Raw genomic sequence first — 115343 nt, 5'->3', positions numbered from 1 at the left:
GAGAAAAACGGAACTCTGGGTCGCGAACACGAGTGCCGACGAAGTGATGGAGGTGAATGTGGTCGTGTAGCCGCCCACGGTAACGGTCGTGGTGGTGGCGGTGCTTATGTCGGATGCGGAGGTATGCTGGATGGTCAGTGTCTGGTTCAGCTTGATTTTGCCGGGGACGCTGGTATAAGCCCCCCCGTCGATTGAGTATTGGCCATTGACGATGGAGATGTCGGCTTCAAACTGATTGCCGAGGATGGTAATGGTGTTTGAAGTGATGGTTGCACTTTGGGCGACATTTGTCTGCGTCGTAAAGTAAAAATCCATCGGCTTGGTCAGATTCCCGCAACCGGCGACCAAAAGCAAGAATAGGCTGACAGCAATGAGGTGCATACAACGCATATTGAGTATTGTCCTCTTTTACGGCTTTCAGGCGATGGGCGACACCCTGTTCAACATGGAGCGCCCATCGCCTGAAATGGTTTACTTGGCTACAGGGCCTGCTGAGAAGATAACGCTGTCAAAGGTCCGGTTGAGGCTCTTGCTGGTGAAGTTCTTCATCTCCATGCCGGAGGCCAGTTCCATGTTTTGGCCCACAGTAACGGTCGTGACCGGAAATGCAACCCAGGTCTTTTTGCCGGCATTTTCGATGTTGACATAGGTATATCCGCCGCCGTCCATGGTTTCGACAACCGTGCCGGAGATCGTGCCGCTCATCTCCGTACCCCCTGCCATCGACTTGTGACCCGCCGGCATGGATTGGGCTATGGCATCAACCTTGGCCTGCTGCTCCGGGGTCATTGCGGTTTTTTCTCCCGTGTTGGGCGCAGAGCCTTTTTCCAGCAGGTATTTCTGGCTCGTCGAGGGGTGGTCATGGGGTAGTTGTGCGTTTTGCCCTATTTGAGGATGCCCTTCGGGCAGTTTGGCGTTCGGGTCAACCTTGGGAAGGCCTTCCATTGGTTGTGCTGCATCCATGACCGGCCCGGAAGAGAAGATGATGTTGTCAAAGGTCCGCTTGAGGGTGTTGCTGGTGAATTTGCCCATCTGCATGCCGGGTCTGAGCTTTACTTCCTGCCCGACTTCAACTTTCATGGGGGGGACCGCCACCCAGGTCTTTTTGCCGTCGCTGTCCAGTCCGATGTAGGTATAGCCACCGCTGTTCATGGTTTCGAATACCTTCCCGGTAAGTATTTGAGGCGCGGCCTGCTCGGCGGAGCCGGTCGGTTGTGCCGTCGGTACTGCCGCTTTCTGCTGGGTAGCGCAACCGGCCTGAAGGAGCATGGCAAGTGCGAGGGAGCATCCGATGGCAAGCGAGTTTCTGCAAACATTCATTTTTTGCACTCCTGTTTAATTAATGGATTCTGCTGGGGGTTTGTCCCTTTGCCCCAAGCGATCTGTCCATATTGTTACACTATTTTGCCTGGTTTGAAAAGCTGTAAGTTTCCATAGTAGCGGGTATTTTGCTGAAATTGTCCCTTGGGGCGGCCTCGATTTGCGGCACCACAGTCGGTGGCTGGTAGCGGGCAACGGAGGGAACGAAAAAATATAAAAAACACTTGACTTGTAGAGCAAGTTTTCCTATAGTCCAAAACTCTGCAAAATTGAATTAGATGGAGACCACATATGTACGCAGTTATCAAGACAGGCGGCAAGCAGTATAAGGTAAGTGAAGGTGAGTTCCTCAAGGTTGAAAAACTTGATGGCAACATCGGCGATAGCATTGAATTTGCTGAGGTTCTCATGGTCGGCGGCGAAAAGGTTGCCATTGGTGCTCCGCTGGTTGCCGGCGCCACGGTAACCGCCAAGATAGCGGCTCAGGGCAAGGACAAGAAGATTCTCGTGTTCAAGTCCAAACGCCGTAAGGATTCCCGGAAGCTTCGCGGCCACCGCCAGGAGCGTACGGTCCTCAAGATAGAAAAAATCAGCGCATAATACACGATATTTTTCGATATTTTTCCCAGGAGACACGGAAATGGCACATAAGAAAGGTGTAGGCAGTTCACGCAACGGCAGGGATTCGGACGGCCAGAGGCTTGGTTGCAAAAAGTTCGGCGGCGAATCCGTTACAGCCGGTAATATCATCTATCGTCAGCACGGCACCCAGATCCACCCCGGCAACAATGTCGGCTGCGGTAAGGATTATACGCTGTTCGCTCTGATCGACGGCATCGTGACCTTCGAGCGTATGGGTAAAGACCGGAAAAAGGTTTCTGTATATCCCAACTAATCGACGTTAAATCGGTCCCCAAAACCCGGAAGATAAGCCTTCCGGGTTTTTTTGTGGCCAAAGTAAATAACAGAACAACGTTTAAATATATTGTTTGCACTCGCTGTTATTTTGCTGTATACTGCAAAAATTTAGTATAACAAGCTAGTTAGCTATTAATCATCCGCTCTAAATGTTATAAAATACCTTCCTGATTCCAGAGGCTCCCATGTTCACATCAAAATTGACGCGCAAGATCCTGACCATGATCGGCGGCATACTCTGTATCGGTTTTGCCGGCCTGGGCGTTCTTTCGATCTACCTTGAATACAGTGCCACCATGGACCTGGAAAAACATAATGCCCGCCAGATTGCGGCAACGGTGAGCCATGACCTGCTCAACCTGATGACCATCGGCGATATGAAGAATTTCGATACGTACGTCAAGGACATCAAAGCCAAGGGTGGAATTCAGGAGATTCGGCTGTTCAACGGCGATGGCAAGGAGTGGGGCGGCAACGGTGCGCCAAGCGAGGAGGTTCGCGCGGCCTTAAAAGCGGGCAAGAACGTTGAACGTCTGGATACGAAAGATGGCCGGCATCTTTTGACCCTGGCGCTGCCCCTGGAGAACGAGCAGCGCTGCCATAGCTGCCACGATGCCACCGCCCGGTATCGGGGGGGATTGATGCTGACCACCTCCCTGGAAGAGGGGTATGCAAGCGCCTTCCGGCTGACAATCGTGCTGTCGGTGGTCGGTTTCTGCTTCTTCTTTGCGATCCTCGCGGCCCTGTACCTCTTTTTTAGCCGGACGCTGGTGCTCCAGGTCAGGGAGTTGCACGAGCAGCTGGCCGAAATGGCCAGTGGCGAGGGAGATCTGACCCAGGTCCTGCGCGTCCGTTCCGACGATGAACTGGGGAACCTGGGTACGGAGGTCAACCGGCTGACGACGAAGATTCGCGAAACCATCTCGCTCCTGTACCAGCAGGCCTGCATGATCGGCAGCGGCGTCTGCGAGCTCTCCTTCGGCACGGACCGCACCCTGAGGATGAGCCAGGATCAGAAAGAGCAGGCTTCGGCGGTGGCGGTGGCATCGGAAGAGATGACCATGACCATCAACGACGTGGCCGGCAACACCCACCGGGCGGCAACGCTCTCGTCGGATGTCGATGTGGCCGCGAGCGACGGCATGGTGGTAGTGGAGGAAACCTGGAATTGCATGCGCCAGATCAGCGAGAGCGTGAACAGCACGTTGGAGACCATCCGCCAGTTGGAGGCATCATCGGCAAGTATCGGGGAGATGGTGGTGCTGATCGAGGATATCGCCGACCAGACCAACCTGCTGGCGTTGAACGCCTCCATCGAGGCCGCCCGCGCCGGCGATGCCGGGAAGGGGTTTGCCGTGGTGGCCAGCGAGGTCAAGGGGCTGGCCGAGAAGACTACCCGGTCCACCCGGGAGATCGAACGGATTGTGGCCAATATCCAGCAAGCCAGCCGGAAGGCCGCCGCCATGATCGTTACTGAAACAGGCCTCGTCCAGACCGGTCTCACCAGGGCTGAAGAGGCGCGGCAGCGTCTTGAGAACATCAAGAGCCATGCCGTCGAATCGCGCACCATGATCGAACAGATCGCCACCGCTTCCGAGCAGCAGAGCGCCACCACCCAGGAGATCTCGGAAAATATCCAGAGCGTTTCCGCCACGGCGAACGAAACGTTTGAATTGACCCAGGCGACCAACGAGGCCTTTGGGACCTTCTCGGATCTGGTAGAGCAGATCTACGGGACGGTGGGCAAATTCTCGGTCGGCAACTATCACGATACCGTCAAATCCCATGTCCGCGAGATGGAAGGGCAGGTGCTGGCTGCAATCGAGACGGCGTTGCGCGACCGGACGATCACGCTGGAGGCGCTGTTCGACAGAAACTATGTCCCGGTCCCCAATACCAACCCCCAAAAATACACGACCAAATTCGATGCCTTTTTCGACCGCGTGATATCCTCCTTCCAGGAGAAAGCGGTCGGCAAGGACAGCAAGCTCTTTTACGCCATCTGCGTGGACAATAACGGGTATTGCCCGTGCCACAACCTGCGTTACACGAAGCCTTTGACCGGAGACCCGGAGACGGATAAAAGCAATAACCGCACCAAGCGGATCTTCAACGACCGTACCGGCATCCGCTGCGCCCAGAACACCGATGGTTTCCTGCTCCAAACCTACCGCCGCGATACGGGCGAGATCCTCAACGACATGTCGCGGCCGCTCCTGATCGGCGGCAGGCATTGGGGAGGCATCCGCATCGGCTACCTGTCGCCGTGCGAATCGGTCATCAAGCTGGACAGGAAAGCAACGAGGCCGTGATCCGGCTGTCGGTTCGGGCCGGCTGCCCCCGGCCCTGCATCAAAAACGTTCCGCGTAGCGCTCGATCAACCCACGGGCCGTTTTCTTCATGCCGGTCTTGTAGGGCCCAACGACCACCAGGTTCAGGTTTTGCGGCGCGAAGAGGGCGCGGGCCGTCTCCTGCAGCATCTCCGCCGTGATGCGGCGCGCCTCTTCCTGGTCCTCCTCGATGTTCCGTTTGACCCCCACCAGTTCTCCCCAACCGTAGCGCACCCCCATCTCGTACGCCGAGTCGCGGCTGTATTCCAGGTCAAAGATGTAGGACTGGCGGAACCTGTCCAGTTCTGCCGCCGTGATCGGTTCGTCCGCCATGCGCCGGAGTTCGTCCAGGGTGACCTCGATCGCCTGGGGCAGGTTCGCGGGGGCGGTGGAGAGGTCGAAGGTCAGGCAGCCGGTCTCGTCGTAGGCCCCAACGGCCCCCTCCACGGAATAGACGATGCCCAGCTCCTCCCGCAGCCGCAGGTGCAGGCGCGAGCTGCCGCCGCCGGCCAGGATTCGGCGCAAGAGGCGAACGGCCATGAAGTGGCGGTCGTTACGGGGAAAGCCCAGGAAGGAAAGTTGCAGGTTCACCTGGCTGTCGGAGTCGCGCACGAAGCGGATCTGGGGGGTGGTGTTGCGTTTGGTGACCATGGGGGTCGGCGGCGCTGTCGCCCCGCACCAGTCGTCGAAGACCTCGCTGGCGGCGGCGAAGACTTCGCGGCTGCGCACCGGCCCGGCAACCACGACCACCGTGGAACTGGGGACGTAGTAGCGTTGCAGGTGCGCCTCCAGGTCTGCCCGGTCGATGGCGGCAATGCTCTCCAGGGTGCCGATGGTCGGCATGCCCAGAGGGTGGCGCGGCCAGAGGAGGCGGCTGGTTATGGTATCGGGGTTGACCTCGTCCCCCTGCTCGTTCAGGTCTTCCCGCGCCTCCTCCGCAATGATGCGCTGTTCGACCTCGATTCCTTCCAGAAGCGGCCGCAGCAGCATGGAGGCGAATATCTCCAGGCCGTGCCGCACATGGTCCGGGTGGACGCGGGAATAGTAGCAGGTGGATTCGGCGTCGGTGGCGGCATTGGGAGCGCCGCCGACCGCCTCGAAGGCGGTCTCGATCGCAAGGGACGAGGCATAGTCTGCCGTGCCGCGGAAGAGGATGTGTTCCAGAAAGTGGGACAGTCCCTCCCTGCCGGGCGGGTCGTTGCGCCCCCCGACCTTGACGTAGATCGCCAGTTCGGCCGCGTGCAGATGGGGCATCTCGACGCACACAACCCGCAGGCCGTTGCTCTGGGTGTGAAGAAACGGCCGGATCATGCCAGCGCCTCACGGATCCGCTCGATGGTCCGGTGGTACCCTTCCGGCGCCAGGAGCACGTCGTCATGGGGCTCGGCCCAGATGGGGCGCGGCCAGAGCGGCTCCGAGGCGAAGCGGGGTACCAGATGCCAGTGCATATGGGGGACCATGTTGCCCAGGAGTTCGTAGTTGATCTTGTCGGGCCGGAAGGTGGCGAACAGCGCCTCGGCCACCCGGCTGATCTCTTCCATCAGTTCGCCCCGCACCCGGCGGTCAAGGTGGAACAGCTCGGTCACGTGGGTTTTGCTGAACAGCAGCGTGTAACCGGGGAAGAACTGGTCGCGGTTGAGGATGACATAGGAGTGTTCGAGTTCGGCGATGCGCAGGTCGGCGTCGCTCTCCCAACGGCTGCACATGGGGCATGGTGATAGGGTCATGAATAGCTCCGGTATATTTTCATTTTTTCCAGCGGGTGCGCAGGCGCGCCAGTTCTTTGCCGTCCCGCTGGCTTACGATCTGGTGCAGGCAGCAGGTTGTCGGCTCCGTGTCCGTAACGGCGCATCGGGACATAATGCTGTCGCCGTGCCGGACCTCGGCCCGGAAAGCGATCTCCAGTTCGTTCAGGCTGCCCGCCGCCACGGCATCGGGCACCGCCTCCAGCGCCCATCCCGCATAGATGGTGTTGTTGACGTGGTGGTTCATGTCCAGGTCGCTGCGCAGTACCCGGAACCCCATCTCTGTTGTGGCGGCCACGGGAAAGGGGGGCAACTGCGCGAAGTCGTCATCGATCGCCCGCCCGGACACCAGCGGATAGGGGGCGAGGTTCCCGTCCAGCCGGACCGGGCGGCGGGTGGCGACCTTCATTACCGCCCACGAGGTGGTCGCCCGGGCCACACGGGCGCCATGGTTATCGCACAGCTCGAACTCGCGGCAGGTGAAGAGCCCCTGGCGGGTCGCGGGCCAGGTACGGAGCGTCACGGTTTCCCCGGCGCGGGGATAGCGTTCCACCAGCAGATGGATGCGCGACAGCACCCAGGTCAGCCCCAGCTTTTGCAGGTCTGCCAGGGAGACGCCCAGCAGTGCCGCATGCATCCCTGCCGTGTCCTGCAGGTAATTGAGCAGGGTCGCCACCCGCAGATTGCCGCAACTGTCCAGGTCATGGTAGCGAACCGGAAAATCCTTCGTGAAAATGTTTGGTTCCATGTGTGCCCTTTTTTCGTGAATCGTGAATGGTGAATCGTGAAAAAGCCTTTGCCATTCACGCCCTCATTCGTAGCGCAGTGCGTCGATGGGATTGAGCCCGGCCGCCTTGCGGGCCGGGTAGAAACCGAAGAAGATGCCCACCGCACCGGAGAAGATGAAGGCGATGCTGACGGATTCGACCGAGATAAGCGTCGGCCACGACAGGATCCGGGAGACGACCATGGCCCCCGCACCCCCCAGGCAGATACCGATCAGGCCGCCGATCATGGTCAGGAGCACCGCCTCGGTCATGAACTGGAGGAGGATGTCGTTCTTTCGCGCGCCGATGGCCATGCGGATGCCGATCTCCCTGGTTCGCTCGGTAACGGACACCAGCATGATATTCATGATGCCGATGCCGCCGACGAGCAGGGAGATGGAGGCGACTGCACCCAACAGCAGGGACATGGCCTGGGAGGACTGCTCGGCCACGGCCAGGATCTCGGAGAGGTTGCGGGTGGAAAAATCCGGTTCCTTGCTGCCGGTGATGCGGTGGCGCTGTTTGAGCAGGTCATTGGCCTCGTCTTCGGCCCTGCTCAAAAGGGCTTCGCTTCTGGCCTTTATCATGACCGCCCCCACGGTGTTGGGGAACTGGGAACCGACCAGCTTGCGCTGGGCCGTGCGCAGCGGCACGTAGATCACATCGTCCTGGTCGGTCCCCTGGGGGGATTGGCCCTTGCGCTCCAGGAGGCCGACAACGGTGAAGGGGATCTTCTTGATGCGCACCATCTTGCCCACCGGATCGGTGGAGCCGAACAGGTTCTCCGCCACGGTCTGGCCCAGCAGGCAGACCTTGGCGGCGCTGTCCACGTCCTGCTGGCCGAGGCTGCGGCCGCTCGTCACCGGCCATTCGCGGATATCGAACATCTCCGGCGTGGTCCCTATGATGGCGGTGGACCAGTTCATATTGCCGTAGACCACCTGGCCCGTGCTGCGCACCGTGGGGGCGGCGGCCTCCACCGAGGGGCACTCGGCCATGATGGCCTTGGCGTCGTCGCTGGTCAGGGTCTGGCTGGCGCCGCTGCCGATGCGGATGCCGCCGCTGGTGGTGGAGCCGGGGATGACCAGGATGATGTTGCTGCCGATGCTGGCGATCTGCTGGGAGATGACGTGGCGCGCCCCGGCCCCCACGGCCATCATGGCGATCACGGCTGCGATGCCGATGATGATCCCCAGCATGGTCAAAAACGAGCGCATCTTGTTGGTGCGCAGGGCCCGCAGGGCTATTTTCAGGGTTTGGAGAAAGTCCACGTTGTAAGCCCTCAATCTCAAAAAAACGTGCCCCTCAGGAATCCGTAAAAAACTCCCGCAAGCTATGCTCGTGGGGAACGTGACGAGCGTAACGCAGCAGATGGACTTCTTACGGATTCGCCCCGGTATCCCCGATGATCTGCCCGTCGCGGAAGGTTATCCTGCGTCCGGCATAGGCGGCCACATCCGCCTCGTGGGTGACCATGATGATGGTGATGCCGCGCCTGTTCAGGTCGGTGAACAGGTCCATAATTTCCTCGCTGGTAGAACTGTCCAGGTTGCCGGTCGGTTCGTCGGCCAGGATCACCGCAGGGTTGTTGACCAGGGCCCGGGCGATGGCCACCCGCTGTTGCTGCCCCCCGGAAAGCTGGCTGGGATGATTGCTCTCTTTGCCCCCCAGCCCGACCTGCTCCAGGGCCGCCAGCGCCTTGTGGCGACGCTCCTTCGCGGACAACCCGGCATAGACCAGGGGGAGTTCCACGTTCTCCACCGCCGGGGTACGGGCCAGCAGGTTGAACCCCTGGAAGACGAAACCCAGCTTCCTGTTGCGGATGCCGGCCAGCCGGTTGAGGTCCATGCCCGCCACATCGAGGCCGTCCAGCAGGTAGGTGCCCGAACTGGGGTGATCCAGGCAGCCCAGGATGTTCATGCAGGTGGACTTGCCGCTGCCTGATGCGCCCATGATGGCCACGAATTCACCTTCGGCGACGCTGAAGGAAATGCTCCGCAACGCCTCGAATTGCTGGTCGCCCATGGTGAACACGCGGCGGATATCCTTGAGGGAGATAACCTCGCCCATGGTCTAAAAGCGCGGTCCCATGGGAGAGCCGCCGCTCTTCTTCTTGGCGTCGCCGCCCACCTGTTCGACGATGACCTCATCCCCCTCCTTCAGCCCCCCTCCCGTCAGCTCGATGGAGCCTGCGTCGGAGATGCCGGTCTTTACCATGACAGGGACCGGTTTGTTCTCCTTGAGGATGTAGACCCGTTGCCCCTTGTCCCGGCGTTGGCCCTTACCCGCTTCCGGCTGTGCGGGGCGCGCGCCCTTGGCCGCGCTCTCCCGCGTCTTCGGCTTGAAGCGCAGGGCGGCCGGCGGGAGCTTGAGCACGTTGTCCCTGCGGGCCACCTCGATGGAGACGTTGGCGGTCATGCCCGGTTTGAGCTTCAGGTCGCTGTTGTCCACATTGACCACCACGATGTAGGTGACTACGTTCTGGGTGATGATCGGGGCGCTGCGGATCTGGACCACCTTGCCCTTGAAGCTCTGCTCCGGGTAGGAATCCACATTGAAGGAGGTGGGCTGGCCGAGGGTAATGCGGCTGATATCGGCCTCGTCCACGCTGACCTCGATCTGCATCTTGGTCAGGTCCTGGGCGATGGTGAAGAGGGTCGGGGTCTGGAAGGAGGCCGCCACGGTCTGCCCCACATCCACCGCGCGGGAGATGACGGTGCCGTCCACCGGCGAACGGATGACCGAGTAATTCAGGTTGGTGCGGGCCTGCATGAGCGCCCCCCGGGTCTGGACCACGCTCCCCGCGGCCGCCTTGATGCCGGTCTTGGCCGATTGCCATGCGGTTTCGGCCACATCGTAGTCGCTTTGGGAGATGATGCCGTCGGCCAGCAGCTTGTTGTTGCGCTTCATGGTCCGCTCCGCGTCGGCCAGCGTGACCCGGGCCTTCATCAGGTTGGCCTCGGCGTTGCGGTAATTTCCGTCGGCCTGCTCCACCGCGGCCCTGAAGAGCGACGGGTCGATCTCGGCAATCGGCTGCCCCTTTTTGACCCGCGAGTTGTAATCGACGTAGAGTTTCTGAATGGTGCCCGAGACCTGGGTGCCGACCTGGACGGTGATGACGGCACTCAGGTTGCCGGTGGCCGACACGGCGGCAATAATGGCCCCCCGCTCGACCCTGGCGGTTTTGTAGTTGATCTCGGGCGTGCGTTTGAGAAAGAAGAGGGCTGCGGTGCCGGCCGCGAGCAGGATGGCAGCCAGGATGAGGAGATATTTTTTCATGCCGGTCTCTTTCGCTTTGCAGACAGCCAACTGGGGTGGAATGCCATTGTTGCTCGAACCGGCATCATAACAGATTACCTCCAAAAAAAAAGCCCCCTGTCCAGGGGGCAGGGGGCTTTTTCGAAACGCCCGCGGCGGATCACGCCGCGGGCTGGCTAGGGCAACCCTCTTTGCAGTGGGATACCGGACGAATTCTGAATCTTGCAGTCCACATAGTCGGGTTCTCCTTTCGTGGTATACTTATAAAAAACCTAACAGGATGCTTATTATCCTAATACATCCGTAAAAATTGTCAATTGAAAAAACAGCGGCAGCCGGGGCCGGGGCAGCGCTCCAGCTTGACATGGGGCAGGTTTCGGACTACAAGTGCAGCAGGCAGCGCCACCAATGCGGTTTTGCCAAAGAAAACAAGGAACAGGTCAACCATGTCACCACAGGTTTCATTCGTCGGCGCAGGACCGGGGGCCGCCGACCTCATCACTATCCGCGGCGCGCGGCTCTTGCGCCATGCCGATGTGGTCGTCTATGCCGGCAGCCTGGTGGACCGGGAACTGGTCCGTCGTTATGCCGCCACGGCGGATGTGTACGATTCGGCCGGCATGACCCTCGACGAGGTTCTCTCCGTGGTCATGGAAGCCGTCACGGCCGGCAAGAACGTGGTGCGGCTTCATACCGGCGACCCATCGATCTACGGCGCCATCCAGGAACAGATGGAGGCTCTGGACCGCCTGGGGGTGGCGTACCGGGTGGTGCCCGGCGTGACCAGCGCCTTTGCCGCCGCTGCCGCCCTCAAACAGGAACTGACCCTGCCGGAAGTGTCCCAGTCGGTGATCTTCACCCGCATGGAGGGACGCACACCGGTGCCGGAACGGGAACGCCTCAGCCGAATTGCCGGCATCGGCGCCACCCTGGTAATCTATCTCTCGGTGGGCATGATCGACCGGGTGGTGGAAGAGCTTCTGGCCGGCGCCTACACCCCGGAGACCGCCGCAGCCGTGGTCTGCCGCGCCTCCTGGGAGGACGAATTGATCATCGAGGGGACCCTGGCCGATATCGCCGCCAAGGTCCGGGAGGCGGGCATCGACCGCCAGGCCCTGATCATCGTGGGGGATGTGCTGGCGGCGCGCCGCGAAGGACTCAAGGCCCGGTCGCTGCTCTACGATGACGCTTTCTCCCACGGTTTTCGCGGCAGCGCCATAGGATGACATGCACGTCGCCGTGATCGCCATAACCCGTAACGGGGCGCAGTTGGGACAACGGTTGCGGGGAGGGCTGCCCGAAGCGGAGCTGCATGTTTCCAGCCGCTATGCCGGCCAAGCCGGAACGGCCAGGCGCCTCTTCGACCCTGCCGACCTGAAGACGCTGGCCGCCTCACTCTGGAAGGGGTACGACGGTTTCGTCTTCATCATGGCCGCCGGCATCGTGGTGCGCATGATCGCCCCGCTTCTGGAGTCCAAGGAGACCGACCCGGCCGTGGTGGTGATGGACGATGCGGGCAAATTCGCCATCTCGCTCATTGCGGGCCATCTGGGCGGCGCCAACGAACTGGCCGAACGCTGCGCCTTCATCACCGGAGCCCGGCCGGTCATCACCACCGCCACCGATGCCAATGGTCTCCCCTCCTTTGACCTCCTGGCCAAGGAGCAGGGGTGGGTGATCGACGACATCGGCCGGGTCAAGGTGCTCAACCGGCTGCTCCTGGACGGCGAGGAGATCGCCGTCGTCGATCCCACGGGGAAGACGCGCTGCTGGCTGTGCGGTCGGGGCAAGACCTCCTTTCACGACACCTTTGCCGAGGCCATGGAGAGTACGGCCCGGGGATTCCTGTTCGTAACCAACCGCCACCTTCCGCCCCAGACCCAGCCCGACAACCTGCTGATCCTGCGCCCCAGCAACCTGGTGTTGGGCATCGGTTGCAACCGCGGCACGACGGTGGACGACATCGATGATTTCGTTACGGCTCAACTCAAGCGTATCTTCCTCTCCCGCAAGAGCGTGCGCCTGGTGGCCACGGTAACGGTCAAGCGCGACGAGGAGGGGCTGATCGCCTTTGCTGAGCGGTTGGGCGTTCCCCTGGCGTTCTTCGGGAGCGACGAATTGAATGCCGTCGCCGCCCCGTCGCCGCCGTCGTCCCATGCCCTGGCGGCTATCGGCGCCTCGGGGGTGGCGGAACCGGCGGCCCTGCTCGGTTCGGGGGGCGGAAGATTGCTGCTGAAGAAGGTCAAGTCGGAGAACGTCACCCTGGCGGTGGCCGAGATCGAGGAAGAGGAGCCCCATGTCTGAAAAACCCCTGATAGCGATCACCATGGGTGATCCCTGCGGTATCGGGCCGGAGATCATCGTCAAGGCGTTGGGCAATCCCCTGGTTACCACGGGGTGCACGCCCCTGGTCGTCGGCGACAGGGGTGCCCTTGACCGGGCGGTGCACGTCTGCGACTCGCGGCTGAAACTAGTCGAAATCATTGAGCCCGAGGAGGCGCACCACGTCCCGGAGGGCGCTGTGGCGTTAGTGCCGGTTTCCTGCCTGGCCGAAGGGGATATGCAGTACGGCAGGCCCACATTGGCTGCCGGCGATGCCGTCCATAGCTGTATCTGCACGGCTGCCCGCCTCTGTCTGGCGGGCCGGGTGGCGGCCATGGTCACGGCGCCCATCAACAAGGAAGCCATGAACCGCGCCGGCCATGTGTACCACGGGCACACCGAACTTTTGGCCGAACTGTGCGGGGTGGACGATTATGTGATGATGCTGGCGGGCGATGTGCTCCGGGTCAGCCTGGTGACGATCCATGAGGCGCTTCGTGCCGTTCCCGGCCTGATCACCAGGGACCGGGTGCTGAATACGATCCGGGTCACGGCGGACGGGGTGCGGCGCCTGACCGGCAAATCCACCCCGCGCCTGGCGGTGCTGGCGCTCAACCCACACTGCGGCGAGGGTGGGATGTTCGGCAACGAGGAGGAACTGGCAATCGCACCGGCCATCGAAGCGGCGCAGCACGAGGGGATCGACGCCCAGGGGCCGCTTTCGGCGGATACCCTTTTTCATTTCGCCCAACAGGGTTTGTACGACGGCGTGGTGGCCATGTACCATGACCAGGGGCTGATACCGCTCAAAATGCTCCATTTCGACGACGGGGTCAACGTCACGCTGGGATTGCCGATTATCCGCACGTCGGTGGACCACGGCACGGCCTATGATCTGGCAGGGACCGGCACGGCCTCGGAGAAGAGCCTGTTGGCGGCCATCAGGATGGCCATGGGGATGGCGGGGGAATGAGGGGGAATGAGGGGGAATGAGGGGGAAACCGCGTGGAGGAGAACCATTCAACGAAAAAACCCCGCCGATACCGGTGGGGTTTTTTCGTCAGCCCGTAAAGGCATTCAGCATCTTGGCCGCGACATCCTTGCCGCTGATATTGTAGGTGCCCGCCGCCAGCTGGTCCCTGATGGAGGCGACCTTCTCCCAGCGGATGGTCTCTTCAGTAGGGGCGGCAGACAGCAGCTTCTCGGTGGTCGATGAAAGCTCGACGCTGAATGCGTCTCCCTCATCCTGTGCCGACGTGGCATCGGCGCTCCTCTGCGCGGATGAACCTTTTATCTCTTTTCTCTGCGGCTTGGCCAGGGCTTGAACACCGGTTTCGATCTTCATGGCGGCCTCCTCTGCAAACGTACTCTTCTGCTCTTTTAAACTACATCGGCAGAGTAGGGGTAAAGCTTTAATCCAATTTGGAACCTGCCGCGGCTTCCCGGATAAAATGCCCGTATTTCTGGTCGGTTCCCTTGATATGGGAGATCGTCCAATCGATCAGAAAGTCCAGGGTCTTGCCGCTCAACTCCTCCCCGCTCGTGACGCCGGTATGCATATCCTTGAGCTTGGCAACGAAAAAATCGTGTTCCTGGCGGTGGCCCGTAAAGCCGGGAAAGTTATGGGTAAGCATCAGGCGCTCCTCGGCGGAGAAGTGCTCGTGAACGTAGTTGATCAGGTTGTGGAGGACCTCGTCGATGATCCGGGCGCCCTCGCCCTTCTGCACCGCGTCGCCCAGCGCCTTGATCCAGCCGAGCAACTGCTTGTGCTGGCTGTCGACGGCGGGAAGATGTAGCGCCATGCTTTCATCCCACTCAGGAAGTGCCATAATTCCCCCCTTACTTTTCTGGTTGTTGCCTGAGATCCAGTTCGCGGACAGCGCCTAAGGCGGTCAGCGGTTTGTCGAATTTGGCGGCATCGCCCACCACCACCAGTTTAAACGCCTCGGGCCTCAGATGTCTTCGGGCGGCAGCCAGCACATCCTCCTTCGTCACCCGGGCGATGTTGTCCCGATAGCCTTCCAGGTAGCCGGGAGCATAGCCGTAGAACTCCAGTCGCGCCCGTTGGGTCACGATGGAAGCAGGGCTGGTGAAGCCGAACATGAAGGAGTTGATGATATATTCCTTGGCCGCCTTCAACTCCTGGTCGCTCACCGGTTCCCTGGTCATGCCGGCGATGATCTCCTCCATCAGGGAGACGGCCTTGCCGGTGGACCCGGCCTTGGTCTCGGTCTCGGCGATGAAGGTGCCGGTGAAGCGCCGCCCCACGTCGAAGCGGCTGTCAACGTTGTAGGCCAGTCCCTGATTGGTGCGGATCTCCATGGTCAGGCGCGAGGTGAAGCTCCCCCCCAGGATATAGTCCATGATACGCAGGGCGTAGATGTCGGGGGAGTCTTTGGTGACCCCCAGGTGCCCCATGCGGATCACGGTCTGGTTGACCTCTTTTTTGCCGTAGATCACCTCGGGGCGGAATTCCGCCTTCGGCTGGGGGATATCCGGCAGTGCCGCCGGAGGGGCAATGGCCGGTTTGCCGAAAACGGCGTTCAACTCCCTGAGCAGGGCTCCACGGTCGAAATCCCCCGATATCGCCAGGATCATCGCGTCCGGCCGGAAGAAGCGGCGATGGAAATCAACCATGTCCTGGCGCGTAATGGCGTTGGCCGAGGCAAAGGTAGGGACCGCGCCCAGGGGGTGGCCGGCGTAGATGGCCCGATTGAGTTCCCGCCCGGCGATCTCCTTGGGGTCGTCGTTCTGCCGCCGTAATCCCTCGATCAGGTGCTTGTGGGCGATATCGACCCGCTTCTGGCTGAAATCGGGGTGCAGCAGCACATCGCCGAAGATGCGCAGGGTCCGGCTGAAGTTCTTGGTGAGCGACGTCAGGGAGACCGTGCCCATGTCGGGGCCGATGCCGCTCTCCACCGCCGAGGCCATGAACTCCAGTTCGTCGTCCATCTGTTCCGGCGAGAGTCCGCCGGCGCCGCCGCTGCGCATGACGCTGCCGGTCAGGGCGGCCAGGCCGGCTTTGGTAGCCGGCTCATAGACCGATCCGGTGCGGACCAGGGCCGTGATGTTGATGATGGGCAGTTCCGTGTCCCGCAGCAGGTAGACCGGCATGCCGCATTCCAGCACCGCCCGTTCGGCGGTGGGGATCTCGAAGCGCAGCTCGGGGAAGCTCATGGTGCGGGGGTCGGCCTTTCCGCCATCGGCGGCGGCAACAGCCGCCCATGCCGTAACAAGGAGCACGAGGGAGAGGATCAGTCGTTTCATTTGCCGTCACCCCCCTTTTTGCTAAGGAATCCAACCATACGGTTCTCCTCGGTGAAATACTGTCTGGCCACCCGCTGGATATCGGCGGCGGTGACCGATGCCACCTTGCGGCGGTACTCGGTCATGTAGCGCCAGGTGCCGGCGACCGCCTCGTACTCGGTCAGGTTGCGGGCCAGGCCGCCGTTGGTGCCCATCCTGCGGGCCTCTTCATACTCGATCTTGTTGAGGACCCGCTGCAGGTCCCGCGCGGCGACCGGTTCGGTCTTGAGCAGTTCCAGTTCATGGAGGATGGCCTCCTCAACCTCCCTGGTGGTATGGGGGGCGCGGGGATTGGCGTTGACGAGGAAGAGGTTGGGGTAGCGGCTGCCCGGGGCGTCGAAGACTCCCACCTCCGTGGCGATCTGCTTTTCGATGACTAGCTTTTTATACAGGCGCGAGGTCCGGCCGTTGCCAAGGATCATGCTGATCACGTCGAAGACGTAATCGTCGGCCGCATTGATGGCGGGCTTGTGGAAACCGACCATCATGGTCGGCTCGGCCTCGGCCATCAGTTCGATGCGCCGTTCCCCCTCCTGCTTCGGTTCTTCGGCCGTGACCGGCGCCGGGAGCTTTCCGGGCTTGATGGCGCCGAAATAGCGCTCCACCAGTTTGATGGTCGCCTCGGTGTCAATGTCCCCCACGATGGCCACGATGGCGCTCTGGGGGCCGTAGTAGGAGTGGAAGAAACGCTCGGCCTTGGTGCGGGTCAGGTTCTCGATATCCGACATCCAGCCGATGGTGGGATGGGCGTAGGGATGGACCAGGAAGCCGGAGGCGACGAAGGTCTCCCACAGCTTGTTCTCCGGGTCGGCGTCGGTGGAACGGCGGCGCTCTTCCATCACCACGGCCCGCTCCGAATAAAACTCGCGCAGCACGGCGTTCTGCATGCGGTCGGACTCGATGGCCGCCCACAACTCCAGTTTGTTGGCCGGCAGGTTGATCAGGTAGGTGGTACCGTCGCGGCTGGTGAAGGCGTTGTACCCCACGCCGCCGTTTTTGGCGTAGAGTTCGAAGAACTCATCCTTGATGACATACCGGGACGCCTCCGCCTCCAGCGCCGCCAGCTGCTTCTCCAGATCGGCTACCTTGGCCTTGTCTCCCCTGTCCCCCCTGGCCTTCTCCGCGATCATGGCCTGGGCGGTCTGTTCGATCTTGTCCAGGAGCGGCTTTTCCGCGGCATAGTTTTTTGTCCCCAGGGTGGTGGTGCCCTTGAAGAGCATATGTTCCAGCATGTGGGCGATGCCCTGCTCGTCGCTCCGCTCGTCCACGCTCCCCACCCGGAACCGGATCCAGGCCGCCACGGTCGGGGAGGTATGGCGCTCCACCAGCAGAAGCTTCATGCCGTTCTTCATGGTATGCTCGACGACCTTGTCTTCCAACCCGGCGGCAAAGAGGCTGGTAGAGCACAGGCAGAGCGCTATGAGAAACAACCACATCCGTTTCATAGGTTTTCACCTCTGTTTTTTCTTTTCGTTCGGCACGGTGCCGGCCCCCTGATCGGAGGCCGGGCACCGTGTCTATCATGGTAAGATGATGGGCGATTTAAAACAATGAGAATTTGATGTATTTGCGGGGATGCTCCTTGAAATCCTTCACCAGGGCGTCCAGGTTGTCCACCATGTGGTTCATGCGTTCGTACAGTTCCTTGTCGGTCACCAGCTTGCCGGCCGTCCCCTCGCCGCTCTTGATCCTGGCGGTGACCTCCTCGATGGACTTGACCGAATTGTCGGCCCGGGTCAGGAGCGACAGCCCCTTGTCGTAGAACTCCCGGTCATTGATCAGCAGGCCGAGGGTGCTGTCCCTGGAGGTGATCTTTTTGTTCAGTTCCCGCACATAGTCGGCGGCATCATTGCTCTTTTGCGCCAGGGTGACCAGCTTGTCGTAGAGCGCCTTGTCGTAAATCAGCTTGTTCAGGGTGCCGTTGGACTCCTGGATGTCCCGGAGCGTCTGGTCGGCCCGGTTGAGGATGCTGACCAGTCTGTTGTAGGGCTCGGGGTTGCGGTTCAGCTTGCCCAGGGTCCCCTCGCCGCGGTTGATGGTGACCGCCAGCGCGTGGAGTTCGCCGGTCAGGCTGACGATGTTGGTGTAGAGGCTGGCGTCGGTGGTCAGCTTGCCCAAGGTCCCCTTGCCCTGGGTGATATTGTCCACGATCGTGTTCAGGCGGTCGAAGGTGGTGCCGGCCTTCTGCACCACGTCGTCAAGCTTCACGACCGGTGTGCCGCGCAGAACGGCGACCGGTTTTTCGAAATAGTACTGCGACGGGGTGATGTCCACATATTTTTCCCCCATCAGGCCGCGGGTCTTGATGGTGATCTTCGAATCGGTGCCGATCTTTTTCAGGGCCTCGTCATCGATCTCCAGGCGGATATCCACCTCGTTGTTCTTTTTGGGATCGGCAAAACGGATATCGGTCACGACCCCCACGTCCACCCCGGCCAGCCAGACCGGGGCGCCCTCCTTGAGGCCGGCCACATCGTCCATCACCACCTGCAATTTCCCCTTGGGGACGAACATCTTGGTCTTCTGCCCCATGAGCAGCACTCCACCGGCAACGCATATCATCGCTACGAAGATGAACACGCCGGCGCGTACCTGGGCCCAGCCTATCTTGTTGCTCCGTTCCATTAATTTCACCTGTTCCGGTTTAAAATCACAATCTGCCACAGAGACACAGAGAACATCTTTGAGAAAACGCAGGGTGTTGAATCTTGAGATGAGCTGGAAAAGGGTGCCGTCGTTACGGTACTCATCTGCTCAAAAAACTCCGTGATCCCTCCGCGTCTCTGTGCTCAATAATGCGTAATTACACAAACAGCGACTCTTTCGTCGGCTGCAAGAACTCCTGCACCTCCGGGATCGTGCTGGCCCGCATCTCCGCTTCGGTCCCCTCGAAGATCATCCGCGCCTGGTGCAGGAAGGTGAAGCGTTCCGAGGTGGCGAAGGCTGTCGCCAGGTCATGGGTCACCATGAGGGTGGTCTTCCCCTCGGCCTGCAAGCGCTGCATCAGGTTGCAGATGTTATAGACACCGATGGGGTCGAGGCCGGTGGTCGGCTCGTCGAAGAAGATGAAATCCGGGTTGGCCGCCAGGGCGCGAGAGATGGCGACCCGTTTCTTCATGCCGCCCGACAGCTCGGCGGGATAGAGGTTCAGGGCCTCTTCCACACCCACGAAGGAGAGCTTTTCCCGCACGATCCGCTCGATCTCCCCCTCGGAGAGACGCCCCTCCTCGAACAGGCGGTAGCCCACGTTCTCCCCCACGGTCATGGAGTCGAACAGCGCCCCTCCCTGGAAGACGATGGCGATGCGCTTGCGTTGCTCGCTGAAGATTGACTCCGGTTGGCCGGTGATGCAGACGTCGCCGATGCAGACCCGCCCCGATTGGGGGGGCAGCAGCCCCAGGAGCAGCTTGAGGATCGTGGTCTTGCCGGCGCCGCTCACCCCCAGGATGGTGCGGTTGACGCCCCGATCCAGGCAGAAGTCGAAATCCTCCAGGATCTTCCGCCCCCCCACCGAGTAGGAGAGTTTCTCCATGCGGATGGAATCGCTGCCGCTCATTTGGGTTCCGCTCCGCCCATGATCAGGATGATCCGCCACTCATCGGCCGTTACCGGCAGGACCGAGAGGCGGCTGCGCTTGACCAGCGGCATTTCGGCCAGGAGGGGATTGCCCTTGATCTGTTCGAGGGAGACCGGCCGGGGCAGCGGCTCGCCATAGCGCACGTCCACCATGTACCAGATCGGGTTGTCCGGCGACGCCTTGGGGTCGAAATGCTCACCCGCCGGGTTGAGGGCCGTGGAATCGGGGTATCCCTCCCGTACGACCTCGGCAATGCCGACAACGGCAGGTTCGGGGATATTGCTGTGGTAGAACAGCACCCGGTCGCCCGGCTTGATCCGGTCCCGCAGGAAATTGCGCGCCTGGTAGTTGCGCACCCCGTCCCACGGTTCGGTCATGTTCGGGCGGGCCTTCAGGTCATCGAAGGAAAAGCAGCCCGGTTCGGTTTTGAAGAGCCAGTAGGCCATGGTTATCCTATCCCCTGAAGACCACGAAGATCTTGGTCAGGAAGAAATCGAACATCAGGATCAGCACCGACGAGACCACCACCGCCTGTTTGGCCGAGTTGCCCACCCCTTCGGCGCCGCCGCGGGTGTTGAGTCCTACATAGCAACCGGTCATGGCGATCAGGAAGCCGAAGAAGGTCGGTTTGACCAATCCTTCGATCAGATCCTGGAAGACCATGAACTGGGGGATGCCTTTGAGGTACATGGTGGGATTGATGCCGTAGCCCGAGGCCATGATATACCCACCCAGGAGCGAGACGGCGTCGGCCACCGCGGTCAGGAGCGGCAGCGCCAGGAGCATGGCCTTCAGCCGCGGCGCCACGAGCCGCTTGACGATGTCGGTCCCCTCCACCCGCATGGCGTCAACCTGCTCGGTGACCACCATGGTGCCCAACTCCGCGGTAATGGCGGAGCCGACCCGGCCGGCCACCATGAGGGAGGCCAGCACCGGCCCCAACTCCTTGATCATGGTCACCGCCACCATGCCCCCCACGTAGCTGGTGGCGGCAAAGGGCTTGAGCTGCACCAGGGCCTGCAGGGCCATGACCATGCCGGTGAACAGGCCGGTCAGCATGCAGATGAACAGGGAGGAAAACCCGAGTTTATCGAACTGCACGGCGAATTCACGGTAATAATAGGGACGGCGGAACATGCGTGCGAAGGTCGTGGCCGCCAGGGCGAACCACCCCTGGAGCTCGGCGAAGAAGCGCAACAAGATCTTGTCGATGACGGCGATGTTCATTCAGTACCTTTTAACAGGTTGTTAAAAACCCAGGTTGTTCAAAAATAGCCAGATCGTCGCACCCGCAGAAAGCCCTGCGGAGGCGTAGCAGCGCTACGCCGCACAAAAGGGCTTTCGAGGACGGCGGCGATCTGGCTGTTTTTCAACAACCTCCTACAGCGCCACGGCCACCGCCTCGGCAGCCTCGTGAATAAAGGTGAATTCCAACTCCTTGCGCACGTTCTCGGGGATATCCTCGAGGTCGTCGCGGTTGCGGTCCGGGGCGATGATCTTTCTGACCCCGGCCCGGTGGGCGGCCAGCACCTTTTCCTTGAGGCCGCCGATGGCCAGTACCCTGCCGGTCAGGGTGATCTCGCCGGTCATGGACACGCCGCGCTTGGCGGGCCTGTTCGTCAGGAGCGACACAAGGGCCGTGACCATGGTCACACCGGCGGACGGGCCGTCTTTGGGGATGGCCCCTGACGGCACGTGGATATGGATGACCCTGTTTTCGAAGGCGTCCGGGGCAATGCCGAAATCGTCGTAATGGGCCTCCACGTAGGAGAGCGCGGCCCGGGCCGATTCCTTCATCACATCCCCCAGGGAGCCGGTCAGGATCAGTTCCGGCTTGCCCGGCATGCTGGTGGCCTCCACGAAGAGGATATCGCCGCCGGTCTCGGTCCAGGCCATGCCGGTCACCACGCCGATCCGGTCGTCCTCGGCCGCCACCTCGTTGTGGAACTTGCGCGGCCCGAGCAGTTCCGTCACCACCTCGGTGGTGATCTCCTTGCGGGGCTCCTTTTTCTGGGTGATCTCCTTGGCCACCTTGCGGCAGACCGAGCCGATGGTGCGTTGCAGGTTGCGCACACCCGCCTCGCGGGTGTAGTCGCTGATAACCTTCAGCACCGCCGCGTCATGGAACTCGGGAGGCGTGCCGGTGAGGCCGTTTTCCTCGATCTCGCGGCGGATGATGAAGTTACGGGCGATGTGCAGCTTCTCCTCGGTGCTGTAGCCGGCCAGACGGATGACCTCCATGCGGTCCTTGAGCGGGCCGGGGATCGGGTCGAGCTGGTTGGCGGTGGTGATGAACATGACCTTGGACAGGTCGAAAGGGACGTCCAGATAATGGTCGTTGAACGAGAAGTTCTGCTCCGGGTCCAGCACCTCCAGCAGTGCCGAGGCCGGGTCGCCGCGGAAGTCCAGCCCCAGTTTGTCGATCTCGTCCAGCATGAAAACCGGGTTGTTGCTGCCGCAGCGGAAGAGTTCCTTGATGATCCGGCCGGGCAGGGCGCCGATGTAGGTGCGGCGGTGGCCGCGGATTTCGGCCTCGTCCCGCACCCCCCCCAGGGAGATGCGCACGAACTTGCGCCCCAGGGAGCGGGCGATGGATTTGCCCAGGCTGGTCTTGCCCACGCCGGGAGGGCCGACGAAACAGAGCACCGGCCCCTTCATGTTCTCCTTGAGGGAGCGCACCGCCAGGAACTCCATGATGCGTTCCTTGACCTTTTTCAGGTCGTAATGGTCCTCGTTGAGGATCTCCTCGGCCCGGACCATGTCCAGGCTGTCTTCCGTACTCTTGTTCCAGGGCATGCCGGCCAGATAGTCCAGGTAGGTGCGGGATACGGTGTACTCGGGGGAGGCCGGGTTGATCCGCTCCAACCGCTTGAGTTCCTTGTCGGCGATCTTCTGGACCTCTTCCGGCAGGCCGGCCTCCTCGATCAGCCGCCGCAACTCGTTCATGTCCGAGGCGCGGGGGTCTTCCTCGCCCAGCTCTTCCTGGATGTGCTTCATCTGCTCGCGCAGGATGTATTCCTTCTGGTTTTTGCCGACCCGGCGGGTCACCTCGCTGGAGACCTCGTTCTTGATCTGCATGCGCTGGACCTCGTTGGTCAGGTGCACATAGACCTTTTTGAGGCGGTCCAGGGGGTCGACGGTTTCCAGCAATTCCTGCAGGTCGGAGGCCGGCAGGTTGACGTACAGCGCCACCAGGTCGGACAGGCGTGCCGGGTTGTCGATGTAGTCGATCATCTTCATGACGTCATCCGGCAGCGGCTTGCCGTGGGAAAGGGAGATCTTCAGCAGGGCGTTCAGGCTCTGCACCAGCGCCTCGGAAACCAGGCTCTTCTCCACGAATTCCCGCACCAGTTCGCAAGTGGCCAACATGACCGGGGCGGTCTGCTCGATGCCCAGGATGCGCAGCCGGGCCATCCCTTCCAGGGTCACCTTGAACCTGCCGTCACCCAGCTTTTTGATCTGGTTGACCCGGCAGAGGGTCCCGATCTCGCTCATATCCGCCAGGGTACTGGCAGTGGCGGCATCCGGGCGGAGCAGCACGATGGCCACGTATTTCTCATAATTGTCCGCTTCGGAGAAGACGCGCAATTCGCGCTCGTCCACGTAGAGCGGGAAGATCATGTAGGGAAAGGGTACCATCTCCTTCTGGGGGTAGAGCGGCAGCCTTTCCGGTATTTCGATGTTTGTATGGGGCATGGAAACCTGTTCCTTGTCTGAAGGGGTGATAAGTGATGTCTTATTCTTTTAACATACTTTCGGGGCTTATTCAAAAATCTAAACCCCCAAACGACGATCTTCGCCGGCCATGGTCTGGTAATTATATAAAATTCACATGGTTCTGACCACGTGGGGTAGGCCGGTTGTGGGTATGCTTTCGGTCGGGTCCATGGGCGCGCGGCCGATACGGCAGCGAACCTACACCGGCTGTCCGTCCCGCACCTTGACACCCACCACGCGAACGCGGGCGCCCGGTCCCGCCAGTTCCCGATAGAGCAGCGCCAGGAAGCGAACCGTCACCAGCCGGTGAATGGCCGCCTGGGAGAGGCGGTAGAGCAGGCGGCGGAATGGTGAGGGCGAGGGGCTGCCGAGGAGCAGGGGGCAATATTCGGAGAGTTCCAGGGAAACGCGGATGCCGTCCGGTAGCTCTTTGACGCCGAAGCGCAGTTCGCCCCGCTCGCACTGGCCCGGCTGTACCAGCATGCCGCCGCAGATGCGCAGCACGACGGCCTGTTGCTCTTCCACCGGCGGGAGAAAGCTGATCAGGCTCCAGCGGCTGGTGAACAGGCGGAACTGAATGCCCGAGGCCGAGCAGTGGGGGCGGATGATGGTGGCGGTGCACCGGCGGATGTAGGCCAGATAGCGGTTCAGGAGTGTCTCCGGCGTGAGCGGCGCCGCCAAGGTGGCCGGGAAGACGCTCCACTGGATGGAGAAGACCGACGAGTCGTCCACCAGGACCTGCTGGCAGGCGATTTCCTGATCGCGGGGCAGAGACATGACCTAGCCCCGGGTCAAGCGCCCGATGAGCGCTTCGTGTTGTGGGAAGAGTTCGGCCAGGTCGTTCTGGTTCCCCAATTCAAAGTCGTTGAAATCGAAGCCGGGCGCCACGGTGCACCCCACCAGGGCAAAATCGCCGGAGCCGGCCACCTTTTCGGCGGCGCGAGAGGTCTCGCGGAACCACCCCCCTTCGGGATGGCGGGCGAGCTGCAGCCGTTCGGTCCAATAAGCGGCGGTATGGGTGTGCATGAATAGTGGTTACCTCATTATTGCTGAGATTGCTGGTCATGGGAACCGCGGTTAACCGCAGAAAGAAGGATCAGATTCCCGGACCTTAAGGTAGAGGTGCCGTCAAGTACGGCCCATTCTGCCACTGGTTTGAGATATTGCAATCATTTTCAGGTAAGAGACCTATCAAACTGCTATGAATAGCCGTTGCCGCCATTCCCTCAAGTTTTGAACTAACCATGGTGTTGTCATCTGGCAGTGTCGTGTTTTTTATGCTAGTCTCGCCTCATCCGGAGACTCCGGACGCCGTTTTCTCAATATCCCGACCGATCGATAGGTGACACCCTCCATGACCATAGTCCATATCCTTATTCTTGCGGCAGTCCAAGGGGCCGCCGAGCTATTGCCCGTGTCCAGCTCCGCCCATGTCATTGTGATTGCCAAACTGATGGGACTCGACCCGACCACCCCGGAGATGACGCTGCTTTTAGTCATGCTCCACACCGGCACCATGTTTGCGGTGATCTGCTATTTCTGGAAATCCTGGAAAAGTGGGTTCTTTGCCTCGCGCCGGCAATTTACGGCATCCCTCAAGCTGATCATACTCGCCACGATCTTGACTGGAGCTGTGGGGCTGGCGCTGAAGGCGTTGATCGAACGGTTTGTCTTGGGCAACGTCCCACATGCCGAGATCGAACTGTTGTTCGGTAATCTGGGCCTTATCTCGGCGGCCCTGGCCGCGGCAGGGCTTTTGATCATCATCGCCGGCCTGAGAGGAACCCCCCCGGTGGAGTCCCGCGAGATTGGGACTGGAGAGTCAATCCTGATTGGTATGGTGCAGGGGCTCTGCCTCCCGTTCCGGGGCTTTTCCCGCTCCGGGGCGACCATATCCGTCGCTCTCTTGCTGGGGGTCGCCAGGGTAAAGGCCGAGGAATTCAGTTTTGCCCTGGCCGTGGTGTTGACCCCGCCCGTCATCGCCCGTGAGATCCTGCGGTTGCTCAAAGCGCATGAGCTCGCCACATCGGGAGCAGATCTGATGGGTCTCTTCCTCCCCGGTGTCGTGGGGATGGTGTCGAGTTTCCTCGCGGGACTTCTGGCCCTGCGCTGGCTCTCAAACTGGTTGGAGAAAGGGCGTTGGCGCTTCTTCGGCTACTATTGCCTGTGCGCCTCGCTCGTTGTGTTTATTTTCCATGGAATCGGCGTATGAAAAATTCCGGCGAAAATACCCACCCCTATTAGTCTATTGGCACATGAATAGAAATTATTTCTATTTGTGTGGAGGATACGCCATGAACAGGATTAATCGATATACCGGTGTTGTTTTTGCCCTGATAATCTGCTCATTCGTCGGCGCTCACCCTGCCTTATCCAGCGAGGTTACCAAGGCTACCCTGAAAAATGGCCTGCGGGTGGTCATCGTGCAGAATTCCCTGGCTCCGGTCGTCACGACCCAGGTCAACTACCTCGTCGGCTCCAATGAGGCTCCTCCAGGTTTCCCGGGGATGGCACATGCCCAGGAACACATGATGTTTCGTGGCAATCCGGGGCTTTCTTCTGATCAGTTGTCATCCATAATCGCTGCCATGGGGGGGAGTTTCAACGCCCAGACTCAGCAATCCCTGACACAATACTTTTTTACCGTCCCGGTTGAAGACATGGAAACCGCACTTCATGTTGAGGCGGTGCGCATGCGCGGTATCCTCGATTCCGACAAGGCGTGGGGAGAAGAGCGCGGGGCCATAGAGCAGGAGGTGGTCCAGGACCTGTCCGACCCCCAATATATCCTGAGTACCCGCTTGATGGGCAAGCTGTTCGAGGGGTCTCCTTACGCGCATGACGCCCTGGGTACGGTGGAGTCCTTCGACAAAACGACCGGCGCCATGCTCAAAAAATTTTACAATGACTGGTATGCGCCGAACAACGCAATCCTGGTCATAGCGGGTAATGTTGACCCGCAACGAACCATGGCGGTGGTCAAGCGCCTGTTCGGATCGATCCCCAGGAAAAAGCTGCCTGCGCGTCCCCCCATTAACCTGTCCCCCCTCAAGCCTGCCGAGATGGAGCTTGACTCCGATCTATCCTACGGGCTGGCTCTCGTTGCATACCGATTCCCTGGATTGGAGAGCCCCGATTATGCCGCCGGGATGGTTTTGTCGGATGTCCTGTCCAGCCAGCGCGCTCATCTCTATGCCCTTGTCCCGGAAGGCAAGGCGCTCTCGGCGAGTTTTGACAGTTATGCCTTGCCCAAGATGGGCTACAGTTTTGCTCTAGCGGCATTCCCCCGGGGGGAAGATGGGCGTCCCATGGTGGAAACCATCAAGAAGATTATCCAGGGGTATGTAACAAACGGTGTCCCCTCAGAGTTGATCGAAGCCGCCAAGCGTCATGAGATTGCCCAGGCGGAGTTTCAAAAAAACTCGGTTGAGGGCTTGGCCTCTGCATGGTCTCAGGCCCTTGCCCTGGAAGGTCGCTCCTCCCCTGACGATGATATTAAGGCCATCAGTAAGGTTACCGTCGATGATGTCAACCGTGTTGCACGGAATTTTCTGATCAATGATACGGCCATCACCGCAATCATGACGCCCAGGCCGTCCGGTAACCCCGTGGAGTCCAAAAATTCCGGCCGCACCAATGAGTCATTCGCTCCCAAGCAGGTGAAGCGGGTGAAACTTCCTTCATGGGCTGCTCACGTCACCAAGCCCCTCAAGGTTGGAGTAACGAAGGAAGGGCCCGTCGATCTGAAACTAAAGAACGGCATGCGGCTCATCGTCAAAACGACCAGGACGAGCGATACCGTAACGCTCTATGGCCGCGTAAAGAACAACCCCGGCCTTGAAGCGCCCCCCAGCAAGGAGGGTGTGGATGAGATTCTGGGAGGCCTTTTCTCTTATGGCAGCAGGCGCCTGGATCGCCTGGCTTTTCAGGCCTCCCTGGATGAAATCGCCGCTGACGTCGAGGTGGGGACTTTGTTCTCCCTTCAGGTTGTAAAGGGGCATTTTGACCGGGGAGTAGAACTCATAGCGGATAATCTGGTCAATCCCGCGCTTCCGGAGGAGGCTTTCAAGGTTGTGCAGAAGGAAACCTCCTCGCTTCTTGCCGGCCAGGAAACGAGTCCGAAATGGTTGGTCGGTCGGGCTCTTAAAACAGCCCTCTACCCGAAAGACGACCCGGCACTCCGGTATGCCAAGCCGGAAACGGTCGACAGGCTCACCCTTACGGACGTCCAAAACTATTACCATGCTGTTTTTCGGCCCGACATGACGACCATCGTGGTCGTTGGGAACGTCACCCCTGAAGAGGCAAAGGTTACTATCGAAAAATACTTCGGCGACTGGAAAGCGGAAGGCCCCACGCCTGAAACCGAGTATCAGCCCATAGCCGGCAACAGATCTGCAGCAGTAGTGGTCCCCAATAATAGCAGGGTGCAGGATGAGGTAACCCTCGAGGAGTCACTCGGCATGACTCGTTCACACCCGGATTACTACCCCCTGCAAGTCGGTCTTCACATCCTTACCGGAGCATTTTACGCAACAAGATTCTACCGCGATCTCCGCGAGAGCAGTGGTTTGGTCTATACGGTGGAAGCCTATCTGGACATCGGTAAAACACGCTCCATCTTTGGGGTGGATTACGGCTGCAATCCACCCAATGTCTCAAAAGCCCGCGCAATTATAGAGCGGGATCTGACGGACATGCAGACGAGGCTCGTCACCCCCGAAGAGCTGTCTCGGGCAAAGAATCTTCTTGTCCACGAGGTAGTATTGTCCAACACCAGCACCTCAGGTATCGCCATGGGGTTTCTTCGTCTGTCACAAATGGATTTGCCGTTGGACGAGCCCACCCGTGCGGCCGACAAATATCAGAAGATAACCGCTACCCAGGTAAGGTCCGCTTTTTCACGATGGATCAGGCCTGCGGAGTTTGTTCAGGTCACCAGTGGGCCGCAACCGCAATGATGCGCTAAACTTTATCGTGCGAGGTGTCTGGGGTGTTGCACAAAAAACGCCTGTTCGCCATTGGCGATATCAATGCCTTTTTCGGTCTGATGCTGGACAACATGTCCGGCCTGGTCATCATGGCCGCCATCCTGACCGGCGCCTTCGGCATGCCACGGGAAATCGTGCTCTACCGCATGCTGCCAGGCAGCGCCATGGGGGTCTTGGTGGGCGACCTGCTGTACTCCTGGATGGCCTGGCGCCTGGCCAGGCGCACCGGGCGGGCTGATGTGACCGCCATGCCCCTGGGGCTGGACACCCCCTCCACCTTCGGCCTGGCCTTCGGCGTGATCGGCCCCTGTTACCTGGCAAGCAGGGATGCCCATTTCACCTGGCAGGTGGCCATGGGGGTCATCGTGCTGATGGGGATCTTCAAGATCGCCGTCTCCTTTTGCGGACCGGCCCTGCGCCGTGCCATCCCCCGGGCCGGCCTGTTGGGGAGCATCGCTGCCGTGGCGCTGCTTCTGATCGCCTATCTGCCGTTTCTCAAGCTGTTCGCCTCGCCGGTGGTCGGTTTCCTCTCCCTTGGGGTCGTCTTTATTTCGCTTCTGGCACGTTTCCGGCTCCCCCTGCGCATGCCGGGCGCACTGGCGGGCATCCTGCTCGGCACGGCGGCCTATTATCTGTTGTCCGCCTTTGACCTGCTGCCCGGTGCGGGCCACGTCGCCTTCCGGCCTTTTGAGCTCTCCGTTCATCTGCCGTTGCCGACCCTGGAATTTGTGCCCGGCCTGACGAAAGCCCTGGCTTATCTGCCGCTGGCGATCCCGTTTGCCCTTGCTACGGTGGTTGGCGGTGTCGATGTCACCGAGAGCGCGGCCGTGGCCGGTGATGACTACAACACCCGCGACGTCCTCCTGGTGGAAGGGGTTGCCACCCTGGTGGCCGGCGTCTGCGGCGGCGTGATCCAGTCCTGCCCCTATATCGGCCACCCGGCCTACAAGGAGATGGGGGGGCGCTCCGGGTACACCATCGCCACGGCCCTGTTCATCGGCCTGGGGGGGATACTGGGCTACCTCTCGTTCTTCGTCAACCTCCTGCCCGAGGCGGCGGTGGCACCGATCCTGATCTTCATCGGGATCGAGATCACCGCCCAGGCTTTTGAGGCAACCCCCCACAACCATTACCGGGCCATTGCCATCTCATTCATTCCGGCAATCGCCTGCCTCGTGTCGATCCAATTCGGCCAGATGCTGGGCGGACTGGGCAAGAGCGCCGCCGACCTCTCGGGAGAGCTGCTGGCGACCTATACCGCCACGACCCTTTTGGGGAACGGTTTTATCGTCACGTCACTACTCTGGGGCGCCACCTTCTCCCATGTCCTCGACCATCGGCCGGGCCGGGCGGCCCTCTACCTCGTCGCCTGTGCCCTCTGCTCACTGTGCGGGGTGATCCATTCGCCGCTCGCTTCGGGGGCGCTGTTTTCACCCCTGTCGCCCCCTGCCCCGATCGTCTGGCATCTGGCCGCCGGTTACGGGGTGATGGCTTTGGCCTTCTTGGTGCTGGAATGGGGGCGGAAATCCGGTCCCTTGCCATCCGGTGAAGTTGTGTCACAATAGCCTTCTCATGGCGATCACGCACACTGTCGTCCTCATAACCGGAGCGGCCGGATTCATCGGCCGGCGGCTTTCCCAAAGCCTGCTGGACCGGGGCTGCAACGTGCGCTGCATGGTGCGGGAATCCGTCGCGGGCGTCCCCGACGCCGCCGAGGTCGTGCGGGCCGACATGTTGGCGCCGTCGTCACTGGCGCGAGCCCTGGAGGGGATCGACAGCGCCTATTACCTGGTGCACTCCATGGCCGGGGGGCGAGCCGGTTTCGAGCGCCGGGACCGGGAGGCGGCCGGCAATTTTGTGCGGGCTGCCGACAGGGCCGGGGTGCGCCGGGTGATCTATCTGGGCGGGTTGGGGGAAACCGGCGATACCCTCTCGGAGCATCTCAAGAGCCGCCGGGAAGTGGCCGGGATTCTCACGTCCGGGCATTTTGCCACGACCTTTCTGCGGGCCGCCGTGATCATCGGGGCAGGCGGGGCCTCGTTCGAAATGGTTCGGGCCCTGGTGGAACGCCTGCCGGTGATGGTTACCCCACGCTGGGTTTCGACCCGCTGCCAGCCGATTGCCGTGGATGACGTGATTGCCTATCTGGGTGGCTGTCTGGAGGATGAACGCACCACCGGGCGAACCTTCGACATCGGCGGCCCCGAGGTGCTGACCTACCGGGAGATGATGGAGCGCTTTGCCCGCATCAAGGGGCGAACCATCCATATCCTGCCGGTGCCGGTGCTCACCCCCAAACTTTCGTCCTACTGGGTCGGGTTGATTACGCCGGTGCGCCCCTCGATCTCCATGCCGCTCATCGAAGGGCTGAGCAACGAGGTGGTCTGTCGTGAAAACGCCATCCGCGAACTGATTCCGCTGTCGCTTACCCCCTATGACGAGGCGGTGCGCCGGGCGCTGGCCGAAGGCAGCGGCACCCGATGACGATTACCGGCACTCAAGCCATTGAAACCATAATCACGAAGGAGGAAGTGTTATGAAAAAGATCGGTGTGGTACTTTCGGGTTGCGGTGTGCGCGACGGCAGCGAGATTCATGAGGCGGTCTTTGCCCTCCTGGCGATCGACCGGAACGGAGCCGAGGCGGTCTGCATGGCGCCCAATGCCGATTTCCCCGAGACCAATCATCTGACCATGCAGGAAACCGGGAACAAGCGCAACGCGCTGGTTGAGGCCGCCCGCATTGCCCGTGGCAATATCCGTGATATCAGTGCGGTACAAGCGGCTGACCTGGACGCCGTAGTCCTCCCCGGCGGATTCGGGGCGGTGAAAAACCTATGCGATTTTGCCGTCAAGGGGGCCGGCGCCACGGTTCATCCCGAGGTGGCCCGCCTGCTCCGGGAGATGGCGGCGGCCGGCAAACCGATCGGTGCCATCTGCATCGCCCCGGCCGTTGTGGCGATGGTGCTGGGCAAGGACAAGGCGCCGACCCTGACCATCGGCAATGATGCGGGCACGGCGGCTGAGATCGAAAAGACCGGCGCCCGGCATCAGGAGTGTCCGGTCACCGAATTCGTCGTGGACCGCGCGAACAAGATCGTGTCCACCCCGGCCTACATGCTGGCGCACCGTATCTCGGAGACGTACGAGGGGATCGACAAATGCGTGAAGGAAGTGATTGCATTGCTATGACGATATGATATGGTCCTCCCCCTTTGAAAGAACCTGTCGACTCTCTGTTCGACCATACGCAAAGAAGGCGCGGGGCAGTCTTCGTGCCTTCTTTGCGGTCCAGAAACGAAAGAAGGAAACGGAACGATGAAATTGGCCCTGTTCATCCTGTTTGCCCTGGTCACCGCTTTCACCTACTGGCTGCGCCACATCAATCTGCGCCACCTGAAGCAATACGGTTCGGCCGTGCCCGAGGAGTTCGCGGGGAGCATCGACGAGGGCAAACTGCGCGCAAGCACCGCCTATACCCTGGACAGCAGCCGGCTCGGACTGTGGGAGTCGCTGTTCGACAATGGGCTTTTGCTCCTGTTCCTGTTCGGCGGGCTCATTGTGGTGTATGACCGGTTTGTCATGGGGCTCTGCGGGGGCGTCATCACCTCGGCCATCCTCTATTTTCTTCTCCTTACCTGGATACAGACCCTACTGGGCATCCCCTTCGATCTGTACGGCACCTTCCGCATCGAGGCCCGGTACGGCTTCAACACGACCACGCCGAAGCTGTGGCTCATGGACCTTTTCAAATCCCAGACCATCGGAGCCCTCTTGCTGGCCTTCCTGGTCGCCGTGGCCTTCTGGCTGATCCAATGGAGCCCCGCCCACTGGTGGATCTGGGTGTGGGCCTTTATGGCGTTATTCAGCCTGTTCATGATGTTTCTCTCCCCCTATGTGATTGAGCCGCTTTTCAACACGTTCGAGCCGGTTACGGAGGAGGGGCTGGAGGCGGAGATTCGCGTCATGATGGGGAAGGCGGGCCTTACGGTGGGGCGGGTGATGCAGATGGACGCCTCCCGGCGCAGCAAGCATTCCAATGCCTACTTTACCGGCATCGGCAAGGTCAAGCGCATCGTGCTGTTCGATACCCTCATCGAGCAGATGACCCACGGCGAGATCGTGGCGGTGCTGGCCCACGAAATCGGCCACTGGAAGAAAGGGCATATCTGGAAACGGCTGGTGACCGCCGAACTGCTGGCCCTTGGCGGGGCCTGGATCAGTTTCAAACTGCTCACCTGGCCCGCCCTGCCCGGCCTCCTGGGGGTTGAGGGTGACCTCTCCCTTCCGTCCCGGATGGTCATCTTAGGCTTTATCGGCTCGTTGGTGTTGTTCCCCGTGACACCGTTTTCGGCATGGCGCTCCCGTTGCCACGAACGGGAAGCGGACCGCTTCGCCACCGACCTGACCGGCCGTCCCCAGGATCTGGCCTCGGCCCTGGTTAAACTGTCGGTCGAGAACCTCTCCAATCTGTTCCCCCATCCCTGGTATGCCGCTTTCTATTATTCCCATCCGCCAGCCGTGGAGAGGGTCCGGGCGCTGCTGAATGCTGCAATCTCTGACACCGGCAACGGGGACCGGTCCCCCTGACACCCTGGGCTTTGTCGCTGCGGTTGGTGCCACTGTTTTTGTTGTGTGCAAAAAAATCTTGACAGAGAAGACGCGGGCTCCTATTCTGAATGAGTGATCATTCAGAATAGGAGAAAAAATGTCCTGCAAGCGCGACGACATTTTTAATGCAGCACGTAAACTTATCGCCGAGTGCGGCTTCCATGGGGCCTCGGTTTCCCTGATCGCCGACCGGGCCGGGGTCGGCGCCGGTACGATCTATCTCTACTTCAAGAGCAAGGATATCCTCATCAACGAGCTTTACCGGGATATCGAGAAGCGGGTATCGGCCTTCATCCTCAAGAGCTATCCGGAAACAGGACCGATCAGGGAGCGCTTTATCCATCTCGGAACGCGTCTCATCACCTACTTCATCGCCAACCCCCTCGATTTCCGCTATGGGGAGCAATTTTACAACTCCCCGTACGGCACGGCCTTTCGGAGGGACAGAATCATGGGTGAGCCGGGCAAGCGCACGGTGTATAACGACCTGTTCGAACAGGGCGTTGCCCAGCAGGTCTTGAAGGATCTGCCGTTTTTTGTCATAGATTCCCTGGCGTTTGGCCCGTTGCTCGCGGTGATGCGGGATCATATCCTCGGGTTCATCACCCTGGATAAACCTCTCATAGAGGAGGTCGTTGCCGCAAGTTGGGATTCCGTACGGCGATAACCGCATAACGACGGAGCGGTTTCTGATACGGCTTTTTTTAAAACCATTTTTTGAATGAGTGTTCATTCTAAGCGATTTCTAAGGTGATTCCAATAGGGTTGCCACTCATGGCGTAACCATTCAGATGCCGCAGTCGTCTTTCGTTCTCAGTACATAACAACACGATTCGCCTCAACGCTGTGGTTGAGCCGGAAATTATTCAATTTAGAGGTGTTCCATGCAAAACAATGTAAGAATCATGCTGATTACCCTCATGGGGGTTTTTGTTGGCGGGCTGCTGCTGACGGGCTGCGGGAAAAAGCAGGTAGCAGCACCGAAGGCCGGCCCCCCCGAAGTGGGGGTGGTGGTTATTCAGCCGCAGCGCGTTGCCCTGACGACGGAATTGCCGGGGCGTACCTCGCCCCACCTGATTGCCGAAGTCCGTCCCCAGGTCAACGGGATCATCCAGAAGCGGGTTTTCACCGAAGGAAGCGATGTCAAGGCTGGGCAGGTGCTCTACCAGATTGACCCGGCAACCTATCAGGCGACCTACGCCAGCGCCAAGGCGGCCCTTGCCAAGTCTGAAGCCAGTCTGGCAAGCGTCCGGCTGAAGGCGGGGCGTTATAAGGAGTTGGTAAAGATCAAGGCGGTCAGCCAGCAGGATTACGATGACGCCTACGCCGCGCTCAAACAGGGCGAGGCCGATGTGGCCTCCTCCAAAGCCGCGCTGGAAACCGCTCGCATCAATCTGGCCTATACCAAGGTAACGGCCCCCATCTCCGGACGGATCGGCCGCTCGGCCGTGACCGACGGGGCGTTGGTGACCGCAAACCAGGCTACGGCGCTGGCCACCATCCAGCAGTTGAGCTCCATGTATGTGGATGTCACCCAGTCCAGCGCCGAACTGCTGCGCCTGAAACAGAGCCTGGCCAGCGGCCTGCTGAAAAGCAACGCGGCAACCCAGGCCCGGGTCAAGCTGATGATGGAGGACGGTAGCGCCTATCCGTTGCCGGGCTCCCTTAAATTTTCGGAGGTTACCGTGGATCAGAGCACCGGCTCCGTTACCCTGCGGGCGATTTTCCCGAACCCGAAACAGGCCCTGTTGCCCGGCATGTTCGTCCGTGCCATTCTTGAGGAGGGGATAAACGAGAACGCCATCCTGGTCCCGCAACGCGGCGTGAGCCGCAACCAGAAGGGCGAAGCCACGGTCATGGTGGTTGGGGCAGAGGAGAAGGTGGAACCGCGGGTCATCAAGGTCGCCCGGACCGTCGGCGAGAACTGGCTGGTCAGCGACGGCCTCAAGGCGGGTGACCGCGTGATTCTGGAAGGGCTGCAGAAGGCGCGCCCGGGAACGCCGGTCAAGGCCATTCCCTTCGGCAGCACGCCTGCCGCGACTCCCGCTGGAGCAACCCAGCCCGCCGCAGCAAAAAAATAAAGGAGATCCTCCATGCCTCGTTTTTTCATCAATCGCCCAATCTTTGCCTGGGTGATCGCCATCATGATCATGCTGGCGGGTCTTCTGGCGATCAAGACATTGCCGGTCTCCCAGTATCCGCCGATTGCGCCGCCGCAGATCACCATCAACGCCACTTATCCGGGGGCCTCGGCCCAGACGGTGCAGGATACGGTTACCCAGGTCGTCGAACAGAAACTTAATGGTATCGACAACCTGATTTATATGGCGTCCACCAGCGATTCCGCCGGGGCTGTGGCCATCAACCTGACCTTCAAGGCCGGCACCGACCCGAACATCGCCCAGGTCCAGGTACAGAACAAGCTGCAACTGGCCACCCCACTTCTGCCCCAGGTCGTGCAGAAACAGGGGATTTCGGTGGTCAAGTCCACAAGGAACTACCTGATACTGGTTGGTCTCGTCTCGGAAGACGGTTCCATGGACCGCTTCGGTCTGACCGATTACCTGGTGTCCAACGTGCAGGATATCGTCAGCCGGCTCGAAGGGGTGGGCGAGCTGCAGGTGTTCGGTTCCCAGAACGCCATGCGCATCTGGCTGAATCCGACCAAACTGAACAACTACAAGCTGACTTCCACTGATGTGAGCAACGCGGTCACGGCCCAGAACGCCCAGGTCTCGGCCGGTCAGTTCGGCGGCACCCCCGCTATGCAGGGACAGCAATTAAACGCCACCATCACAGCCCGGACCCTGCTCCAGACGCCGGAGCAGTTCGGGGAGATCATCCTGCGTACCAACAGCGACGGCTCCACGGTCAAGCTGAAGGATGTGGCCGAGTGCAAGATCGGCACGGAAAGCTATGATATCAACGGTTTCTACAAAGGGAAACCGGTGGGGATGATGGCCATCAGGCTGGCTGCCGGCGCCAACGCGCTGGATACCGCCACCAGGATCAAGGCGAAGATGACGGAGTTGTCCAAGTTCTTCCCTGCCGGCGTCAAGGTGGCGTACCCCTACGACACCACCCCCTTTGTCAAGATCTCCATCGAAGAGGTGGTCAAAACCTTGTTTGAGGCGGTCTTCCTGGTCTTTATCATCATGTTCGTGTTCCTGCAGAACATCCGGGCGACGCTGATCCCCACCATCGCGGTGCCGGTGGTGCTCTTGGGCACCTTCGGGGTCTTGTCGGCCTGCGGGTTCTCCATCAACACCCTCACCATGTTCGCCTTGGTCATTGTCATCGGCCTCCTGGTTGACGACGCCATCGTCGTGGTTGAAAACGTGGAACGCATCATGAGCGAAGAGGGGTTACCTCCTAAGGAGGCGACCATCAAGTCCATGGGGCAGATTACCGGCGCCCTCTGGGGGATCGTCACCGTGTTGACGGCGGTCTTTACACCCATGGCCTTTTTCGGCGGTTCCACCGGCGTCATCTACCGCCAGTTCTCCATTACCATCGTCTCCGCCATGATCCTCTCGGTCGTGCTGGCCATGACCCTCACCCCGGCCCTCTGCGCCACCCTGCTCAAGCCGGTGGCGAAGGGGCATGTCCCTGGTGAATCGGGCTGGTTCAAAACGCCCTTCCATCTGTTCAACAACTGGTTTGACCGCCGCAGGGAGCAGTACGAGGGGCTTGTCGGCCGATCCTTCGGCAAGCCGCTGCGCTATCTGGTGGTGTACGGTGCCATCGTCGCGTGCATGGCCGTCCTCTTCCTCCGTCTGCCAACCGCGTTCCTGCCGGATGAGGACCAAGGATTCCTCATTTGCCAGATCCAGTTGCCGGCAGGGGCTACGGAGGAACGGACCATCCAGGTCATACACCAGCTAGAAAAACACTTTAATGAACAGGAACAAAAGACCGTGGAATCGGTAGTTACGGTGGCGGGTATCAGCTTTGCCGGTCGCGGTCAGAATATGGGGCTTGCCTTTGTGAAGCTTAAGGACTGGAAGCTTCGCCAGTCCCCTGACCTGAAGGCGCCGGCGATTGCAGGACGGGCCATGGGAGCTTTCTCCAAGATCAAGGATGGTCTGGTTTTTGCCATTTCCCCCCCCGCGGTGATTGAACTGGGGCAGGCCAACGGCTTTGACTTCATGCTTCAGGACCGTAGCGGAGTTGGCCACGAAAAGCTGATGGAAGCCCGTAACCAGCTTTTGGGCATGGCCGCGAAGAATCCGAAACTGGTAGCGGTGCGCCCCAACGGCCAGGATGACTCCCCCCAGTTCAAGCTGGACATCGACGATGTGAGGGCCGGGGCCCAAGGGGTTGCCCTGGCGGATGTCAACAGCGTTCTGGCCACTGCCTGGGGTAGTTCCTACGTGAACGACTTCCTTGAAAACGGACGGGTCAAGAAGGTCTATCTCCAGTCCGATGCCAAGTACCGCATGGTGCCGGAGGATATCAACACCTGGTATGTTACTAATAAGAACGGTGACATGGTGCCGTTCTCGTCCTTTGCCACCGCCCGCTGGCAGTACGGCTCGCCACGCCTGGAACGGTATAACGGCATTTCCTCCGTGGAGATTCAGGGGCAGGCTGCAACCGGGGTAAGTACGGGTGAGGCCATGGCCGAGATGGAGAAGATGGCCGCCCAATTGCCCCCGGGGATCGGGTATGAGTGGACCGGACTCTCCTACGAGGAGAAGCAGGCGGGTGCCCAGGCACCTGCGCTCTACGCCATCTCGCTGATCGTGGTGTTTCTCAGCGTGGCGGCACTGTATGAAAGCTGGACCATCCCGTTCGTCAACCTGTTGATGCTGCCGCTCGGCCTGGTGGGCGCGGTTACGGCGGTTACCCTGCGGGTGCTCCCCAACGATATCTACCTCCAGATCGGCCTGCTCACCACCGTGGGGCTTTCAACGAAGAACGCCATCCTGATCATCCAGTTCATCAAGAGCGAGATGCATCAGGGGCTGGGATTGGTCGAGGCCACCCTGGCGGCGGTGAAGATCCGGCTCAGGCCGGTCCTCATGACGTCACTGGCGTTCTTCTTCGGTACCTTGCCGCTGGCCCTTACCAAAGGAGCGGGGGCCGGGGCCCAGAACGCCATCGGCACCGCCGTTACCGGCGGTCTTCTTTCGGCAACCTTCATCGACCTGATCTTTATTCCGTTTTTCTTTGTCCTGGTTTCCCGCCTGTTCGGGAAGAAGCAGTACCACCAGCTCCCCCCCGCAGAACCGGACGTTGCCGTCAAACCTTCGGAGGTGAACTGATATGAGAGATATCAAACGCATAACCACATCCCTGTGCCTCCCGTTGGGCGTGCTCATCTGCCTGACCGGCTGCTCGACCATGGCGCCCACCTATACGCGCCCCGAATCTCCCGCCCCGACCGCATGGCCGAGCGGTCCGGCCTACAAGAACAGCGCGGCCAAACCGGGCGAGCGGGCGGCTGCCGATACCCCCTGGAAGGATTTCTTCCAGGACGAGAACCTGAGGAAGGTCATCGATCTGGCGCTGGCTAATAACCGCGATCTGCGGGTGGCCACGCTCACCATCGAGAAATACCAGGCCATGTACCAGATCCAGCGGGCCGAACTCTTCCCGACGGTCAACGCCACCGGCAGCGGCACGGTCCAGCGCTACCCGGCAAGCGTCTCGAGCAGCGGAAATGCCTCTATTGCCCGCTCATACAGCGCCAATCTGGGCTTCAGCTCCTATGAGCTGGACTTCTTCGGGCGGGTGCGGAGTCTCAAGGACCAAGCGCTGGAGCAATACCTGGCCACGGAACAGGCACGGATCAGCAGCCAGATCTCCCTGGTGGCCCAGGTCGCCAGCAGTTACCTGACCCTTGCCGCGGACCGGGAACGCCTGCAACTCGTTACGGATACGCTTGCCAGCCAGCAGGCCTCCTACGACTTGACCAAGCGCCGTTACGAGCTGGGGGCATCATCGGAACTCGACCTGCGCCAGGCCCAGACCAGTGTCGACACGGCACGGGCGGACATGGCAAAATACACCTCCCAGGTGGCCCAGGATGAGAACGGCCTGACACTGCTGGTCGGTTCCCCGGTCCCGGCGGAGTTGCTCCCGTCCAAGCTCGGCACGACGGCCATGGTGAAGGAGATCGGTCCGGGGCTCCCGTCGGAGGTGCTGCAACGCCGCCCCGACATCCTCCAGGCCGAAAGTCTGCTCAAGGGGGCCAACGCCAATATCGGGGCTGCCCGCGCCGCCTTTTTTCCGCGTATCTCCCTGACCGCCTCCGCCGGCACCACCAGCGATCAGCTTGCCAACCTCTTCGCGCCCGGTTCGGCGGCCTGGGCTTTTGCTCCCCAGATCTCCCTGCCGATCTTCGATGGCGGGGCAAACCGAGCCAATCTTAACGTGGCCAAGGTGGACCGGCAGATCTACGTGGCCCAGTATGAAAAGGCGATCCAGACCGCTTTCCAAGAGGTCGCCAACGCCCTTGCGGAGCGCGGAACCCTGGGTGACCAGTTGACGGCCCAACAGTCGCTGGTCGAGGCTACTACCGTGAGTTACAATCTGTCCGAGGCGCGTTACCGCAACGGGGTCGATAGTTACCTGGTTGTGCTGGACTCCCAGCGTTCCCAGTACGCGGCCCGGCAGAATCTGATCAGCGTCAGCCTTTCGCGGCTGACAAACCTGGTGACGCTCTACAAGGTGCTTGGCGGCGGGGGCATATAGACCGTTGCCGCTCTCTACCGCCCATAGCCGGTCGAACTGCGGCCGTAAGTGCGGTGCGGGTGAGGAGCGGACGAACATGCAGTTTAACAAAAGTGTGGTACAAAGAGTAATGTGAAAAAAACGACAGTGTCCGGCAGGCGATTGCAGTGAAGCAATTTGTCATTGCCGGGCACTGTTGCCGTACCAGGGATGGTTGCCATGAAAGATCTCAAGGCCTATTTCTTCCCCCGCCACTATCCGGCGCTGCGCGACATACTGATACTGGTGATCCTGTTCGGCGGGGCCTTCTTTCTCTTCCTCGGCAATGCCGGGTTGATCGAGCCGGACGAGGGGCGTTATGCGGAAATCCCCCGGGAGATGCTGGAGCGGGGGGATTTCGTCACCCCGATGCTCAACTATGTCGCTTATTTCGAAAAGCCTCCCCTGCACTACTGGCTGAACGCCCTTTCGTTCAAACTCTTCGGGCTGAACGAATTTGCCGCCCGGTTTGCCGGTGCGCTGGCGGGTCTTTTGACCGTGCTGCTGGTCTATCATACCGGCCGCAAACTGTTCGGCAGGCGCGAGGGGCTGTTCTCCGCCTTCATCCTGGGCACCTCTACCGGGTTCATCGCCCAGTCCCGCATCAATCTGACCGACATGACCTTGACCCTGTGCCTGTCGGCGGCCCTCTGCTGCTTCATCATCGCCGCCGATGACCAGGAACGGCATAAAGGGCGCTACTACTATGCACTGTACCTCTTCTCGGCCCTGGCCGTGCTCGCCAAGGGGCTGGTCGGGCTGCTCTTCCCCGCAGGCATCATCGTCATCTACCTCGCAACGACCCGGCGCTGGCATTTGCTGAAGGAAATGCGCCTCCCCGGCGGCAGCGCGCTCTTCCTGGCAGTGGTGGCCCCCTGGTTCGTACTGGTCTCGGCGCGCAACCCGGCATTCGCCCGTTTTTTCTTTATCCACGAACACCTGGAACGTTTCCTCACCACGGTCCACGACCGTTATCAGCCGTTCTGGTTCTTTATCCCCATTCTGCTCCTGACCATGTTTCCCTGGTCGTTATACGGCGTGCGGGCCATTGCGCGGGCCTGGGGCGAACGGCGCAGCCGGAACGGAGAGCGTCTGCTGTTCCTGCTCGTCTGGGCCGCCTTCATCTTCCTCTTCTTTTCCGCGTCCCACTCCAAGCTGATCCCGTATATCCTTCCCGTGTTTCCGCCCCTGGCCCTCCTGACCGGAAAGATGTTCTCCGACCTGATGGACGGGGAGGAACAGCAGCAGGCGTTTGGGCCGGAAAAGGCCCTTCTGGGGGCGCTTTTGGCAGTAATGGCCGTGCTGGCCATTATCTACCCGCACGTGCGGGAGCTTGCCCCGGTTCTGACCGGTTCCGGCCTGGTGCGGCCCGGCGGGTCGCTGGTGACGAAACCGCCCCTCCTGTCGCCCCTGGGGGGCGTTGTCGTCGCCTGCCTGACATTGTCCATGGGGGCTGCGGTCTGGCTGGCCGGCCGGAAAAGGAGCCTGCTGATCCTGTTCGCCGGGCTCTGCCTCGGTTCGTACTTTTTGGAGACCATGGGGCTGCAACTGTTCCTTGAGGGGATCGAGTTCAAAAAGTCTTCGAAAGAGCTCGCCCTGCTGGGGCGGCAGGCCACCTCCCATGGCGGCTGCCTGGTCTCATTCGGTTACGAACAGTCGTTGCCGTTTTATGCCGGGAAGCGGGTGGTGGTCGTGGGAGGCAGGGGAGAGTTGGAGTTCGGGAGCAGACAGGGGGACCAGACGGCCTGGTTTGTCGAGGAAACTGATTTCCTGCGGCTGTGGCAGGGGGAACAGCCGGTTGCCGCGTTGATCAAGCGGGCCGACTACGAACGGATTGCCCCCCGGCTCGTCCCCGCACCCTCCGTCCTGGGCACCAAAGGCAAAAAGATGCTGATCTGCAACCGGAGCGCGGCAGGGGGTCCGTTGCCGTCGGGTACGCAGAGCGCTTTCGTGAAGCGGCGGTCGGCTGACGGCGAGGGAGTGGCGGGAGACGCTCGTTGAGGCGTCCCCCCCCGCTCCCGCATCAATCCTTTGTGTACAGCACCGCCACCGCCTTGGCCTTTTCTTCGCCCACGGCAACCCAGCCATGGGGCTGGCTGGAGTCGTAATAGATGCTGTCGCCGGCGCGCAGGCGGATGACCTCGTTGTTGTAGTGGAGATCCAGTTCCCCGGCGACGATGTAGAGAAATTCCTCATCCCCCTCGTGCTTGAAGAAAAGCCGCTCATCCCAGGAACAGGTATCGAACTCCACCAAAAACGGTTCCATGTGCTTGTGCCGCATCCCCTGGGCCAGGGAATGGTAGACATAGGGGCGTGAAACATCGTTGATGATCGGCCGCTGAACCGTTTCGAACTCCGGGAGCGCCTCCCGTTTGGTCATGACGTATCCCTGTCGGTTGCTCTCGTCCTCGAAGAAAAAATGGATACCGACCTTCAACCCCTTGGCGATCTTGAGCAGCGTTGCCAGAGGGGGAACGACCTGCTCGTTCTCAATCTGGGACAGGAGCGGCTTGGAAAGGGTTGTCAGGTCGGACAGTTCCTGGAGGGTCAATCGCTTTTGCTGGCGGAGCCCCCTGATCTTCTGGCCGATGCGGAATTCTTTGATCTGCGCCTTGATGTCGGTCATATGCCCCTCCGAATGTTTCGGGTGTATGAAATTATTTTTACACAAAATGGATATTGTTTACAATAACATTATTATATCAGGTAGAACGTGCGGCGGTTCCAGTCTGCCGCCCTTGAATTCCGTTGACATCCGACTTATACTTAGTCAATAGTTTCGCCGAATCCAATGAGGGGAGTGCATACGAGAACCCTATGAAATTCAAAACCTATTCCCAGGTACTGCTGTTCGCCGTCATCTGCGCACTGCTGCTCGGCGGCCTGGCGGCCTGCAGCGGCAAGAGCGATTCACCCCTGTTTCTCGAATCGAAACGCAAGGCGGGCGAGGCGGAGGCGCCGGTCAAGGATGTCCCCTCCGACATCCTCTCCACCCAGAAGGCCTTCAGCACGGTGGCCAAGAAGGTCACCCCCTGTGTCGTCAACATATCCACCATCAGCAAGAAGAAGATGGTGCAGCCGTTCTTTGAAATGTCGCCCTTTTTCGAGGACTTTTTCGGAGGGGACGGGCAACCCCAGTACCGCCGCGACAAGAGCCTCGGATCGGGGTTCATCATCAGCAAGGACGGCTACATCGTGACCAATGACCATGTGGTGCGTGATGCCGAGACGGTCCAGGTCAAGCTCTCCAACGACAAAGTCTACGATGCGAAGGTCGTAGGTGGTGACCAGAAGACCGATATAGCCGTGATCAAGATCAACGCCACCGACCTGCCGACCGCGGTGCTGGGCGATTCGGACAAGCTTGAGGTCGGCCAGTGGGCCATCGCCATCGGCAACCCCTTCGGCCTGGACCGGACCATGACGGTCGGCGTCATCTCGGCTACCGGCCGCTCCAACGTGGGCATCGAAACCTACGAGAACTTCATTCAGACCGACGCATCCATCAACCCGGGCAATTCAGGCGGCCCCCTGCTCAACATCTACGGCGAGGTCATCGGTATCAACACCGCCATCGTAGCCGCCGGACAGGGCATCGGTTTTGCCATCCCCGCGAACATGGCCAAACCGATCTTCAGCCAGCTCATCCAGAAGGGGAATGTGAGCCGCGGCTGGATGGGCGTGACGATCCAGCCGGTCACTGAAGAGTTGGCCAAGTCCTTCGGCCTGAAGCAGACCAAGGGGGCCCTGATCAACGATATCATGAAGGGCAGCCCGGCGGAGAAGGCCGGCATTCGCCAGGGAGACGTGATCATCGCCTTTAACGGCACCGGCGTGAAGGACCCGTCGCACCTGCAGCGTCTGGTGGGCGAGGCCGGGATCGGCAAGCCGGTCAAGGTAACGGTCTTCCGGGACGGCAAGTCGCTGGAACTGACCATGACCCTGACCAGTTCCGACATGGCGTCGAAACAGCGCCGCGGAGCGGGCAGTGAGCCCCAGGGGCGGGGCGACCAGCTCGGCCTTACGGTGGACGACTCCGAGGAAGGTGACGGCGCGGTGGTTGTTGACGTGGCACGGGGCGGCACGGCCGCCGAGGCTGGCATGCGGCGCGGCGACGTGATCGTCTCCGTCAACCGCATGAGGGTTACCGGCAGCGCCGACTACCAACGCGCCATTCGGCAGGTGCGTCCGGGGAGCACCCTGACCCTCCTGGTGCGGCGCGGCGACGCCAACATCTACTTTGCCTTGCGTCCCAGGTAGTGCTGCTGGTATAGTCATCGGGATGTTGCTGCCTTGTTTCTGGAGTTTTGTTCAAATTTGTGCGAGTATGGGCATATAAATTTCGACAGACGGGGAAAGAGCGCTCATGAACATGATTGAGAATCCCGACCAGGCCAAACGGCTGGCGCGGGCCATCATCTCCGATGTGGCCATGTACAACACCGAAAAGGTGGAGAGCGGCATCAAGAACGACAATATCTTCGATGTCCTCCGGGAAGAGTTGGAAGAGGGGCGTCAACATTTCTTTTCCCGGGTGTCCCCCGAAGTCGGCCCCGAGGGTATCTTCGACATTGCCGTGGTGGACGTACTCATCAAGCGGGCCGGTAAGATCGAGTCGAACATCTGGTAGGCTCGCGGCCACGGCAGCGGTTCTTTTCCGGAGGCGCTCCCCTGCACAGGGGATGCGCCTCTGCTTTTTTGATACCCATGGAGTTTAAACGCTTATGAACCAGACGATTCTCATCTGTCCGCCGGACACGGAGCCCCAGCGGCTCGACCTCTACATCTGCCGGGAGTTGGGAGGGGAGACGCGCGCCACGGTCCAGCGCCTGATCGAGGCGGGCAATGTGCTGGTTGACGGCAAGACGGCCCGGGCGTCCCTGAAGATCAAAGGGGGGGAGCGTATCCTGGTGGAGATACCGCCGCCCCAGCCCGCCGAGCCGCAGCCCGAGGCGATCCCGCTGGAGGTGCTCTATGAGGATGCCGACCTGATCGTCATCAATAAGGCGGCAGGGATGGTGGTGCATCCGGGGGCGGGCAACAGCTCCGGAACCCTGGTGAACGCCCTGCTGGCCCACTGCCGCGACCTGTCGGGCATCGGCGGCGAACTGCGCCCCGGCATCGTCCATCGTCTGGACAAGGATACCTCGGGGGTGCTGGTGGCGGCCAAGAACGACCGCGCCCACCAGTCGCTGTCGAACCAGTTCAGCGTGCATTCCGTCAAACGCATCTACCAGGCCCTGATCTACGGGAGCCCGAAGGAAGATACGGGCAAGATCGAAGGGATTATCGGCCGCCATCCCACCGAGCGGATACGTCTGTCGGGCAAGGCCAAGAGCGGCAGACATGCGGTAACGCGCTGGCGCGTGAAGGAGCGTTACGCCCGCGTGTCCCTGGTGGAGTTGCGCCTGGAGACCGGACGCACCCACCAGATCAGGGTGCACCTCTCCGAGGCCGGCTTTCCCCTCTTGGGGGACCCGCTGTACCCCGACGGCGGACGCTTCAACAACCTCGCCGATACGCAACTCCGCAAATTGATCACGGCCTTGGGACGGCAGGCGCTGCACGCCCACACGTTGGGGTTCATCCATCCCACCACGGGTGAGTTTCTGGAGTTTACCACCGAACCGCCGGAGGACATGGCGACCGTGATCGACTATCTCCGGAAGAGTATCGCCTAAAGTCAGCTCCCTTGCGGGAGGCAGGCCCGCATCCCCATTCTGCCGGTTCCGCGTGACGCCGTTTTCTGTGACGCACGGCTGTGTCCTTGTATCCCCCACCGTTGTTCCAGGGCCTTTCCGCCCCGGGATGCCCCTTTCCCTGAAAAGCAGCGACAACCATTCATGCCTGAAAATAGACTGTTCGGGTGCCGTATTCGGCCATTCGGCATATTTTTATTATGGGAACGCCCGGGCCGGATTAAATTGTGCCACGCATACGCGGCACAATATCGGGAGGATTTCATGACGGTAGCAAAAAAACTTTTGTTTCTCATGGTTGGCAGTCTGGCGGTACTGGTTTTTGTCGCGGCGCTTTCCTGGTCAACGGCCGGTTTCATAGTGGGAAGCTACGATGAGATGTTTCGCAGCGATTATCGCCAAGTCCAGCTCTCCACGGATTCGTTGGACCGCATGGGTATGGCGATGCGGGCGTACAAAAACTATCTGATCCGCGGCAACGCCAAGCACGTGGAGGAGTTTCGGAAGGAAACCGCGGCCATCGAGGGCAATCTCAAGGAGTTTATCACGCTTTCGGATGCAGATGACCGGAAGGCGGCGGAGCAGGCGCTCCAGCTTCTTGCCGGCTACCGGGCCAGCATGGATAAACTGGTCGGACTCCGGGAGGTCAACACGAATGCCACCGAGGTTGACACCCAGTTGGGACATGGCTTCGACATGGAGGTGCGAAAGGCGCTGGTCACTTTGGCGGAAACCAATAAAAAGGCCATGGAGACGACGCGTGAGACGGTTCGAGCGCGGGCGCAACAGCGGGTTTATGTGCAGATGGCGTGTGCATTTGGCGCTGCCGTCGTCCTGCTGGTATTCAGCACGTTGCTGGGCCGGGGGATCAGGAAGAGCATAGCCGATTTTTCGGCAGCCATAGACCGTGTTGCCGATAACGACCTTACGGTACAGGTGAATGTGAAAAATCGAGACGAGTTTGGCCAGATGGGTATCCGGTTGAACGCCATGCTCGACAGTCTGCGCAGGATCATCCAGTCTATGAACGAGAGCGCCCTGCAGGTTTCCGCTGCTTCATCACAGCTCTCGGCAAGTTCGGTGCGAATCGCCACGGGCGCCGAAGAGGTCGCAGCACAGGCCAATGCCGTGGCGACCGCCAGCGAGGAGATGGCCGCCACCAGCGGTGAGATTGCCCAAAACTGTGGGCGCGTGGCGGATGGCGCCCGCCAGGCGAGCGACTCTGCGCGGGATGGCGCCGAGGTCGTCGAGTCGACCATCACCGGCATGAGTCGTATCAGCGACAAGGTCTCCGAGTCGGCACGCACGGTGGAGGCGCTGGGGAAACGTTCCGATCAAATAGGTGCAATCGTCAGTACCATCGAGGATATCGCCGATCAGACCAATCTGCTGGCGCTGAATGCCGCCATTGAGGCCGCTCGCGCCGGGGAGCAGGGGCGCGGTTTTGCGGTTGTGGCCGACGAGGTGCGGGCGCTTGCCGAACGCACCACCAAGGCCACCCGTGAGATCGGGGAGATGATCAAGGCCATCCAGGCGGAAACCCGGGGTGCCGTGGCCATAATGGAAGAGGGAGTGCATGAGGTCGAGCGGGGAAGCGAGGGAGCGACCAGTTCCGGGCAAGCCCTGCATGTGATCCTCGACAAGGTCAACGAGGTTGCCATGGAGGTCAATCAGATTGCCACGGCGGCGGAGCAGCAGACGGCCACCACCCACGAGATCACCAGTAATATCCAGCAAATGAGCCAGGTGGTGGATGACACCGCCCATGGCGCCCAGGAGTCGGCCCAGGCAGCCTCCGATCTCGCCCGCCTAGCTGCAACACTGCAGGAAGAGGTAAGAAGATTCCGCCTTGCATAGGTGCGTGTAGCAAAAAGGCCCGCCAAAAGCGGGCCTTTTTGTCGGTCATCCTTTCAATCCCTCCAGCTTTTCGGTGATTACCCGCAAGTGCTCGACCTCCTCGTTTCTGAGGGTCTCCAGCATCGCCCTGCCGTCCGGGTCGCCGGTCTTGGCGATCAGTTCCTCATAATAGACCATGCCGCGCTTCTCGATTTTCTGGGCGATCTTCAGGGCCTCGGTGTCGTCGGTGTCGAAACTGACCTGCTGCTCATCGCTGCCGCTCGGCTCGAGCTCGAAGCTGGAGCCGCCGTAAAATACCCAGCGACCGCCCTCGTGCAGGGAGTGGTACAGCTCGGTCAGCTTCATGTAGTGCTCTTCCTCGGTTTTGGCCAACCACTTGAAGATACGTTTTCCGGCAGGGTTGAAGGTCTTGTGTTCGGCCTTCACGTACAGGTCGAAGGTCTCTTTTTCAAGCTCGATGGCGCGCATGATGGCGTCGAGCATCTCCTTGCTTTGGGTCATGAGTTTGCCTCCTTTGTCGTCGTGTGTTCGCGGACATCCCCTCAAGGGGAGGGTCGGTACAGCAACTCCTCCAGCCGCAGTAGTTGTTCGATGCTCTGGCTGAGATAGACCGGGCAGCCCCGCTGCTCGGGCAGCCGCAGGTCCACATCGTAGCGGTCCCCGACGAAAAGCGCCTCGGCGGGAGCCAGGCCGAGCCGGTTCAGCACGTGGTCCAGTATCATTTCGTGCGGTTTGGCGAGCCATTGGTCGTCAATGGCGAAGACCTGCCGGAAAAAGCCGTCCAGCCCCAGGTATCCGGTGATGCGAGCCGTCAGGGCGCGGTTGTTGTTGGTAAAGAGTGCGAGTTCAAAACGCCGGGACAGGCGTTCCAGCAGGGCGGTGACCCGTTCATCACGCACCAGATAGGCCTCGGGCCGCAGCCGGGCCTCGAAAAGCGCGTGCAGGTCCCTGATGCTGCCGCCCAATTCGGTGCAGACCGCCGAGAGGGTCGGGGTAATGTCATGTACCTCGGAAAGCCATGAGCGGGTGGCGGTCATGAGCGAACGGGCCTCGTCGTCGCTAACCCCCTTGAGGGACGCGATATAGCCGACAGCCGTATCCTGGATGGTCGCCGCAAACGGGTCCGACACATACAGGGTGCCGTCCAGATCGAAGATGATGCCGCGGATGGCGGAAAGAGAGCATTCCGGCATTCAGCCCCCTATCCGGCGCTGGCAGAGCAGGCGGGGGCTCTCGACCCCTCTGGCCTGGATCAGGACCCGGAAGGTATCGCCCATGCCCCCCTCGGGCATGATCAGCTTCTTCAAGGCCAATCGCACCTTGAGCTTCTCCTTTTCGGATGCCGTCGAGCGTTCGGACTCCTCGATCTCCTCCACGATGCCGGCCGAGAGCAGGAAGCGGCACTGTTCGCCGAACCAGACCGGTTCCAGCCCCAGTTCCTCTCCCCGGCGCATCAGGCTGGTGAAGTCCACGTGGGAGGTGATGTCCTGGCGTCCCAGGCGGACATAGGGATCATCCTCCACCTGGTGGCGATAATAGCAGAGGAGTGTCCCCTGCTTGCGCTGGGGCGCATAGAGTTCCTCCGCCGGGTAGCCGTAGTCGATGGTCAGGACGAAACCGCGCTGCAATGATCGGGCGGCCGCAGCCAGCCACTCCGGGGCGGCCAGGTTGACCTCGGCCTGCTGGCCGGGCAGGAGCGTTACCTTGATGCGCTCCAGATAGGCGGCGATGGCGGGCGTGGACAGTGCCCCCATCTCTTCGGCGAATCCACCGTCCCTGAGGGTAACATAGATCTCCCGCAACCCCTCCGGTGTCATCACCACCCGGTGCACCGGCAGGGCGTCGATCAGTTCGTTGGAGTAGAGGCAACCGCTGAAGCTGAAACCGTCCGTCCCGAAGATCTCTGGCGGGAGCCAACGGAGCCGCTCCCGGTGGCGGGCCAGAAGCTCGGCCTGGGCGGCCTGCAGGGAGGGCTCCCGCTCCACCAGCACCAGGTCCAGGCCGGCGTACATCTCCGGTTCCCGCTCGGCCAGATAGTCCATGATGTCGCACGCCAGGCGACCGTTGCCGGCACCGCACTCCACCAGGGTGAACGTGGCGGGCGAGCCGAGGCAGCGCCACATCTGGGCGGTCTCCCGGGCGATGACCCGGCCGAAGGCGGCATGCACCGAGATACTGGTGTAGAAGTCACCCTCCGCGCCCACCTTGCGTCCCGGCGAGGTGTAATACCCCAGCCCCGGTTCGTACAGGCAGGCCTCCATGAAGGAGGCAAAGGTGATCCTTCCCGCCGCTGCGATACGTTTGATAAGTATGTCGTGAAGCTGGGTGTCGTCTGTCATCGGTTCCGGCCCGTGCCCTTGGATAAAAGGTATCTTCTGAAGTCGTGATGCCTGGACGGCCCCTGTCGCTCCGCCGCTCGGGCATCACGACTTCACGTATTTCGGTTATAATTCACGCTACAGGCAAAGTCAAACAGGCCGTTTGTCGGCCTTCTCGGGTTTTTTCTCCTTGCTGCGGTAGTACTGGCGCATCTCGCGCACCTGGCGCTTCACCTCCCGCCGCAACTCGGGCGGGTCGAGCACCTCGGCGTGCATGCCGTAGGAGAGTATCCAGGATACCAGTTCCATCTCCCCGGCGGCCTCGAACTCGAGCGTCAGTCGGCCCTCCTTGTCGGTCCTCATCTTTTGGTCCGGCATCCAGATGCGCTCCTTCACGGCATGGGCGACATCCGGCGAGAAGCGGACCCTGACTTTCATGGGGGTATCGCTGACCAGGCCGAAGGCACTTTTGAAATGGGCTTCCGGCTGATACCCCTCGGGGATCTCGAACCGTTGCCGGGTTACCTCGATCCCGCGAATCCGCTCCAGGGCGAACAGGCGCATGGCCTTGCGGTTGTGGGCATACCCCAGCAGGTAGATGCCCCCCTTGTGGAAGACCAGGGTGTAGGGGTCGGTTTCGTACTCATCATGTTCGTCCCGCCCCTTTTTGGCATAGCTCAGGCGGACCCGGTACTGATGCAGCAGGGCGCGTTGCAGCCCCTCGAAATAGCCGGCCGCGGCGGAGTAGTCCCGGGCTCCGTGGAGGATCGGCAGGGAGACCCGCGCGATCCGGTCCAGGTGTGCCGCGTAGCGGTCGGGCAGGACCGAGGTGATGGCGCGGAACAACTCCTCGATCTCCGCCTGGAAGGGGGTGCCTACCAGGTAGACGCCCAGGGAGCGCAGCAGGTAGAGGGACATCAACTGGGGGAGGGTGAAGGTGATGGGGGGGATGTTGCGGGATTTGGTCAGAAAGCTGTAGACCTTTTTCCCTTCCTGCCACTCGGAGGTGAGGGTGTAGCCGGCCTCCTCCACGGCGTTCAGATCGCGATGGATGGTGCGCCGGTCAACGCCGCACTCCTCCGCCAGGTCGTCCAGGGTCATGCCTCGCCGGGCCTCGAACAGCCGGATAATGCTGTGCAGTCGGCCCGCCTGGGAATACTTTTTGGCCGGTTTTCCTTTCTGCATGCTTCCCCCTTGCCGAATTGTGAATTATCGCTACAATGTGATCACGGATACGGGATCAGGAACGGGAGGATATTGTAAACGATTGAGCCATTTTGACAATACATTTCTGACATATACTGTCATGGTGCGCGATTGGCTCAATCAGCCGGGGTACACGGCCCTGTTCGCCCTGAGCTTCCTGGCCTCGACCCTGTTGCCGTTGGGTTCGGAGTGGCTGCTGGTGCTGATGCTCGTCAAGGGGTACGAGCCGCTGACGGCGGTGGCAACGGCCACTGCCGGCAACTACCTGGGGGCGGTGACGACCTGGCTGATCGGCATGTACGGCGGACGCTGGCTGATCGAAACGGTCCTGCGCATCTCGCAGGAGCAGGAGGAACGTGCCCGCAGCCGCTACCGCCGGTATGGTGCCTTTTCCCTGTTCTTCTCCTGGTTGCCGGTGATCGGTGATCCGCTCTGCATGGTGGGGGGGATGATGCGCATCAACTTCGGGCTCTTTTCGGTCCTGGTGGCGTCGGGGAAATTGCTGCGCTACGCGGTGACCGCCTGGATAACCTTGCGGATAGCTGGCTGACGGGAACTCCTGGGGACCTCATGGCCTTTCCGGGGGGCATCGTGGCGGCCATGATTGCCTCCTCGGTCCGCGGTTCCGATATCTGCGCCCGTTTATGGCGGGGACGTGCGCACGGTCATGGCCAATGCCGACGAAGCCATGTATATCGGCACGCGCACCCGCAAGAACCGTCTGACCGTTTTCAACGGCACGATGTATGAAAATTCCTTCGGGAAACACGACAAGGGACAAGCGCCCCCATGACCGAAACCCTTCAACTGAGCAGCCTGGACCGGCATTTTGCAGATTTTATCCACCGCATCGACCCCCACCCCTGCGAAGGGCTCTGGCTGGCGGCGGCCCTGGTGAGCAACGCAACCTGCCGGGGGAACATCTGCCTCGACCCGACTGCGCTATGCGGAACCGAGATCGTGTCGCAGCACGCTTCGGACCGCCAATGGCGGATATCCGACCCCTCCCACTGGCTGGGGGCGCTCGAACCGTGCGTGACGGTCGGCCGGCCGGGCGACTATGCACCTTTGGTGCTGGATGGCGGCCGCCTCTACCTGCACCGCAGTTGGGATTACGAACGGCAGGTGGCCGATGGCATCCTGCTGCGCAGCGTGGCGCGAACGGTGGACGACAGGTTCCTGTCTGCCGCCCTGGAACGCTATTTTCCCTCCGCACGCGACGGTGAACCCGATCAGCAGCGGGAAGCCGCCCGGTTGGCCCTGACCCGGGGGGTCGCCGTGGTATCAGGCGGCCCCGGAACCGGCAAGACCGCCACCGTGGCCCGGATTCTGGCCCTGGTCGCCGAACTGGCCCACGAACCGCTGCGCATCGTCCTGGCGACCCCCACCGGCAAGGCCGCCATGCGCCTGAAGCGCTCCATCATGCAGGCAACGGAGCAACTGCCGCTCCCCGAGAACCTTCGGCAGATGCTGCCGACGGAGGTGGTCACCATCCATCGCCTGCTGGGCGCCGTGCCGGGAAAGGCCTCCTATCGCCACAACCGCGAAAACCGCCTGGAGTGCTCCGTGTTGGTGGTGGACGAAGCCTCCATGGTCGATCTGCCGCTCATGGCCCGGTTGCTGGAGGCGTTGCCCGACAGCGCCCGGCTGGTCCTGTTGGGCGACCGGGATCAGCTCGCCTCGGTGGAAGCCGGCGCCGTGCTGGCCGACATCTGTTCGGGGCCGGCCGCTTCTGACGTCGGGGAGCCGGGCCGTCCCGCGGTGGTCCAGTTGTCCAGAAGTTACCGTTTCGGCCTCGACAGCGGTATCGGCAACCTGAGCCGCCTGGTCAATGCCGGTGACGGCGCGGCGGCCCTGGACCTGCTCGTGTCCGGGAGGTACAGCGATGTGGTCTGGCGTCCCCTGCCCGCCGGCCCCGCCTTCGGCCAGCTCTTCAGAGAACGCGTACAGCTCGGTTACGCCGCCTACAGCCGTGCCGCGACCCCTGGGGCGGCCCTGGACGAACTGGACCGCTTCCGGGTCCTCGCCCCCCACCGTGAAGGGGCCTGGGGGGTGGAAAGCCTGAACCGGCTCTGTAGGGATGCATTGGGACTGCATGGCCGGGATGACCGCCTGATGCCGGTCATGGTAACGGGCAACAATTATGAGTTGGGGCTGTTCAACGGCGACACCGGCGTCATGATGGACGACCCGGCTTCCGGCGGCCTGGCTGTCTGGTTCAATGACCCGGACGGGACGCTCCGCCGTCTTTCTCCCCTGCGCCTGCCGCCCCATGAAAGCGCGTTCGCCCTGACCGTCCACAAGAGCCAGGGCTCGGAGTTCGACAGGGTGCTCCTGATCCTGCCGGAGCGTGTTTCGGAAGCACTGAGCCGCGAGCTGCTCTATACCGCGGTTACGCGGGCCAGGTCCCATGTGGAGATCTGGGGGACCGAAGAGGTCTTTCTCCGCACGGTGGAGCGGTGTACCGTCAGGAGTTCGGGACTTCGGGAACGGTTGTGGGGCGAAAGCCGGCCCCAGTAACGGTTTGTGTGGCTATCGGGCGGCGCGGCCGTGCCGCTATGTAGGCCGCTTGGTATCATTCCGCGTCGGCCGCCCACTGGTTGGACGGACCGGCGCGGGGCTCGGGAGGGCGCCATGAGGGTATTCATCGCAGGTGGAACCGGTTTTGTCGGTGAACATGTGTCCCATGAGCTGCTCCGGCAGGGGCACCAACTGCGCCTGCTGGTACATCGGCGCGGCGCGCCCCCTGAGAGTGTAGAACAGGTGGAGGGGGACGTCACCCGCCCGGAGGACTTTGGACGAGCCGTTGCCGGATGCGACGCCGTGATGAACCTGGTGGGCATCATCCGTGAGTTCCCCGGCAGAGGGGTGACCTTCGAACGGCTGCACGTGCAGGCCACGGCCAACATGCTGGCGGCCGCCAAACAGGCCGGCATTCGGCGCTATGTGCAGATGTCGGCCCTGGGGACGAGGCCGGATGCCGTCTCATCGTACCACAGGACCAAGTTCCGGGCCGAGGAGCTGGTGCGTAACAGCGGCCTCGACTGGACCATCCTGCGCCCCTCCCTGATCTTCGGGCCGAAGGACGCCTTCGTCGGCATGCTTGCCCGCCAGATGCGCCTGGCGCCGGTGGCGCCGGTCATCGGCAGCGGGGCGTACCGTCTCCAGCCGATCCATGCCGACGACGTGGCCCGCTGCTTCGCCCTGGCCCTGGAGATGCCCGCGACCATCGGCCAGTGCTATGAGCTGTGCGGCAACGACCGCCTGAGGTATGTGGATCTGCTGGATGCGGTTGCCGCCGCCCTGGGCAAACCGGCACCGTTCAAGCCCCGCCTCCCCCTGGGGTTGATGAAACTGGCCATTCCGGCCCTGCAGGGCATCCCCCGATTCCCAATCACCATGGACCAGTTGCAGATGCTGGTGGAGGAGAATATCTGCGACGGCCGCTGGAAGCAGACCTTTGGCTTCGAGCCCAAGGGGTTCAAGGAGGGGATCGGCGAATATCTCACCCAATAGTCCTCCTCGGAAGTGCGGTAAACAGCGGTTTTGCCCTGGGCTTGACACGACGATTGTTTTATTGTATAAAACAACGTACGGAGAATTCACTATGACAGGACGCTCAACCATATATATGCTTGCCGCCGGGATCGGGCTGCTGCTGACGTGTGCCGTCACCACGCCTGCCGTCGCCGCCGGGGCGGAGCCGGCCAAACTGGAGGAGGTGCTCGAGGGGCTCATCCTGAAGAGCAGCCCGCTGGAGCCGATGGAAGGGTTTGCCTCCTACTACGCCAAACGCTTCGAGGGGCGCAGGACCACGTCGGGGCACCGCTATCACCCCGACAAACTGACCGCTGCCCATGAAAGCCTGCCCCTTGGCACCGTGGTGCGGGTCGTCAACCCGGCCACCCACCAGGAGGTGCATGTTACGATCACCGACCGTTGCGCCAGAAAGGCCTTCCACTTCATCGACCTGTCCCGCGCGGCGGCCAAGAAGATCGGTTTGTGGGGCAAGGGCAGGATCAAGGTCGTGATCATCCCCCTGTTGCAGGAAAAACTGGAAAAGCCCACCTAACGCCAACATCCCCATTTCCACCATTGTTGCACTCTTCCGCAGGCTGCCGGGTCGATGAAATCGTTTTGACAAAGCCGTGGCGACATGGTACGCTGATACTCCTTTTATAGCTGGAAAACGCCGCGTTCTGCAGTTCCTCGTTTGCAGGCGGATATGATAGCCGGGCCCCACGCAACGGTACGCCGTGAACTCCGCCAGGTCCGGAAGGAAGCAACGGCAGCGGCTTCCCCGTGTGCCGTGGGTAAGCCCGGCTATCATATCCGCCTGCAAGCAGGTTGTGAAGGCGTTGCATCCCTTGACCGGCTTGCAGTGAGAGCTGTCCCGCCGGCACTGCACGCGGTTTCATGACCTCCGAACGCAGCCCTTGTGAGGTAACGCCCCTTTGTCCTACGTTGTTCTCGCCCGTAAATATCGCCCCCAGACCTTCTCAGAGCTGACCGGCCAGGAGCATGTCAGCCGTACGCTGCAAAACGCCATCGACACCGGTCGGGTGGCCCATGCCTTCCTGTTCACCGGCGCCCGGGGCGTCGGCAAGACCAGCTCGGCCCGCATCCTGGCCAAGGCGCTCAACTGCGAGCAGGGGCTGACCACCGAGCCGTGCAACGCCTGCCCGATCTGCAAGGAGATCACCGACGGCACCTCCACCGACGTCTTCGAGATCGACGGCGCCTCCAATACGGGCGTGGACGATGTGCGCGACCTGCGCGACAACATCAAGTATCTCCCCTCCCATAGCCGGTACAAGATATTCATCATCGACGAAGTCCACATGCTCTCCACCAGCGCCTTCAACGCCCTGCTGAAGACCCTGGAGGAGCCGCCGGCCCATGTAAAGTTCATCTTTGCCACCACCGAGCCCCATAAGGTTCCGGTCACCATCCTCTCCCGCTGCCAGCGTTTCGATTTCAAACGCATCCTTCTGCCGAAGCTGATCGAGCGTCTGCGCTTCATCGCCGGCGAGGAGGGCATCTCCATCAGCGATGCCGCCCTGGCCATGATCGCCCGCAAAGGCGACGGCAGCATGCGCGACTCCCTGTCGGTTTTCGATCAGGTGCTGGCCTTCTGTGGCAATAGCGTGAGCGACGAGGACGTGGCCACCATGATCGGGGCCGTGGATCGCCGCCTGCTGGCCGAGATTTCCGCTGCGGTCTTTGCCGGCGACACCCAGGGGGTGCTGGCCGGCGTGAAACGGGTGGATGGGGTCGGTTACAATATGCGCCAGTTCTGCCAGGAGTTGATCGACCACTTCCGCAATCTCCTGGTGATCCGCTCGGTGAAGAGCCCCGAGGAGATCCTCGACCTTGCCGAGGCGGAGCTGGAAGAGCTGCGCCGTCAGGCGGGGGGCTTTTCCGCCCAGGAGATCCAGCGTCGCCTGACCCTGCTCCTGAAGGCGGAAACGGAGATGGCGTACGCCACCTTTCCCCGCCTGATCCTGGAGATTGCGCTGCTCAAAGCGGCCACCCTCGTGCCGGTCATCCCGATCCAGGAATTGTTGGAGAAGATCAAGGGGCTTGAAACCGGGGCGGTCCATACCCCTGTGCTCCCCTGGGACGCCGGCCGGCCGGCCGCTCCAGCGGCTACCGCCGCCGCTGCACCGGCGCAACGCCCGGCGCCGCCCCGTGACGAGCCAGCTCCGCAACCGGCCGCCGCGGCTGCCCAACAGCCGCCGGTGCGACCGCAGGCGCGGGGAGGGTACGCCGACTGGGAGCGTTTTGTGGCGTTCTGCATCGAGAAACGCCCGGCCAACGGGTCGGTGCTGGAGCACGGGAGCCCGCTCAAGCTGGAACCGGGGCAGATGGAGATCGGCTTCCCGGCCGGCTATTATCTCGACATGGCCCAGGATGCGGATTTCATCGCCGAGATCAGGACGCTGGCGCAGGAGTTTACGGGGCATGAGACGGTGATCAGGATCAAGGCGATCAGGCCCGAAACCGGTGAGACCCCCCAGTCGCTGGCCGAAAAAAAAAAGAGCGATAACGAACACCTGATGGAGGATCTGAAGCGGGAAGTCGCAGGACACCCGGTGATCAATGAGGCGGCACGGATCTTCGGCGGCATTGTTACGGATATCCGCAAGGCGTAGCGTTCCGACGGGAAAACAATCATATAACCAGGTTTTAGAGCATTTCACACCCAGGGAGGCACAGATGTCAAAAGGTTTGGCAAGCATCATGAAACAGGCCCAGATGATTCAGCAGAAAATGGCGAGGCTCCAGGAAGAGGCGAGCCAGCGGACAGCCGAAGCGTCCTCGGGCGGCGGTGCGGTGAACGTTCAGGTCAACGGCAAGAACGAAATAGTTTCACTTTCGATAAAAAAGGAAGCCGTTGATCCGAATGATGTGGAAATGCTGCAAGACCTTATCATCGCTGCGGTAAATGAAGCAATGAAAAGCGTCCACAGTGAAATCTCCGAGGAAATGTCCAAGATCACCGGCGGTATGAACATCCCGGGGCTCTTCTAGTTCCCACGGGCGTCCGACGCCGTTTCTGCAAGCATATTGGCAGCTAACTTTTTTAATTTGACTAAAAGTTTTAGTTCGGCTAATAGTCAGTAGCGTATACGGCAAAGGCCGTTACCGTACTACTGCGGGCATGAAAGTCATTCATATGTGCTCCTCCAGGGTATTCGGTCGTCTGCCGGCCCGTTCCGTGTCGGGGGAGCATATTTTTTATCCATGCTATAATTTTAAAAAAATGTTTTATTTGTGTCGGGAAATATGCTAACAAAATCTTCCTCATTGATGCGTCTGGTTGGAGAACTGAAGAAGTTGCCCGGTATCGGCGAACGTACGGCCCTGCGGCTGGCGTTCCATCTTCTCAAATCTCCTCACAACATGACGGCGCTGGCGGAATCCCTTCAGGAGGTCCGCACCAGGGTTCACGCCTGCTCCAACTGTTTTGCCGTCACCGAGGATGACCCCTGCGCCATCTGTACCGGCAATCGGGATGGCGGCACGATCTGCGTGGTGGAGAACTCCCAGGATCTGATGGCCCTGGAACGGAGCAACGCCTACCAGGGGATGTACCATGTCCTTGAGGGGGCGATCTCGCCCCTGGGAGGCATCGGCCCTTCCGACCTGCGCATCCCCGAACTGCTGGAGCGGGTCGGACGCGGCGGGGTCAATGAGGTGGTCATTGCCACCAACTTTACGGTGGAGGGGGAGGCGACGGCCCTTTATCTGACCAAGGCGCTCAAGCCGTACGGGGTGAAGGTCACTCGCCTGGCCCACGGTATCCCGCTGGGAAGCGATATTGAATTTGTCGATGCGGCCACGGTCCAGTGGGCGCTCCAGGGGCGAAACGAGCTGTAACAGGTTGTTGAAAAACAGCCATCAGGCCTTCATCCTCGAAAGCCCCTTCGTGCGGGTGCAACGATCTGACTGTTTTTGAACAACCTGAGTTTCAACAGCTAGGTGGCGTCATTTCCATGGCATGGTAAAATTATAAATTACGATTCGGATCAAGATCGATAGCCAGGATAATCACAAACAGGAGGAACCCATGAGCAGAAAAATGGTAACCATCGACGGCAATACCGCTGCTGCCCACGTGGCACACGCCACCAACGAGGTCATTGCCATCTATCCGATCACTCCGTCATCGGTGATGGGTGAGATATCCGACGCCAAGAGCGCCGCAGGCGAGAGAAATATCTGGGGCAACATCCCCAGCGTCGTGGAGATGCAGTCCGAGGGGGGCGCCGCCGGGGCGGTCCACGGCGCGTTGCAGGCCGGGGCATTGACCACCACCTTCACCGCCAGCCAGGGGCTCCTGCTCATGATCCCCAATATGTTCAAGATCGCCGGGGAGCTGACCTCCACCGTGTTCCACGTCTCGGCCCGGGCCATCGCGGCCCAGGCCCTGTCGATCTTCGGCGACCACTCGGACGTCATGTCCTGCCGTTCCACCGGTTGGGCCATGCTCTGTTCCAACAACGTCCAGGAGTCGATGGACTTCGCCATGATTGCCCAGTCCGCCACCCTGCGCGCCCGGGTGCCGTTCCTGCACTTCTTCGACGGCTTCCGCACCTCCCACGAGGTCCTCAAGGTTGAGGAGCTCACCTTCGACGACATGCGCGCCATGCTGGACGACAAGCTGATCGCCGAGCACAAGGGGCGCGGGCTCTGCCCCGACCGCCCGATGATGCGCGGCACGGCCCAGAACCCGGATGTCTACTTCCAGGGGCGTGAAACGGTCAACCCCTACTATCCCAAATGCATCGACATCGTCGTGGAGGAAATGGCCAAATTCGCTAAGCTGACCGGACGCAAGTACAAGCTGGTGGATTACGTGGGGGCCAAGGACGCGGACCGCGTGGTGATCGTGATGGGCTCGGGCGCCGATGTGGTCCAGGAAACCGTGGAAAACCTGGTCAAAAAGGGGGAAAAGGTCGGCGTGGTGAAGATCCATCTTTACCGCCCCTTCCCGCTGGACGCCTTCATCAAGGCCCTGCCCAAGAGCGTCAAGAAGATCGCCGTGCTCGACCGCACCAAAGAGCCTGGCGCCCTGGGAGAGCCGCTCTACCTGGATGTGCGCACCGCCATCGGCGAGGCCATGGCCGAGAAGAAGTTCTCCTTCAAGGGCTACCCGGTCATCGTCGGCGGCCGTTACGGCTTGGGCTCCAAGGAGTTCAACCCCGCCATGGCCAAGGCCGTGCTCGACAACCTCAAGGCCAAGACCCCCAAGAACCACTACGTGGTCGGTATCGAGGAGGATGTCACCAACTGTAGCCTGAAGGTGGACCGGGAGTACAAGAACCCCATGGACGGTGTCTACCAGGCCATGTTCTACGGCCTGGGTTCGGACGGCACCGTGGGCGCCAACAAAAACTCCATCAAGATCATCGGCGAGGAGACCAAGAACAACGCCCAGGCCTACTTCGTCTACGACTCCAAGAAGGCCGGCTCCATGACCACGTCGCACCTGCGCTTCGGCAAGAAGCCGATCCGCGCTCCCTATCTGGTTCAGGAGGCCGATTTCGTGGCGTGCCACAACTTCTCCTTCCTGGAAAAGTACGACATGCTCTCCAAGGCCAAGAAAGGGGCCACCTTCCTGCTCAACGCCCCCTTCGACCACGACGAGGCGTGGGACCGCATACCGAAAGAGGTGCAGCAGCAGATCATCGACAAGAAGCTCAAGTTCTACGTGATCGACGGCGTCAAGCTGGGCAACGAGATCGGCCTGGGACCCCGCATCAACGTGATCATGCAGACCTCATTCTTCAAGATTTCCAGCATCATTCCGCTCAAGACCGCCGTGGCCTCCATCAAGAACGCCATCAAGAAGTCCTACGGCAAGGCCGGCGAGAAGGTGCTGGAGATGAACTACAAGGCGGTGGAAGCCGGCCTGAACAACCTGTACGAGGTCAAGGTGCCCTCCAAGGCCACCAGCAAGCTGCGGATGGCCGCTGCCGTTTCCGCCAAGGCACCCAAGTTCGTCAAGGAGGTAACCGGGGTGATCGTGGCCGGCCTGGGCGACGACCTGCCGGTCTCCAAGATGCCGGCCGACGGTACCTTCCCCACCGCCACCTCCCAGTACGAGAAGCGCAACATCGCTATCGACATCCCGGTGTGGGACGACAAGCTCTGTATCCAGTGCGGCATCTGCTCGTTCGTCTGCCCCCACGCCGTGGTGCGCATGAAGGCCTATGACGCCAAGCTGCTCAAGGGCGCTCCGGCCAGCTTCAAGTCCGCGGATTGCAAGATCCCCGAGATGGCCGGCAAGAAGTTCACCGTCCAGGTGGCCCCGGAGGATTGCACCGGCTGCGGTGCCTGCTCCCACAACTGCCCGGCCAAGGACAAGCAGAACCCGGATCACAAGGCCCTGGACATGCACTTTCAGCCCCCCCTGCGCGCCCAGGAGGCCGAAAATTTCGAGTTCTTCCTCAATCTGCCCGACGTGGACCCGACCCAGGTGAAGCTGGAAACCCTGCGCAGCAACCAGTTGGTGCGCCCGCTGTTCGAATTCTCCGGCGCCTGCGCCGGCTGCGGCGAGACCCCCTACCTGAAGCTGCTCTCCCAGCTGTTCGGCGACCGGATGCTGATCGCCAACGCCACCGGCTGTACCTCCATCTACGGCGGCAACCTCCCCACCACCCCCTGGGCCCAGCGGGCCGATGGGCGTGGGCCGGCCTGGTCCAACTCGCTGTTCGAGGACAACGCCGAATTCGGTTTCGGCATGCGCCTGACCGTGGACCAGTTCAACACGTCGGCCCTGGAGTACCTGAACGAGCTTGCCGGCAGCAAGGCCTTCGCCGCCAGCGCCAAGCTGATCAAGGAGATCATCGGGGCGGACCAGTCCACCCAGGCCGGTATCGAGCAGCAGCGCGGCCGCGTTGACAAGCTGAAGGCGGCCCTGAAGGGGAGCAAGGATCAGACCGCACAGCTCCTCGTGCCCATCGCCGACTACCTGGTGAAGAAGTCGGTATGGTGCATCGGCGGCGACGGCTGGGCCTACGACATCGGCTACGGCGGCTTGGACCACGTCATCGCCTCGGGCAAGAACATCAACCTGATCGTGCTCGATACGGAGGTCTACTCCAACACCGGCGGCCAGGCCTCCAAGTCCACCCCCATGGGCGCCGTGGCCCAGTTCGCCGCCGGCGGCAAGTCGGTGGCCAAGAAGGATCTGGGCATGATGGCCATGGCCTACGGCTCGGTCTACGTGGCCACGGTCTCCCTCTCCAACCCTGCACAGTGCGTCAAGGCCATGCTGGAGGCCGAGGCCTACGACGGCCCGTCCCTGATCATCGCCTATGCCCACTGCATTGCCCACGGCATCAACATGACCACCGCCGTGGACGAGCAGAAAAAGGCGGTGCAGTCCGGCTACTGGCCGCTCTACCGCTACAACCCGGCTCTGGCCGCCGAGAGCAAGAACCCCCTGCAACTGGACAGCAAGGCGCCGACCATCACTCTGGAAGAGTACGCCTACGGGGAGAACCGCTGGAAGGTGCTCCAGAAGAGCAATCCCGACGCCGCGGCCAAACTGATGAAGAAGGCCACTGCCTTCACCGCCAGCCGTTTCGCCTATTTCCAGAAGCTGGCGGCGCTGACCTACGACGAACCGAAGTAGGGTTGTCATAAGCAAATCGCATCACAATAAGGCCCCGTGGCATGCACGGGGCCTTTTTCCTTCTGCCGCCGCTGGCGAGTCGCTCTCGTGCGGCCGTGAGGGCAGCTATATTCTGTTATTCGGTGAGGGACCATGAAAAAACTGTTCATAATCGGTTGCGGCTACATCGGCCGGCGCGTCGCCCGCCTGGCGCGGGACGCGGGATACGGAACGACATGTCTGGTCAGGTCGGCGGAGCATGGCGAGGCCCTGGAACAGTCGGGCTTCGGGACGATGGTCGCCACACTGGACGACCCGGCCGGGATACGGTTGCCGGATGCGACGGCCGGAGGGGTGGTGCTGTACTGCGTACCACCGCCGGGCGGCGGGCTCTTCGACACCCGGGCCAGGAATTTCTGCGCCACCCTGGCCGCGTCGCCGCCTGCAAAGATCGTCTACCTGGGTGCCACCTCGGTCTACAGCGAAACTAACGGCGGCGTGGTGACGGAGAGTTCGCCCACCGCCCCGGCATCGGCCATGGGCAAGCGACGGCTCGATGCCGAAGCGACCTTCCGGGCCTTCGGGGCGGCCCACGGCACGGCGGTGGTCATCCTGCGCATCAGCGGCATCTACGGCCCCGGCCGCCTGCCGTTGATGCAGATCAGCCAGGGGCAGCCGCTTCTCAAGGAAGAGGAGTCCGGCCCCAGCAACCGCATCCATGCCGACGACCTGGCGCAGGTCTGCCTGGCGGCCGTCGAGAAGGGTGAGAATGGCGCAATCTTCAACGTCAGCGACGGCCATCCAACCAGTATGACCAGCTACTTCAACGCCGCCGCGGACGCCCTGGGTATGCCCCGCCAGCCCCAGGTGACGCTGGATGAGGCGCGCCAGGTCATGTCCCCCCTGATGTTCTCCTACGTGAGCGAGTCGCGGGTGGTGGACAATTCCCTCCTGTTGAAGAAGTTGGGGGTCAGGTTGCGGTATCCCACCATGGATCAGGGGCTTGTCGCCTCGGTCGAGGCGGCATGAACCTCCTGGCAACGGCACACCTCTCCCCCACCGGGGAACGGCTCAAGGCGATCTTCCTCCCGTTGCTGGAGCACTTCGGCCCCCGGTTCTGGTGGCCGGCCGAGACCCCCTTCGAGGTCTGCATCGGGGCGATCCTGACCCAGAACACCGCCTGGACCAACGTGGAGAAAGCCATTAGCGCCCTGAAGGGGGCCCGGGTACTGACCATGGAGGGGATAGAGGCGATTGAAACGGGTCGCCTGGCGGAACTGATCCGGCCGGCCGGCTACTACAACGTCAAGAGCGCCAGGATCAAGGGGTTTGTGGGGTGGCTCCGGGAGTGCCACAACGGCTCCCTGGACGTGCTGTTCAACGGCGAGTGGCGCGACCTGCGCCAGGAGTTGCTGAAGGTGCGCGGTATCGGCCCGGAGACCTGCGATGCGATCCTGCTCTACGCCGGGAACAAGCCGACCTTTGTGGTGGATGCCTACACCCGGCGCCTGTTCCACCGCCTGGGACTGCTGCCGGTTGATGCCGGCTACGACGAGACCCGCCGGCTGTTCATGGAGCATCTTCCCGGCGATGCCGCGCTGTTCAACGAGTACCACGCCCTGATCGTGGAGGAGTGCAAGGCCTTCTGCCGCACCCGCCCGTTGTGCGCCGGCTGCCCGTTGGCGCCGCAGTGCCCCACCTCCCTTTCCGGCTGCCGTGTCTGACCCTGACTAATTTGGTAGGCTTATCCGGCATTTGTCCGTGATACTGTACCGTTATAGTATTTTTGTCGCTTGCCAGGGTAGGGGCCTTCTGGTAAAATATAGTTACAGAAAACATTGCGAGGGTTCCCTAAGAACCCTCATTTGCCCTGGTGACTTTCCCTCCTAGTTGCCGGGGTGTTTTTTTGTTGGCCGCCCTAAAATTTTCATCCCGCTCAGCTACGGGTCCAACCTGAAAAACGAACAAGACAAATCGATTATTCGGATTGAATCCACCTTGATTTATTGGCGTTTTAAATGGTTTATCGGTTTACTGCGGTGAATTCAGGCCGCCTGCGGGCAAACCCCGGCGATGGCGCAGTTCAGGCAGCGGAGGGGATCGGTGCCGGTGCACCCCTCGCTGATGCCCAGGTGGGCCAGGGAGAAGTCGTATTTGACCGGGTCTGTGGGATCGAGGAGCCGCAGGCTGGCCGTGATTTCTTGGGCCATGCGCCAGTCGGCGTTCTTTCTCTGGGTAAAGCCCAGGTAGGAGCAGATGCGGCTGATATGGGTGTCCACCGGGATGACCAGTTGGGCGGGCGAGATTCCCTGCCAGAGCCCCAGGTCGATGCCGTCGGCCGGGCGCACCACCCAGCGCAGGAACATGCAGAGGCGCTTGCAGGCACTGCCCGATGCGGGTGCGGGGAAGAAAAAGGGGAAGTAGGAGTCGGCGGGGATGGTGCTCTTCCGAAATATGGGCCGGTAATCCAGGCCCCGCACGGCCGACGCATAGCCGTCGAGGGCGGCTGTCGCATCCTCGGCCCCGCTATCGTGAAAGCGGGTAAAGAAGGCGTTGATGCTGCCGCTCTCCTCGATCATCAGCCGGCAGGCCCACAAGAGGGCGCACAGGTCCCGGCCGTCGTTGAAGCGGTGTTTGAAGCCGTCGAACGTCCTCAATCCCGGCTTGGGGTCGAAACGCTCGACAAAACGGCGCGGCGATGGCCCCAGTTCGGCGAAGACCCTCTCCAGGGTGCGCAGGATGATCTTGATCCCGCCGTAGGCGAAGGATGAAGCGATGACGGCGGCCACCTCCCGGTCGGCCGGCTCCCCGTAGCGGTGGCAGAAGGAGAGCGGGTCGTTGGCCAGGTGGGCGGCAGACCGGGCGGCGTACAGGTCGTCGAGGCAGGTTTTCAGGTCAAGGGTACGTGGCATCGGGTACTCAGGTGGACTCGGGATGGGGAACAGCAAGAATTCCCCGGCCCGCTCCCTTTGGAGGGAAACGGGCCGGAAATGACGTTGCGCATGGGGCTGTGAAGGGGGCTTACTCCTCCACCTCCTCAAGCACCATGTCGCCGTACTGGTCGGAAACCGGCTCCTTGACCCGCATCAGTTGATACCATTTGACAAAGGCGGAGATGAAGACGATCGCCATGAGGACCATCAGCACCACCGAGAGGATCGCCAGCAGGGTCAGCCCCTTGGGCAGGTAGTTTTTGGTGATGTTGAGATAGCCGGCGGACATGGTGACCGGGATCATGAAGATGCCGGGGATGGCGGTTACCCAGGCATATCGGGCCTTGCCGAGCCGGATCAGCATGGTTGTGCCGATGATCAGGCCACTGGTGGCCAGGAGTTGGTTGCTCATGCCGAACAGGGGCCAGATGGTGGTGATGTCGCCGGTATAGACCAGATACCCCCAGGAAGCGGTGAAGAGAAAGCTGGCAATGGCGATGCCCGGCTTCCAGGTGAAGTCGCCGAATTTAGGCACGACCTTGCTCAGCATCTCCTGGAGCAAATAGCGGCCCACGCGGGTGCCGGCATCCACGGCGGTCAGGATGAAGACCGCCTCGAACATGATGGCGAAGTGGTACCAATAGGCCATCATGCTCTTCATGAAGGGTACGGCGGAGAAGATATAGGCCATGCCGACCGCCAAGGAGACGGCGCCGCCCGGCCGCCCCTGCACCTGCTCACCAACCTCGGCCGCCAGTTCGGGCAGGTGCACCGGCACCATGCCAAGGGCCTGGAAGGCCTTGGGAGCGGCATTGATGGCGAAGTAATCGGCCGGGACCAGCACGCAGGCGGCGATCAGGGCCATGATCGCCACGAAGCCTTCGGTCAGCATGGCGCCGTAGCCGATGAAGAGGATCTCCTTCTCGTTGCCGATCATCTTGGGGGTGGTGCCGGTGCCGATGATGGCATGGAACCCGGACAGAGCGCCGCAGGCGATGGTGATGAAGATGAAGGGGAAGACCGCGCCCGGTATGATCGGGCCGCCGCCGGAGATATATTTGGTTACCGGCTCCATGGAGAGGTTCGGGTGGACGACTACGATCCCCAGGGTCAGCATGACGATGGTGCCGATCTTCAGGTAGGTGGAGAGGTAGTCCCGAGGGGTGAGGAGCAGCCAGACCGGCAGGACCGAGGCGAAGAAGCCGTACACCGGGATGAACAGGGCGATCTGTTTCTTGCTGAAGGTGAACAGCCCCGCCAGGACCGGGTCGGCGGCAATGAACGGGCCGGTGACGATGGCGAAGAAGAGCAGCACAACGCCGATTACGCTGGCCCCCTTCACGTCGCCGGGCCGGATCTTCTGGAGGTAGATGCCCATCAGGATGGCGATGGGGATGGTGCAGAAGACGGTGTAGGTCCCCCAGGGGCTGGAAAACATGGCGTTGACCACCGCGATGGAGAGGCCGGCCAGGGTCAGGATCAGGATGAAGAGTACGGCAAAGGAGGCCACGGTGCCGGTGGTCTTGCCGATCTCGTACTCGGCGATGCGGGCCAGGCTCTTGCCCTTGTGGCGGACCGAGGCGAACAGCACGATGGTGTCGTGGACCGCTCCGGCCAGGACGCAGCCGACGATGATCCAGAGCGCGCCGGGGAGGAAGCCGAACTGCGCCGCCAGCACCGGTCCCAGAAGAGGCCCGGCTGCAGCTATGGCCGCGAAATGGTGGCCGAAGAGGATGTATTTGTTGGTTTTGACGTAGTCGTGGCCGTCGGCCATGGTCACGGCGGGAGTCTCCCGGTCATCCTTGAGTTCGAGCACCCTGCTGGCGATGAACAAGCCATAGAAGCGGTAGGCAATGGCAAAGACGCAGAGGGCGACGAAGACCAGGGTGAGTGCATTCATAACAAGTCCTCCTGTGAGTGGAATCGCGACGGGCAGTTTCGTGCGATTCTCATTTCAATATGCCGATTGTGCCATGCTGTCAACGTTATTTACGGGGGATCGCATCATACGTCCGCTTCCCGCAGGAAGCTGGCCGCATCCTCGGGCGACGTGGGGTTGATGTAGAACCCGGTGCCCCATTCGAAGCCGGCAACCTGGGTCAAACGCGGTACCAGTTCGATATGCCAGTGATAGTCCTGTTCCAGGGAGTTCCAGTGGGTCGGTTTCCCGGGCCGCCGGTGCATGGGGGGGGCGGTGTGGAGGATGAAATTGTAGGGCGCATCCCGCAGCACGTTTTTGACCCTGAGCAGCATGTCCTTCATGGCCACGGCCAGTTCGGCCAGTTGGGCGTCGTTCATCAGGGCAAAGTCGTGGCTGTGGCGTTTGGGATACAGCCGCAGTTCAAAGGGGGAGCTGGAGGCATAGGGGGTCAGGGTGACGAAGTTGGAAAACTCCCGCACCACCCGCTCGCCGCAGTCCAGTTCGAACGCGATCAGGTCGCAGAAGATGCAGCGTTCCTTGGTGTTGAAGTAGTTGCGCGCCACCTTGAGTTGGGTGGCGGCAACCGGGGGGAGGAGCGGCACGGCGATCAACTGGCTGTGGGAGTGGTTCAGGGTCGCCCCGGCCCGGAGCCCGTGATTCTTGAAGAGCACCATGTAGCGGAAGCGGAAATCCTTGCGCAGGTCCTGATAGCGCGCCCGGTAGGCGGTCAGGACGTCGGTGATCTCGTGGGGGGTGAGGTCGGCCATGCTGCGGCTGTGGTCGGGGGTTTCAATGACCACTTCGTGGGCGCCGATGCCGTTCATCACATCGTATAATCCATAGCCGCGGTTGTTCAGTTCCCCCTCCACCCGCAGCGCCGGGTATTTGTTGGGGATCACCCGCACCCGCCAGTTGGCCGCGTTGGGCATGCCGCTGGGGCGGATGGCGAAGATCTCGGGCGGCGTCTTGTCCTCGTTGCCGTAGCAGAAGGGGCAGGCGGTCATGCCGTCCCCCTCCGGCTCGACATGGAAATCCCGCGGCCGCCTGCCGCGCTCGGTGGCGATGATGACCCAGTGCAGCTTTATGGGATCCCAGCGAAGTTCTGACATGGTAAGCTCCTCACCCGTGTATCGTAGTAAATTCCATCATCCAGAACCATCTACCTACTTCAGCAACGTCAGATTTGAGATGATGGGGGTGGCGGCGAGGAGGAAGCGACAGAGGCATAGCAGCGCTATGCCGACAAGCTTCCGACGAGCCAACGCCCTCAGCGCTCAAATATGGCGTTGTCCTATATGAGCCAGTTGTCCAATTCTATTTCCGGCCCCGCATAATAGATCATCAACGGCGCATCCGTGGGCCAGCGGCCGATCTCCTCGTTGTCGCGCACCAAGGTCACCGAAACGAACAGCTTGCTCTTGGGGGCCGGATTGATGGCCTCCAGCGGGATAGCGACCTCGCAGGTCTTGGCGATTTTCCAGCGGCAATGGCCGCTGGTCGGCACCCAGCCGTTGTTGTCCCTGACCTGCAGGAGACCCTCGTCGGCGCGCATCTGCAGGGGCAGCCGGTATTCCCGGTCATAGATCAGGTGCAGGTTGAGTACGTCGATCTCCCGCAGCATCCGGGAGAGTTCCTGGATGCCGTCGATGCGGAAGAACAGATGGTCCTTGTTGTAGCCGTAGTAGAAACTCTGCAGCATGCGGTCCGAGGAATGCATGGCCGAACCCTGGCGGGTCAGGTCGTAGAGGCCGGCTGCCAGCCATTCGAAGTAGTCGCTGATCTTGCCGTTGATCTCGGGGTCGATGAAACCGGCCGGTTCCCGGATCAGCCCGGCCGGGCTCTTTTTCTTGATCGCTTCCAGGAGCTCGCGCGGCGTGTCGATCCCCAGCAGCCGGTAAACGTTCATCAGATGCTGGCGGAAGAGCCGGTCGAACCGGTCGCTGTGGGGTGAAAAATGATCGTCTCCGTACCACCAGAACCAGTCGCTCCCCTCGGCGGCGTACAGTGAGCGGCAGATCATCTCCACTGCGGCATCCGTAGCCGGTTTCCCGCTCGCCAGGGCTTCGGCCACGGCCGGGTTGCGGGAGACGGCGGCGTTCCGCGTCGTGGCCAGCAGGTCCCAGGCCAGGTTCTCCTCCGGGTGGCCGATCCAGATGCCGTAGTTGGCGTTGATCCACGAGCCGGGATGGATGCCGTGCAGCCGGCCGTCGAAGCTGTTGCGGGCCAGGACGTCGGAACAGACGGTCAGGTTGAGGGCCGGCGACTCGGCAATGCCTCGGTACAGACCCTGCAGAAAGTCATAGGCGTTGTTGGGATAATACTCCCAGGCGTTCTCGCCGTCCAGGCAGATCGGGATCACCCTCCCTTCGCCGCTGGCACGCCCCTTGATGGCGTGCAGCCGCCCGCAAAAATCCGCCACGGCCCGGCCCGCATCCCACTGGGAGTAGGTGAAACCGACCAGATCGGAGAGTTGGTGGTCGCGAAAGAATGCGCCGATCTCGCCGTGCCGGCAGGCAAAACGCCAGGGGCGGTAGAGGCGTTCCTTGTGCTCCCCCAGGCCCCCTTCGAGGCTTTTGACCAGGATGTCTTCATCCGTGGCGATCCACCCGATGCCGTTTTCGGCGATGATCTCCAGCGCCTCGTTGCTGACCGATCCCTCCGACGGCCACATGCCGGTGGGGGTAAAGCCGAAGACCTGCTTGAAGTAGTCGATGCCGCGCATGATCTGGGCGCGGGCGTCTTCGGGGTGACGAAAGGCGGCTGTGGGCAGCGTGACGCGCGGCATGGCGGTCTGGGCGCTGCGGACATCGCACAACAGCGGCAGGATGGGATGGTAGTAGGGGGAAACGGCCAACTCGACCCGCCCTTCCCGGTGCAGACGCTGGTAGCACGGGATGATGGCCTGCAGCAGTTCCCGCTGGGTGGCAAAGAGCAACTCCTTGTCGGCAGCGGTGAACTCCTCCCCCTTGGCCGCCAGTTCGGCAAAGGCCGGATAGCGCCGGCGGGAGGCCTCGCCGGTCCACGCCAGGAAAAAGAGGACCTGGAGGTCCAGCAGGTCCTGGTCGCTGAAGTGTCGGACCCGGTCCCGGGCGCTGCCCGGTTTTCCCTCGCCCGCCATATAGAGCAGTTCCAGGTAGCGGCGGGACGGTTCGATCATGCGCTGCCGGTTGGCGGAAAAGAAATTCTCCAGCAGGAAGATGCGGTCATCCTCCCCCAGGTCGGCCGGGGCCGCCTTGCCCCTTTCCAGGAATGGGTCCACGGCGGTGCCGGCGGCATAATCCAGAATCTGCTCGATCAGGGACGGAACCAGGTTGAAGACCGCCTTTGCCCCCGGGGTATCCTCCACAATGGCCGGCATGTCGAAATAATCCTTGATGCCGTGCAGATAGGTCCAGGGGAGCGCGTACTCGTTCTTGAGCGGGTCCTTATAGTATGGCTGGTGCATATGCCATATGATGACCACGTCGAGTGGAATCGGCATCTCAGGCGGCTCCTTGTCTCTTGGGAGGTTGTTGAAAAACAGCCATCAGGCCTTCGCCCTCGAAAGCCCTTTCGTGCGGCGTAGCAAAGCTCACGCCTCCTCAGAGCTTGTCTCGCGGGTGCGACGATCTGACTATTTTTAAACAACCTGGTTTTTTTTCAACAGCCTGGAAGGGTGTCATTCCAACTCCCTCTTCCACCCCTCCACCTTCTTCTGATATTCCGACAACAGCCTCTGGGCGGCTTTCTGGTCCTTGGCTTCGGCCACGATGTGGGCGTAGGGGGTGTGCTGGTCCGGCAGCACCAGCACCCACTCGTCGCCGAAGTGCACCTTTATGCCGTCGATGAAGGTCGCTTCCTTGTCCAGGCTGTCTTCGCTCATCTTGCGCATGATGCCCCCCTTCATCTCCCAGGCGCAGGGCACGCTGGTCTGAAGGAAAACGCTCGCCGGCACTTCCGCAAGGGCGCTGGAGAAGGGGATGGCGCTGGCGGCGCCCAGTTCCACCAGTTTGGCGATGGCGAACATGCCGTCGAAGGATGCCTGGAAACGGGGAAAGGCAAAACGGCCGTCAGTGGTGCCGGCCAGGATGACTTCGGAGGAACTGGCCACCTCCAGCATGGCCCGGTCGCTGCTTTTGGTGCGGGTGACCTGGCAGCGCTTCTGGTTGGCCATCTGTTCAATGGTGGAGGGGGCGTGTACCGGTACGGCGATGACCCCTTTCTGGCCGGTCTTTAGAAAGAGCGCGGTCACCAGGGAGAGCAACTCCACACCGTCGAAGATGCGGCCGCTCTCGTCCAAAAGGACGAGAGCCTCGGCGGTGGGGTCGAGCCAGAATCCGGCCTGGGCCCCCAGCGAGGCGACGATCTTGGAGAGTTGTTTCAAGCCTGCATGTTTATCCAGGGCCTTTTTACTGCCGCGTCCCTCGTCCACATAGGCGTTCAGGGCGATCACGTTGCACCCCAGTTCGTTGAGGATCAGGGGCAGAATCTGGCTGGCAGGCGCGAAGTTGAAATCCACCACCACGGTCCAGGCCGCCTTTTTGAGCGCCTCCTTGTCGATGGCCCGCAGGAAACCCTCGCGGTAGAACTCGACCACGTTGTTGATTTCGATGATGGCGCCCGGCTCGCTGTGGTGGGCGCGGCGGAAGTTCTCCTTGTAGTAGATGCGTTCCACGTTCTTGGCCATGCCGCTGGAAAAATCCAGGCCGTCCCCGTCCAGGAAGACGATCTCCAGGGCGGCCGGGTCATCCAGCGCCTGGCGCAGGTAGAATCCCCCTACCTCGCCGAAGGTCTTCAGCTTGTAGCGCAGGATCGGCAGGGGGGTCATCTTCATGTCGCGCACATTGACCCCCGCCGAGAGGATGCCCCCCACGAAGCAGCGCTTGAGCATGCGCGAGGAGAGGTTGCAATCGCGCCCCCCCAGGACGTAGCTCCCCTTGGGCAGGGTCGTGCCGTAGGCACAGCCCAGTTTTGCCACGAATTCGGGTGTCAGTTCCACGTTGGAGAGGCCTTTGATCATGGCCCCTTCGAAGAGTGTCTTCTTCCACTTCTCGCCCCAGATCAGGTTGGCGGTGACGGTGGCGCCGGCCTCGATCATCTTGCGCGGCCAGATCTTGACGTCGCTCTTGATGACCGCCTCGTCGCCGATGGAGGTTTCATCGGCAACGATGACCCCCTCCTCCAGTACGGCCCCCTGACCGACGCGAACATTGGAGCAGACCACACTGTCGGTGATCCTGGCCCCCTTCTTGACGTAGGAGTTGTCCCAGAGCACGCAGCGGTTGAGCTTGACCCCGGCCTCGATGGTGCAGTTGCGGCCGATGACCGAATCCTTGATCCGCACATCGCCCAGGATCTGGGTGTTGTCGCCGATGACCACCGTCCCTTCGAGGCCGGTGGGGTACTCCAGGGTCACGTCGGCGCCGATGCGCAGGTCCTTGCCCAGGAAATCCTGCTTGGGCTCGTCGATTTTCAGGTTGATCCTGCCCTTGAAGATGTCGTGATAGGCCTCGCGGTAGGAGTCGGTGTTGCCGATGTCGCGCCAGTACCCTTTGGCCGGATAGCCGAACAGGGCCTCCCTGTTCTTCAGCATGGCCGGGAAGAGGTCCTGGGAAAAGTCGAAGTTTTCCCCGTCGGGGATGCTTGCCAGGATCTCCGGCTCCAACACGTAGATGCCGGTGTTGATGGTATCGGAGATGACCTCGCCCCACCCCGGCTTTTCCAGAAACTGGGTGATGCGCTTTTCCTTGTCGGTGATGACCACCCCGAACTGGAGCGGATCTTTGACCGAGGTGAGGGTGATGGTGGCCTTTGCCCTGCTGTCGACGTGGAAATCGATGACCTTCGTGAGGTTGAAGTCCGTCAGCAGGTCGCCGCTGATGACCAGGAAACGCTCGTCCAGGTACTTCTCGGCCGCCTTGACCGCCCCGGCCGTGCCCATATCCTGCAGGGGGGTCACATAGGTGATCTTGACCCCGAAATCGGCACCGTCGCGGAAGAAGTTTTTGATGACGAACGGTTGATGGTAGAGCAGCATCACCAAGTCGGTGATATCGTGTTTTTTGAGCAATTCCACGATATGCAGCATGATCGGGCGGTTGAAGAGGGGGATCATCGGCTTCGGAATGCTGCTGGTGAGCGGCTGGATACGGGTTCCGAATCCGCCGGCCATGATGACGGCTTTCATACGGTGGGCTCCTTGCGTGAAATAATGATCTCGTACCCCTTTGTGCCGAGATGGCCGGTGCGGGCATTCATGAACGAACCTGCCTGCCCCTCCCCGCTGCACAGGAGGGGATTGTATACCGATTCCACATCAAGGCGCTATCTCCGGTGGCTCGTCTTCGGCTCCTCAACGTGCTGACGGCACGACCGCGCCGTCCCGATTTCATCCTTGATCAGAAATCGGTATTACAGGCCGGCCTTCTGCCGTTGGGCCTTCTTGGCCAGGACCCGGGCGATCTCCTGCTTCAACTCGCTCAGGTCTCCGGATTTTACCACGTAGCCGTCCGCCAGCCACGCGGAGAAGTCGTCCTTGTAGCAGGAGAAGGCCGAACAGAGGATGACCGGCATGTCGTGGCGCTCCTTGACCAGCTTCTGCAGCAGGTCGATGCCGCTCTCGTTCTTGAGCTTTATGTCCAGCACCGCCAGGTCGAAGGCACCCTCCTGGAGCTTTTCGACCGCCTCGGCGGTCCCGGCCGCCGTCACCACCTCATACCCCTCGTCCGCCAGCTCTTCGGCGTACAAAAGCCGGATGTTGGCCTCGTCATCCACCACAAGTAACCTGCTCATTTACTGATCCTCCTTCCGGATGGGAAGTGCAATCGTGAAAAAAATGCCGTCTTCGGACACTGATTGGGCATTCAGAGGGATTCCCTGCTTCTCCAGTATGGTCTTGCACAGGGCCAGCCCCAGGTTGGCCCCCATCTCCTGGGTGGATGAAAACGGCATCATGATGGTATCCAACTCCTCCTGGGTGAGATACCGGCCGTGGTCCCGGATACGGATGATGACGGCATCTGCTTCCCGATGGGTATCGATGTCCATGGCCCGCGGGCGCCCGGTGCCGTTCAGGTCACATTGGAGAATGGTGCGCAGGCAGTAGGACACCTGCTTGAAATCGATATAGGCCAGCGGCAGTTCGCTTCCTGCCGAGAACGTGCTCTCGTAGTCCCGGGTACGCAACGCAGCGGCCGATTCGCGGAGCGCGGTCTCCACCAGTTGGTTCACGTCCCAGAAGTCCCTGGTCGGGTAGAGGGAGTCGGAGTAGTTGAGGATTTCATCCAGGACCCCCTCCAGTTGGCGGGCCTCGCCGACGATGGATTCGATGAAGTTGCGCTTGGGATCGCCGTCAGGTGTGTTTTTCAATATGGAACGGGCAAACCCGCCGATGACCATCAGGGGGTTGCGGATGGAATGGGCGATGCTGGAGGTGATCCGGCCGACGAGGGCCATCTTTTCCATCCTGACGATCAACTCCTGCTGCTCCTGCAGCTTGGTATGGGCCTCCGTGACCCGGTTGAGTTCCTCCTGGAGCCGTTCGTAGAGGGAGGCCCGCTCGATGGCGAAGGCCACGGGAAAGGTGAAGGTCTCAAGGGAATGCATGTCTTCCGCGGTGATGCGGCGATGGGTGATGCAGTTGTCGGCGATGATCATGCCCACCCGGCGATTGCGGGAGACGAGCGGCATGAGCAAAAAGGTATCCACCCCCAGCAAACGGGCGAAATCCGGGTCCACGTCGGGGTGGTGGTAGGCATCCTCGATCAGGATCGGCTGTTTCCCGTCCAGGGCCTTGATGAGGATATGGGTGGTGTTGGAGAGCGGAACCGAGATCTGTTCCAGGATGTCGTGGAATTTGGCCCGCTCGGCGGAGAGCTTGTTTTTGCGGAAGCTCTGGGCCAATGTCTGCAGGTCCATGTCGTTGTGGCTTATCTCGTCCCAGACCTGGTGGGCCTCTTCGAAGTTGCGCGGTCCGATGGCCAGGTATCCCTGGAGATGGTCCCGCTTGTGGTCGGTCATCAGCAGGAAAGCCCGGTTCATGCCGAAACCCCTTCCGGCGGTGATGGCTGTCAGGGCCACCGACAGCACCTCCTCCAGGTCTACGGAACTCTGCAGGACGGAACCCAGTTCGTGGAAGAAGCGGATTTCGAGGCTCTTGCTGTCCAGGAAGCTGAGCAGGGACTGGATATGGATCTTCTGGCGGCGGTATTCGTCGTGGATCAGGGAAAAAACCGGCCCCAAGGGGTGACCGCTGCTCTGAAAACGTTCCAGGTCGCGCCTGAAGTTGGGGCAGTCGCAGCATTTCTCCAGGATACGCCGCCGCGGGGATTCCAGCAGGTCTTCATCGCCTTCGTGGATGTTCGGGCAATCACCCAATGCAACCACATCTCTGTCCCAGCAGCACTCCCAATCCACGCGGTTCCTCGTTTATGCCAAGGCGTTCAAGATAAAGCGTAGTTAATTATACCAGGAGATGAACGGGCTTCAAGTCATGACGGATAAATTCGTGGCGTTGCCTACCGTATTTTCCATGTGGTCCCCTGGGCGGAATCGAGCAATTGCACCCCTTTTTCCAGCAGCAGGTCGCGAATCTCGTCGCTTCGTTTGAAATTTTTGGCTTTGCGGGCCTCGGCCCGCTCTACGATCAGCCCCTCGATCTCCGCCGGGGAGATGTTGATCTGGTCTGCCTTGGAACTCTTGATCCCTTCCAGCCACGCCGCCGGACGGCTACCGAACAGGCCCAATACCTGCCCCACTTCGGCAAAACGATCGCGCGTCCGGGCAATGAGCGACAGGCCGGCCGGGTCGGGGTCACCCATCTCCGCCAGGAACCGGTTGCCGGCGCGCACGACATCGAACAGCACGCCCAGAGCCTGGGCGGTGTTGAAGTCGTCATCCATGGCTTCGCAGAAACGGGGGATAAGGTTTTCCAGTTTGTCCTGCAACTCCTGCCCGGCACCGGCCGGCGACTCTCCCGCCGACAGTTCGGGAGGGGCGGGGTTCTCAAGCAGGATGTCGTCCAGGGCCGCCAGAAAGGAATAGATCCGTTCCAGGCCCGCCTGGGCCTCGTCCAGATTCTGATCGGAGAAGTCGATCGGCGAGCGGTAATGGGCCGAGAGGATGAAGAAGCGCAGGGTCTCCGGGTCGAACTTCTCCAGCACCTGGCGGATGGTGAAAAAGTTGCCCAGGGACTTGCTCATCTTCTCCGAGTTGATGTTGACAAAGCCGTTGTGCAGCCAATAGCGGACGAACTGGCAGCCATTGGCCGCCTCGGATTGGGCAATCTCGTTTTCGTGATGGGGGAAGATCAGGTCTTTGCCGCCGCCGTGAAAATCGAAGGTCATGCCCAGGAACTCCATGCTCATGGCCGAGCACTCGATATGCCAGCCGGGGCGCCCCTTGCCCCACGGCGACTGCCACCACGGTTCCCCGGGCTTGGAATCCTTCCAGAGGGCGAAATCCATGGGGTGGCGTTTTTTATCCCCCACCTCCACCCGCGCCCCGGCCTTCATCTCGTCCAGGTTGCGCTTGGAAAGCTTGAGGTAGTCGGGGAAGGTCTCCACGGCATAATACACGTCCCCCTCAGACTCATAGGCGTGTCCCTTGGCGATCAGGGCCTCGATGATGGCAATGATGCCGCCGATGTGGTCGGTGGCCTTGGGCTCCACCGTCGGCTTGGCCAGCCCCAGACGCTCCATGTCTTCGTCGAATGCCTGGATGTAGCGGTCGCTGATGGTGCGGTAGTCCACCCCTTCCCGGTTGGCCCGGTTGATGATCTTGTCGTCGATGTCGGTGTAGTTGCGCACATAGGTGACATCGTAACCTGCGTACCCCAGGTAGCGGTAGATCACGTCAAAGACCACGTTGGCCCGCGCGTGGCCGATGTGGCAGTAGTCGTAGACCGTTACTCCGCAGACGTACATCCCGGCCCTGCCGGGTATGAGCGGTATGAAAACTTCCTTTTCACCGGAAAGGGTGTTGTAGACGCGCAGTGCCATGGTGCGGCTCCCATAAAAAGATTTGTTGTGCTTCTGCGGTGCTTGTTATCTATCGGCCTGACGAGGCGGCGCGGTATCGCCCCCTGTCGCATCCGACCGGGACTCCCGGGCCGATGCCGCGGAAAAAGGTTACTTCACCACGGTGGGGCCCTGTGCCGTGAGAGTTATCACGGTCACGCCCCGCCGGTTCTTGCGGCGTCCCTCGGCCGTCCTGTTGCTGGCGACGGGGATGGAACAGCCATAGGCGTTGATGCTGATCCTTTCCGGATCGATGTCGCCGTTGTGCAGTATCTGGTTCTTGATGTTGACGGCTCTGACGCGGGAAAGGGTCATATTGTAATCGAACGGTCCCGTGTAATCGGCATGCCCTTCCACATGGGCGGATACCTGGGGATTCTTCTTCATGAATTCGTAAATCGCCTTGAACTTCGAGTAATATTTGGGGTTGATGTCGGCCTTGTCCACCCTGAAGGTGATGACAAGTTTCATCAGCGGTTTTTCGTCGTAAACGATCCTGCTGTCGGGGGTCGCGGGGCAGCTGTCGGTAGCTGCGGTAAAATAGCCTGCGCTGGACATGCCTTTTCGCGGCAGGAACGGTTTGATGGGCACCTCGATCAGTATGGGCGTCGCCTCAGGGGGCTCGGGCCCCGGTCCCGGTTTTTGAGGTGCCGACGCTATGGGGGCGGCAGCCACGGGGGGTGTCGACCGTACGGGCGCCATGGCCGGTCGCGGCGCCGGAGCCGTCGGAGCGGCAACTACCGCAGCAGGAGGAAGCTCAGCGGGAGGAACCGGAGCAGCAACCTCTGGAGCGGCAATCGTCGGAGCGGCAACCACCGGAGCAGCAACCATGGGAGCAGTAACCACGGGAGCAGTAACCGTCGGAGGAACAACCACGGGAGCAGCAACCGTCGGGGAAGCAACCGTCGGGGAAGGGGGGGGCGGAGCGGCAACTGCCGGAGCCGTGGGCGCCGCAGTGGTGCTCCCCAGCGGGCAGCCATCCTTGTCTACCGGGACCCCCCAGGGGGTTCCGGGGCATTTGTCGAGATAGTTGGGGACCCCGTCGCAATCGGAATCCAGCAGGGTTACGCCATTGAGCTTGGCGATGCAATCCGTCATGGCGGCCCCAGGGGCGGGCTGCGGTCCCTTCCGGGGAACGGCGGCGGCCGGCGGCGCGACGGCAGGTGTTGCGACGGCAGGTGCCGCGAGGTTGGTCGTTGTTTTCTCTCCGGTTATCGCCTCTGCCGGAGCTTGCACGGCCGGTGCGGGGGCGGCGCTTTCAGCCTGTTCCGTCGTTTTGGCCGGGCAACCATCCTTGTCGACCTTGACGTCTGCCGCTGTTCCGGGACATTTGTCCAGATAGTCGGGCACCCCGTCGCCATCACTGTCAAGCGGGCAGCCGTCCTTGTCGACCTTGACCCCTGGCGGCGTTCCGGGGCATTTGTCGAGATAGTCGGGCACGCCGTCGCCGTCGCTGTCCACCGGGCAGCCGTCCCGGTCCACCTTGACCCCCTTGGGGGTATCCGGGCATTTGTCCAGGTAGTCCGGTACCCCGTCTTTGTCGGAATCGACCGGCGGCACCCGTTTCAGCGACTTGTCATAGCCCAGGAGGAATGACAGGCCGAGGGACGCCTCAAAGTTGCTGCGGGCGGCCATGTCCCGGTACACGAAGAGGTGGCGCAGGTCCATCCGCAGCGCCAGATAATCCTTGAGGAAGTATTTGACGCTGGCGCCGTAGTCGAAAAATGCGTTTGCAGACGAGGGGCTGCCGCCGCCATCCACGTACATGCCGCCGACGCCGATGGCAAAAGAGGGGACGAACCGCTCCCGGGGCAGCAGGGAATAGAGCGCCTCGGTGCGCAGGAGATAGGCATTGACGGCGCTTTTATTCGATTTCAGGCGGGTCATGGCCACGTCGAGCCCGGCTTCGACCCCCAGGCTGTCGATGGCGTTGCGGCCGATGATGTCGTATCCCAGGCGGAGGCCGTAGCTGGGACTCGCCTCCAGGTTGCTGTGGCCGTCGAACACGAGCATGCCGGCAACCGGGGTGAGGGAGACCGAAGGCGTGACGGCGGCGGCTTGGCGTGGAGCGCGGAAATCCACGGCAGCCAGGCAATCCCTGTGTGCGGACATGATCACGGTGCCGAGGAGTATGGATACGATGAACCTGCGCAACGATTTCTCCGTCCACATCAGAGATTTAAACTGTTACCATATACTACGTATAGCCACCTACTTTCAACCAAAACCACCATTTCACGCGGGCCGGTTGTCAATTGAAAAAACGGGTGGAGCAGATCCCCGCTGATTACCTGCATGGTTCAAACGACGCATGAACTGCTCTTTAAGAATTTGACACCGCTACCCCTTTTTGATATAGACCATAGAAGGTTCAAGTGTTTAAGTACTGTGCCACCACTTATTCAGCGGGGAGTCGCAGATGATTATCCAGTGTGAACAGTGCTCCACAAAATTCAGGCTCGATGATGCCAAGATCAAGGACAAGGGCGTCAAGGTCCGCTGTGCCAAGTGCCGGCACGTATTCACCGTCACGAAGCAGCAGGATCTGGAGTCCCCGGGCGAAACCCCGGCCGGCTTTGGGCTGCCGTCTGCGCCTGGCCCGGATGACGCTCCGGCTCATGACGCCGTTGCCCAGTGTGAGGCGCTGTCGAGCCATTCGTTTGCCGCAGGGAGTCTGGGTGATGACGTTTCATTCGCTTCGCCGGCGATAGAGCCGCCCCCGGCTCCGACGGGGGAGGCTGATTTCGGCTTTTCCTTTTCCGATGAGACGCCGGGTGCTTCTACAGGCCATGAGGAAGCCCCGGCTCCCGCCAACGAGGCAGATTTCTCCGATTTCGATTTCGGCGATGTTGCAGCAGCCAAGGAGCCGGTGAGTGCATCGCCGGCCCCGGATTTCAGCGGAGAAGGCCGTCATCCCGCGGCCCCCGCCCCGGATGCTGCCGGTTTCGACTTCGGCGATGAAAATCTGTTCGGCGATGCGGTCGCAGCCCCTGTGCCCGAAGAGCCTGCCGAACCGATCTCCTTCGATTTTTCGGCCGATGCGTTTGCCGATTCCCTGGGGGCGTCTGAAGAGGCGCCGGGAGGGGAAAGGGCGGTGAGCGGTATCGCTGCGGCCCAGGCCGACGAGCCCTTCAGCCTGGGGGAAATCGACTTCGGCGACGAGTTGACCTCCGTAGCCGTGCAGCACGTCAACCCCGAGGAACTCAAGCCCGCCCAGGAATTGCTCTTTGCCCCCCTGGCGGAAGCGCAGGAAAAAAAGGGCTCCGACGTCGGGGAGGGGCCTGACGCCGCGGCCTTCTTTACCACACAGCAGGAAGAGCTGCCGCCGCTTTCCATCTCCTCGCGCCGCAAGCAGAGCCCCGTCTTTATGGGGGTGGCCGCCGCGCTCGTCGTGGCTGTTGTGGCGCTGTTGGGCTATGCCGGGTACTCGATGTTCGGCGTGGAGAAGGTGGCAAAGGAGAGCGGGCGGATTTCGGTACGCGGAATAAACGCCGCTTTTGTCAAGAACAGCGCCGCCGGTGAGCTCGTCGTGATCAGCGGTGAGGCGGTCAACGAATTCGGTGGGCCGCGGGCCGCCATCCAGGTCAAGGGGATGATCTACGGTCCGAATGGACAGGTGCTGGCAAGCAAGAGCGCCTTCTGCGGAAATCCCTTGACCAGGGAACAGTTGGCCGGTATGCCGCTGGACAAGATAGAGGCCGCCATGGCCAACCAGTTCGGCGATTCACTGGACAATCTGGAGGTGCAGCCGGGGAAAACGATCCCCTTTGTGATCGTGATCGCCAAGCCGCCAGCGGATGCGAGGGACTACGGTGTGCAGACGGCCGGTTCCACGGTGGCTACGGGAAAACAGCCCTAGCGCTCACCGCGTGGCGGGATGAAAGAAAAAGGGCCGTGGAGCAATTCCGCGGCCCTTCTGTTTTTCGGCGAGGTGCTTGCCCCGGAACCGTTAGAGTATCTCCACCAGTTTGATGTCGAAGGTCAGATCCTGCCCGGCCAGCGGATGATTGGCATCGAGGGTGACGGTGGTGTCGGTCACCTCGGTTACCATGACCGGCATTGCCGAACCGTCCTGGAGGATGACCTCCATCTGCTGGCCCGGTTCCGGGTTGATGTCGCCCGGAATCTCGCTCCGTTCGATCACGGCTACCATCTCTTCGGCGCGGGGGCCATAGGCCTCCTCGGAGGCTATGGAAACCTGAACCCTCTGGCCCGGTTCAAGGCCGATTACGGCTGCTTCGAATTTTGGGATCAGGTGCCCCTCGCCGATGACGAATTCCATCGGTGCGCCGGCCTGGCCGCCGCATCCGCACGAATCGTCGCTGCATTCGTCGGCACCCTTTTCCGAACTGTCGAATATGGAGCCATCCTCAAGCGTGCCGGTATAGTGCACGCGAACCTTGTCGCCGTTTTTTGCCTGTGCCATGTGTGTCTTTCCTTTCGTTGTTTAATTCAGCCATCTGACAGATAGGTGGGGAACAGGCATAATCCGTAAGGGCCGATACGTATTGTTTGGTCAGCGTTACGGGGTGATCAACGCTTCCAGCGTTCTTCTCAGTAATGCGGGATCCTTGCCGCAGATTTTGACGCGCTTGTGCCGCGAGGTTTCTCCCGAGACGATCTCCACCGCCGATCTGGCGACATCAAAACGTTCGGCCAGAAATTCCCGGCACAGCTTGTTGGCTGCGCCATCCACCGGCGGCGAGGTCAGGCGGATCTTCAGGGCATTGTCCTGGATGCCGCACACCTCGTTCTTGGATGCCCGTGGCTGGATGTGAAGGGTAAGGATGATGCCTCCGTCCGTATCAGCACAGAGGGGCGGGTCAGCTTTGCTCATCGCCGGAGAGTTGACGGGCGTAGCTGTCCAGAAGGGCTTTGAGGCTGATCTCGAACTGGACTTTCTGGCGGCGGACCTCTTCGATGCGGGCCTTGAGATCGCCCAACTGCCGTTCGGCATCCATCACGATCCGTTCGGCCCTGAGTTCGGCTTCGGAAATGAGCAGCGACGCCTCTTTCTGGGCATTGGCCTTCATCTCCTCGGTGATCCGCTGGGCGGCCAGCATGGTTTCGCGGAGGTCCTTCTCCTTCTCGCCCATCTCGGCCATCTCCCGGTTATGACGGGCCTGCTGCTCTTTCAGTTCGTTATTTTCGCGGAGCAGGTTTTCCATTTCCGAGGCGACGGATTGCAGGAAGGCGTCCACATCTTCCGGGTCCAGGCCTCCCAGCATCTTGCCTTTGAACTGCTGCTGCTGGATATCGAGCGGGGTGATCTTCATCGCTGGTTAACCTCTCAATTTGAGTGACATGCTGGCCGTCATGAGGTACTGGTAGGCGGTATCCAATACCACGATCTGCAGTACGTAGATCAGGGCAAAGGCCACCAAGGGTGACAGATCGAGCATGCCGGTGTCGGGCATGTGGCGTCTGATCCGGCGCAGGAGCGGGTCGGTGACGCGGTAGATGAAGTTGACGATCGGGTTGTAGGGATCGGCATTCACCCACGAGATGATCACACTGGCCAGCAGGATGTACTTGTAGATGGTCAAAAGGCCGTTGCCCAGTTCCACGATCTTGGCCAGGGCCAGGAGTATGTTTGCAAAGAGTACCACGTCTGATCGCTCCGTATGGTGCCCGGTCGGCATTATTTTAGAAGATAAACGGGCTAGAATATGCCTTAAAGTACGTGTAATGTCAAAGCAGAAAGACAGATGCTTGTCAGGGGGCTGTGAGTCTGGTATAAACAGCTCCGGTAAAGGCGGCGCATCCAGGCCGCCTTCTTTTTATGGCGAGGTGTGACGATGAATGAGTACCGGGAATACCTTGAGAGCGCCGTGACGGCGGCCCTGGCGGCGGGAAGTTTCCAGCGCCACCGTTTCGCGTCCCGTCTGGAGATCGACCTGAAGGGTGACAAGAACCTGGTGACCGAGGTGGATCGGGAGTCTGAACGGCTGATCGTGGAACACCTCCTGGTCCGTTTTCCGGGCCACACCATTATTGCGGAAGAGGGGGAGTATCCGCCGGGGGACTCCCGGTTCCGCTGGATCATCGATCCCCTGGACGGTACGACCAACTACGCCCACGGCTTCCCCTGGTTCTGCGTTTCCATCGCAGTGGAGGTGGAGGGGGAGCTGGCGGCGGGCGTGATCTATAACCCCCTGTCCAACGAACTCTTCACGGCCGCAAAGGGGGGCGGTGCCTACATGAACGGCCGCCGTTTACGGGTTTCCGCCAACGCTCCCCTCAAGAACACCCTGCTGGGCACCGGTTTTCCCTATGACTGCGCCACCGATCCGGCCAACAACTTCGCCAGCTTCGTCGCCTTCCAGAAGGCGGCCCGCGGCATCCGCCGGGCCGGCGCCGCCGCTCTGGACCTGGCCTTTGTCGCCGCCGGCCGTCTGGACGGTTTCTGGGAACTGAAGCTCAAACCGTGGGACGTGGCCGCCGGGGTCCTGCTGGTCCGCGAAGCCGGGGGGATGGTGACCACCTTCGACGGCTCGGCCTATGACGTCTTCAATGACCGCATCCTGGCCAGCAACGGTTTGATCCACGACGACATGACGGCCCTGCTCGCCGCGTCGGCTGCGGGGACCGCCCCATGACGCGCAAACGGACCGCACTGCTGCTCTCCGCCCTTGTCCTGCCCGGCTTGGGGCAACTCTACCTCGGCCGCAAAGTGGCGGGCATCGCCATCATCATGGTGCTCAACCTGCTCCTGCTCTTGGCGTTGTTCGTGGTGTTGAAGGGGCTCGGGCCGGTGATCGCCGCCAAGGTGACCGCCGGTGCGGTTACGGTCTCGCCCCGCGAGGCCATGACGGCCTTGAAGGGGGTCTCCGGTTTCGGAAAGGGATTATTGGTCGCGTTTGCCTTGGTGTGGGCCTTTTCCATTGCCGATGTCCTGCGCTGCCGCGTCGGGGAATGATTGCGTGATGCCCCTGTTTCCTGAGTGTGTCGTTTATACAACATTCCGATTGACAAACAACGTTATTTTGTGAGAAATTCAAGAATATTTACTTATTACGAGAGCAAATGCACGGCACGTGCGACATCGGGGATAACATGATTCATGCGCAGGTCATCGGCAGCGGGGCGTATTCACCGGAACGGGTGGTTAAAAACGAGTTTTTCGAGGATCTGGTGCCGAACGCCGACGAATGGGTGTTTTCCCGCACCGGCATCCGTGAGCGCCGGTTCGCCCGAGAGGATCAGGCGACCTCCGACCTGGCGACCATTGCCGCACGGCAGGCCCTGGAGGCGGCCGGTATCGACGCCTCCGAGATAGACTGTCTTGTAGTGGGCACCTCGACGCCGGACATGATCCTGCCCGCAACGGCCTGTATCGTCCAGCACAACATCGGCGCCACCAATGCCTTCGCCTTTGATGTCAATTCGGTGTGCAGCAGTTTTGTCTATGCCCTGGAAGTGGCCGATAATTTCATCAAGTGCGGCAAGTACAAGACGGTGATGGCCATCGGCGCGGACACCTACTCCAAGATCCTCGATTTCGAGGACAAGTCCTCCTGCCCGTTGTTCGGCGATGGCGCCGGGGCGGCGATCCTGAGGGCCACCGAAGAGGACAAGGGGGTGCTCTGCACCTACATGCGCAGCGACGGCAGCGGCTGGCCACTGATCCAGGTTCCCTCCTCCGGTTCGCGCAAACCGGTCACCGCCGAGACCATCGCCGCCCACGAGAATACCTTCAAGATGGCCGGCAAACAGGTCTATATCTTCGCCACCGAGGTGATCCCCGAGATTATCGTGGAGATCTGCAAGAGGGGCGGCATCCAGGTCTCGGATATCGACTATATCATCCCGCACCAGGCCAACGTGCGCATGATCGATTTCATCGCCAAGAAATGCGGCTATCCCAAGGAACGTTTTCTCCTGAATCTGGACCGGTGCGGCAATACCTCGGCCGCCTCGGTGGCCCTGGTGCTCGACGAAAACCTGCGCAACGGCACCATCAAGCCGGGCAATCTGGTCCTGACCATGGGCTTTGGCGGCGGCCTCTCCTGGGGCGGCCTGCTGATCAGGTTCTGATGTCGACCGCGCAGAGCGTCTGACGTCACCCCCATCGAGCAAAGCCACCGCGTTCTGGTGGCTTTGCTTATTTGGCCCCATGGTGTAACCTTTTAGCTGTCCCGGCCGTCTAATGTGCAGAAAACGGGCACAGCCGAGCCGGGATGGTGCGAAAAGGGATTTCCCATACAACTTCGTATCGTACCGCGTGCAATGACCAGGAATATTTCGACAATTGTGACCAATGTGCCAGAGCAGCATTCCGACGAGAGCCTGATCAGCGCCACCCTTGCGGGCGACGATGGGGCCTATGCACTGTTGGTCACCCGCTACAAGCGGCGCATCTTCGGACTGGCCGCGCGTTTTGCCCGTGACAACGACGAGTTGGAAGACATTTGCCAGGAGGTATTCATCAAGGCCTTTGAAAACCTGGCGTCGTTCCGGCACGACGCCCCCTTTGAGCACTGGTTGACGCGCATTGCCGTGCGGGCCAGCCACGATGCGCTCCGCCGCCGGCGGCGCGAAAAGGGGCAAAGCGGTTTCGACGACTATGTGTTCGAGGTGCGGGACGCTGCCGCCGAGGCGCGTCACGAGGCGCGCGAGGCCCGTGATCTTCTGAAGTGGGCGTTCACACGCCTCAAGGCGGAAGAGCGGATCGTCATCACCCTGCTGGAGTTGGAGGGGCATTCGGTACGGGAAATTTCGGTATTGACGGGATGGAGCGAAACAAACGTGAAGGTTCGTGCCCATCGGGCGCGTCAGGTGTTGAAGCGGGTACTGGAGGAAAGCAATGAACCATAACGCGGATGAAAGATTGGACCGGCTTTTTGCGGCGGCGCGTACCGTACCGGTGGACACCTCCGCCCTGGAAGATCATTTCGAAACCAGGCTGATGGCCAGGTTAGGGGAGCGGCGCAGGGAGGTCATCCCGTGGTATGCGGTGATGTGGCGCATGGTGCCGCTGTTCGCCGTTCTGGTGGCCGTCATCGCGGTGTACGGCACCAACTTCGGGCCGTCGCCCTCCGGCGACCTGTTTGCGGCCATCAGTTCCAGTCAGGAAGAGTATCTGGCGCAGAACATCCTGACGGGGGAATGATATGAAGAATTTCAAGGCGATAGCGGGAATCCTGGTGGTGTTCCTCCTCGGTGCCGCGGGTGGGGCTGTGGTCACCTATCTGGTTCAGAAAGCCCATTTTGAACAATCCGTCATCGGCACTCACAAGATACGGGAAGAGGTCGTCGTAGAGCGGCTCACCAAGATGCTTGGCCTGGACAGCAGCCAGCAGGAGCAGGTCAAGGCCATCACCCATGAAACCCATGAGGGGATCGGCGCGCTGAAAAAACAGATTCGTCCCCAAATCGAGGCCCTGCTCACGAGGGGGCAAGGGCGCATAGAGGCGGTGTTGCGGCCGGACCAGCGGGAAAAGTTCCTAAAGCTCGTCGCCGATTGGGAGGCGCGCAAGAACCAGAAGGGCGAACGGAACCGCAATTGAACACTACCGTTTCAAGCCGCCGACCCCCCCGCCGGCTGCAAACGGGGCAAGCCCTGCCGAGGTAAACAATGCCTGCACTTCATGGTGCGGGCATTTCTGTTTCCACCCCCCGTGGAAACTGTCCGCCGCCAGCAGAACCCCGCCCGGCGCGAGCAGGTGCGCCAGGTTCTCCACGACCTCCCTGATCTCCCCCGGTTGGTTGATGATCGGCCCCCCCAGGAGCCCGTTGCAGAGGATGAGTTCGAAGCGCTGCCGCTCCGGGGGCAGGGCCAGGAGGTCGGCCTGCCGGAAGGAGAGGTGCCGCTCCGCGCCGCCGGCGAATACCGGTGCCGCCCACTCCCGGAAGGCGCCCTGCCGCATCGGGTCGTGGGGACAGGCGGCATGGGCCGCGGCCCACACCTCCAACGGATCGACGGTCCACCCCTCAACCCGAAAGCCCCCCGGCGTCACGCCGTGCTCAAGTAACAGCCGCGCCAGGCCATAGGTAGCGGCGCCGTCGCCGCAGGCGGCATCCAGGCAGCGCACCGGTTGTTCCCCTGCCGGGCGCCGTTCCAGCCAGCGCCGGATGACGGCGGTCTGCTCCGGGTAGCGCTCCATGGCCCCCCCGTAGAACCGTTTCGGCATGCCGGACCAGAAAAGGTAGTTCCTGCGCGCCTCACTATCTGCCACCAGCCGTTGCAGCAGACGGGCCGGGGTCGTGCAGGCGGAGAGGAGCGGCGGCAGGAGAGACGCCACGCCGGCCCAACTGAGCGCGTCGCGGAAAACCCCGGCGGCAGGCGGCGTCGGGCAGCTGAGGGCGGCCCGCTGGAAGCGGTTAAAGATCGGCCGCACAAAGGCCAGGGGGAACCAGAGTTCGCTCTGGTAGTGGATTTCGGGGGTCGGGCAGAGGCCGGGGGCAGGCCAGGGGGGCGGACAGAATGCGGCACAGGCAGCGGACATACGCCGGAGCCGCTCCAGGTCGGGCTGGATAGGGACGGGGTCGAGCTGGGACGGGATGAGCCTTTCGAGACGGCAATCGGCAACCCCGGGGTCAAGGGACGGGGTAAAATGGAGCATCAATAATCCTATAAAAACAGTCCACCACAAAGACACAAAGAACACAAAGAATGGCTTCAGTTGGTTATATGATAATTTCGTAATTGGCTGGACTTACTTTTTGGGTGAATACCTTCTCGTCGCCAACCCTGTGAATCCTTTGTGCTCTTTGTGCCTTTGTGGTTAATAATGACCGTCTTTAGGATAGCTGTTGAGCGGTCGGTACAGGGTGTCCCGTTCCACGGGGGTCCGGCCGGCCTTGCCGATCATGCGGATGATGCCCTCCTTGGTCAGGGACTGGGGGCTCCGGGCCCCGGCGTCGTGGCCGATCTTCTCCTCCACCACGGTGCCGTCCAGGTCGTTGACCCCGAAGGCCAGTGCGACCTGGGCGATCTTTTCCCCCAGCATGACCCAGTAGGCCTTGATGTGCTTGAAGTTGTCCAGGAAGATGCGGGCAACGGCCAGGGTCTTCAGGTCATCCAGTCCCGAGGTCCCCTTGATGTTCAGTTTCAGGTCCGAATTCTCCGGCTGGAAGGCCAGGGGGATGAAGGCCTGGAAGCCGCCGGTCCGGTCCTGCAACTCCCGCAGGAGTTCCATGTGCCGGACCCGGTCGGCCGGCCCTTCCACATGGCCGTAGAGCATGGTGGCGTTGGTCTTCAGTCCGGCCTGGTGGGCCAGGCGGATGATCTCCAGCCAGCGGGCCCCGGAGATCTTTTCCGGGCAGATCTTCTGGCGGACCTCCTCCACCAGGATCTCGGCGCCGCCCCCCGGCATGGAGCCGAGCCCGGCGGCCTTGAGCCGCTCGAAGACCTGCTCGATGGTCAGCCCGGAGATGCGTCCGAAATAGTCGATCTCCACGGCGGTAAAGGCCTTGATGTGCAGGGTTGGCGCGACCTGGCGGATGGCGTTCAGCACGCGCTCGTAGTGTTCGAAGGGGAGATCGGGGTGGAGCCCGCCGACGATATGCACCTCGGTGGCGCCTTCTTCTTCGGCCTGCTTGGCCTTGCGGCACATGTCCTCCAGGGCCAGGGTATAGGCCCCCTCGTCCCCCGGCGTACGGGAGAAGGCGCAGAAAGCGCAACGGTTGACGCAGATGTTGGTCGGGTTGATGTGGCGGTTGACGTTGAAGAAGACGTTTTTGCCGTTCTTGCGTTCGTTGGCCAGGGCCGCCAGTTCTCCGATGGCCAAGAGGTCGTTGGAGTTGAAGAGGAACAGCGCCTCATCGGCGCTGATGCGCTGGTCGGCGCGGACTTTTGCGGCTATGCTCTCAAAGCTGCTCATGGGGAAACCTTTTCTAGTGATAACGGATGGGGTGACATTACCCTGAATCCATGACGCTTCCATGCCTCCGTTTGTCCGAGAGGCCTCTGCCTCTGCATAAAGGCAGACAACCGACCGTCCGATGGAGGACCGGCGTGGTGAGTGGCTTGCTGCGACACGGGCGGCGTGCGGGCTCCGGCTCTTCCGGCCACGAAGGCTGTCAGCGCCACGGATTCAGGATTACACTTTACGCTCCAGCAGCGCCACGGCGTGGGCGGAGATCCCCTCGCCGGTTCCGGTGAAGCCGAGGCCCTCCTCGGTGGTGGCCTTGACATTGATCCGTCCCAGGTCGGCGTGGAGCACGCGGGCGATGTTCTCCCGCATCCCGGCGATGTGGGGCGCCATCTTGGGCCGCTGGGCGATGATGGTGGCGTCCAGGTTGCCGAGCCGGTAGCCGCTGCGGTCGGCGACCGTCATGACGTGCGCCAGCAGTTTGAGGCTGTCCGCCCCCTCGAAGGCCGGGTCGGTATCCGGGAAGTGCTTGCCGATATCACCCTCGCCGATGGCGCCCAGAATGGCGTCGGCGATGGCGTGCAGCAGGACGTCGGCATCGGAATGCCCCAGAAGCCCCTTCTCCCAGGGGATCTCCACCCCCCCCATGATCAGTTTTCTTCCCTCCACCAGGCGGTGGACGTCATAACCGTGCCCTATGCGCATACAGCCAAACCTCTCTGTCGTTTATTCCGCTTTCAGATCCCGCGCCATCAGTTCTGTGACCGCCTCGCGGGCCGGTTTGTCCTCGTGGAGGATCTGGTAGGTCTTCTCGACGATCGGCATCTCCACCCCCAGGCGCAGGGCGAGTTGGTGGACCGATTCCGCCGTCTTGACCCCTTCAGCCACCATGCGCATCTCCCCCAGGATGTCGGCCAGCCGCATCCCCTGGCCGAGCTTGAAGCCGACGGTGCGGTTGCGGGAGAGGTCGCCGGTGCAGGTCAGGACCAGGTCGCCCATGCCGGCCAGGCCGGCGAAGGTTGCCGGCTGCGCTCCCATGGCGCGCCCCAGCCGGTTCATCTCCGCCAGGCCGCGGGTGATCAGGGCGGCGCGGGCATTGTGGCCGAAGCCGAGGCCGTCGCAGATGCCGGCGGCAATGGCGATCACGTTCTTGACCGCCCCCCCCAGCTCCACGCCGGTCACGTCGTTGTTGGTATAGACCCGGAACTGGGGGCTGCTGAAGGCCGCCTGCATGCGCCGGGCGTTGGCCTCGACGCGGGATGCGGCTACGATCAGCGACGGGAGTTCCTGGGCCACCTCCCGGGCAAAGGTCGGCCCCGACAGGGCCACATAACCCTCGGCCGCTTCCGGCGGCAGCAGTTGGCCGCAGATCTGGGAGACGGTCTGGAGCGTCTCCAGCTCGATCCCCTTGGAGGCGTTGGCGATAACGGTCCCGCCGCCGATGGCGGGGGCAATCTGTTTCAGTACCCCCCGCATGACCTGCACGGGGGTCACCAGCAGGATGATGCCGCGGCCGTCGATGGCCCCGCGGAGATCCCCGGTTGCAACCAGCTTCGGCTGCAACGGGATGCCGGAAAGGTACAGGGAGTTGGTGTGGGCGGTGTTGATCTCCCGGACCAACTCCTTCTCGTAGGCCCACAGGAGGACATCGTGGTCGTTGGCCGCCAGGCGGTTGGCCAGCGCCGTTCCCCAACTCCCGCCGCCGATGACGGCTATCTGCTCGCTTTTACTCTTCATCGTTGGTATAGCCTTCCTCCAGTCGCAAGTCGTACCCTTCGGCCAGGGCCTGGCGGGCCGTATCCACGCTATCCAGCACCAGGCGCCGGATAAAGGGATGGCGGCTCTCGGGCAGGAAGCCTCCCACCAGGCTTAAGGCCGTGGCCAGGGTGCGCTGGACCGCGTCGTCCTCGCTGCCGGTCTGTTGCATGTAGTCGGCGGTCAAAAGCAACCGCTTGATGATCTCGGCGCGACGCGGAATGACCATCTCGTCGCAGAACAGGTTGATCTCGGCCTCCAGGGCCTCCGCCGTCACACCCTCCACGCCGTCCTTCTCCTCCAGGGCCATGAAACGCTCGGCGGCGTCGTAGACGGCCGGTTCGGACAGGATCCACCCTTCCAGGCTCGGGTCGTCCAGCAACTCGTTACTGGTCATGACGTAGCCGGGGATCTTCTCGACGATGCCGTCCAGGTGGTTCAGGCTGAAACGGGGGATGTAGGCCTCGGGTTTGAGGGAATCGGGCCGGAACAGGCGCATGTCCACGTAAAAATCGGGCGGCAGGTAGAAACCCTGTTCGCGGCTGCGGTGGAGGGCTTCCCGCAGGGAGGCCAGGGCGTAGCCGGGATCGACCGGGAGCAGCATCTCGCCGTTGATCAGGTCCTTGAGTACGAGGTTGTATTCCTTCTCGTCCCGCATGCGATAGCTGACCGCGTTCAGGAGCCCGTCGGACTCGCCCGTCAGGATGAGCAGGGCGGCGAAGGCGGAATCGTCCAGCTTCCAGGCGAACCAGAGCGACCGCGCGCCATAGAAGTCGATGGGACCGGCCTGGACATCGTGGAACGGGAGCGGCATGGGGAACGGTTGCGGCAGTTCCGTCGGCTCCTTGATGCCCAGGAAGGAGAGCCGCCGGATGCTGCGCCGGATCAGTTCGGCCACGTCGCCTTCGTGGCGCCGCTCGGCCCTGGTCAGCACGTCCAGCGCACAACCGCTCTTGATCCGTCCCAGCGCCAGGATGGCCTCCCGTACGATCTCGGGCCGTTCGAAGGAGAGCAGGATCTCGAGCAGGGTCACGGCGTCGGGGGAGTCGAGTTCGGCCAACCGGTGGATCATCCGTTCGCGGAAATCATCGGTGACATCCAGGAAGTTGTCGATGAAGCGCACCAGTCCCCGCTCGCCGTCCTTGAGGCAATCGTCGATGAACCCGTCCAGTGATGCGGCGCCGTATCCGGTCAAGGATGCGAAGGGGGGGGCGGTGACGTCGATGCCGCTGTCGTGCAGCAGGTCCAGAAGGGCCAGCTTGCCGTCCTCTTCCAGGTCCTTGCGCTGGATGGTGATCTGGATCAACTGATCCATCCAGGCCGATGCGTCAAAAAAGTCCAGCATGCAGGTGTAGCGGTAGATGGCGGTGCCGTTGTGTTCCTGCCACAGTTTGCGGACCAGCGGGTTGAGCGCGCGTTTGCCCGATTTCTGCAGGCGTCGGCCGATGCGCTCCATCTGGTCGCCGGTCAGGTCGTCCCGTTTGAGAAAATCCAGAAGGCGTATGATGCGCCGCCGTTCCCGCAGGGATTTGTCAATTTTCAAAGCTCTGGTCATAATATTTTTATCTTACCACGGAGGGCAGAGAGGCAACAGAGGAACATCTGAGGAATTCCCTACTACAAGAATTGTTCTCGCTTTGTTCGTTCCCTTTTCCTTTTCTCCGTGTCCCTCTGTGTCCTCAGTGGTGAATGCTGTTCAGCCGTTACTCGGTTTCTTCGTTGCTTTCGTCCGTCCCGTCCTCGAGATCGTCCTCTTCCTTCTCGGCCAGTTTGGCCACGGCCACGACCTTTTCCTTCTCCTCGGTGGTGATCAGGCGCACCCCCTGGGTGTTGCGGCCGATCACCGAGAAGCCGGAGACCGGAACCCGCAGGATCTTGCCGTTGTCGGTGATGACCATCAGGTCGTTGTCGTCGGCTACCTGCATGACGTTGACCACGCTGCCGTTGCGCTCGGTGGTCTTGATGGTGATGATCCCCTTGCCGCCCCTGCTCTGGTCGCGGTACTCGTCCAGGTCGGTGCGCTTGCCGTAGCCATTTTCGCAGACCGTGAAGATGGTCGAGCCGACGGCGGTGTTGTCCACGATCTCCATGCCGATCACCCGGTCGTCGTCGGACAGGTTCATGCCGCGCACGCCCCGGGTGACGCGCCCCATGGAGCGGGCATCACCTTCGTTGAAGCGGATGGCCTTGCCGTTCTTGGATGCCAGGAAGACATCCTTGCTGCCGTCGGTCAGGGCCACGGAGATCAGGCGGTCGCCGTCGTCCAGCTTGACGGCGATGATGCCGCCACTGCGCACGTTGGAGTATTCGATCAGCGGCGTCTTCTTGACCACGCCGTTACGGGTGGCCATGAACAGGAAGGTGTCTTCGCTGAACTCCTTGACCGGCAGGATGGTGGTGATCTTTTCGTCCATGGCCACATTCACCAGGTTGACCACCGCCTTGCCCTTGGTGGTGCGGCTTCCCTCGGGGATCTCATAGACCTTGAGCCAGTACATGCGGCCGGCATCGGTAAAGCAGAGCAGGTAGTCCTTGGTGGAGGCGATGAAGAGTTGTTCGACGAAATCCTCTTCCTTGGTCTTCATGCCGGTCTTGCCCTTGCCGCCGCGCCGTTGCGAGCGGTACAGGTCCACGGCGCTGCGCTTGATGTAGCCGGTATGGGAGATGGTCACCACCATCTCCTCATCCTCGATGGTGTCTTCGAGGGAGATGTCGGCGGTCTTGTCCACGATCTCGGAGCGGCGCTTGTCGCCGAACTTGTCGCGGATCTCGGTCAGCTCGGCCACGATGATCTTGAGGATCTCGGCGTCGGAAGCCAATATCTCCCGCAGGCGGGTGATGAAGGCCAGCACGTCCTCGTATTCGGAAACGATCTTGTCCCGTTCCAAGCCGGTCAGGCGTTGCAGGCGCATCTCCAGGATGGCCTGGGCCTGGATATCGCTCAGCTGCACCGCATTCTCATAGCCGGCCGGCCGGGGCAGGTCGAGGCGTTTCAGGTATTCCGGGTCGGCGAACCGGCCCTCCATCAGCCCCTGCTTGGCCTCGGGCGGGGTCTTGGACTCGCGGATCAGTTCAATGACCGCGTCCAGCCAGTCCAGGGCGATCTTGAGGCCTTCCAGGATATGGGCTCGGGCCAGGGCCTTCTTCAACTCGAAGTTGGTGCGGCGGGTGACCACCTCGCGGCGGTGATCGACGAAACAGTCCATCATCTCCCGCAGGGTCAGCACCCTCGGGCGGTTGTGGACGATGGCGATCATGATGATGCCGAAGGAGGTCTGCAACTGGGTGTGTTTGTAGAGCTGGTTCAGCAGCACCTCGGCGTTTTCGTCCCGTTTGACCTCGATGACGATCCGCATCCCCTCGCGGTCCGACTCGTCGCGGAGATCGGTGATCCCCTCGATCCTCTTCTCCTTGACCATGTCGGCGATGCTGGAGACCAGCTTGGACTTGTTGACCTGGTAGGGGATCTCGGTGATGATGATCGACTGGCGTTCCGATTTTTTCTGGACCTCCACATGGGCCTTGGCGCGGATCTGGATGATGCCGCGGCCGGTGGCGTAGGCGTCCCTGATCCCTTGGCGGCCGTAGATGGTCGCGCCGGTGGGGAAATCGGGCCCGGGCACCATCTCCAGCAGCTCCTCGAAGCTCGTCTCCGGGTTGTGGATCACGGCGATGATGCCGTCGATGATCTCCATCAGGTTGTGTGGCGGTATGTTGGTGGCCATGCCGACGGCGATGCCGGCGGAACCGTTGACCAGCAGGTTGGGGAACTTGGAGGGCAGGACCGTCGGCTCCATCAACTCGTCGTTGTAGTTGGGCGCCATGTTGACGGTCTCTTTGTCCAGGTCGGCCAGGAGCTCGTGGGTAAGCTGGCGCAGACGGATCTCGGTGTAGCGCATGGCCGCCGGGGAATCGCCGTCCACCGAACCGAAGTTGCCCTGGCCCTCGACCAGCATGTAGCGCAGCGAGAAATCCTGGGCCATGCGGACGATGGTGTCATAGGCGGCCGTGTCGCCGTGGGGGTGATACTTGCCGATAACGTCGCCGACCACGCGGGCCGATTTTTTGTAAGGCTTGTTGTATTCGTTGCCCATGTCGTACATGGCGTACAGACAGCGCCGGTGGACCGGCTTGAGTCCGTCGCGCACGTCAGGCAGCGCGCGGCCGATGATGACCGACATGGCGTAATCCATGTAGGAGCGTTTCATTTCGTCTTCGATGTTGACGGATATCTTGTTTTGCGGCGTGGTGGGATCGTTGATCATTGATTCCTCTTTCAGTGGCTTCTATTTACCCGACGGTTCAGCGCTTTCTGCCGTGGGAACGCTTTTTCGACCGGAGCGGAATCCTATCACATTATTCGCGATTTGTCTCTAGTTCATGATGCGGGGGACGGTGGGGAGCTTTCCGTGCGGCGGAGTGATGGGCGGAATCAATAGCGATAGCGCAGTTCCATTTTGAACAGCTGGTTCGTCCGCTGCGCCCCGTCAACCAGATTCAGGTTGCTGATCTTCTCGACACCGTACTCCACCTGGGCGTCCACGTCGCCATAGACCGGCAGAGTCCAGAAGGCGCGCCCGGCGTGCTTGCGCTCGATGGCTTGGCCCTGTACGCGTCCGATCATGCCGCGGTTGGTGTAGATGTATTCGAGGGCGAGATTGTTGCGCGTGCTGAACCAGTGACTGTAGCGGGAGAAGAAATCCTGGGTGGCGCCCCCCTGTGAGTCGCCCAGCGGCAGTCCTTTGTAGAGAAAACCTTCCGGGAAGGTGCCGCTCGTGTAGAGTATCTGGTTGCCCTGGAAAAATTCGAAGCGGAAATCGTCCCTCCCTTCGGCTGTCAGGCGCGGGATAAAGAAGCCGGCAATGTAGCTCTCCACGATGGGCCAGAAGGAGGCGGCGTCGCAGCCGGAGAATTCACCATACAGTTCGGTGTTGCGCAGCCAGGGGATGCGGTAGCGCGCCTCGAACCCCGCGTTGGCCTTGGAATTGTCCGCGTTCGTGCCACCGACAAGGCCATTCACCCAGTCACGGATGCTGTTATTGACCCCCGGGCCGCCCTGCATGCGGCCCAGATTTAAGCCGATTTCGAGGTTATCGGTCGGTTTGGAACTGAGCTTTATGGCATAGAACCAGGGCTGGCGCTCCTGTCCATTGGTAACGGTCTTGTCCAATCGAGAAAGGATCAAGGCATATTTCAGGTCACCGAGCCACGAAAGCCAGCCGACTCGAAACGGTTCCGGACTGGAGAGCTTGGCAATGGTGAGGTTTTCCGCATTGTTGGTCAGGGTGATGTTACCGCGATAGCCCAATCCCAGCCAGTTCTCATCCTTGCCGAGTTCCAACTCCAAAGCGCCCCCGCCGACCTTGAGATAGCCCCGGTTGAGCCGTATGGCGGTGCCCGCTTCCGAGGTAAGCACCATCGGTTCCAGCAGCCCGGTCATCTTGTCGCTCACATACCCCTCGGCCGCCCAGCGCAGTTCAGCGTTGCTTCCCTGATGGTAGACCGCACCGTCATTGTTCTCGGATAGCGGCGTCCCTTCGCTCCCAACCTGCTGCATGTTCAACCCAGGTGTCGCCGGGCGCAGGCCCGATCCGATCCCGAACACGCCGTCATCGCCCGGATCGTGTACCGGTCGGACATAGTTGCGTGGCGCCCCGTTCAGGTACACGTAGCGCATCCGGAGTGATGCGATCGGATTGAAGTCCAAAAATTGCGGTTTGCGTTCGGGGGCCTTTTGCAGGGAAACCTCGCGCGGGAGCAGTTCGCGGGTGCGGTCGATCAGTTCGCGGGCAAAGACCGGCACCCCGGCCCCGCCGGATTCCAGGTTTGTCTCCGCCTCCAGCACCTGTCGGGCAGCCTCGGCCTTGCTGAAGGGTTTCAGCCCCTTCACGTCGCTGGTGATCAGGCCGAACCCGGCCAATTTTTCCAGGTAGAGGTAGATCGGGCTATCCAGGGGGATGTTGGCGGAGGAGAGTGAAGCGGCCGATGCCTGGGTATAGCAGAATATAAACATGTATAAGAACAGGGCCGAACAGCGCTTGAGCATCAGGACCTCATGGAAATGTTGAATATTGTACCGCCGCAATTTTTCACCTTTCCACTTCCCTTCCGGCACATCCGGACGTAGCCGTTGAGCGGGAAGGTGTCTCACGGTTAAAGGAGGAGCAGGCGCAAGCTTATGAATGTAGCTGTCAACCTTACATTACGCCTGCATATAACGCAACCGAGTCGGCACCAGCAGGTTATAACCCAATAGCCTGCCGCATCACCAAAATTAGCAAGCTTATAAAGGTTGCCACTAGAATTTTGCGGTTATGTCGAGCCTGCCGCATGAGAATCAGCATATAGGCGACAAACATGATCACCGACTTGGCGGCAACACTCATCAAATGATATCTGGCGGTAAAATCAGAAGGCAACAATGGTACGGCTACCACAACAAATAAAACGAGGTATTCAAAGGGGCTTGTTATCAATTCTCCTGCCAGGTTGCGTAAAACAATATTTATTCCCACAGTGACAAGCAAAAGGGCAAATAGGCCATGAGAAATCCAGAGCAGGTCAAGCCCGGCAAGAGTGCTCTGGCGGCCGTAATTTTCGATAATAAATATACTTATCAGCCCACTGCAATAGATGACCGACTTCAGTAAAGAATTGCCCCAGCCACTGTCGGACATCCAAACTAGTGACATGCATAGTACGAGTAGGCCTGCCCCCCATGCGATATTTTGCGGATAGTCTGGTTTAACAAAAATGACCAGTGAAAGTATCAAAAGTAAGAGATATTTCACAACAACCAAAAGGGCATGGCTGTAACTCACGATGGTACGGCATGCTTCCGTATTCCGTAGTGATTTGTCTTTCTTTAGGCTTAAAAACAGGTGTGTCGACTCCAGTTTGGCTAAACCCCTCAGTGCAGCGTACAAAACGATACAAAAAACAACCAGAACAGAAAGCTGGATCGAATCTCGAACACCGTGCAGCAAGAGGGCGCAGGTTGCCAGCAGGTAGGATAACCCATAAATAAACAGCACTGAGAAACGATGACCAAGCCCAAGCTTCAGTAAACGGTGATGGATATGGGTCTTGTCTGGGCTGGAAATACTCTTTCCGTGCAGTTTACGGCCATACATGACAACCAAGGTATCCAGAATGGGGACGCCCAGGATCATGAGCGGGGCGACAGGAGAAACAGCGCCTCTTGACGCATTCAATAGCATAACGGGGAAAAACCCCATGCAATAGCCTAAAAAAAGGCTCCCTGCATCACCCATGAAAATGCTGGCAGGATAGGTATTGTAGCGCAGAAAGCCAATAATAGCTCCTAGCAGGGCAACCAGTAATAGCGAAAGGCTGTAGTTCCCCGTCTTCCAGGCCAGCATGCCAAACGCAAGGCAGGCGACGGCGGAAGTCCCCCCTGCCAGACCATCTAGGCCATCGATAAGGTTGATGGCGTTCATAACTCCAACAACGGCAAAAATCGTGAATGGGATAGCAAAAGGGCCCAACAGAATTTCGCCAATGCCAAGAGGGTTGCCAAGTGTCGATAAGCTTATACCACCTGAAACGATTGCCATGGTGGCGGCAAGTATCTCGCCGATCAGCTTGTTGCGCGGTCTTAAGCCGGTAATGTCATCGGCAAGACCGGTCAGAAAAATCACTACGGCGCCTACCAGAAACGCCTTAATTTGGCGGTCGATATCAGTAAAAAATAGAACAGAGAAAAGAAATGCACAGAATACTGCGATGCCGCCCAAGCGAGGGATTTCGTTACAATGAACTTTTCGTTCGTCCGGTGTGTCGATACCGCCGACATGAATCGCTAAATGAGAGAGGGAAGGGGTCAGAAGGACCGAGGTCATAAGGGCGGAAAAGAATATATAAAACAGGGTGATGTTGGCCATCAGTAATGTCCCTTCGATTCCCATACACTCTATAAGCTGGTTTAATACGTTATCGCGACTTACACCAGGGTGCCCGCTTCTGCACAACACTGCATCTACTGATGTATGACCTCATTGACCTTGGTTATTGGAAAGCCAATTTCGACCAGTTGAAAATAGAATTCAGACTTTTTCGTGGACAACGAGCTAACTGGTATTTAGGGAGAAACAATACAATTTTAATGTTGTCTATATCTCTCCGAAAGCATTCGTTCTGAAGGATCATCCATTCATTTCTATCAGCATTTCTCGGCTATTGTTGAATAGCTGAACTAATTTTCGGTGCAAGTGAGGTTCTCTCGTAGCTGAGGGCATGCAAAAAGGCATTTCGGGCCAGACGCTCCCGAAGTTGCTTGTCAGCGAGCACTACAGATATCGAGTCTGCAATTGACCGTAGGTCACCTGTTCTACAAGTCATTCCGGTTTCGCCATGTTTAACGAAGTCAGTGGGCCCTGGTATTTTGGAACAAATCGGAACGCAACCCGCGGCCGAAGCCTCAATGTAACAATATCCCAATCCCTCATGATGGGACGGAATACATAGCACATCAGCTATCAAATAGAATGGCGTTGGGTCAGATTGGTATCCTAGAAAATGAACATTTGAAGATAGACGTTTATCCAATCTAATCATGTCAGCTTCAGCTGGACCTACTAGTATTAGTCGATAATTATTTTTATCCTTAAATGCATCCCATGCTTCGAGTAGGTCGAAGTAACCTTTTCTTTTTACCGGTCGTCCTACGTAAACAACAACTCTCTCATCGTTCGATATTCCACGTGCGTGACGAGTTTCTTTGCGCATCTTGACGATCTGTTCATAGTCAGAAGTAATTAATCGAATACCGCATGCAGATCCCGGGGGGACAAAAACAACTCTTTTGTGATTTGACGCCAGAGGCGCTAAGCATGCCCTCATTGATTCACCAATCGTAAGCGTGAGATGGGCTATCCGCAAATTGATGAACTCAATAAATTTGAAAACCACGCGCAATGGAAAGTCGTATCCGAGAAATGGTACCCCATGATTAAAATACACCAACTTTGCGTTTGTGGCAAAGCGAGAAACGATCAGTGGAATGAACGAGTCCAAAGATGTATGCGAAATAATCACATCCGGCTCGATTAGTCTTAGTTCCCGAACTAGGCTGATTACTAACCGAAAATAAACGAAGGCGTTTAACTGGAACTTAAGGTTCAGTTTAATGAACCGAATCTGGTGATACTCTAACCGAATAGATTCGAAAGCCTGCGCGGATGTCTGATATTCGTTACTGTGCGTGCAAATAGTCACTTGGTTGCCGTCTGCGGATTGAATCTCCGCAATCGGAAGCACGAACTTAATCGCAAAGTTGAGGTCAGGCGTTAGGTGAAGGATTTTCATTAGGGTGTATTCTCAATACTGACCGTATGATGGTTGAGACCAGAGTAAGCATTGCGGTGTAGTTCCTGGCCAAGTCTAGAGGAGAACCATCCCGAGCATGGCGTAGAGTTCCTTGGTCTTGCAACCCCTGGACTCGTCGTAAAGATAAAACTGCATATCCTAATGATGCGTGAGCAGTCGCTTAATGTACTTCAAAAACGAAAACCCCGAGGACAGCATCAGTTGAGCAGAACTGATGCTGTCCTGATTGTGCAAATATCTGAAATTCGCGAGTTCGGCGCGTTCGTGTGCCCAGTGATTCTTCGACAAACGTCTGGTGGTGGTAGTATCGCTATCTCTGTATAGTGCATGCACCAAATTACTAACAGCACAGCGATTATTTAAGTTTGCCGCAAATCGAAGCCAAAGCGAGTAATCCTCCGAAAGCTTGAGGCCTGGCAAGAAGCCACCACAATCCAGATAGCTTGCTCGCTTCAGAACTACCGTTGATGTAAGGAAGTAGCACTTCAGAAGAAGGATATCGAGACAGATTTGAGTGATGTGCTCTTCCTCCGTTTTGGAAGGAACATGTTCGCCGCGACTCATTTTGTGCGTCCGACCACCGAACAATGTTAGATCGAACTTATCAATAACGCCGAACGCGCTAGCGAGATGATCAGGCAGCCATAAGTCGTCGGCATCTAAAAGTGCAATGTACTCGGTCGTGCTGTTCCGAATCCCAAAGTCACGCGCACCGCCTGCACCCAAATTCTCATGTAGCTGATGTACATACCACCCTTTAATTTGGTGCTCGGCGATATAAGTGCGGGCAAGGCCAGCATCATCTGATGGTGACTGATCGTCGACTATATGTACAACAGCAGGCTGAAGCGTCTGTTTTAGGATTGAATCCAAAGCATCAATCAAAGCTAATCCTGCATTGTATGCAGGAACAATCACCGAAACATCATCTCTGAATCTTGGCATATTATACATGACAATACGATGTGGTACTATTTTTTGTGCAACTGATAAGCAAATGCCGCATTAAACAATGAATAGGAAAACAGACCGATCGGTGTAATCCAAACATAAAAATGAGAAAGGGAAATTGAAAGAATACCGGAAATTAGGCCGGACCAGAGTGTCATTTTGGCAATACCCATGCTTCCTCCCTCCTTAAGATACGTGGCCCAGATATTATTATAATAGATGGTAAGGGGAACCCAGGCAATTGAAAATGCGGAGAGATATATTTTTGTGTTAGCATCAAGCTGTGCATTGAAGAGCCAGAGACCGATGATAAAAGCGATGATACCGAGCGCAGGGAAGATAAGTGCAAGATTTTTATGCAATACGGTCTCGCTTGAAGTGCTGGATGGAAATGTTCGAGTGTTTTCCACGAGCTTGTTAGGTAGTACCGACATGCTTAAAAGAGATAGTGTAATTATAAGCTGTTTGTAGCTTGAGCTATTAAGTATATGAAACGATACAATGCGGTCGATGTTGAATCCAGTTATATATCCAATGTTTGCCAGTATATATGCAGGGTTAAAATACAGCTTCGGTTTAAACTGGATCATCAGGCTATCTCGAAATATAAGCAAAAATTTGTTGCGGAGCAAATAGGCCAATGCAAAAAACTCTAGCATCAGCATAATCGTATAGGTGTGTAAGAATGGTAGGCGGTTTACTAAGAGATAAGCAAAAAGTACCTTCATCAACGCTAGCACAGAACTTGCCCTGTCAATGGTGTTCCTATGCTGACTCTTCATCCCAACAACTCTCAGAGAGTCCGCAATCGTTTTAAAGAACGCCGCCATACCGGAGACTGCCAGCAAAGCTATGAGTTCACCGAGCGACTCATGCGGCCCTGCGGAGTTGAAAATCATAAAAGCAAGGCAAATAGGCAGCAACGGGCTTAATACGAGTAAGTTCCCGATAATTTTTTTTATAGTTTCAACTACTTCTTTATTGCTACTTTCCAATTTCAACTTATAGGGTAGTCCACCGTCAGCCAGAGACGAGTACGCCAAGAGAGCAAGAACAAGGAAGTAAGCCTTGTCAGCCTCCAAATGTGATAGCCGTGCAATTACAAGTATTATAAGGAAGCCGGATAAAGGACCCGTAAGCACATATGAATTGTTTTTTAATAAATTGATCATTGCCGAGCGCCTGCCCCCACCTTTCACGGCAGTATTAATTATGATTTATGCTTGCGCATGCAGTGGTCGTGTTTTTCCAGACCGCGACGGCGACCGGATTCATTACAATATTATCATTTCCAAAGATAAATTTAGACAGTACAAAATAGATAAAACTTTCTCCAATCTCTCTGAAAGCAGACAAAAGTTGTGTACGAATTTTTTTTGAATGTCGGCTAATCGAGGGAAATGCTTTGTAGGCCACTAATGCGAGTGGTTTATTTAACGCAAGAATTCGGCATTTTTCTCGAGTTAGAAAAGTCGTATGCGTGGGATCGCTGTGAAAAGAATAGCTGGAGAACGGTGATTCACCGTTCGGGAATGCGGCAATTAAGTAGCCACCAGGCCTGATAAGCTTGCTAAACTGATCAAATAGATTTTCCAATGCCCCGAATTCTATATGTTCCATTACGTGCATGGCTGTTATGACATCGAGTTTTCCCTCAAGACTAACAGCAATTTCTGAAACAGAATTATAGGCCTTGATTCCTGATTGCCTTGCTAGTTCAATCAAAACCGTGTTCGCCTCGATGCCGTAAATCTCCTCAACCTGCAATTTTTTTAAGGTCTGAAGCATTTCTCCATTGCCGAATCCGAAGTCAAGTGCGGCTGGTATCGAACCGGGGATGTACACCTTGAGCAAACTCGCATACGCCTCGAGTAGTGATGAATTGCTGGATGACGCAAACTCATCCTTATTCCAACCTTTAATCAAATGATAGTCTTCAAAGGTATCGGTCATAATTTTACTTCCTAATCGGAAACGCTAATCTTCCGCTAATCGTAATTTAGCTTATGGTCGCTTGATTGTTTTGACCGTTGCCACTACAAACTAACGTAGCAAGCTTTTAAGGTAAGGGCAACGGCTGAATTGATATTGAAATTAGTCAAGGTATCTACTAAGCCTGTTTCTGAAAGCAGAAGGCATGTTTATTGTAATGTTGATCCAACTAAAGCATTCCATGTTGGTGTTTTTACAATCTTTGCCAGCATACCATGCTGGCATGTGGAGTAACGAGCACTGCCGCACTTGTGACAGGTAAAGCCATGAGCCAGCGGTCTGACCGATTCGCATTGTTTCTGGAACTGTATCGCTAAGGCAATTGATCAGGCTCGAGCCCAGTCGAAACTGTATCTGATTCATTTTTATGACAACACCTCCAAAAAGTAGCCATGGAATCTAACACATACACGAAACCGAATGTGTCTTTTTGCCAATCGGCAGAAGATTGGTGCTAATCAAGTTTAACTTTAATGATTAAACTGCGGCTATAGACCAGCATATAAATGTTTACTATCTGCCCAACCTTGTCCCGCAAAGTCAGATGGTAGCGCAGTCCAATGGTTTAAGACGGGTGAAATATAGTGAAGGTCAGGTGATATGAACCACGGCCTCGGATAGAGGACTTCGCCGGACTTTCCAAGTAGCGCACACATTGCACTGAAAGAGCTATTTGACAAAGAAATGGCTTCGGCGGAGAGCATAGCCGTTATGGCATCGCTTTGCGATTCGTTTCTACGCAGTACCTTAGACAGAAGACTTACACGGTTCCTATTTGTTGTTTTCAACGCGTTTAGTACTAAACTAGAAAATTGCTCATTGTCGGAAACTATAATCAAATCATTGCGCGGATACCTGTCTAGCAACAGGTTCGCAGCACGGACTTGATATTCGATGGACAACAGCCCCATATGCGCAAAGTTGTATGCGTTAGACAAGTAATCACCAGCCCTAACGTGCAGTACACAATAGTTGCCAGGGATCTCACTCTGCATCAAGTTGGGATGTATAAGCTCTTTCGCCTTGGCAAGAACTAACGTATTCAAAACTTCGCCCATCTGGTAATGCCCGTAATGCAGACACCTGGAAGGTCGCGGTTTGTCAGTCAGATGGTCGTCTTCGAGCACCCCGACTAACTTTCCAAGTCGTTTGACAACAAACTCAAGTGGCCTTAGGTGCTTCCAAGCGCATACGGGAATGTCTATCGATGAAAACAAATTAAGCAACTCTAGTGTTCCAGACGCTTGATTTCGCTTCTTAGTTTTTAAAAAGGCCGTGTTCAACTTGACGGACAGGCCCTCACTTTGCAACTTTTTAGCGTATGCCCACTGGAAAAACTGATTTCCAATTCCGCCTCTGAGAAATACGTGATGATCAAACAAATATTCTTTCATTTCTCTGATCTCTAGATTCATAAAAATCTCAAGACTTTCTTGATACCCTTGCTCAAAACTCCTAGCGACTTGAACGCGAGCGGATCGAACTCATCCAATCCTTGCGCTTTGACAGCTTTGAGTCCTTCGGAAAACTCAATCCCGGCGAAAAAGTTATCCAGATTCGAAGCAACCAAGTCATCCCAGCCTGCGGTAAGTCCTTGCTTCAAACTGTCTGTAACAACGCTAAAAGAATCCAGTCCTGTTTCGCTTTTCGGAAGAAATTTGATAGTATCTGCATCGGAATCGAACCATATGAAATGTTTATGCACGTCAAAATCATAGAGATATTCATATGTCGGCAAGGGGAACTCCAGGTATCCTCCCCCCCCCACTCGGCAAATTTCATCCAGAAAACGAGCCGGATCTTCCACATGTTCAATCACATGGGATGCAATCACGTAATCAAATTCGCCATCTCGAAAGGGCAGGCGATTCCCCTTGTATCGAGTCACCTTTCTTCCCCCGTAATCAGGCTCCTCATGAACATCACCACGCTGACGGATGATGTCGCCAGCATGGAAGTCATATTCAAGAAACTCGTTTGCACGTGGAAATGGCATTGACCCCGGCCCTATCTCCAAGACTCTATCCCGCGGTCTGATTTTCTTGATACGTTTTGGGAAAAACATGAGAACTCCGTTATTAAAAGATGAGATTGGACGTATTTCTTGCACACTACAACAGGCCAAGGGCGACCTGAATTGATACAAAAATTAGCTGAGTGACCTTTCCCAAAAGTTGGCGGCACTAGATGTTGGGCTGTGCATTGGAGACAGAGCATAGCCGAGGGGATAACAGGTGTGGTCCTGGAGGCAAGTCATAGCTTCCATGAACTGACGCACGAATTCATCGGGAGAGTCGGCTCTTAGCAAGTGTTGCGGAGCGGACTGAGTCTCAATATTCTCACACGCAACACTCGTTCCGATGCATATCACATTCATATATAGCGCTGTGAGTACTGAGGTTTTCGTGCCTACACCGATATCTAGCGGAAAAATTTGAATGTCGATAGCCAAGAGAAATTCTTCATAGTTATCGATCCAGCCAACGAACGTCATCTTGAACTGATTCGGGATCTTCTCTCTCGCCAGGTATTTTTTGATTAGTTCAGCATTTCCTTTGTGAAAGACGATTTCAAATTCAGTACCTGGAAATCTGGGGGCTATGGCAAACAGAGCCTTTAACCATTTGAGAACGGTATCGCTGCCGTAGAACACGTCCAGTGAATTTGCAACCAGTATGCGAACTGTTCGCGCTGAACGAATTCGTACAGTCTCATGGTCACTCATTGCGATCGGATTTGTGGGATGGGGTACATAGAATGAATCGACGCCCAACATTTTCAAGGTGATCTGATCGCTACGGCCAACTACATGTACCTTTATGTGCCTTAAGAATATACTCTCAAACAGGAAAGCCATAACTAGCGCTAGAGAGTATCTGAAAATCTGCAAAGGACGGTCTGTTACGCAGGCCTTGACCTTCCTAATGTAGAGTAACGTCGCGCAGTCCATTCCAGAAATGACCTTTCTTGCCGGGACCCGATTGACATAAGGGGCTGTCCAAAATGGGTAACCCCAGACTAGGTCGTAGTCGTGGTTCAGAAGATCATCAATCCTGTAATGTAACCTTGCTCCGCTTGGCCACCACGACGACAGCAGTCGTTGGAATAAGCTCGGCTGCTCGCCACATAGTGGGTGAATCTTTACAGCGAGATCTTGCTCGATAGTAGCAATCCTCTCGCCGTCTGCCTTATCAAGTATTTCCTGCGGCAAATATAAGTCTATCGAAATATTCCTGCACCTATGCGCAATAATCTGATAGATCAAACTATTGGGGCCATGATTGTTTTCTTTGCCAGGTAAAAAATATGAGATGCATGCTAATTTCATAATAATTAAGCGCTAAAAAAGCGAACGCTGTAGATATCTTCAAACTGCAACGATATTTTAGTGAGTTTGCAAATTACTACAAAAGCGATCATTGAGTATAAAAAAAATCTAATTTTTCTGTTCTGCAAATAATAAATGTTTTCCGCCGTTATCCAAATGTAGAGTATCTCAAATACAGAAGTCAATCTGACAAATCCTGGATTGATAGTTGCCATTGCGAGTGAGACGATCGTTATAAGATGCAGAATCTTGTAATCAAAAAAACTTGTGCAAGGTACAGTTTGCTTTTTTTTAGATGCAAAGTACCCAACTAGGACAATAAACGAGAGCGTGACAATCTTGCCGCCGATGACAGTCCCTGGGGCAAGATCGGTCAACCCGCTGGCCTCATCGCGATACAGATCCAACTTATCGCTCAAAAGTGTCGTCGTAAAATAAGTGGCTACAGCGCTCATTAATGCAAGACCAGTGAGTGCAGATCTGCTTAAGTGTTTTTTCCCGAACTGCTTCGCTACCAACAACGGAATCGAAGAAATGTGAATACTTGGCGCTATCAGTATGGAGATAAGCCGAAGTTTTCTAGATGCTGCCGCGAATGCAATCATCACTAACGAGATTGCAACGGTTTGCCGAACTGGCATGAGTCCAATAAATGTTAGAGTAATCAACCAAGTTACTATTATTGCCCCGCCAGGAACTCTGGTTAGGACAAGGAAAGTACCCAGAGATGTGATACCGGACTCGATGTAGATCAAGTCTCTACGATCGCCTCCAAGCTTTGCCACCAGATAGTTAAGAGCAACGTAGCCGGGCTCCAACAACGGGTTTTTGGCGAACGCCATGGGCAAAGAGTCAGATGATGCAGCGAGATTGAAAACAATCTCATAGTTCTCCCAGTCACTGCCACCTACGCGAAATGAGGCCAACGCAAACACTGTCAATGAAAAGGCCAACCAAATTACGTTCCAGGCATAGCGTTGACTCACCGCCGCGCGATGATTTTTTGAAATCAGTTCAAACGACGTAAGGGCTATTAGAACCAGCGAGACTATATAAATGGTCTTCATTTTGAATTTTAAATTCTACAAAAGTCTATAGGGGTATTTTTAAAAGAAGTAAATTAGCATTCGATAGCTAGCAAGTTTATGAAACACATTGTATTTACAACCACATTAATTCTCATATTCGCGACTATGTCGATTATAGCTGATTGGTATTTCAGGAGAAACAATATGCGCAATTTAAGTCGCAATCGGGTAGTACCCCCGATACCACTCCACAAACCGACCAATCCCCTCCTCAATCGAAGTGGCCGGTTTGAACCCCACATCCTTCATCAGATCATCCACATCGGCATAGGTCGCGGGTACGTCCCCGGCCTGGAGCGGCATCAGGTTCTTTTCCGCCTTTTTGCCGAGGCAATCTTCCAGCACCTCGATAAAGCGCATGAGCTCCACCGGGCTGTTGTTGCCGATGTTGTAAAGCCGGTACGGCGCATAACTGGTGCCGGGGTCAGGCTGGTCGCTATCCCATGATAGGCTTGGAACCGGCGTGGTGTCTGTGGCTCGCATCACGCCTTCCACGATATCGTCGATGTAGGTGAAGTCCCGCTGCATCTTGCCCTGGTTGAAGACATCGATCGGTTTGCCCTCCAGGATCGCCTTGGTGAAGAGGAACAACGCCATATCCGGCCGCCCCCAGGGGCCATAGACGGTAAAGAAGCGCAGGCCGGTGGTGGGGAGGTGGTACAGGCTGGAATAGGTGTGGGCCATCAGCTCATTGGCTTTTTTGGTGGCGGCGTACAGGGAGACCGGGTGGTCCACGTTGTGGTGTACGGAGAAGGGCATCAGGGTGTTGGCGCCGTAGACCGAGCTGGACGAGGCGTAGACGAGGTGTTTGACGTCGTTGTGGCGGCAGCCTTCCAGGATGTTCATGAAGCCGACGATGTTGCTGTCGATATAGGCGTGGGGATTTTGGAGGGAGTACCGTACTCCGGCCTGGGCGGCCAGGTTTACAACCTTGTCGAACCGTTCGTTGGAAAAGAGGCGGGCAATAGCCTCCCGGTCTTCAAGGGAGGCTTTGACGAACCGGAAGCCGGGCTGGGTCTCCAGCTGCTTGAGACGGGCATACTTGAGCCGGACATCGTAATAATCGTTGAGGTTGTCGAGGCCAACGACCTCGTCACCCCTCGCCAGCAGGCGCTTGCTAAGATGAGAGCCGATAAACCCGGCAGCGCCGGTTACGAGAATCTTGGACATGGTTTACCTCTCGCTGCCCAAAGGACAATCTACAGCCAAAGTACGACCGGCCGGCGGCAGCTTAACCGTTGGCCCGCATTTCCCGCTCCGCCTGTTTCAAATCGCCATCCACCATCATGTTCACGAGCTGATCGAAGCTCGTTTTCAGTTCCCAACCCAACTGGCGTTTCGCTTTGGAAGGGTCGCCCAGCAGCAGGTCAACCTCGGCCGGTCGGAAGTATTTGGGATCGATCCGGATGACAACCCGGCCGGTGGTGCGGTCGATACCCTGCTCTTCCTCGCCGCTTCCCTGCCACTCCAACGGCATGCCGAGGCGCTCGAAGACCTTTTCGGCGAAGGTGCGCACCGACCAGGTTTCGCCGGTGGCGATGACGTAGTCGTCGGCCTTGTCCTGCTGCATCATCAGCCACATGGCCTCGACATAGTCGCCGGCAAACCCCCAGTCGCGTTTGGCGTCCAGGTTGCCCAGGTAGAGACAACTGAGCATGCCGAGTTTGATGCGTGCTGCGGCGCGGGTGATCTTGCGGGTGACAAAGGTCTCGCCCCGGCGCGGTGATTCGTGGTTGAAGAGGATGCCGTTGCAGGCGTACATGTTGTAGCTTTCGCGGTAATTCACCGTGATGTAGAAGGCATAGGCCTTGGCGCAGGCATAGGGGGAGCGCGGGTAGAATGGCGTGGTTTCCCTCTGGGGGGTTTCCACCACCTTGCCGTAGAGTTCCGAGGACGATGCCTGGTAAAATTTCGTGTTCAGGCCGGTTTCGCGGATGCCTTCCAGGATGCGCACCGCACCCAGGGCATCCACCTCGCCGGTGTATTCCGGGACATCGAACGACACCCTAACGTGGCTCTGGGCGCCCAAGTTGTAGATCTCGTCCGGTTGAATGGTACGCAGCAGGGTATTGATGGAGCTGGCATCGTTCAGGTCGCCGTAGTGCAGGAACAGGCGAACATCCTTTTCGTGGGGGTCGCGGTAGATATGATCGATGCGGCCGGTATTGAAGGACGAGGAACGACGGATCATGCCGTGGACCTCGTAGCCTTTTTGCAGCAGCAACTCTGCCAAGTATGAACCATCCTGGCCGGTGATGCCGGTAATGAGTGCCCGTTTCATTCGTTCTCCCACTGTCCGCACGTGCATATTGTGGAGGTGTATACGCTTAATCTAAGCTATTAGATATAGCACACCGACAGTAATGATTGCAAAAATAAAATGAGAAAATACCGTGGATTTATTGGGTTGTGTGCGGATGCCCCGGAGTGGGCGCCTGAACTCTCTACAAATAGGGTGAAAAAAGCCGCGCGTAATTGTCCCTGAGCCTGATGGGCAGAGAACGGCCGTCGATCTCCTCCTGGGTGATCTCGTGGGAGGCGGCGAAGGCTTGTTCGAAGTGCCGTTTAAGGCTGGCGGCAAAGGACTCGTCGAAGACGCTCAGGTTGAGTTCGAAATTGAGGCGCAGGCTGCGGGAGTCGAGATTGGCGGAGCCGACCAGCGACCAGACGTCATCCACCAGAAACAGTTTGGTATGGACAAAGGGTGGGGGCTGGTAGAATACCCTGATGCCGTTGGCCAGAAGCTCCCATAAGAGCCCGCGGGTGGCCCAGTGGACAAACGGCAGGTTGTTGAGGCCGGGCAGGACGACACGCACAGCCACACCGCGCAGGGCGGTGGTGATCAGGGCGGCGATCATCGGCCGGTCGGGGATGAAGTAGGGGGTCATGATGCATACGGACTTCTTGGCGCAGGCGAGCACCCCCATGATGATGTGCTCGAGTTTGCGGAACTCATTATCCGGCCCGCCGCTGATGGCGCGGGCCAGGGAGCTGCCCTGGGGAGCGAGGGAGGGAAAGAAGGAGGGCGCGTCCAAACGCTCACCGGTAACGAAATACCAGTCTTCCAGAAAGGTCCTTTGCAGATCTGCCACCACCGGGCCTTGAACGGAAAAGTGCATGTCCCGGATGGCGGTGTCCTTGTCGGTGGAGGCCGGTTGGTGGCGGCTGCGGATATTCATGCCGCCGGTGAAGGCCTCGCGCCCGTCGATGATCAGCAGTTTACGGTGGTTGCGCAGGTTGATGTAGGCGCCCCGGCTCAGGGGAAGATAGCGGACCAGGCGTACCCGGGTGCCTGCCAGGGCCGTGCGGGGGAGGTGGCGGCTGTACTTCTCCCCCAGGGCGTCGATGATGATCCGTACCGCAACGCCCCGTTTGGTCGCATCCTTGAGCTGATCGATGAATTCGGCGCCGATGCCGTCGGCGTCGAAGATATAACTGCTCAGATTGATGCTTTCCTCTGCCCGCCTGATGGCCGCCAGCATGGCCGGATAGGCTTCCTCGCCATCCACCAGCGGGATGATGCGGTTTCCCTCCCGCAGTCTGGTGCGCACCACCCTATCCCCCAATACGCGCAGGTCATCCAGGTGTACCGCGGCCAGAGGAAGTCGCACCGCCTCGCTGCCGGGGTCCTCAAGAGGGTGTATCTCGCTCCCGCTGAGTCTGCGGCCACTCTCCTGCCAGCGCCGGGCTTGGCGGGAGATGCGGTTGACCCCCAGGCACCAGTACAGAAACGGGCCAAGCAGCGGCAACGTCAGGCTGATGCTCATCCAGCCCAGGGCGGAACGGGAATCGCGTTTATGGAGCAGGGCGTGCCCCGCCGTGACCAGCGAAACCAGGCAGGCGCAGAGGGCGAACAGGATGATGAAGGCATGATCCATGGAGAGGTCTATGCCGGATCGATGAGGATGTCGTCTCCACTGATTTGGACGGGAAAGGTTTTCAGGGTGAGGTCGGGGTGATCCGCGCATCCGCCATCGGCAAGGTTGAAGCGGTAGCCGTGGCGCGGGCAGGCGATATACCCCTCTTTGACAACGGCGGCGTTCATGGGGCTCCCCTGGTGGGGGCATTCGTTCTCGCAGGCGAAGATGGTCCCTTTGACGTTGACCAGGAGAATTTCCCGGTCTGAGACGGAAACAACCTTCTTGCCGAAGTTGGGAACCTCGCCGACCTTTGCCACCGGTGTCATGGGAGCACCTCCTGTGAATGATGTGTTTGGTTAACCTACCTTAAATCCACTGAAAAAACAAGGAACGTCAGATGGTTTCAGCTCGTGCATAAACGGAAAACATTGTGCCGCTAAAATAGCATACACGGCATAAGGAGTGAAACCATTGAGGGGTAAGCATAAAAAATATTCATGGCCGCCAAAAATTGATTAATTAATAGGCAAAGTCGGGATGATGTGCATGACGCTAAAGGCCCCGTTTGCCGTTAATTGGTTGCAACTATTCGATATACTGTAAAAAAATAATATGGCACATTCCATGCTAAATACCCCGACAAGCGAGGTGAAGAGACAACAATAATTTTTCCCATGACATATCTACTCTACAGAACGTGCACGATGGAACCAACGTCGCTTTCATCCTATCACCGTTCAAAATCAACGATGAAAAGGAGAGGAAAGATGAATCTTGGTAAAGTATTGGCCGCAACAATGGCAGTAATGGCTCTTGCCTGTGGCACGGCAATGGCGACCCCTTCGACGCAAATTTGGATCCCTTCCCCCGATGTCAAGGATTACAAGGCATTTCACATCGACATCGATAACTACACCCGCTTTTCCGGCAAAACCGGTAATAGTCTTAACCCCAATCTATATGATATCGGCTTGAGCGCCGGTGTGCTCCCCCTTGAAAACCTCAAACTGGAAGTTGGCATCGATGTTGTGAAATCAGGGTTCAACTCCGATGTAACCTACCCGGCTGACAGAGCTCCGCTGTACTTCAATGCCAAGCTGGGGACGCCTGAGGATGCCTTCGGCATCAAGGGGCTGCCGGCCTTTGCGGTGGGCGCTTACAATCTTGGCACCTATGATAAACAACCGCTGGTCTCCACTCGCCAGAACCTTGTCTACGGTCTGGTGGGCAGGACCTTCCCTGTGATCGGCCGTCTCTCCGCCGGCGGTTACTACGGCTCCAAGCGCGCTCTGGCCACTCCGGGCAATCCGAGTAATACCAACAACAACACGGGTGTCATGGCTTCCTGGGACCGGAGCATGAGCGAGATCTCCGACAAGCTCTGGCTGGCCGCGGACTATATGAGCGGCAACAACGCCAACGGCGAGGTCAGCTTCGGCGCCCAGTGGAACTTCACCAAGCAGATTGCGGTCATCGCCGGTATTGTCGTGTTCAACCCATTCTACCAGACTTCTGCGGCTGACGGCGGCATGAACCCCGGTGGCCGGCCGGCCTTTACCACCCAGATCGATATCAGCCTTCCCTAGCTGTCCCTCCTTATAATCCGGGGGCGGCTGCCCGCGCCCCCGACTTTTTAGAGGAGTGAGCCCATACAAAAGTTGGTAACAACGATTTTCTCGCGACTATATTTTCTGCGCGGGTGGCGTAGTCCCTGAATACCCCTTGGGGATAAAATAATCCATTTGAAATCAGGGAAGGGTCAAAGGAGCTCCTTTCGAATCTAATTTAAAGGGAGAAAAACAATGGAAACAAAGCTTCGTTTGATTGATAAATTCAGCCGCCTTCGGGATCGGATGCATGACCCGGAATGGCGGCGTTACGGTTACCTCCTGGCGGTTGGCAAGGTGCTTGGCATCGCGCTGGTATTTGGCGTCATGGTACTGGCATCCAGCATTATCGGTAAAGATGTCATGGCTGCCGACCCGGTGGTTAAAGCTAACGATATTATCAACCCCATTAACACTCTCTGGACCCTGCTTGCAGCCTTCCTTGTCTTTGGAATGCAAGTTGGCTTTACCATGCTGGAAGCGGGCTTCTGCCGTGGCCGCGAGACGGTAAACGTCTTAATGGAGTGTGTTGTTGACACAGCACTTTGTGGACTGCTTTTTTACGCATGGGGCTTCGCCTTCATGTTCAGTTCGGGAACACCATGGATCGGTACGAAGTATTTCTTCCTGCAGGGCATACCGGCAACCTATGAAACCTCTGGTGTTGCGTTCCTTGCATTCTGGCTCTTCCAATTTGCCTTTGCAGACACCTGCTCTACGATCACTTCTGGTGCCATGATCGGCCGGACAGGCTTTGTTGGTGACTTGATTTATAGTTTTTTCGTCTCAGGATTCATCTACCCGATCATTGGACACTGGGCATGGGGCCCTGACGGCTTCCTGGCTACCATGGGAAGCAAAGGAAACTTTCTGCCCGAACTTGGCACAAGCTTTCACGATTTTGCTGGTTCTACTGTTGTCCACACGATCGGCGGTTTTGTTGCTCTTGCCGGCGCCATAGCCCTTGGTCCGCGCCTTGGCCGCAAGTTCAAGCGCGACGGTGGTGCGCCTATGCAACCACATGACCTTGTAATGGCGACTATCGGCGGGCTGGTTCTCTGGTTTGGCTGGTATGGTTTCAACCCCGGCAGCACCCTTTCAATTATGGATTTCGAAGGTTGCGGCCGAGTCGCCACCAATACGACTTTGGCCGCCTGCGCAGCAGCGTTGACGGCAATGTTGTATGGCTATCCGAAGACAAAGAAGTGGGACGTGAGCTACACCGTGAACGGCTTTCTGGCCGGTCTCGTGGCAATCACCTGCCCCTGCTACTGGGTCTCTCCAACCGGCTCGATAGCTATTGGTGCTGTGGCAGGCATCATTGTCGTAGCGGGTGTCGACCTCCTGGAATATTTGAGGATTGATGACCCGATCGGCGCCGTTCCGGTCCACGGTCTGAATGGAATCTGGGGAACTCTCTCGTTGGGTTTTTTTGCCTGTGGAAAGTACGGAGCGACCGGTGCCTTTGCAGCTGACAACAGCGCCCCCCTCACCGGTCTCTTTTATGGCGGCGGGATGACGGTGCTTGCAGCCCAAGCTGTTGGGAGCCTTATCATTACAGCAGCAACATTCGGCGTTAGTTTGGTTCTCATGTATGCAGTCAAGGCCATGGGAGTGCTTCGTGTCTCCAGAAAGGGCGAGTTGGAAGGCATCGACAACTACGAACACGGCATCGGGGCGTACCCTGAATACGCTCTCAAGCATTCGGCAATACCGACAGGCGATTATGACGAAAATTAAATGACGAGCCGATACAGGAATAGGAGCTGCTATGAAAAAAGTAGAAGCTATTATAAAACCCTTCAAGCTTGACGAGGTTAAAGATGCACTGAACGAAATCGGAATCGAGGGTATCACCGTCAGTGAAGTAAAGGGATTCGGCCGCCAGAAGGGGCATGCTGAGCTGTACCGCGGTGCTGAATATGCGGTGGATTTCGTGCCAAAAATAAAGATTGAAATCGCAGTAAGTGATGAGTTGCTCGGCAAAGTTGTCGAGACCATCCAAAATACGGCTAAAACAGGCAAGATAGGTGACGGTAAAATTTTTATTATACCCCTCGATGAGGCAATAAGAATCAGAACAGGCGAAAAGGGAAACGAAGCAATTTGAGAAGCCGGGAAATCTGTTCAAACGTACTTTTATGAGTTTCATAATCTGGTGTGTCCTTCCGTTGGGAGGGCACACCAGACTACTCATAGACAAAAGGGAGATAAGCAATGAAGCTAATTGAGGCAATAATAAAGCCCTTCAAGCTTGACGAAGTAAAGGATGGGCTCAATGAAATAGGCATTGAAGGGATCACGGTGTCGGAAGTTAAGGGCTATGGTCGCCAAAAAGGTCACACCGAACTCTATCGGGGTGCCGAATACGTGGTTGATTTTATTCCTAAAATAAAAATAGAGATAGTTACTGATGACGAACGAGTCGCTAAAGTTATCGAAACTATTGTAGAGAAGGCAAAGACAGGTAGAATTGGCGATGGCAAGATTTTCGTTATCCCGCTGGAAGAGGCTGTGAGAATCAGGACCGGCGAGAAAGGTAACGACGCCGTTTAGAATAAATTATGCAACAAGCACAGGGTATTTTGAAAACATTCGGTTCAAATGTTTACGAGTATGTACTGGCATGAGGTGCCGTCAATTATTCCAACCACACCGACGCCTGCTTTCAGTTGTCCCAGCCCTGGCCACACCGGTTACAAACACCGCCATTCCAGATGGTGCATGCCACGGAGAGTTGTCGAAGTAGCCTCTCCGGCCTGCTTATGAGACGGATTGACACGAAGGCCCTCTCTGATAGGAAATCTTCCCGGAGGCATTGCGTGGTAAAACATGTGGAAGCCGACTCCTACTGGGGCGGCATCATCAAATCAATGGGGCTGGTGTTCGGCGACATCGGTACCAGCCCCATTTATACCCTGACCGTCATCATCGCCTTGACCAAGCCGACCCAGGAGAATGTCTTCG

General features: G+C 59.3%; 102 protein-coding genes and 1 other RNA gene (1 of these 103 running past the window's edge). 45 read left to right on the top strand and 58 right to left on the bottom strand.

The features are described from left to right. Both ET418_RS11080 and ET418_RS11075 read right to left on the bottom strand, forming a co-directional pair. Positions 1-390, bottom strand: partial view of a hypothetical protein gene (locus ET418_RS11080; RefSeq protein WP_149307684.1) — the start only. Its footprint begins 873 nt before the window's first position; 390 of the gene's 1263 nt are visible here — the first part of the coding sequence; its start codon is at positions 388-390; its stop codon lies off the left edge, out of view. A gap of 81 nt (positions 391-471) precedes the next feature. After that, entirely contained in the window at positions 472-1320 is an 849-nt protein-coding gene (locus ET418_RS11075) for a hypothetical protein (RefSeq protein WP_149307683.1), read from the bottom strand. A 291-nt stretch (positions 1321-1611) separates the two neighbouring features. Here ET418_RS11075 and rplU point away from each other — a divergent pair, with 291 nt between their 5' ends. The 3 genes from rplU (at position 1612) to ET418_RS11060 (ending at position 4550) form a co-directional block, all read left to right on the top strand. Beyond that, positions 1612-1920: a 50S ribosomal protein L21 gene (gene rplU, locus ET418_RS11070; RefSeq protein WP_149307682.1), complete on the top strand. Its 309-nt coding sequence runs from the start codon at positions 1612-1614 to the stop codon at positions 1918-1920. Positions 1921-1960: 40 nt separating this feature from the next. Beyond that, a complete protein-coding gene (gene rpmA, locus ET418_RS11065) occupies positions 1961-2215 on the top strand; it encodes a 50S ribosomal protein L27 (RefSeq protein WP_149307681.1) in 255 nt (84 codons plus the stop codon). Between the two features lie 208 nt (positions 2216-2423). Further along, entirely contained in the window at positions 2424-4550 is a 2127-nt protein-coding gene (locus tag ET418_RS11060) for a methyl-accepting chemotaxis protein (RefSeq protein ID WP_188055486.1), read from the top strand. 39 nt (positions 4551-4589) lie between these two features. Here the strand turns inward: ET418_RS11060 and ET418_RS11055 are convergent, their stop codons facing one another. From ET418_RS11055 to ET418_RS11030, 6 genes are all read right to left on the bottom strand, one after another. Then, a complete protein-coding gene (locus tag ET418_RS11055) occupies positions 4590-5879 on the bottom strand; it encodes a M16 family metallopeptidase (protein ID WP_149307680.1) in 1290 nt (429 codons plus the stop codon). Next, positions 5876-6295 carry an HIT family protein gene (locus tag ET418_RS11050; protein ID WP_149307679.1) on the bottom strand — a complete coding sequence of 140 codons (420 nt, stop codon included), beginning with the start codon at positions 6293-6295 and terminating at the stop codon, positions 5876-5878. Before ET418_RS11050 ends, ET418_RS11055 begins: the two co-directional genes overlap by 4 nt. Positions 6296-6314: 19 nt before the next feature. Further along, positions 6315-7061, bottom strand: a complete 747-nt coding sequence (locus ET418_RS11045; protein ID WP_149307678.1) for an acyl-[acyl-carrier-protein] thioesterase — start codon at positions 7059-7061, stop codon at positions 6315-6317. Positions 7062-7124: 63 nt separating this feature from the next. After that, positions 7125-8297 (bottom strand): ABC transporter permease, encoded by a 1173-nt coding sequence (locus ET418_RS11040; protein ID WP_188055496.1) that lies wholly within the window; start codon positions 8295-8297, stop codon positions 7125-7127. Between the two features lie 163 nt (positions 8298-8460). After that, the gene (locus ET418_RS11035) at positions 8461-9150 is read right to left on the bottom strand and encodes an ABC transporter ATP-binding protein (RefSeq protein WP_149307676.1); all 690 of its coding nucleotides are present in this window, start codon (positions 9148-9150) and stop codon (positions 8461-8463) included. A gap of 3 nt (positions 9151-9153) precedes the next feature. Next, on the bottom strand, positions 9154-10359 hold the full coding sequence (locus tag ET418_RS11030; protein WP_149307675.1) for an efflux RND transporter periplasmic adaptor subunit: 1206 nt from the start codon (positions 10357-10359) through the stop codon (positions 9154-9156). A gap of 425 nt (positions 10360-10784) precedes the next feature. Between ET418_RS11030 and cobM the strand changes: the two genes are divergently transcribed. From cobM to pdxA, 3 genes are read left to right on the top strand one after another with little or no spacing between them, the layout of a single operon-like run. After that, positions 10785-11564 (top strand): precorrin-4 C(11)-methyltransferase, encoded by a 780-nt coding sequence (gene cobM / locus ET418_RS11025; protein WP_149307674.1) that lies wholly within the window; start codon positions 10785-10787, stop codon positions 11562-11564. Position 11565: 1 nt separating this feature from the next. Next, positions 11566-12642 (top strand): cobalt-precorrin 5A hydrolase, encoded by a 1077-nt coding sequence (locus ET418_RS11020; RefSeq protein WP_149307673.1) that lies wholly within the window; start codon positions 11566-11568, stop codon positions 12640-12642. Next, the gene (gene pdxA / locus ET418_RS11015) at positions 12635-13633 is read left to right on the top strand and encodes a 4-hydroxythreonine-4-phosphate dehydrogenase PdxA (RefSeq protein ID WP_149307672.1); all 999 of its coding nucleotides are present in this window, start codon (positions 12635-12637) and stop codon (positions 13631-13633) included. The genes ET418_RS11020 and pdxA overlap by 8 nt, the downstream gene beginning before the upstream one ends. A gap of 87 nt (positions 13634-13720) precedes the next feature. Here the strand turns inward: pdxA and flgM are convergent, their stop codons facing one another. The 11 genes from flgM to ET418_RS10960 all read right to left on the bottom strand — a co-directional run bounded on the left by flgM (position 13721) and on the right by ET418_RS10960 (position 24286). After that, positions 13721-14005, bottom strand: a complete 285-nt coding sequence (flgM, locus tag ET418_RS11010; RefSeq protein WP_149307671.1) for a flagellar biosynthesis anti-sigma factor FlgM — start codon at positions 14003-14005, stop codon at positions 13721-13723. 67 nt (positions 14006-14072) lie between these two features. Next, a complete protein-coding gene (locus ET418_RS11005) occupies positions 14073-14489 on the bottom strand; it encodes a bacteriohemerythrin (protein ID WP_149307670.1) in 417 nt (138 codons plus the stop codon). Positions 14490-14499: 10 nt separating this feature from the next. Further along, on the bottom strand, positions 14500-15927 hold the full coding sequence (locus ET418_RS11000; protein WP_149307669.1) for a M16 family metallopeptidase: 1428 nt from the start codon (positions 15925-15927) through the stop codon (positions 14500-14502). Then, the gene (locus tag ET418_RS10995) at positions 15924-17411 is read right to left on the bottom strand and encodes a M16 family metallopeptidase (RefSeq protein WP_149307668.1); all 1488 of its coding nucleotides are present in this window, start codon (positions 17409-17411) and stop codon (positions 15924-15926) included. The genes ET418_RS11000 and ET418_RS10995 overlap by 4 nt, the downstream gene beginning before the upstream one ends. 97 nt (positions 17412-17508) lie before the next feature. Next, entirely contained in the window at positions 17509-18591 is a 1083-nt protein-coding gene (locus tag ET418_RS10990; RefSeq protein ID WP_149307667.1) for an MlaD family protein, read from the bottom strand. 178 nt (positions 18592-18769) lie between these two features. Then, on the bottom strand, positions 18770-19522 hold the full coding sequence (locus tag ET418_RS10985) for an ABC transporter ATP-binding protein (RefSeq protein ID WP_149307666.1): 753 nt from the start codon (positions 19520-19522) through the stop codon (positions 18770-18772). After that, positions 19519-19989, bottom strand: a complete 471-nt coding sequence (locus tag ET418_RS10980; RefSeq protein ID WP_149307665.1) for an EVE domain-containing protein — start codon at positions 19987-19989, stop codon at positions 19519-19521. The genes ET418_RS10985 and ET418_RS10980 overlap by 4 nt, the downstream gene beginning before the upstream one ends. 7 nt (positions 19990-19996) lie before the next feature. Then, a complete protein-coding gene (locus tag ET418_RS10975; protein WP_149307664.1) occupies positions 19997-20770 on the bottom strand; it encodes an MlaE family ABC transporter permease in 774 nt (257 codons plus the stop codon). 153 nt (positions 20771-20923) lie between these two features. After that, the gene (gene lon, locus ET418_RS10970; RefSeq protein ID WP_149307663.1) at positions 20924-23239 is read right to left on the bottom strand and encodes an endopeptidase La; all 2316 of its coding nucleotides are present in this window, start codon (positions 23237-23239) and stop codon (positions 20924-20926) included. 219 nt (positions 23240-23458) lie between these two features. Next, entirely contained in the window at positions 23459-24037 is a 579-nt protein-coding gene (locus tag ET418_RS10965; protein WP_149307662.1) for a hypothetical protein, read from the bottom strand. Positions 24038-24040: 3 nt separating this feature from the next. Then, positions 24041-24286: a cupin domain-containing protein gene (locus ET418_RS10960; protein WP_149307661.1), complete on the bottom strand. Its 246-nt coding sequence runs from the start codon at positions 24284-24286 to the stop codon at positions 24041-24043. Between the two features lie 328 nt (positions 24287-24614). On the opposite strand from ET418_RS10960, the gene ET418_RS10955 reads away from it, so the two are divergent. The 11 genes from ET418_RS10955 (at position 24615) to ET418_RS10905 (ending at position 41578) form a co-directional block, all read left to right on the top strand. Continuing rightward, positions 24615-25472, top strand: a complete 858-nt coding sequence (locus ET418_RS10955) for an undecaprenyl-diphosphate phosphatase (protein ID WP_149307660.1) — start codon at positions 24615-24617, stop codon at positions 25470-25472. Positions 25473-25554: 82 nt separating this feature from the next. Beyond that, entirely contained in the window at positions 25555-28221 is a 2667-nt protein-coding gene (locus tag ET418_RS10950; RefSeq protein WP_188055483.1) for a M16 family metallopeptidase, read from the top strand. 32 nt (positions 28222-28253) lie between these two features. Then, the gene (locus ET418_RS10945) at positions 28254-29816 is read left to right on the top strand and encodes a SulP family inorganic anion transporter (protein ID WP_149307658.1); all 1563 of its coding nucleotides are present in this window, start codon (positions 28254-28256) and stop codon (positions 29814-29816) included. Between the two features lie 7 nt (positions 29817-29823). Then, positions 29824-30735, top strand: a complete 912-nt coding sequence (locus ET418_RS10940) for an NAD(P)H-binding protein (RefSeq protein WP_149307657.1) — start codon at positions 29824-29826, stop codon at positions 30733-30735. 52 nt (positions 30736-30787) lie between these two features. Beyond that, positions 30788-31441 carry an isoprenoid biosynthesis glyoxalase ElbB gene (gene elbB, locus ET418_RS10935; RefSeq protein WP_149307656.1) on the top strand — a complete coding sequence of 218 codons (654 nt, stop codon included), beginning with the start codon at positions 30788-30790 and terminating at the stop codon, positions 31439-31441. A gap of 126 nt (positions 31442-31567) precedes the next feature. Next, positions 31568-32839 carry a M48 family metallopeptidase gene (locus ET418_RS10930; RefSeq protein WP_149307655.1) on the top strand — a complete coding sequence of 424 codons (1272 nt, stop codon included), beginning with the start codon at positions 31568-31570 and terminating at the stop codon, positions 32837-32839. Between the two features lie 118 nt (positions 32840-32957). Next, positions 32958-33527, top strand: a complete 570-nt coding sequence (locus tag ET418_RS10925; RefSeq protein ID WP_149307654.1) for a TetR/AcrR family transcriptional regulator — start codon at positions 32958-32960, stop codon at positions 33525-33527. 217 nt (positions 33528-33744) lie between these two features. Next, positions 33745-34941, top strand: a complete 1197-nt coding sequence (locus ET418_RS10920; RefSeq protein WP_149307653.1) for an efflux RND transporter periplasmic adaptor subunit — start codon at positions 33745-33747, stop codon at positions 34939-34941. 12 nt (positions 34942-34953) lie between these two features. Further along, entirely contained in the window at positions 34954-38127 is a 3174-nt protein-coding gene (locus ET418_RS10915; RefSeq protein WP_149307652.1) for an efflux RND transporter permease subunit, read from the top strand. Position 38128: 1 nt separating this feature from the next. Then, the gene (gene adeC, locus ET418_RS10910; protein ID WP_149307651.1) at positions 38129-39559 is read left to right on the top strand and encodes an AdeC/AdeK/OprM family multidrug efflux complex outer membrane factor; all 1431 of its coding nucleotides are present in this window, start codon (positions 38129-38131) and stop codon (positions 39557-39559) included. A gap of 198 nt (positions 39560-39757) precedes the next feature. After that, entirely contained in the window at positions 39758-41578 is a 1821-nt protein-coding gene (locus ET418_RS10905) for a glycosyltransferase family 39 protein (RefSeq protein WP_149307650.1), read from the top strand. A gap of 22 nt (positions 41579-41600) precedes the next feature. Here ET418_RS10905 and ET418_RS10900 read toward each other — a convergent pair whose 3' ends face one another. Then, a complete protein-coding gene (locus ET418_RS10900) occupies positions 41601-42203 on the bottom strand; it encodes a helix-turn-helix domain-containing protein (protein WP_149307649.1) in 603 nt (200 codons plus the stop codon). A gap of 191 nt (positions 42204-42394) precedes the next feature. Here ET418_RS10900 and ET418_RS10895 point away from each other — a divergent pair, with 191 nt between their 5' ends. The 4 genes from ET418_RS10895 to ET418_RS10880 all read left to right on the top strand — a co-directional run bounded on the left by ET418_RS10895 (position 42395) and on the right by ET418_RS10880 (position 47133). Further along, the gene (locus tag ET418_RS10895; RefSeq protein WP_149307648.1) at positions 42395-43837 is read left to right on the top strand and encodes a DegQ family serine endoprotease; all 1443 of its coding nucleotides are present in this window, start codon (positions 42395-42397) and stop codon (positions 43835-43837) included. A gap of 106 nt (positions 43838-43943) precedes the next feature. Beyond that, on the top strand, positions 43944-44207 hold the full coding sequence (locus ET418_RS10890) for a hypothetical protein (protein WP_149307647.1): 264 nt from the start codon (positions 43944-43946) through the stop codon (positions 44205-44207). Positions 44208-44301: 94 nt separating this feature from the next. Then, entirely contained in the window at positions 44302-45258 is a 957-nt protein-coding gene (locus ET418_RS10885) for an RluA family pseudouridine synthase (protein WP_149307646.1), read from the top strand. 282 nt (positions 45259-45540) lie between these two features. Beyond that, positions 45541-47133, top strand: a complete 1593-nt coding sequence (locus ET418_RS10880) for a methyl-accepting chemotaxis protein (protein WP_149307645.1) — start codon at positions 45541-45543, stop codon at positions 47131-47133. A gap of 45 nt (positions 47134-47178) precedes the next feature. Here the strand turns inward: ET418_RS10880 and ET418_RS18155 are convergent, their stop codons facing one another. From ET418_RS18155 to ET418_RS10865, 4 genes are all read right to left on the bottom strand, one after another. Then, positions 47179-47634: a ferritin family protein gene (locus ET418_RS18155; protein ID WP_188055481.1), complete on the bottom strand. Its 456-nt coding sequence runs from the start codon at positions 47632-47634 to the stop codon at positions 47179-47181. Between the two features lie 41 nt (positions 47635-47675). Next, entirely contained in the window at positions 47676-48326 is a 651-nt protein-coding gene (locus ET418_RS18150) for an HAD family hydrolase (protein ID WP_188055479.1), read from the bottom strand. Then, a complete protein-coding gene (locus ET418_RS10870) occupies positions 48327-49472 on the bottom strand; it encodes a class I SAM-dependent methyltransferase (RefSeq protein ID WP_149307644.1) in 1146 nt (381 codons plus the stop codon). A gap of 129 nt (positions 49473-49601) precedes the next feature. Beyond that, positions 49602-50636: a helix-turn-helix transcriptional regulator gene (locus ET418_RS10865; RefSeq protein ID WP_149307643.1), complete on the bottom strand. Its 1035-nt coding sequence runs from the start codon at positions 50634-50636 to the stop codon at positions 49602-49604. A 121-nt stretch (positions 50637-50757) separates the two neighbouring features. Here ET418_RS10865 and ET418_RS10860 point away from each other — a divergent pair, with 121 nt between their 5' ends. The 12 genes from ET418_RS10860 to ET418_RS10810 all read left to right on the top strand — a co-directional run bounded on the left by ET418_RS10860 (position 50758) and on the right by ET418_RS10810 (position 63506). Continuing rightward, a complete protein-coding gene (locus ET418_RS10860; RefSeq protein WP_149307642.1) occupies positions 50758-51207 on the top strand; it encodes a YqaA family protein in 450 nt (149 codons plus the stop codon). Between the two features lie 117 nt (positions 51208-51324). Next, positions 51325-51450 (top strand): hypothetical protein, encoded by a 126-nt coding sequence (locus ET418_RS18550; protein WP_274596132.1) that lies wholly within the window; start codon positions 51325-51327, stop codon positions 51448-51450. Then, positions 51447-53177, top strand: a complete 1731-nt coding sequence (gene recD / locus ET418_RS10855) for an exodeoxyribonuclease V subunit alpha (RefSeq protein ID WP_149307641.1) — start codon at positions 51447-51449, stop codon at positions 53175-53177. Before ET418_RS18550 ends, recD begins: the two co-directional genes overlap by 4 nt. A 114-nt stretch (positions 53178-53291) precedes the next feature. Further along, positions 53292-54173 (top strand): complex I NDUFA9 subunit family protein, encoded by an 882-nt coding sequence (locus tag ET418_RS10850; RefSeq protein WP_149307640.1) that lies wholly within the window; start codon positions 53292-53294, stop codon positions 54171-54173. Positions 54174-54264: 91 nt separating this feature from the next. Further along, on the top strand, positions 54265-54729 hold the full coding sequence (locus tag ET418_RS10845; RefSeq protein ID WP_149307639.1) for a septal ring lytic transglycosylase RlpA family protein: 465 nt from the start codon (positions 54265-54267) through the stop codon (positions 54727-54729). Positions 54730-54887: 158 nt separating this feature from the next. Then, positions 54888-54985, top strand: an RNA gene (ffs, locus tag ET418_RS10840) — signal recognition particle sRNA small type. A gap of 126 nt (positions 54986-55111) precedes the next feature. Next, positions 55112-56812 carry a DNA polymerase III subunit gamma/tau gene (gene dnaX, locus ET418_RS10835; RefSeq protein WP_149307638.1) on the top strand — a complete coding sequence of 567 codons (1701 nt, stop codon included), beginning with the start codon at positions 55112-55114 and terminating at the stop codon, positions 56810-56812. 64 nt (positions 56813-56876) lie between these two features. Further along, complete coding sequence (locus tag ET418_RS10830) at positions 56877-57191, top strand: YbaB/EbfC family nucleoid-associated protein (RefSeq protein WP_149307637.1); 315 nt, start codon at positions 56877-56879, stop codon at positions 57189-57191. 255 nt (positions 57192-57446) lie between these two features. After that, positions 57447-58040, top strand: coding sequence for a recombination mediator RecR (gene recR / locus ET418_RS10825; protein ID WP_149307636.1), 594 nt, complete (start codon positions 57447-57449; stop codon positions 58038-58040). A gap of 190 nt (positions 58041-58230) precedes the next feature. Beyond that, positions 58231-61803: a pyruvate:ferredoxin (flavodoxin) oxidoreductase gene (gene nifJ / locus ET418_RS10820; RefSeq protein WP_149307635.1), complete on the top strand. Its 3573-nt coding sequence runs from the start codon at positions 58231-58233 to the stop codon at positions 61801-61803. Between the two features lie 132 nt (positions 61804-61935). Then, entirely contained in the window at positions 61936-62811 is an 876-nt protein-coding gene (locus tag ET418_RS10815; RefSeq protein WP_149307634.1) for an SDR family oxidoreductase, read from the top strand. Continuing rightward, on the top strand, positions 62808-63506 hold the full coding sequence (locus tag ET418_RS10810) for an endonuclease III domain-containing protein (RefSeq protein ID WP_149307633.1): 699 nt from the start codon (positions 62808-62810) through the stop codon (positions 63504-63506). Before ET418_RS10815 ends, ET418_RS10810 begins: the two co-directional genes overlap by 4 nt. Before the next feature lie 321 nt (positions 63507-63827). Here the strand turns inward: ET418_RS10810 and ET418_RS10805 are convergent, their stop codons facing one another. The 10 genes from ET418_RS10805 to ET418_RS10765 form a co-directional block, all read right to left on the bottom strand. Further along, on the bottom strand, positions 63828-64694 hold the full coding sequence (locus tag ET418_RS10805) for a TIGR02757 family protein (RefSeq protein ID WP_149307632.1): 867 nt from the start codon (positions 64692-64694) through the stop codon (positions 63828-63830). 109 nt (positions 64695-64803) lie between these two features. Then, the gene (locus tag ET418_RS10800) at positions 64804-66615 is read right to left on the bottom strand and encodes a carbon starvation CstA family protein (protein ID WP_149307631.1); all 1812 of its coding nucleotides are present in this window, start codon (positions 66613-66615) and stop codon (positions 64804-64806) included. 104 nt (positions 66616-66719) lie between these two features. Next, positions 66720-67745, bottom strand: a complete 1026-nt coding sequence (gene galT, locus ET418_RS10795; RefSeq protein WP_149307630.1) for a galactose-1-phosphate uridylyltransferase — start codon at positions 67743-67745, stop codon at positions 66720-66722. 182 nt (positions 67746-67927) lie between these two features. Then, complete coding sequence (locus ET418_RS10790; RefSeq protein ID WP_149307629.1) at positions 67928-70117, bottom strand: glycoside hydrolase family 57 protein; 2190 nt, start codon at positions 70115-70117, stop codon at positions 67928-67930. A 177-nt stretch (positions 70118-70294) separates the two neighbouring features. Further along, positions 70295-72802 (bottom strand): mannose-1-phosphate guanyltransferase, encoded by a 2508-nt coding sequence (locus tag ET418_RS10785; RefSeq protein ID WP_149307628.1) that lies wholly within the window; start codon positions 72800-72802, stop codon positions 70295-70297. Beyond that, positions 72799-72930, bottom strand: coding sequence for a hypothetical protein (locus ET418_RS18545; protein ID WP_274596131.1), 132 nt, complete (start codon positions 72928-72930; stop codon positions 72799-72801). The genes ET418_RS10785 and ET418_RS18545 overlap by 4 nt, the downstream gene beginning before the upstream one ends. Before the next feature lie 96 nt (positions 72931-73026). Then, on the bottom strand, positions 73027-73407 hold the full coding sequence (locus tag ET418_RS10780; RefSeq protein WP_149307627.1) for a response regulator: 381 nt from the start codon (positions 73405-73407) through the stop codon (positions 73027-73029). Next, on the bottom strand, positions 73408-75000 hold the full coding sequence (locus ET418_RS10775) for a sensor histidine kinase (RefSeq protein WP_246153028.1): 1593 nt from the start codon (positions 74998-75000) through the stop codon (positions 73408-73410). It abuts the gene before it with no gap. A 131-nt stretch (positions 75001-75131) separates the two neighbouring features. Then, positions 75132-76613 carry a cysteine--tRNA ligase gene (gene cysS, locus ET418_RS10770; protein WP_149307626.1) on the bottom strand — a complete coding sequence of 494 codons (1482 nt, stop codon included), beginning with the start codon at positions 76611-76613 and terminating at the stop codon, positions 75132-75134. 129 nt (positions 76614-76742) lie between these two features. Beyond that, entirely contained in the window at positions 76743-78785 is a 2043-nt protein-coding gene (locus ET418_RS10765; protein ID WP_149307625.1) for an OmpA family protein, read from the bottom strand. A 265-nt stretch (positions 78786-79050) separates the two neighbouring features. Between ET418_RS10765 and ET418_RS10760 the strand changes: the two genes are divergently transcribed. After that, positions 79051-80490, top strand: coding sequence for a DUF3426 domain-containing protein (locus ET418_RS10760; protein WP_149307624.1), 1440 nt, complete (start codon positions 79051-79053; stop codon positions 80488-80490). A gap of 90 nt (positions 80491-80580) precedes the next feature. On the opposite strand, the gene ET418_RS10755 is transcribed toward ET418_RS10760, so the two are convergent. The 4 genes from ET418_RS10755 to ET418_RS10740 form a co-directional block, all read right to left on the bottom strand. Then, positions 80581-81057: an FKBP-type peptidyl-prolyl cis-trans isomerase gene (locus ET418_RS10755; protein ID WP_149307623.1), complete on the bottom strand. Its 477-nt coding sequence runs from the start codon at positions 81055-81057 to the stop codon at positions 80581-80583. 96 nt (positions 81058-81153) lie between these two features. Further along, complete coding sequence (locus ET418_RS10750) at positions 81154-81468, bottom strand: DUF167 domain-containing protein (protein ID WP_149307622.1); 315 nt, start codon at positions 81466-81468, stop codon at positions 81154-81156. Beyond that, entirely contained in the window at positions 81455-81907 is a 453-nt protein-coding gene (locus tag ET418_RS10745; RefSeq protein WP_149307621.1) for a DivIVA domain-containing protein, read from the bottom strand. The genes ET418_RS10750 and ET418_RS10745 overlap by 14 nt, the downstream gene beginning before the upstream one ends. Positions 81908-81913: 6 nt before the next feature. After that, complete coding sequence (locus tag ET418_RS10740) at positions 81914-82240, bottom strand: YggT family protein (RefSeq protein ID WP_149307620.1); 327 nt, start codon at positions 82238-82240, stop codon at positions 81914-81916. A 189-nt stretch (positions 82241-82429) separates the two neighbouring features. Between ET418_RS10740 and ET418_RS10735 the strand changes: the two genes are divergently transcribed. The 6 genes from ET418_RS10735 to ET418_RS10710 all read left to right on the top strand — a co-directional run bounded on the left by ET418_RS10735 (position 82430) and on the right by ET418_RS10710 (position 86140). After that, on the top strand, positions 82430-83230 hold the full coding sequence (locus ET418_RS10735; RefSeq protein ID WP_149307619.1) for an inositol monophosphatase family protein: 801 nt from the start codon (positions 82430-82432) through the stop codon (positions 83228-83230). Then, on the top strand, positions 83227-83550 hold the full coding sequence (locus ET418_RS10730; protein WP_149307618.1) for a hypothetical protein: 324 nt from the start codon (positions 83227-83229) through the stop codon (positions 83548-83550). The genes ET418_RS10735 and ET418_RS10730 overlap by 4 nt, the downstream gene beginning before the upstream one ends. Positions 83551-83687: 137 nt before the next feature. Then, a complete protein-coding gene (locus tag ET418_RS10725) occupies positions 83688-84668 on the top strand; it encodes a beta-ketoacyl-ACP synthase III (RefSeq protein WP_149307617.1) in 981 nt (326 codons plus the stop codon). A 216-nt stretch (positions 84669-84884) separates the two neighbouring features. Then, positions 84885-85448 (top strand): RNA polymerase sigma factor, encoded by a 564-nt coding sequence (locus tag ET418_RS10720; protein WP_149307616.1) that lies wholly within the window; start codon positions 84885-84887, stop codon positions 85446-85448. Further along, positions 85438-85743: a hypothetical protein gene (locus tag ET418_RS10715; RefSeq protein ID WP_149307615.1), complete on the top strand. Its 306-nt coding sequence runs from the start codon at positions 85438-85440 to the stop codon at positions 85741-85743. Before ET418_RS10720 ends, ET418_RS10715 begins: the two co-directional genes overlap by 11 nt. A 1-nt stretch (position 85744) precedes the next feature. Next, positions 85745-86140: a hypothetical protein gene (locus ET418_RS10710; RefSeq protein WP_149307614.1), complete on the top strand. Its 396-nt coding sequence runs from the start codon at positions 85745-85747 to the stop codon at positions 86138-86140. Between the two features lie 3 nt (positions 86141-86143). Here the strand turns inward: ET418_RS10710 and ET418_RS10705 are convergent, their stop codons facing one another. The 20 genes from ET418_RS10705 to ET418_RS10610 all read right to left on the bottom strand — a co-directional run bounded on the left by ET418_RS10705 (position 86144) and on the right by ET418_RS10610 (position 111095). Then, a complete protein-coding gene (locus tag ET418_RS10705) occupies positions 86144-87196 on the bottom strand; it encodes a class I SAM-dependent methyltransferase (protein WP_149307613.1) in 1053 nt (350 codons plus the stop codon). A gap of 162 nt (positions 87197-87358) precedes the next feature. Continuing rightward, a complete protein-coding gene (mqnE, locus tag ET418_RS10700; RefSeq protein WP_149307612.1) occupies positions 87359-88456 on the bottom strand; it encodes an aminofutalosine synthase MqnE in 1098 nt (365 codons plus the stop codon). A 219-nt stretch (positions 88457-88675) separates the two neighbouring features. Next, entirely contained in the window at positions 88676-89152 is a 477-nt protein-coding gene (ispF, locus tag ET418_RS10695; RefSeq protein WP_149307611.1) for a 2-C-methyl-D-erythritol 2,4-cyclodiphosphate synthase, read from the bottom strand. A 21-nt stretch (positions 89153-89173) separates the two neighbouring features. Beyond that, on the bottom strand, positions 89174-90184 hold the full coding sequence (locus tag ET418_RS10690) for an NAD(P)H-dependent glycerol-3-phosphate dehydrogenase (RefSeq protein WP_149307610.1): 1011 nt from the start codon (positions 90182-90184) through the stop codon (positions 89174-89176). Next, positions 90174-91757, bottom strand: a complete 1584-nt coding sequence (locus ET418_RS10685) for a HEAT repeat domain-containing protein (RefSeq protein WP_149307609.1) — start codon at positions 91755-91757, stop codon at positions 90174-90176. Before ET418_RS10685 ends, ET418_RS10690 begins: the two co-directional genes overlap by 11 nt. A gap of 148 nt (positions 91758-91905) precedes the next feature. Further along, complete coding sequence (gene gyrA, locus ET418_RS10680) at positions 91906-94467, bottom strand: DNA gyrase subunit A (RefSeq protein ID WP_149307608.1); 2562 nt, start codon at positions 94465-94467, stop codon at positions 91906-91908. 167 nt (positions 94468-94634) lie between these two features. Further along, positions 94635-96248, bottom strand: a complete 1614-nt coding sequence (locus ET418_RS10675) for a capsule assembly Wzi family protein (RefSeq protein WP_188055477.1) — start codon at positions 96246-96248, stop codon at positions 94635-94637. A 196-nt stretch (positions 96249-96444) separates the two neighbouring features. After that, positions 96445-98106 (bottom strand): MraY family glycosyltransferase, encoded by a 1662-nt coding sequence (locus ET418_RS10670; RefSeq protein ID WP_188055475.1) that lies wholly within the window; start codon positions 98104-98106, stop codon positions 96445-96447. Between the two features lie 292 nt (positions 98107-98398). Continuing rightward, positions 98399-99529: a glycosyltransferase gene (locus ET418_RS10665; RefSeq protein ID WP_149307606.1), complete on the bottom strand. Its 1131-nt coding sequence runs from the start codon at positions 99527-99529 to the stop codon at positions 98399-98401. A 159-nt stretch (positions 99530-99688) separates the two neighbouring features. Further along, on the bottom strand, positions 99689-100468 hold the full coding sequence (locus ET418_RS10660) for a glycosyltransferase family 2 protein (protein ID WP_188055473.1): 780 nt from the start codon (positions 100466-100468) through the stop codon (positions 99689-99691). A gap of 53 nt (positions 100469-100521) precedes the next feature. Continuing rightward, positions 100522-101673: a hypothetical protein gene (locus tag ET418_RS10655; protein WP_149307604.1), complete on the bottom strand. Its 1152-nt coding sequence runs from the start codon at positions 101671-101673 to the stop codon at positions 100522-100524. A gap of 34 nt (positions 101674-101707) precedes the next feature. Then, positions 101708-102454 (bottom strand): class I SAM-dependent methyltransferase, encoded by a 747-nt coding sequence (locus tag ET418_RS10650; protein ID WP_149307603.1) that lies wholly within the window; start codon positions 102452-102454, stop codon positions 101708-101710. Positions 102455-102981: 527 nt separating this feature from the next. Beyond that, positions 102982-103908 carry an O-fucosyltransferase family protein gene (locus tag ET418_RS10645; protein WP_149307602.1) on the bottom strand — a complete coding sequence of 309 codons (927 nt, stop codon included), beginning with the start codon at positions 103906-103908 and terminating at the stop codon, positions 102982-102984. Continuing rightward, on the bottom strand, positions 103905-104558 hold the full coding sequence (locus tag ET418_RS10640; RefSeq protein WP_149307601.1) for a class I SAM-dependent methyltransferase: 654 nt from the start codon (positions 104556-104558) through the stop codon (positions 103905-103907). The genes ET418_RS10645 and ET418_RS10640 overlap by 4 nt, the downstream gene beginning before the upstream one ends. A gap of 84 nt (positions 104559-104642) precedes the next feature. Then, positions 104643-105821 (bottom strand): glycosyltransferase, encoded by a 1179-nt coding sequence (locus ET418_RS10635; RefSeq protein WP_149307600.1) that lies wholly within the window; start codon positions 105819-105821, stop codon positions 104643-104645. A 5-nt stretch (positions 105822-105826) separates the two neighbouring features. Further along, positions 105827-106888 carry an EpsG family protein gene (locus ET418_RS10630; RefSeq protein WP_149307599.1) on the bottom strand — a complete coding sequence of 354 codons (1062 nt, stop codon included), beginning with the start codon at positions 106886-106888 and terminating at the stop codon, positions 105827-105829. A gap of 174 nt (positions 106889-107062) precedes the next feature. After that, positions 107063-108079 (bottom strand): NAD-dependent epimerase, encoded by a 1017-nt coding sequence (locus ET418_RS10625; protein ID WP_149307598.1) that lies wholly within the window; start codon positions 108077-108079, stop codon positions 107063-107065. A 61-nt stretch (positions 108080-108140) separates the two neighbouring features. Beyond that, complete coding sequence (gene gmd, locus ET418_RS10620; RefSeq protein WP_149307597.1) at positions 108141-109190, bottom strand: GDP-mannose 4,6-dehydratase; 1050 nt, start codon at positions 109188-109190, stop codon at positions 108141-108143. Positions 109191-109353: 163 nt separating this feature from the next. Further along, entirely contained in the window at positions 109354-110787 is a 1434-nt protein-coding gene (gene cls / locus ET418_RS10615; protein WP_149307596.1) for a cardiolipin synthase, read from the bottom strand. A gap of 8 nt (positions 110788-110795) precedes the next feature. Continuing rightward, positions 110796-111095 carry a Rieske (2Fe-2S) protein gene (locus ET418_RS10610; RefSeq protein WP_149307595.1) on the bottom strand — a complete coding sequence of 100 codons (300 nt, stop codon included), beginning with the start codon at positions 111093-111095 and terminating at the stop codon, positions 110796-110798. A 441-nt stretch (positions 111096-111536) separates the two neighbouring features. Between ET418_RS10610 and ET418_RS10605 the strand changes: the two genes are divergently transcribed. The 5 genes from ET418_RS10605 to ET418_RS10585 all read left to right on the top strand — a co-directional run. Then, positions 111537-112355, top strand: coding sequence for a hypothetical protein (locus ET418_RS10605; protein ID WP_149307594.1), 819 nt, complete (start codon positions 111537-111539; stop codon positions 112353-112355). A gap of 216 nt (positions 112356-112571) precedes the next feature. Beyond that, the gene (locus ET418_RS10600) at positions 112572-114116 is read left to right on the top strand and encodes an ammonium transporter (RefSeq protein WP_149307593.1); all 1545 of its coding nucleotides are present in this window, start codon (positions 112572-112574) and stop codon (positions 114114-114116) included. Between the two features lie 31 nt (positions 114117-114147). Next, positions 114148-114486, top strand: a complete 339-nt coding sequence (locus ET418_RS10595) for a P-II family nitrogen regulator (RefSeq protein WP_149307592.1) — start codon at positions 114148-114150, stop codon at positions 114484-114486. Positions 114487-114593: 107 nt separating this feature from the next. After that, complete coding sequence (locus ET418_RS10590; RefSeq protein ID WP_149307591.1) at positions 114594-114932, top strand: P-II family nitrogen regulator; 339 nt, start codon at positions 114594-114596, stop codon at positions 114930-114932. Positions 114933-115198: 266 nt separating this feature from the next. Next, the coding region (locus ET418_RS10585; protein ID WP_420819521.1) for a KUP/HAK/KT family potassium transporter at positions 115199-115343 on the top strand (145 nt) is incomplete at its 3' end.

Source organism: Oryzomonas rubra (genome assembly GCF_008369015.1).
Classification (GTDB): domain Bacteria; phylum Desulfobacterota; class Desulfuromonadia; order Geobacterales; family Pseudopelobacteraceae; genus Oryzomonas; species Oryzomonas japonica.
Note: the sequence above shows the minus strand (reverse complement) of the source record. Positions and strands in the feature narration are given on the sequence as shown.

Excerpts from the sequence above, each read along its gene's own strand:
- ET418_RS11075 (WP_149307683.1), bottom strand. The coding sequence starts at position 1,320 with ATGAATGTTTGCAGAAACTCGCTTGCCATCGGATGCTCCCTCGCACTT.
- rplU (WP_149307682.1), top strand. The coding sequence starts at position 1,612 with ATGTACGCAGTTATCAAGACAGGCGGCAAGCAGTATAAGGTAAGTGAA.
- rpmA (WP_149307681.1), top strand. The coding sequence starts at position 1,961 with ATGGCACATAAGAAAGGTGTAGGCAGTTCACGCAACGGCAGGGATTCG.
- ET418_RS11060 (WP_188055486.1), top strand. The coding sequence starts at position 2,424 with ATGTTCACATCAAAATTGACGCGCAAGATCCTGACCATGATCGGCGGC.
- ET418_RS11055 (WP_149307680.1), bottom strand. The coding sequence starts at position 5,879 with ATGATCCGGCCGTTTCTTCACACCCAGAGCAACGGCCTGCGGGTTGTG.
- ET418_RS11050 (WP_149307679.1), bottom strand. The coding sequence starts at position 6,295 with ATGACCCTATCACCATGCCCCATGTGCAGCCGTTGGGAGAGCGACGCC.
- ET418_RS11045 (WP_149307678.1), bottom strand. The coding sequence starts at position 7,061 with ATGGAACCAAACATTTTCACGAAGGATTTTCCGGTTCGCTACCATGAC.
- ET418_RS11040 (WP_188055496.1), bottom strand. The coding sequence starts at position 8,297 with ATGCGCTCGTTTTTGACCATGCTGGGGATCATCATCGGCATCGCAGCC.
- ET418_RS11035 (WP_149307676.1), bottom strand. The coding sequence starts at position 9,150 with ATGGGCGAGGTTATCTCCCTCAAGGATATCCGCCGCGTGTTCACCATG.
- ET418_RS11030 (WP_149307675.1), bottom strand. The coding sequence starts at position 10,359 with ATGAAAAAATATCTCCTCATCCTGGCTGCCATCCTGCTCGCGGCCGGC.
- cobM (WP_149307674.1), top strand. The coding sequence starts at position 10,785 with ATGTCACCACAGGTTTCATTCGTCGGCGCAGGACCGGGGGCCGCCGAC.
- ET418_RS11020 (WP_149307673.1), top strand. The coding sequence starts at position 11,566 with ATGCACGTCGCCGTGATCGCCATAACCCGTAACGGGGCGCAGTTGGGA.
- pdxA (WP_149307672.1), top strand. The coding sequence starts at position 12,635 with ATGTCTGAAAAACCCCTGATAGCGATCACCATGGGTGATCCCTGCGGT.
- flgM (WP_149307671.1), bottom strand. The coding sequence starts at position 14,005 with ATGAAGATCGAAACCGGTGTTCAAGCCCTGGCCAAGCCGCAGAGAAAA.
- ET418_RS11005 (WP_149307670.1), bottom strand. The coding sequence starts at position 14,489 with ATGGCACTTCCTGAGTGGGATGAAAGCATGGCGCTACATCTTCCCGCC.
- ET418_RS11000 (WP_149307669.1), bottom strand. The coding sequence starts at position 15,927 with ATGAAACGACTGATCCTCTCCCTCGTGCTCCTTGTTACGGCATGGGCG.
- ET418_RS10995 (WP_149307668.1), bottom strand. The coding sequence starts at position 17,411 with ATGAAACGGATGTGGTTGTTTCTCATAGCGCTCTGCCTGTGCTCTACC.
- ET418_RS10990 (WP_149307667.1), bottom strand. The coding sequence starts at position 18,591 with ATGGAACGGAGCAACAAGATAGGCTGGGCCCAGGTACGCGCCGGCGTG.
- ET418_RS10985 (WP_149307666.1), bottom strand. The coding sequence starts at position 19,522 with ATGAGCGGCAGCGATTCCATCCGCATGGAGAAACTCTCCTACTCGGTG.
- ET418_RS10980 (WP_149307665.1), bottom strand. The coding sequence starts at position 19,989 with ATGGCCTACTGGCTCTTCAAAACCGAACCGGGCTGCTTTTCCTTCGAT.
- ET418_RS10975 (WP_149307664.1), bottom strand. The coding sequence starts at position 20,770 with ATGAACATCGCCGTCATCGACAAGATCTTGTTGCGCTTCTTCGCCGAG.
- lon (WP_149307663.1), bottom strand. The coding sequence starts at position 23,239 with ATGCCCCATACAAACATCGAAATACCGGAAAGGCTGCCGCTCTACCCC.
- ET418_RS10965 (WP_149307662.1), bottom strand. The coding sequence starts at position 24,037 with ATGTCTCTGCCCCGCGATCAGGAAATCGCCTGCCAGCAGGTCCTGGTG.
- ET418_RS10960 (WP_149307661.1), bottom strand. The coding sequence starts at position 24,286 with ATGCACACCCATACCGCCGCTTATTGGACCGAACGGCTGCAGCTCGCC.
- ET418_RS10955 (WP_149307660.1), top strand. The coding sequence starts at position 24,615 with ATGACCATAGTCCATATCCTTATTCTTGCGGCAGTCCAAGGGGCCGCC.
- ET418_RS10950 (WP_188055483.1), top strand. The coding sequence starts at position 25,555 with ATGAACAGGATTAATCGATATACCGGTGTTGTTTTTGCCCTGATAATC.
- ET418_RS10940 (WP_149307657.1), top strand. The coding sequence starts at position 29,824 with ATGGCGATCACGCACACTGTCGTCCTCATAACCGGAGCGGCCGGATTC.
- elbB (WP_149307656.1), top strand. The coding sequence starts at position 30,788 with ATGAAAAAGATCGGTGTGGTACTTTCGGGTTGCGGTGTGCGCGACGGC.
- ET418_RS10930 (WP_149307655.1), top strand. The coding sequence starts at position 31,568 with ATGAAATTGGCCCTGTTCATCCTGTTTGCCCTGGTCACCGCTTTCACC.
- ET418_RS10925 (WP_149307654.1), top strand. The coding sequence starts at position 32,958 with ATGTCCTGCAAGCGCGACGACATTTTTAATGCAGCACGTAAACTTATC.
- ET418_RS10920 (WP_149307653.1), top strand. The coding sequence starts at position 33,745 with ATGCAAAACAATGTAAGAATCATGCTGATTACCCTCATGGGGGTTTTT.
- ET418_RS10915 (WP_149307652.1), top strand. The coding sequence starts at position 34,954 with ATGCCTCGTTTTTTCATCAATCGCCCAATCTTTGCCTGGGTGATCGCC.
- adeC (WP_149307651.1), top strand. The coding sequence starts at position 38,129 with ATGAGAGATATCAAACGCATAACCACATCCCTGTGCCTCCCGTTGGGC.
- ET418_RS10905 (WP_149307650.1), top strand. The coding sequence starts at position 39,758 with ATGAAAGATCTCAAGGCCTATTTCTTCCCCCGCCACTATCCGGCGCTG.
- ET418_RS10900 (WP_149307649.1), bottom strand. The coding sequence starts at position 42,203 with ATGACCGACATCAAGGCGCAGATCAAAGAATTCCGCATCGGCCAGAAG.
- ET418_RS10895 (WP_149307648.1), top strand. The coding sequence starts at position 42,395 with ATGAAATTCAAAACCTATTCCCAGGTACTGCTGTTCGCCGTCATCTGC.
- ET418_RS10890 (WP_149307647.1), top strand. The coding sequence starts at position 43,944 with ATGAACATGATTGAGAATCCCGACCAGGCCAAACGGCTGGCGCGGGCC.
- ET418_RS10885 (WP_149307646.1), top strand. The coding sequence starts at position 44,302 with ATGAACCAGACGATTCTCATCTGTCCGCCGGACACGGAGCCCCAGCGG.
- ET418_RS10880 (WP_149307645.1), top strand. The coding sequence starts at position 45,541 with ATGACGGTAGCAAAAAAACTTTTGTTTCTCATGGTTGGCAGTCTGGCG.
- ET418_RS18155 (WP_188055481.1), bottom strand. The coding sequence starts at position 47,634 with ATGACCCAAAGCAAGGAGATGCTCGACGCCATCATGCGCGCCATCGAG.
- ET418_RS18150 (WP_188055479.1), bottom strand. The coding sequence starts at position 48,326 with ATGCCGGAATGCTCTCTTTCCGCCATCCGCGGCATCATCTTCGATCTG.
- ET418_RS10870 (WP_149307644.1), bottom strand. The coding sequence starts at position 49,472 with ATGACAGACGACACCCAGCTTCACGACATACTTATCAAACGTATCGCA.
- ET418_RS10865 (WP_149307643.1), bottom strand. The coding sequence starts at position 50,636 with ATGCAGAAAGGAAAACCGGCCAAAAAGTATTCCCAGGCGGGCCGACTG.
- ET418_RS10860 (WP_149307642.1), top strand. The coding sequence starts at position 50,758 with ATGGTGCGCGATTGGCTCAATCAGCCGGGGTACACGGCCCTGTTCGCC.
- ET418_RS18550 (WP_274596132.1), top strand. The coding sequence starts at position 51,325 with ATGGCCAATGCCGACGAAGCCATGTATATCGGCACGCGCACCCGCAAG.
- recD (WP_149307641.1), top strand. The coding sequence starts at position 51,447 with ATGACCGAAACCCTTCAACTGAGCAGCCTGGACCGGCATTTTGCAGAT.
- ET418_RS10850 (WP_149307640.1), top strand. The coding sequence starts at position 53,292 with ATGAGGGTATTCATCGCAGGTGGAACCGGTTTTGTCGGTGAACATGTG.
- ET418_RS10845 (WP_149307639.1), top strand. The coding sequence starts at position 54,265 with ATGACAGGACGCTCAACCATATATATGCTTGCCGCCGGGATCGGGCTG.
- ET418_RS10830 (WP_149307637.1), top strand. The coding sequence starts at position 56,877 with ATGTCAAAAGGTTTGGCAAGCATCATGAAACAGGCCCAGATGATTCAG.
- recR (WP_149307636.1), top strand. The coding sequence starts at position 57,447 with ATGCTAACAAAATCTTCCTCATTGATGCGTCTGGTTGGAGAACTGAAG.
- nifJ (WP_149307635.1), top strand. The coding sequence starts at position 58,231 with ATGAGCAGAAAAATGGTAACCATCGACGGCAATACCGCTGCTGCCCAC.
- ET418_RS10815 (WP_149307634.1), top strand. The coding sequence starts at position 61,936 with ATGAAAAAACTGTTCATAATCGGTTGCGGCTACATCGGCCGGCGCGTC.
- ET418_RS10810 (WP_149307633.1), top strand. The coding sequence starts at position 62,808 with ATGAACCTCCTGGCAACGGCACACCTCTCCCCCACCGGGGAACGGCTC.
- ET418_RS10805 (WP_149307632.1), bottom strand. The coding sequence starts at position 64,694 with ATGCCACGTACCCTTGACCTGAAAACCTGCCTCGACGACCTGTACGCC.
- ET418_RS10800 (WP_149307631.1), bottom strand. The coding sequence starts at position 66,615 with ATGAATGCACTCACCCTGGTCTTCGTCGCCCTCTGCGTCTTTGCCATT.
- galT (WP_149307630.1), bottom strand. The coding sequence starts at position 67,745 with ATGTCAGAACTTCGCTGGGATCCCATAAAGCTGCACTGGGTCATCATC.
- ET418_RS10790 (WP_149307629.1), bottom strand. The coding sequence starts at position 70,117 with ATGCCGATTCCACTCGACGTGGTCATCATATGGCATATGCACCAGCCA.
- ET418_RS10785 (WP_149307628.1), bottom strand. The coding sequence starts at position 72,802 with ATGAAAGCCGTCATCATGGCCGGCGGATTCGGAACCCGTATCCAGCCG.
- ET418_RS10780 (WP_149307627.1), bottom strand. The coding sequence starts at position 73,407 with ATGAGCAGGTTACTTGTGGTGGATGACGAGGCCAACATCCGGCTTTTG.
- cysS (WP_149307626.1), bottom strand. The coding sequence starts at position 76,613 with ATGGCACTGCGCGTCTACAACACCCTTTCCGGTGAAAAGGAAGTTTTC.
- ET418_RS10760 (WP_149307624.1), top strand. The coding sequence starts at position 79,051 with ATGATTATCCAGTGTGAACAGTGCTCCACAAAATTCAGGCTCGATGAT.
- ET418_RS10755 (WP_149307623.1), bottom strand. The coding sequence starts at position 81,057 with ATGGCACAGGCAAAAAACGGCGACAAGGTTCGCGTGCACTATACCGGC.
- ET418_RS10750 (WP_149307622.1), bottom strand. The coding sequence starts at position 81,468 with ATGAGCAAAGCTGACCCGCCCCTCTGTGCTGATACGGACGGAGGCATC.
- ET418_RS10745 (WP_149307621.1), bottom strand. The coding sequence starts at position 81,907 with ATGAAGATCACCCCGCTCGATATCCAGCAGCAGCAGTTCAAAGGCAAG.
- ET418_RS10735 (WP_149307619.1), top strand. The coding sequence starts at position 82,430 with ATGAATGAGTACCGGGAATACCTTGAGAGCGCCGTGACGGCGGCCCTG.
- ET418_RS10730 (WP_149307618.1), top strand. The coding sequence starts at position 83,227 with ATGACGCGCAAACGGACCGCACTGCTGCTCTCCGCCCTTGTCCTGCCC.
- ET418_RS10725 (WP_149307617.1), top strand. The coding sequence starts at position 83,688 with ATGATTCATGCGCAGGTCATCGGCAGCGGGGCGTATTCACCGGAACGG.
- ET418_RS10715 (WP_149307615.1), top strand. The coding sequence starts at position 85,438 with ATGAACCATAACGCGGATGAAAGATTGGACCGGCTTTTTGCGGCGGCG.
- ET418_RS10710 (WP_149307614.1), top strand. The coding sequence starts at position 85,745 with ATGAAGAATTTCAAGGCGATAGCGGGAATCCTGGTGGTGTTCCTCCTC.
- ET418_RS10705 (WP_149307613.1), bottom strand. The coding sequence starts at position 87,196 with ATGCTCCATTTTACCCCGTCCCTTGACCCCGGGGTTGCCGATTGCCGT.
- mqnE (WP_149307612.1), bottom strand. The coding sequence starts at position 88,456 with ATGAGCAGCTTTGAGAGCATAGCCGCAAAAGTCCGCGCCGACCAGCGC.
- ispF (WP_149307611.1), bottom strand. The coding sequence starts at position 89,152 with ATGCGCATAGGGCACGGTTATGACGTCCACCGCCTGGTGGAGGGAAGA.
- ET418_RS10690 (WP_149307610.1), bottom strand. The coding sequence starts at position 90,184 with ATGAAGAGTAAAAGCGAGCAGATAGCCGTCATCGGCGGCGGGAGTTGG.
- ET418_RS10685 (WP_149307609.1), bottom strand. The coding sequence starts at position 91,757 with ATGACCAGAGCTTTGAAAATTGACAAATCCCTGCGGGAACGGCGGCGC.
- gyrA (WP_149307608.1), bottom strand. The coding sequence starts at position 94,467 with ATGATCAACGATCCCACCACGCCGCAAAACAAGATATCCGTCAACATC.
- ET418_RS10675 (WP_188055477.1), bottom strand. The coding sequence starts at position 96,248 with ATGCTCAAGCGCTGTTCGGCCCTGTTCTTATACATGTTTATATTCTGC.
- ET418_RS10670 (WP_188055475.1), bottom strand. The coding sequence starts at position 98,106 with ATGGCCAACATCACCCTGTTTTATATATTCTTTTCCGCCCTTATGACC.
- ET418_RS10665 (WP_149307606.1), bottom strand. The coding sequence starts at position 99,529 with ATGAAAATCCTTCACCTAACGCCTGACCTCAACTTTGCGATTAAGTTC.
- ET418_RS10655 (WP_149307604.1), bottom strand. The coding sequence starts at position 101,673 with ATGATCAATTTATTAAAAAACAATTCATATGTGCTTACGGGTCCTTTA.
- ET418_RS10650 (WP_149307603.1), bottom strand. The coding sequence starts at position 102,454 with ATGACCGATACCTTTGAAGACTATCATTTGATTAAAGGTTGGAATAAG.
- ET418_RS10645 (WP_149307602.1), bottom strand. The coding sequence starts at position 103,908 with ATGAATCTAGAGATCAGAGAAATGAAAGAATATTTGTTTGATCATCAC.
- ET418_RS10640 (WP_149307601.1), bottom strand. The coding sequence starts at position 104,558 with ATGTTTTTCCCAAAACGTATCAAGAAAATCAGACCGCGGGATAGAGTC.
- ET418_RS10635 (WP_149307600.1), bottom strand. The coding sequence starts at position 105,821 with ATGAAATTAGCATGCATCTCATATTTTTTACCTGGCAAAGAAAACAAT.
- ET418_RS10630 (WP_149307599.1), bottom strand. The coding sequence starts at position 106,888 with ATGAAGACCATTTATATAGTCTCGCTGGTTCTAATAGCCCTTACGTCG.
- ET418_RS10625 (WP_149307598.1), bottom strand. The coding sequence starts at position 108,079 with ATGTCCAAGATTCTCGTAACCGGCGCTGCCGGGTTTATCGGCTCTCAT.
- gmd (WP_149307597.1), bottom strand. The coding sequence starts at position 109,190 with ATGAAACGGGCACTCATTACCGGCATCACCGGCCAGGATGGTTCATAC.
- cls (WP_149307596.1), bottom strand. The coding sequence starts at position 110,787 with ATGGATCATGCCTTCATCATCCTGTTCGCCCTCTGCGCCTGCCTGGTT.
- ET418_RS10610 (WP_149307595.1), bottom strand. The coding sequence starts at position 111,095 with ATGACACCGGTGGCAAAGGTCGGCGAGGTTCCCAACTTCGGCAAGAAG.
- ET418_RS10605 (WP_149307594.1), top strand. The coding sequence starts at position 111,537 with ATGAATCTTGGTAAAGTATTGGCCGCAACAATGGCAGTAATGGCTCTT.
- ET418_RS10600 (WP_149307593.1), top strand. The coding sequence starts at position 112,572 with ATGGAAACAAAGCTTCGTTTGATTGATAAATTCAGCCGCCTTCGGGAT.
- ET418_RS10595 (WP_149307592.1), top strand. The coding sequence starts at position 114,148 with ATGAAAAAAGTAGAAGCTATTATAAAACCCTTCAAGCTTGACGAGGTT.
- ET418_RS10590 (WP_149307591.1), top strand. The coding sequence starts at position 114,594 with ATGAAGCTAATTGAGGCAATAATAAAGCCCTTCAAGCTTGACGAAGTA.